At 62.0% G+C, this 115,343-nt stretch carries 98 protein-coding genes and 5 pseudogenes (1 of these 103 running past the window's edge); 50 read left to right on the plus strand and 53 right to left on the minus strand.

The annotated features are described in order from the left end of the window. A partial coding sequence (locus tag FJ867_RS20995; protein WP_140818488.1) for a helix-turn-helix domain-containing protein occupies positions 1 to 624 on the minus strand: 624 nt, incomplete at its 3' end. 186 nt (positions 625 to 810) lie between these two features. On the opposite strand from FJ867_RS20995, the gene hisS reads away from it, so the two are divergent. The 7 genes from hisS to FJ867_RS21030 all read left to right on the plus strand — a co-directional run bounded on the left by hisS (position 811) and on the right by FJ867_RS21030 (position 9,848). Beyond that, complete coding sequence (hisS, locus tag FJ867_RS21000) at positions 811 to 2,316, plus strand: histidine--tRNA ligase (protein ID WP_140581203.1); 1,506 nt, start codon at positions 811 to 813, stop codon at positions 2,314 to 2,316. Between the two features lie 178 nt (positions 2,317 to 2,494). After that, the gene (locus FJ867_RS21005; RefSeq protein ID WP_140524793.1) at positions 2,495 to 3,616 is read left to right on the plus strand and encodes an ATP phosphoribosyltransferase regulatory subunit; all 1,122 of its coding nucleotides are present in this window, start codon (positions 2,495 to 2,497) and stop codon (positions 3,614 to 3,616) included. Continuing rightward, the gene (gene hisG, locus FJ867_RS21010; protein ID WP_140498360.1) at positions 3,613 to 4,311 is read left to right on the plus strand and encodes an ATP phosphoribosyltransferase; all 699 of its coding nucleotides are present in this window, start codon (positions 3,613 to 3,615) and stop codon (positions 4,309 to 4,311) included. Before FJ867_RS21005 ends, hisG begins: the two co-directional genes overlap by 4 nt. Before the next feature lie 246 nt (positions 4,312 to 4,557). Continuing rightward, positions 4,558 to 6,330 carry an AMP-binding protein gene (locus FJ867_RS21015; RefSeq protein ID WP_140818489.1) on the plus strand — a complete coding sequence of 591 codons (1,773 nt, stop codon included), beginning with the start codon at positions 4,558 to 4,560 and terminating at the stop codon, positions 6,328 to 6,330. Positions 6,331 to 6,762: 432 nt separating this feature from the next. After that, complete coding sequence (locus tag FJ867_RS21020; RefSeq protein WP_224681817.1) at positions 6,763 to 7,578, plus strand: DUF427 domain-containing protein; 816 nt, start codon at positions 6,763 to 6,765, stop codon at positions 7,576 to 7,578. Between the two features lie 29 nt (positions 7,579 to 7,607). Beyond that, positions 7,608 to 9,371, plus strand: a complete 1,764-nt coding sequence (locus tag FJ867_RS21025; protein WP_140649858.1) for an MOSC and FAD-binding oxidoreductase domain-containing protein — start codon at positions 7,608 to 7,610, stop codon at positions 9,369 to 9,371. 21 nt (positions 9,372 to 9,392) lie between these two features. After that, positions 9,393 to 9,848 carry a VOC family protein gene (locus tag FJ867_RS21030; RefSeq protein ID WP_140498356.1) on the plus strand — a complete coding sequence of 152 codons (456 nt, stop codon included), beginning with the start codon at positions 9,393 to 9,395 and terminating at the stop codon, positions 9,846 to 9,848. A 55-nt stretch (positions 9,849 to 9,903) separates the two neighbouring features. On the opposite strand, the gene FJ867_RS29095 is transcribed toward FJ867_RS21030, so the two are convergent. The 4 genes from FJ867_RS29095 to FJ867_RS21045 all read right to left on the minus strand — a co-directional run bounded on the left by FJ867_RS29095 (position 9,904) and on the right by FJ867_RS21045 (position 12,370). Beyond that, complete coding sequence (locus tag FJ867_RS29095; protein ID WP_246675094.1) at positions 9,904 to 10,194, minus strand: hypothetical protein; 291 nt, start codon at positions 10,192 to 10,194, stop codon at positions 9,904 to 9,906. Then, complete coding sequence (locus tag FJ867_RS29100; RefSeq protein WP_246675095.1) at positions 10,191 to 10,340, minus strand: TMEM175 family protein; 150 nt, start codon at positions 10,338 to 10,340, stop codon at positions 10,191 to 10,193. Before FJ867_RS29100 ends, FJ867_RS29095 begins: the two co-directional genes overlap by 4 nt. Before the next feature lie 690 nt (positions 10,341 to 11,030). Then, complete coding sequence (locus FJ867_RS21040; protein ID WP_140818493.1) at positions 11,031 to 11,903, minus strand: NmrA family NAD(P)-binding protein; 873 nt, start codon at positions 11,901 to 11,903, stop codon at positions 11,031 to 11,033. Between the two features lie 44 nt (positions 11,904 to 11,947). Next, a complete protein-coding gene (locus FJ867_RS21045) occupies positions 11,948 to 12,370 on the minus strand; it encodes a DoxX family protein (protein WP_140818495.1) in 423 nt (140 codons plus the stop codon). A gap of 117 nt (positions 12,371 to 12,487) precedes the next feature. Here FJ867_RS21045 and FJ867_RS21050 point away from each other — a divergent pair, with 117 nt between their 5' ends. Further along, positions 12,488 to 13,393, plus strand: coding sequence for a LysR family transcriptional regulator (locus FJ867_RS21050; RefSeq protein ID WP_140498353.1), 906 nt, complete (start codon positions 12,488 to 12,490; stop codon positions 13,391 to 13,393). 195 nt (positions 13,394 to 13,588) lie between these two features. Here FJ867_RS21050 and FJ867_RS21055 read toward each other — a convergent pair whose 3' ends face one another. The 3 genes from FJ867_RS21055 to FJ867_RS21065 all read right to left on the minus strand — a co-directional run bounded on the left by FJ867_RS21055 (position 13,589) and on the right by FJ867_RS21065 (position 16,449). Next, on the minus strand, positions 13,589 to 14,506 hold the full coding sequence (locus FJ867_RS21055) for an NADP-dependent oxidoreductase (protein WP_140498352.1): 918 nt from the start codon (positions 14,504 to 14,506) through the stop codon (positions 13,589 to 13,591). A 154-nt stretch (positions 14,507 to 14,660) separates the two neighbouring features. Further along, positions 14,661 to 15,362 carry a nitroreductase family protein gene (locus tag FJ867_RS21060; RefSeq protein WP_246675097.1) on the minus strand — a complete coding sequence of 234 codons (702 nt, stop codon included), beginning with the start codon at positions 15,360 to 15,362 and terminating at the stop codon, positions 14,661 to 14,663. Between the two features lie 130 nt (positions 15,363 to 15,492). Further along, the gene (locus FJ867_RS21065) at positions 15,493 to 16,449 is read right to left on the minus strand and encodes an AraC family transcriptional regulator (protein ID WP_140763351.1); all 957 of its coding nucleotides are present in this window, start codon (positions 16,447 to 16,449) and stop codon (positions 15,493 to 15,495) included. Between the two features lie 260 nt (positions 16,450 to 16,709). On the opposite strand from FJ867_RS21065, the gene FJ867_RS21070 reads away from it, so the two are divergent. Then, entirely contained in the window at positions 16,710 to 17,663 is a 954-nt protein-coding gene (locus FJ867_RS21070; RefSeq protein ID WP_140818497.1) for an EamA family transporter, read from the plus strand. Positions 17,664 to 17,675: 12 nt separating this feature from the next. Here the strand turns inward: FJ867_RS21070 and FJ867_RS21075 are convergent, their stop codons facing one another. Beyond that, positions 17,676 to 19,112, minus strand: coding sequence for a PLP-dependent aminotransferase family protein (locus tag FJ867_RS21075; RefSeq protein WP_140665599.1), 1,437 nt, complete (start codon positions 19,110 to 19,112; stop codon positions 17,676 to 17,678). 599 nt (positions 19,113 to 19,711) lie between these two features. On the opposite strand from FJ867_RS21075, the gene FJ867_RS21085 reads away from it, so the two are divergent. After that, positions 19,712 to 20,836, plus strand: a complete 1,125-nt coding sequence (locus FJ867_RS21085; protein ID WP_224619146.1) for an acetylserotonin O-methyltransferase — start codon at positions 19,712 to 19,714, stop codon at positions 20,834 to 20,836. 122 nt (positions 20,837 to 20,958) lie between these two features. Next, positions 20,959 to 21,486: a cytochrome c gene (locus FJ867_RS21090; RefSeq protein WP_140818569.1), complete on the plus strand. Its 528-nt coding sequence runs from the start codon at positions 20,959 to 20,961 to the stop codon at positions 21,484 to 21,486. A 159-nt stretch (positions 21,487 to 21,645) separates the two neighbouring features. On the opposite strand, the gene FJ867_RS21095 is transcribed toward FJ867_RS21090, so the two are convergent. Then, positions 21,646 to 23,190, minus strand: a complete 1,545-nt coding sequence (locus tag FJ867_RS21095) for an alpha/beta hydrolase (RefSeq protein WP_140818500.1) — start codon at positions 23,188 to 23,190, stop codon at positions 21,646 to 21,648. Between the two features lie 283 nt (positions 23,191 to 23,473). Between FJ867_RS21095 and FJ867_RS21100 the strand changes: the two genes are divergently transcribed. Further along, complete coding sequence (locus FJ867_RS21100) at positions 23,474 to 24,253, plus strand: class I SAM-dependent methyltransferase (protein ID WP_246675098.1); 780 nt, start codon at positions 23,474 to 23,476, stop codon at positions 24,251 to 24,253. Positions 24,254 to 24,261: 8 nt separating this feature from the next. On the opposite strand, the gene FJ867_RS21105 is transcribed toward FJ867_RS21100, so the two are convergent. Both FJ867_RS21105 and FJ867_RS21110 read right to left on the minus strand, forming a co-directional pair. Further along, positions 24,262 to 25,332, minus strand: coding sequence for an ROK family transcriptional regulator (locus FJ867_RS21105; protein ID WP_224646902.1), 1,071 nt, complete (start codon positions 25,330 to 25,332; stop codon positions 24,262 to 24,264). A gap of 81 nt (positions 25,333 to 25,413) precedes the next feature. Beyond that, the gene (locus FJ867_RS21110; RefSeq protein WP_140818502.1) at positions 25,414 to 26,064 is read right to left on the minus strand and encodes an SGNH/GDSL hydrolase family protein; all 651 of its coding nucleotides are present in this window, start codon (positions 26,062 to 26,064) and stop codon (positions 25,414 to 25,416) included. Between the two features lie 322 nt (positions 26,065 to 26,386). On the opposite strand from FJ867_RS21110, the gene FJ867_RS21115 reads away from it, so the two are divergent. The 5 genes from FJ867_RS21115 (at position 26,387) to FJ867_RS21135 (ending at position 31,747) form a co-directional block, all read left to right on the plus strand. Next, on the plus strand, positions 26,387 to 27,466 hold the full coding sequence (locus FJ867_RS21115; protein ID WP_140818504.1) for a substrate-binding domain-containing protein: 1,080 nt from the start codon (positions 26,387 to 26,389) through the stop codon (positions 27,464 to 27,466). Positions 27,467 to 27,534: 68 nt separating this feature from the next. After that, entirely contained in the window at positions 27,535 to 29,046 is a 1,512-nt protein-coding gene (locus tag FJ867_RS21120) for a sugar ABC transporter ATP-binding protein (protein WP_140623948.1), read from the plus strand. A gap of 9 nt (positions 29,047 to 29,055) precedes the next feature. Further along, positions 29,056 to 30,018 (plus strand): ABC transporter permease, encoded by a 963-nt coding sequence (locus tag FJ867_RS21125; RefSeq protein ID WP_140515064.1) that lies wholly within the window; start codon positions 29,056 to 29,058, stop codon positions 30,016 to 30,018. A 3-nt stretch (positions 30,019 to 30,021) separates the two neighbouring features. After that, on the plus strand, positions 30,022 to 30,975 hold the full coding sequence (locus FJ867_RS21130; RefSeq protein ID WP_140498342.1) for an ABC transporter permease: 954 nt from the start codon (positions 30,022 to 30,024) through the stop codon (positions 30,973 to 30,975). An 88-nt stretch (positions 30,976 to 31,063) separates the two neighbouring features. After that, a complete protein-coding gene (locus FJ867_RS21135) occupies positions 31,064 to 31,747 on the plus strand; it encodes an SGNH/GDSL hydrolase family protein (RefSeq protein ID WP_140498341.1) in 684 nt (227 codons plus the stop codon). 228 nt (positions 31,748 to 31,975) lie between these two features. On the opposite strand, the gene FJ867_RS21140 is transcribed toward FJ867_RS21135, so the two are convergent. After that, a complete protein-coding gene (locus tag FJ867_RS21140; protein ID WP_140498340.1) occupies positions 31,976 to 32,884 on the minus strand; it encodes a hydrogen peroxide-inducible genes activator in 909 nt (302 codons plus the stop codon). Between the two features lie 125 nt (positions 32,885 to 33,009). On the opposite strand from FJ867_RS21140, the gene katG reads away from it, so the two are divergent. Continuing rightward, entirely contained in the window at positions 33,010 to 35,208 is a 2,199-nt protein-coding gene (katG, locus tag FJ867_RS21145) for a catalase/peroxidase HPI (RefSeq protein ID WP_140685132.1), read from the plus strand. A gap of 78 nt (positions 35,209 to 35,286) precedes the next feature. Here the strand turns inward: katG and FJ867_RS21150 are convergent, their stop codons facing one another. After that, positions 35,287 to 35,964 (minus strand): MIP family channel protein, encoded by a 678-nt coding sequence (locus FJ867_RS21150; RefSeq protein WP_140685133.1) that lies wholly within the window; start codon positions 35,962 to 35,964, stop codon positions 35,287 to 35,289. A 317-nt stretch (positions 35,965 to 36,281) separates the two neighbouring features. On the opposite strand from FJ867_RS21150, the gene FJ867_RS21155 reads away from it, so the two are divergent. The 4 genes from FJ867_RS21155 (at position 36,282) to guaA (ending at position 40,579) form a co-directional block, all read left to right on the plus strand. Then, positions 36,282 to 37,571 carry an RsmB/NOP family class I SAM-dependent RNA methyltransferase gene (locus FJ867_RS21155; RefSeq protein ID WP_140649854.1) on the plus strand — a complete coding sequence of 430 codons (1,290 nt, stop codon included), beginning with the start codon at positions 36,282 to 36,284 and terminating at the stop codon, positions 37,569 to 37,571. 129 nt (positions 37,572 to 37,700) lie between these two features. Next, positions 37,701 to 38,159, plus strand: a complete 459-nt coding sequence (locus FJ867_RS21160; RefSeq protein WP_027146613.1) for a PaaI family thioesterase — start codon at positions 37,701 to 37,703, stop codon at positions 38,157 to 38,159. Between the two features lie 134 nt (positions 38,160 to 38,293). Beyond that, positions 38,294 to 38,962 (plus strand): 5'-methylthioadenosine/S-adenosylhomocysteine nucleosidase, encoded by a 669-nt coding sequence (locus FJ867_RS21165; protein ID WP_140623936.1) that lies wholly within the window; start codon positions 38,294 to 38,296, stop codon positions 38,960 to 38,962. 54 nt (positions 38,963 to 39,016) lie between these two features. Then, a complete protein-coding gene (gene guaA, locus FJ867_RS21170) occupies positions 39,017 to 40,579 on the plus strand; it encodes a glutamine-hydrolyzing GMP synthase (protein ID WP_140498335.1) in 1,563 nt (520 codons plus the stop codon). A gap of 402 nt (positions 40,580 to 40,981) precedes the next feature. Here the strand turns inward: guaA and FJ867_RS21175 are convergent, their stop codons facing one another. The 9 genes from FJ867_RS21175 to FJ867_RS21215 all read right to left on the minus strand — a co-directional run bounded on the left by FJ867_RS21175 (position 40,982) and on the right by FJ867_RS21215 (position 51,433). Then, the gene (locus FJ867_RS21175; protein ID WP_140623934.1) at positions 40,982 to 41,734 is read right to left on the minus strand and encodes a TIM barrel protein; all 753 of its coding nucleotides are present in this window, start codon (positions 41,732 to 41,734) and stop codon (positions 40,982 to 40,984) included. Beyond that, positions 41,734 to 42,387 carry a 3-oxo-tetronate 4-phosphate decarboxylase gene (gene otnC / locus FJ867_RS21180; protein WP_140623932.1) on the minus strand — a complete coding sequence of 218 codons (654 nt, stop codon included), beginning with the start codon at positions 42,385 to 42,387 and terminating at the stop codon, positions 41,734 to 41,736. The genes FJ867_RS21175 and otnC overlap by 1 nt, the downstream gene beginning before the upstream one ends. Next, positions 42,384 to 43,649, minus strand: coding sequence for a 3-oxo-tetronate kinase (otnK, locus tag FJ867_RS21185; RefSeq protein ID WP_140623930.1), 1,266 nt, complete (start codon positions 43,647 to 43,649; stop codon positions 42,384 to 42,386). Before otnK ends, otnC begins: the two co-directional genes overlap by 4 nt. Before the next feature lie 53 nt (positions 43,650 to 43,702). Further along, the gene (denD, locus tag FJ867_RS21190) at positions 43,703 to 44,689 is read right to left on the minus strand and encodes a D-erythronate dehydrogenase (RefSeq protein WP_140649853.1); all 987 of its coding nucleotides are present in this window, start codon (positions 44,687 to 44,689) and stop codon (positions 43,703 to 43,705) included. 41 nt (positions 44,690 to 44,730) lie between these two features. Continuing rightward, complete coding sequence (locus FJ867_RS21195; protein ID WP_140649851.1) at positions 44,731 to 46,686, minus strand: hypothetical protein; 1,956 nt, start codon at positions 46,684 to 46,686, stop codon at positions 44,731 to 44,733. A gap of 15 nt (positions 46,687 to 46,701) precedes the next feature. Continuing rightward, positions 46,702 to 47,640: an ABC transporter permease gene (locus FJ867_RS21200; RefSeq protein ID WP_224619126.1), complete on the minus strand. Its 939-nt coding sequence runs from the start codon at positions 47,638 to 47,640 to the stop codon at positions 46,702 to 46,704. A 23-nt stretch (positions 47,641 to 47,663) separates the two neighbouring features. Next, entirely contained in the window at positions 47,664 to 49,571 is a 1,908-nt protein-coding gene (locus FJ867_RS21205) for a sugar ABC transporter ATP-binding protein (protein WP_140515078.1), read from the minus strand. 80 nt (positions 49,572 to 49,651) lie between these two features. Continuing rightward, entirely contained in the window at positions 49,652 to 50,635 is a 984-nt protein-coding gene (locus FJ867_RS21210; RefSeq protein WP_140498327.1) for a substrate-binding domain-containing protein, read from the minus strand. A gap of 51 nt (positions 50,636 to 50,686) precedes the next feature. Beyond that, positions 50,687 to 51,433 carry an FCD domain-containing protein gene (locus FJ867_RS21215; RefSeq protein WP_140498326.1) on the minus strand — a complete coding sequence of 249 codons (747 nt, stop codon included), beginning with the start codon at positions 51,431 to 51,433 and terminating at the stop codon, positions 50,687 to 50,689. Between the two features lie 97 nt (positions 51,434 to 51,530). On the opposite strand from FJ867_RS21215, the pseudogene FJ867_RS29110 reads away from it, so the two are divergent. The 3 genes and pseudogenes from FJ867_RS29110 to FJ867_RS21230 form a co-directional block, all read left to right on the plus strand. After that, positions 51,531 to 51,668 (plus strand): annotated as a pseudogene (locus tag FJ867_RS29110) (tyrosine-type recombinase/integrase); the annotation flags it as partial. A 261-nt stretch (positions 51,669 to 51,929) separates the two neighbouring features. Further along, on the plus strand, positions 51,930 to 52,898 hold the full coding sequence (gene speB / locus FJ867_RS21225; RefSeq protein WP_140515080.1) for an agmatinase: 969 nt from the start codon (positions 51,930 to 51,932) through the stop codon (positions 52,896 to 52,898). A 17-nt stretch (positions 52,899 to 52,915) separates the two neighbouring features. Further along, on the plus strand, positions 52,916 to 53,548 hold the full coding sequence (locus FJ867_RS21230) for an urea carboxylase-associated family protein (protein WP_140515081.1): 633 nt from the start codon (positions 52,916 to 52,918) through the stop codon (positions 53,546 to 53,548). Between the two features lie 76 nt (positions 53,549 to 53,624). Here the strand turns inward: FJ867_RS21230 and FJ867_RS21235 are convergent, their stop codons facing one another. Continuing rightward, entirely contained in the window at positions 53,625 to 54,584 is a 960-nt protein-coding gene (locus FJ867_RS21235) for a LysR family transcriptional regulator (RefSeq protein WP_140498323.1), read from the minus strand. A 298-nt stretch (positions 54,585 to 54,882) separates the two neighbouring features. Between FJ867_RS21235 and FJ867_RS21240 the strand changes: the two genes are divergently transcribed. From FJ867_RS21240 to FJ867_RS21275, 8 genes are all read left to right on the plus strand, one after another. Then, positions 54,883 to 55,737 carry a transporter substrate-binding domain-containing protein gene (locus tag FJ867_RS21240; RefSeq protein ID WP_140685139.1) on the plus strand — a complete coding sequence of 285 codons (855 nt, stop codon included), beginning with the start codon at positions 54,883 to 54,885 and terminating at the stop codon, positions 55,735 to 55,737. A gap of 110 nt (positions 55,738 to 55,847) precedes the next feature. After that, complete coding sequence (locus FJ867_RS21245) at positions 55,848 to 56,495, plus strand: amino acid ABC transporter permease (protein WP_140515083.1); 648 nt, start codon at positions 55,848 to 55,850, stop codon at positions 56,493 to 56,495. A 3-nt stretch (positions 56,496 to 56,498) separates the two neighbouring features. Beyond that, on the plus strand, positions 56,499 to 57,149 hold the full coding sequence (locus FJ867_RS21250; protein ID WP_140498320.1) for an amino acid ABC transporter permease: 651 nt from the start codon (positions 56,499 to 56,501) through the stop codon (positions 57,147 to 57,149). 29 nt (positions 57,150 to 57,178) lie between these two features. Next, on the plus strand, positions 57,179 to 57,997 hold the full coding sequence (locus FJ867_RS21255; protein ID WP_140557328.1) for an amino acid ABC transporter ATP-binding protein: 819 nt from the start codon (positions 57,179 to 57,181) through the stop codon (positions 57,995 to 57,997). Positions 57,998 to 58,038: 41 nt separating this feature from the next. Then, positions 58,039 to 59,049: an agmatinase family protein gene (locus tag FJ867_RS21260; protein WP_140649842.1), complete on the plus strand. Its 1,011-nt coding sequence runs from the start codon at positions 58,039 to 58,041 to the stop codon at positions 59,047 to 59,049. A 61-nt stretch (positions 59,050 to 59,110) separates the two neighbouring features. Continuing rightward, complete coding sequence (speB, locus tag FJ867_RS21265) at positions 59,111 to 60,055, plus strand: agmatinase (protein WP_140515084.1); 945 nt, start codon at positions 59,111 to 59,113, stop codon at positions 60,053 to 60,055. 88 nt (positions 60,056 to 60,143) lie between these two features. Continuing rightward, a complete protein-coding gene (locus FJ867_RS21270; RefSeq protein WP_224671518.1) occupies positions 60,144 to 60,587 on the plus strand; it encodes a transposase in 444 nt (147 codons plus the stop codon). A gap of 416 nt (positions 60,588 to 61,003) precedes the next feature. Next, positions 61,004 to 61,405 carry a hypothetical protein gene (locus tag FJ867_RS21275; protein WP_224684946.1) on the plus strand — a complete coding sequence of 134 codons (402 nt, stop codon included), beginning with the start codon at positions 61,004 to 61,006 and terminating at the stop codon, positions 61,403 to 61,405. Positions 61,406 to 61,533: 128 nt separating this feature from the next. Here FJ867_RS21275 and FJ867_RS21280 read toward each other — a convergent pair whose 3' ends face one another. Beyond that, the gene (locus FJ867_RS21280) at positions 61,534 to 61,833 is read right to left on the minus strand and encodes a DUF1236 domain-containing protein (protein WP_140498315.1); all 300 of its coding nucleotides are present in this window, start codon (positions 61,831 to 61,833) and stop codon (positions 61,534 to 61,536) included. Positions 61,834 to 62,247: 414 nt separating this feature from the next. Between FJ867_RS21280 and FJ867_RS28900 the strand changes: the two genes are divergently transcribed. Next, positions 62,248 to 62,475, plus strand: coding sequence for a hypothetical protein (locus FJ867_RS28900; protein ID WP_140498314.1), 228 nt, complete (start codon positions 62,248 to 62,250; stop codon positions 62,473 to 62,475). Positions 62,476 to 62,675: 200 nt separating this feature from the next. Here FJ867_RS28900 and FJ867_RS21290 read toward each other — a convergent pair whose 3' ends face one another. Then, positions 62,676 to 64,130 (minus strand): caspase family protein, encoded by a 1,455-nt coding sequence (locus FJ867_RS21290; protein WP_140581134.1) that lies wholly within the window; start codon positions 64,128 to 64,130, stop codon positions 62,676 to 62,678. Positions 64,131 to 64,320: 190 nt separating this feature from the next. Here FJ867_RS21290 and FJ867_RS21295 point away from each other — a divergent pair, with 190 nt between their 5' ends. From FJ867_RS21295 to FJ867_RS21310, 4 genes are all read left to right on the plus strand, one after another. Beyond that, on the plus strand, positions 64,321 to 65,046 hold the full coding sequence (locus FJ867_RS21295) for a hypothetical protein (RefSeq protein WP_140818506.1): 726 nt from the start codon (positions 64,321 to 64,323) through the stop codon (positions 65,044 to 65,046). Positions 65,047 to 65,281: 235 nt separating this feature from the next. Next, positions 65,282 to 67,957: an autotransporter outer membrane beta-barrel domain-containing protein gene (locus FJ867_RS21300; RefSeq protein WP_140818508.1), complete on the plus strand. Its 2,676-nt coding sequence runs from the start codon at positions 65,282 to 65,284 to the stop codon at positions 67,955 to 67,957. Between the two features lie 247 nt (positions 67,958 to 68,204). Continuing rightward, the gene (locus FJ867_RS21305; protein ID WP_140498310.1) at positions 68,205 to 69,311 is read left to right on the plus strand and encodes an OmpA family protein; all 1,107 of its coding nucleotides are present in this window, start codon (positions 68,205 to 68,207) and stop codon (positions 69,309 to 69,311) included. Between the two features lie 19 nt (positions 69,312 to 69,330). After that, the gene (locus FJ867_RS21310) at positions 69,331 to 70,575 is read left to right on the plus strand and encodes a caspase domain-containing protein (protein ID WP_140560437.1); all 1,245 of its coding nucleotides are present in this window, start codon (positions 69,331 to 69,333) and stop codon (positions 70,573 to 70,575) included. A 56-nt stretch (positions 70,576 to 70,631) separates the two neighbouring features. On the opposite strand, the gene FJ867_RS21315 is transcribed toward FJ867_RS21310, so the two are convergent. Continuing rightward, entirely contained in the window at positions 70,632 to 71,141 is a 510-nt protein-coding gene (locus FJ867_RS21315) for a hypothetical protein (RefSeq protein WP_224619122.1), read from the minus strand. Between the two features lie 259 nt (positions 71,142 to 71,400). Here FJ867_RS21315 and FJ867_RS21320 point away from each other — a divergent pair, with 259 nt between their 5' ends. After that, positions 71,401 to 71,934 (plus strand): OmpA family protein, encoded by a 534-nt coding sequence (locus FJ867_RS21320; protein WP_140498307.1) that lies wholly within the window; start codon positions 71,401 to 71,403, stop codon positions 71,932 to 71,934. Positions 71,935 to 72,002: 68 nt separating this feature from the next. Here the strand turns inward: FJ867_RS21320 and FJ867_RS21325 are convergent, their stop codons facing one another. The 8 genes and pseudogenes from FJ867_RS21325 to FJ867_RS29385 all read right to left on the minus strand — a co-directional run. Then, on the minus strand, positions 72,003 to 74,333 hold the full coding sequence (locus tag FJ867_RS21325) for a M23 family metallopeptidase (protein ID WP_140498539.1): 2,331 nt from the start codon (positions 74,331 to 74,333) through the stop codon (positions 72,003 to 72,005). Next, positions 74,330 to 74,737, minus strand: a complete 408-nt coding sequence (locus tag FJ867_RS21330; RefSeq protein WP_181165311.1) for a DUF1036 domain-containing protein — start codon at positions 74,735 to 74,737, stop codon at positions 74,330 to 74,332. Before FJ867_RS21330 ends, FJ867_RS21325 begins: the two co-directional genes overlap by 4 nt. Before the next feature lie 104 nt (positions 74,738 to 74,841). Next, positions 74,842 to 77,268: a serine/threonine-protein kinase gene (locus FJ867_RS21335; RefSeq protein WP_140498306.1), complete on the minus strand. Its 2,427-nt coding sequence runs from the start codon at positions 77,266 to 77,268 to the stop codon at positions 74,842 to 74,844. After that, a complete protein-coding gene (locus FJ867_RS21340) occupies positions 77,268 to 78,047 on the minus strand; it encodes a protein phosphatase 2C domain-containing protein (RefSeq protein WP_140498305.1) in 780 nt (259 codons plus the stop codon). The genes FJ867_RS21335 and FJ867_RS21340 overlap by 1 nt, the downstream gene beginning before the upstream one ends. 158 nt (positions 78,048 to 78,205) lie before the next feature. Continuing rightward, positions 78,206 to 81,760, minus strand: coding sequence for a type VI secretion system membrane subunit TssM (gene tssM / locus FJ867_RS21345; RefSeq protein WP_140818510.1), 3,555 nt, complete (start codon positions 81,758 to 81,760; stop codon positions 78,206 to 78,208). A gap of 22 nt (positions 81,761 to 81,782) precedes the next feature. Further along, positions 81,783 to 83,099 carry a type VI secretion system protein TssL, long form gene (gene tssL / locus FJ867_RS21350; protein ID WP_318012548.1) on the minus strand — a complete coding sequence of 439 codons (1,317 nt, stop codon included), beginning with the start codon at positions 83,097 to 83,099 and terminating at the stop codon, positions 81,783 to 81,785. A 522-nt stretch (positions 83,100 to 83,621) separates the two neighbouring features. Next, positions 83,622 to 84,401 carry a type VI secretion system-associated FHA domain protein TagH gene (gene tagH, locus FJ867_RS21355; RefSeq protein WP_318012495.1) on the minus strand — a complete coding sequence of 260 codons (780 nt, stop codon included), beginning with the start codon at positions 84,399 to 84,401 and terminating at the stop codon, positions 83,622 to 83,624. Continuing rightward, positions 84,402 to 84,671 (minus strand): annotated as a pseudogene (locus tag FJ867_RS29385) (FHA domain-containing protein); the annotation flags it as partial. A gap of 275 nt (positions 84,672 to 84,946) precedes the next feature. On the opposite strand from FJ867_RS29385, the gene tssI reads away from it, so the two are divergent. Genes tssI through FJ867_RS21370 form a run of 3 tightly spaced genes read left to right on the plus strand, consistent with a single transcriptional unit; the run spans position 84,947 to position 88,881 of the window. After that, complete coding sequence (gene tssI, locus FJ867_RS21360; RefSeq protein ID WP_140818516.1) at positions 84,947 to 87,274, plus strand: type VI secretion system tip protein TssI/VgrG; 2,328 nt, start codon at positions 84,947 to 84,949, stop codon at positions 87,272 to 87,274. A gap of 7 nt (positions 87,275 to 87,281) precedes the next feature. Next, positions 87,282 to 87,707 (plus strand): DUF6484 domain-containing protein, encoded by a 426-nt coding sequence (locus FJ867_RS21365; protein WP_140557457.1) that lies wholly within the window; start codon positions 87,282 to 87,284, stop codon positions 87,705 to 87,707. Positions 87,708 to 87,717: 10 nt separating this feature from the next. Then, the gene (locus FJ867_RS21370) at positions 87,718 to 88,881 is read left to right on the plus strand and encodes a hypothetical protein (protein ID WP_140623904.1); all 1,164 of its coding nucleotides are present in this window, start codon (positions 87,718 to 87,720) and stop codon (positions 88,879 to 88,881) included. 105 nt (positions 88,882 to 88,986) lie between these two features. Here the strand turns inward: FJ867_RS21370 and FJ867_RS29115 are convergent. Continuing rightward, positions 88,987 to 89,102 (minus strand): annotated as a pseudogene (locus FJ867_RS29115) (IS481 family transposase); the annotation flags it as partial. A 247-nt stretch (positions 89,103 to 89,349) separates the two neighbouring features. On the opposite strand from FJ867_RS29115, the pseudogene FJ867_RS21380 reads away from it, so the two are divergent. The 7 genes and pseudogenes from FJ867_RS21380 to FJ867_RS21410 all read left to right on the plus strand — a co-directional run. Then, positions 89,350 to 89,856 (plus strand): annotated as a pseudogene (locus tag FJ867_RS21380) (hypothetical protein); the annotation flags it as partial. Beyond that, positions 89,853 to 90,374: a type VI secretion system-associated protein TagF gene (gene tagF / locus FJ867_RS21385; protein WP_140818518.1), complete on the plus strand. Its 522-nt coding sequence runs from the start codon at positions 89,853 to 89,855 to the stop codon at positions 90,372 to 90,374. The pseudogene FJ867_RS21380 and the gene tagF (FJ867_RS21385), both read left to right, overlap by 4 nt. 15 nt (positions 90,375 to 90,389) lie before the next feature. Continuing rightward, entirely contained in the window at positions 90,390 to 91,229 is an 840-nt protein-coding gene (locus tag FJ867_RS21390) for a DUF4150 domain-containing protein (RefSeq protein ID WP_210241328.1), read from the plus strand. Positions 91,230 to 91,241: 12 nt separating this feature from the next. Next, positions 91,242 to 91,676, plus strand: a complete 435-nt coding sequence (locus tag FJ867_RS21395) for a hypothetical protein (protein WP_140557361.1) — start codon at positions 91,242 to 91,244, stop codon at positions 91,674 to 91,676. Position 91,677: 1 nt separating this feature from the next. After that, positions 91,678 to 92,169 carry a hypothetical protein gene (locus FJ867_RS21400; RefSeq protein ID WP_140557363.1) on the plus strand — a complete coding sequence of 164 codons (492 nt, stop codon included), beginning with the start codon at positions 91,678 to 91,680 and terminating at the stop codon, positions 92,167 to 92,169. A 3-nt stretch (positions 92,170 to 92,172) separates the two neighbouring features. Then, positions 92,173 to 93,258, plus strand: coding sequence for a DUF2169 domain-containing protein (locus FJ867_RS21405; RefSeq protein WP_140557364.1), 1,086 nt, complete (start codon positions 92,173 to 92,175; stop codon positions 93,256 to 93,258). Further along, positions 93,246 to 94,295: a hypothetical protein gene (locus FJ867_RS21410; RefSeq protein WP_140623898.1), complete on the plus strand. Its 1,050-nt coding sequence runs from the start codon at positions 93,246 to 93,248 to the stop codon at positions 94,293 to 94,295. Before FJ867_RS21405 ends, FJ867_RS21410 begins: the two co-directional genes overlap by 13 nt. A gap of 136 nt (positions 94,296 to 94,431) precedes the next feature. Here FJ867_RS21410 and tagF (FJ867_RS21415) read toward each other — a convergent pair whose 3' ends face one another. From tagF (FJ867_RS21415) to tssA, 13 genes are read right to left on the minus strand one after another with little or no spacing between them, the layout of a single operon-like run. Next, the gene (gene tagF / locus FJ867_RS21415; RefSeq protein ID WP_181165312.1) at positions 94,432 to 94,956 is read right to left on the minus strand and encodes a type VI secretion system-associated protein TagF; all 525 of its coding nucleotides are present in this window, start codon (positions 94,954 to 94,956) and stop codon (positions 94,432 to 94,434) included. Further along, positions 94,953 to 98,489 carry a type VI secretion system membrane subunit TssM gene (gene tssM / locus FJ867_RS21420; RefSeq protein ID WP_140818522.1) on the minus strand — a complete coding sequence of 1,179 codons (3,537 nt, stop codon included), beginning with the start codon at positions 98,487 to 98,489 and terminating at the stop codon, positions 94,953 to 94,955. Before tssM (FJ867_RS21420) ends, tagF (FJ867_RS21415) begins: the two co-directional genes overlap by 4 nt. A gap of 1 nt (position 98,490) precedes the next feature. Next, a complete protein-coding gene (icmH, locus tag FJ867_RS21425; RefSeq protein WP_140818524.1) occupies positions 98,491 to 99,813 on the minus strand; it encodes a type IVB secretion system protein IcmH/DotU in 1,323 nt (440 codons plus the stop codon). A gap of 4 nt (positions 99,814 to 99,817) precedes the next feature. Continuing rightward, positions 99,818 to 101,152 (minus strand): type VI secretion system baseplate subunit TssK, encoded by a 1,335-nt coding sequence (gene tssK, locus FJ867_RS21430; protein WP_140818526.1) that lies wholly within the window; start codon positions 101,150 to 101,152, stop codon positions 99,818 to 99,820. A gap of 38 nt (positions 101,153 to 101,190) precedes the next feature. Then, positions 101,191 to 101,643 (minus strand): type VI secretion system lipoprotein TssJ, encoded by a 453-nt coding sequence (gene tssJ, locus FJ867_RS21435; protein WP_140818528.1) that lies wholly within the window; start codon positions 101,641 to 101,643, stop codon positions 101,191 to 101,193. A gap of 3 nt (positions 101,644 to 101,646) precedes the next feature. Further along, positions 101,647 to 103,119: a type VI secretion system-associated FHA domain protein TagH gene (tagH, locus tag FJ867_RS21440; RefSeq protein ID WP_140818530.1), complete on the minus strand. Its 1,473-nt coding sequence runs from the start codon at positions 103,117 to 103,119 to the stop codon at positions 101,647 to 101,649. Further along, positions 103,116 to 104,183 (minus strand): type VI secretion system baseplate subunit TssG, encoded by a 1,068-nt coding sequence (gene tssG / locus FJ867_RS21445; protein WP_140818532.1) that lies wholly within the window; start codon positions 104,181 to 104,183, stop codon positions 103,116 to 103,118. The genes tagH (FJ867_RS21440) and tssG overlap by 4 nt, the downstream gene beginning before the upstream one ends. Further along, positions 104,147 to 106,021 carry a type VI secretion system baseplate subunit TssF gene (gene tssF, locus FJ867_RS21450; protein ID WP_140818533.1) on the minus strand — a complete coding sequence of 625 codons (1,875 nt, stop codon included), beginning with the start codon at positions 106,019 to 106,021 and terminating at the stop codon, positions 104,147 to 104,149. Before tssF ends, tssG begins: the two co-directional genes overlap by 37 nt. A gap of 1 nt (position 106,022) precedes the next feature. Next, the gene (tssE, locus tag FJ867_RS21455) at positions 106,023 to 106,778 is read right to left on the minus strand and encodes a type VI secretion system baseplate subunit TssE (RefSeq protein ID WP_140818572.1); all 756 of its coding nucleotides are present in this window, start codon (positions 106,776 to 106,778) and stop codon (positions 106,023 to 106,025) included. Then, positions 106,765 to 107,220 carry an Hcp family type VI secretion system effector gene (locus FJ867_RS21460; protein ID WP_115143971.1) on the minus strand — a complete coding sequence of 152 codons (456 nt, stop codon included), beginning with the start codon at positions 107,218 to 107,220 and terminating at the stop codon, positions 106,765 to 106,767. Before FJ867_RS21460 ends, tssE begins: the two co-directional genes overlap by 14 nt. Positions 107,221 to 107,265: 45 nt before the next feature. Beyond that, positions 107,266 to 108,771, minus strand: coding sequence for a type VI secretion system contractile sheath large subunit (gene tssC, locus FJ867_RS21465; RefSeq protein ID WP_140498288.1), 1,506 nt, complete (start codon positions 108,769 to 108,771; stop codon positions 107,266 to 107,268). A 3-nt stretch (positions 108,772 to 108,774) separates the two neighbouring features. Then, positions 108,775 to 109,314: a type VI secretion system contractile sheath small subunit gene (gene tssB, locus FJ867_RS21470; protein WP_140498287.1), complete on the minus strand. Its 540-nt coding sequence runs from the start codon at positions 109,312 to 109,314 to the stop codon at positions 108,775 to 108,777. Positions 109,315 to 109,319: 5 nt separating this feature from the next. Then, positions 109,320 to 110,492 carry a type VI secretion system protein TssA gene (gene tssA, locus FJ867_RS21475; protein ID WP_140685155.1) on the minus strand — a complete coding sequence of 391 codons (1,173 nt, stop codon included), beginning with the start codon at positions 110,490 to 110,492 and terminating at the stop codon, positions 109,320 to 109,322. A gap of 321 nt (positions 110,493 to 110,813) precedes the next feature. Here tssA and tssH point away from each other — a divergent pair, with 321 nt between their 5' ends. Then, positions 110,814 to 113,573: a type VI secretion system ATPase TssH gene (tssH, locus tag FJ867_RS21480; RefSeq protein WP_140818535.1), complete on the plus strand. Its 2,760-nt coding sequence runs from the start codon at positions 110,814 to 110,816 to the stop codon at positions 113,571 to 113,573. A gap of 154 nt (positions 113,574 to 113,727) precedes the next feature. Here tssH and FJ867_RS21485 read toward each other — a convergent pair whose 3' ends face one another. The 4 genes and pseudogenes from FJ867_RS21485 to FJ867_RS21500 form a co-directional block, all read right to left on the minus strand. After that, positions 113,728 to 114,126: a hypothetical protein gene (locus tag FJ867_RS21485; protein ID WP_140524737.1), complete on the minus strand. Its 399-nt coding sequence runs from the start codon at positions 114,124 to 114,126 to the stop codon at positions 113,728 to 113,730. A gap of 536 nt (positions 114,127 to 114,662) precedes the next feature. Next, a complete protein-coding gene (locus tag FJ867_RS21490; RefSeq protein WP_181165313.1) occupies positions 114,663 to 114,875 on the minus strand; it encodes a hypothetical protein in 213 nt (70 codons plus the stop codon). 194 nt (positions 114,876 to 115,069) lie between these two features. Further along, positions 115,070 to 115,186, minus strand: a pseudogene (locus tag FJ867_RS21495) (SDR family NAD(P)-dependent oxidoreductase); the annotation flags it as partial. A 155-nt stretch (positions 115,187 to 115,341) separates the two neighbouring features. Continuing rightward, positions 115,342 to 115,343, minus strand: a 2-nt sliver of a protein-coding gene (locus FJ867_RS21500; protein WP_140818537.1) for an alkene reductase. Its footprint extends 1,174 nt past the window's final position; a 2-nt sliver of its 1,176-nt coding sequence is all that appears in the window; its start codon lies beyond the right edge, outside the window — the gene reads right to left on this strand; only part of the stop codon is in view: it crosses the right edge, with 2 bases visible at positions 115,342 to 115,343.

The following is a 115,343-nucleotide window of genomic DNA, read 5'->3' on the forward strand; positions in this document are numbered from 1 at the left end:
CTTGGCGACGAATGTCTCCAGAAGGCCCTGAAAGCTCGACGCCGTGCCTTCCTCCTCGATCAGGAAGGCCGAATAGAGCGTGCTCGTCGCATCGTCCATCGTCACGATCAGGTCCAGCATCGGCTCACCCGCCAGCCATCGATGACGGCTGCCATCCTGATGCAGCATCATCCCCTCGCAAGGCTTCCTCTCCCGCTTGCGCCGGTGAGCACCGCGCCGCTTGGCCCGTTCCACAAGGCCCGCCGCGTGGAGCTGCGTCTTGATGAAGGTGTAGCCCCAGCTGAAATGGTGATCGCGCAGCAGGTGCTCGTGGAAATGCTTCACATTCCAGCCGAGGTAGCGATGACGGTAAAGCTCCAGCATCTCCTCAATCGCTTCCGCCGGCACCCGACGCGTCGAAAGCTTGCCCAAGCGCCGATCCAGCAACCCTGCTTCCCCAGCTTCTTCGTACCGGTCGCGGTAGCGTCGGAATTGCCGCTCCGACATGCCAAGCAACTCCCCTGCCTCCATCATCGCAAGCAACTCCCCTGCCTCCATCATCGAAAGATCGCCGCCATTCCAGCGGCTCAATACGTCCCGAAACTTTTGCATTCTCCGGTCCTGTAGCCATGCCGTCCGCTTCATCCCCAGCCTCCATCCGCTGGCGATAAAACCGGACAACTCACGTGCTACCTAATCCGGACAACTCATCTGCTTACGACAGCGCCTGCCGCCGGCCTTGCCCGGTAGGACCTGTTCGGTTAGGACACGCCCGTTGCGAAAATCGCAACGCTGTTGAGTTTTCAGCAACACGAAACACCGGGCGAATCCATGGCCGACAAATCGGAAAAGACGAAAGCGCGGCTGCCGCGCGGTTTTGCCGACCGCAGCGCCGAAGATATCCGCGCCGTCGAGAAGATGATGGCGACCATCCGCTCGGTCTACGAACTCTACGGTTTCGAACCCGCCGACCAGCCGCTGATCGAATACACCGATGCGCTCGGAAAATTCCTGCCCGACCAGGACCGGCCGAACGAAGGCGTGTTCTCCTTCCAGGACGATGACGACCAGTGGCTGTCGCTGCGCTACGACCTGACCGCGCCGACGGCGCGTTTCGTCGCCGAGAATTTCGAGCGCCTGCCAAAACCCTATCGCAGCTACCGTTCCGGCTGGGTGTTCCGCAACGAGAAGCCCGGTCCCGGCCGCTTCCGCCAGTTCATGCAGTTCGACGCCGACACGATCGGCACGCCGGGCGTCGCCGCCGACGCCGAGATGGCGATGATGATGGCCGATGTGATGGAAGCGCTCGGCATCAAGCGCGGCGACTACGTCATCCGCGTCAACAACCGCAAGGTGCTGGACGGCGTGCTCGAGGCGATCGGCCTCGGAGGTGAAGGGAATACGAGTCGTCGGCTGACCGTGCTGCGGGCGATCGACAAGCTGGACAAGCTCGGGCCGGAAGGCGTGCGGCTTCTCTTGGGACCAGGGCGCTGGGACGGCGGCAAGGAAGGCGAGGGCGACTTCGCCAAAGGCGCCGGGCTGAATGATACGCAAGCCGAGGCGGTTCTTCTGGCGACGGCGCGAAACGCGCAGGCCGGCCAGGATGCCAGCGTCGGTGCGAACGCCGTCTACCAGGAGGGCGTTGGCGAGCTCGCGACCATCGAGGCCCTGGTCAGGGCGGCGGGATACGGCGAAGATCGCGTCGCCATGGACCGCTCCGTGGTGCGCGGCCTCGAATACTACACCGGCCCGGTCTTCGAAGCCGAGCTCCTGGCCGAGATCCCCAACGAGGATGGCCAGATCGTGCGCTTCGGTTCAGTCGGGGGCGGCGGCCGCTATGACGGGCTGGTGTCGCGCTTCCGCGGCGAGCCGGTGCCGGCGACCGGTTTTTCCATCGGCGTTTCCAGGCTGATGACGGCGCTGAAGAACCTCGGCAAGCTCGACAACGCCGACGTGATCGCGCCGGTCGTCGTGCTGGTGATGGACAGGGACACCGACAGCCTCGGCCGCTACCAGAAGATGGTGGGCGAGCTGCGTGCCGCAGGCATTCGCTCCGAAATGTATCTCGGCGGCGCCGGCATGAAGGCGCAGCTCAAATATGCCGACCGTCGCGGCTGCCCGGTCGCGATCATCCAGGGCGGCGACGAGCGCGCCAAGGGCGAATTGCAGATCAAGGACCTGATCGAAGGCGCGCGCCTGTCGGCCGAGATCACGGATAATGCCGAATGGCGCGCCGCCCGCCCGGCACAGGTCACGGTGGCGGAAAGCGAGCTGGTGGCGCAGGTGAGAAAGATCCTGGCGGAGCAGGCAGCCGACCGCGCGAAGGGTGGCGCTTGAGCACCCCCCTCTGGCCTGCCGGCCATCTCTCCCGCAAGGGGGGAGATTGGATGTCGCGTATGCTTTCGCCAATCTCCGTCGTGGCAGAAAAGGCGCTGCGCTCGAAGCTGCCGATCTCCCCCCTTGCGGGGGAGATGTCCGGCAGGACAGAGGGGGGTGCCTCGCGCCCATGCGCTCTATGACCTCCCGCTATCCCGCCATCGCGGCCGACATCGCCGGCCTCTTCGCGACCCGCGACACGCATGCGGTGGAGGTCGCCGTGCTGCAGCCGGCCGATCCGTTTCTCGATATGGCCGGCGAGGATTTGCGCCGCCGCATTTTCCTGACCGAAAGCGAGACCGGGCAGACGCTCTGCCTGCGGCCGGAATTCACCATTCCCGTCTGCCTCGATCATATCGCCAGCCAGGCCGGTACGCCGCGTCGCTACTCCTATCTGGGCGAAGTGTTCCGCCAGCGCCGCGAAGGCGGCAACGAGTTCTTCCAGGCCGGCATCGAGGATCTCGGCGACCGCGACACGGCCGCTGCCGATGCCCGTTCGGTGGCCGACGCGCATGCACTGCTGTCGCTGGCGCTGCCGGGCCAGCAGCTCTCGATCACGCTCGGCGACCAGGCCATCTTCGAGGCGGTGCTGGCGGCTCTCGGCCTGCCGCGCGGCTGGCGCATGCGGCTCGCCCGCGCCTTCGGCTCGGCGACGATGCTGGAGGCAGCCCTTGCCGATCTCGCCAATCCGCCGCGCAACAGCCAGCTCTCCGGCCCGGTCGCGGCACTTGTGCTCGACGGTGACCTGGACGGTCTCTCCGCGCATATAGCCGGCGGCATGGAACAGGCCGGCCTGTCGGCTTCGGCCGGACGCGCGCCGGCCGATATCGCGCGGCGGCTGATCGAAAAGGCCGAGCTGCGCAGCGTGCGGCTGTCCAACGAAGCCTTCGCGGCGCTGAAGACCTTTCTGGCGATCGACGTGCCGCTCGACGGCGCGGCCCAGGCGCTCGAGAGTTTTGCCGGTGCCGCCGGGCTATCGCTCGGGGCCGCGCTGGAAAAATTCGCGGCGCGCGCCAAGGCCGTCGAGGCGAACGGCCTGCCGGCGCAAAAGATCCGCTATGACGCCGCCTTCGGCCGCCCGCTCGATTATTACACCGGCCTCGTCTTCGAGATCGCGGCGCAAGATGGTGAAAGGCCGCTGGCCGGCGGCGGCCGCTACGACCGGCTGCTGACGCTGCTCGGCGCCAAGACGCCGATCCCCGGCGTCGGCTTCTCGGTCTGGCTCGACCGCATCGAGGCATTGCGGGAGCATGCGCCATGATCACGCTGGCGATCCCGTCCAAGGGCCGGTTGAAGGAGCAGGCGCTGGAGGTGCTGGCGAAAGCCGGCCTCGCCATCAGCCTGCCCGGTGACGAGCGCAAATATCACGCCCGCGTCGAAGGCATGGACAATGTCGAGGTCGTTTTCCTGTCCGCCTCCGAAATATCGGGCGAGATCGGGCAAGGTGCCGTCGATCTCGGCATCACCGGCGAGGACCTCGTGCGCGAGAACCTCGCCGACTGGGAGGCGCGCGCCGAAATCGTCGCCCGTCTCGGCTTCGGCCATGCCGATGTCGTGGTGGCCGTGCCCGACATCTGGCTCGACGTCGAGACCATGGCCGACCTCGATGATGTCGCCGCCGATTTCCGCCAGCGTCACGGAAGGCGGCTCAGGATCGCCACCAAATACTGGCGGCTGACCCAGCAATTCTTCTCGCAGAAGCACGGTATCCAAGTCTATCGCATCGTCGAGAGCCTGGGCGCCACCGAGGGCGCGCCGGCGGCCGGCCTTGCCGATGTCATCGTCGACATCACCACCACCGGCTCGACGCTGCGCGCCAACCATCTCAAGGTGCTGGTCGACGGCGTCGTGCTGCGGTCGCAGGCGTGTCTTGTCGCATCGCGAAAGACGCGTTCCACGGCCGACGAGACGATGCTGCGCGACATAGCGGCCAGCATGGCCTCGGTGAAGGGATAGCTGGCGGCGGACAAATTTTGTTCTTGCTTTGTGCCGGCCACTATGCTACAAATACCGCTATGGTGATGATTTGCGCCCCCCGCCCTTCGAGGCGGGGTTTTTCGTTCTGCGCCATTCTCACGACCCTGCCATTCTTATGACCGTGGAAGGCGGCGCGGTCCGCCTTCGAAGCTTGGCCCTACCTTCGGCGGGATTTCCACCGTCCCGGCAGGCTGATAGGCTCGGATGTTCTGGGAGGAGAGAGCGATGCCGGTCAATCTCGACGAGCTGAAGAACGCCACCAGTTTGCGCGGACGCGGGGCGCGCGCCGGCAGCGTCTTTGTCGCGCCCGTCGACGGCAAGGCGCACGTCTCGGGCGAGCGCGGCGTGCCGCTGCTCGACAAGACCATCCCCGCGCTGTTCTCCGACACGGCCGGCAGATACGGCACGCTCGATGCCGCCGTCTTCGTCGGCCAGGACAAGCGCTTCACCTGGAGCGAGCTTTCCGACACGGTGGATGCGCTGGCCGCCGGTTTCCTGGCGCTGGGCCTCGAAAAGGGCGATCGCGTCGGCATCTGGTCGCCCAACCGCTGGGAATGGCTGGTGACGCAGTTCGCCACCGCCCGCATCGGCCTGATCCTGGTCAACATCAACCCGGCCTACCGGCTCACCGAGCTGGACTATGCGCTGAACAAGGTCGGCTGCAAGGCTCTGGTCACCGCGGCCAGCTTCAAGACCTCGGATTATATCGGCATGATCGAGACGCTGGCGCCGGAGATCGCGACGGCCACGCTCGGCAAGCTTAGGGCACAGAAACTGCCGGCGCTCCGGATCGTCATCCGCATGGGCGAGGAGAACTCACCCGGCATGTTCAACTTCGCCGATGTGCTGGCCATGGCGGGGCGCGACGAGCATGACAGCCTCGACCGCATCTCCGAGGGGCTGAAGCCGGACGACGCCATCAACATCCAGTTCACGAGCGGAACCACGGGCGCGCCCAAGGGCGCGACGCTGACCCACCTGAACATCGTCAACAACGGCAATTTCGTCACCTCGGCGATCAAGTTGACGGTGGACGACCGGCTCTGCATTCCCGTGCCGCTCTACCATTGCTTTGGCATGTCGATGGGCACGATGGGCTGCGTCACCAAGGGCGCGACCATGGTCTTTCCCGGCGAGGGCTTCGATGCCGGCGCGACACTGAACGCCGTGGCGCAGGAACGCTGCACCGGCCTCTACGGCGTGCCGACCATGTTCGTCGGCCTGCTCGACCATCCCGATTTCGCCGCCTTCGACCTGTCCAGCCTGCGCACCGGCATCATGGCCGGCTCGCCATGCCCGATCGAGGTGATGAAGAAGGTGGTGTCGCTGATGCATATGTCCGAAGTGACCATCGCCTACGGCATGACCGAGACCAGCCCGGTCTCCTTCCAGAGCAGCGTCGACGACCCCTTGGAAAAACGCGTCTCGACTGTCGGGCGCGTTCATCCCCATGTCGAGGTCAAGGCCGTCGATGCCGATGGCGCAACCGTTGCCGTCGGTGCGCCGGGCGAACTCTGCACACGCGGCTATTCCGTGATGAAGGGCTATTGGGACGACGAGGACAAGACCCGCGAGGCGATCGATGCCGACGGCTGGATGCATACGGGCGACCTCGCCACGATCGATGCCGAGGGCTATTGCAACATCGTCGGCCGGGTCAAGGACATGGTCATCCGCGGCGGCGAGAACGTCTATCCGCGCGAGGTCGAGGAGTTCCTCTACCGGCACCCCAAGATCAGGGAGGTGCAGGTGTTCGGCATTCCCGACGCCAAATACGGCGAGGAGCTCTGCGCCTGGATTGTGCTCAAGCCCGGCCAGATCGCCACCGAGCAGGAGATCAAGGCCTTCTGCGCCGGCCAGATCGCGCATTACAAGGTTCCGCGCCACATCCGCTTCCGCGCCGAATTGCCGATGACGGTGACCGGCAAGCCGCAGAAATTCCTGATGCGCCAGGCGATGGTCGAGGAACTGGGGCTGGTGACGCAGAAGACCGCGTGAGGGGAGCGCGGGGCGGGAAGGTGCGGTTGCCGAGACGAGTGTGAATGTCGCATTTCGGGGCCGAAAGCGGACTGGCAGGTTATAGGCAATACGCCTGCCAAAGTGGACAATCGCTGGGGTGGTTGAATAGCCGATTGCTGCTGCGCCGCGCCGATTTGATCGACCCATATAGCGTGCGAACGGCCGTCCCTCAGCCGGCTTGCAGTCGCCTAGCCGTCTTCCGCGAAGTGGGTGCGAATTTCCGAGCGCGCGAGCCGCTCTGGAAGTTTGCGATCGGTGGTGGAACCAATTTCTCGGACTTACGTTGCAAATAGCTATTTGCGGCTCTGCCGCGATATCGGGAACTGAGCAGTGGGACTGTCTTGGCAACAAGGTCCTCTCTCGACGGGAGCCATCGGTCGGTTTCTCGTCCCCGAAGCGTTGACCAAAAGAATGTTATATGTGGAACGGCTGCGCCGGCGCATGCGCGTATTGTTTGGCGGGGTTTGGGTTGCCGAAAGCGAGGACGTTCTCCTACTGTTTGAACCCGCCCGCTACCCGGTAGCTTATTTTCCGGAGTCCGACATTTCAGCACATGTGTTGGAGCGGACAGAGCAGATCACCCAACATCCTGATCTTGGGTCTACTTCATGGTACACTGTCCGGGTAGGCGAGCAACACGTGGCCGCCAGAGGAGCGTGGCAACACACGAACCTCCCTGCCCATGCAACAGAACTCCAGGGACGATTGGCGTTCGCATGGCGCGCCATGGATGCCTTCTATGAAGAAGACGAACGAATCCTGGGTCATGCTGCCGACCCATACCATCGCATAGATATTCGACAGAGTTCTCGTCACCTCGTGGTCCGCTACAACGACCGCGTCGTTGCGGATACCAGGCATCCATTGGGCCTGTACGAATCCGGGTTCGCTCCACGCTGGTATGTCCCTCGTGATGACATCCACGAGTCCTCCCTCACAGCGGTAAAGCTTCAGACGTTCTGTCCCTACAAAGGGCTCTGCAGCTATTATTCTATTGGCGACGCTCGTCAGGCGGCATGGTCCTACACCGACGCCTATCCCGAAGTCCGCCGCATTGCCAACCTTGTGTCGTTTGAGCCGGACATAGTTTCGGTCTTCCTCGACGACGTTCAGCTTCATCTCGAGCCTGGCCAGACGGTCGTCCCTCACGGTCCTGATCGAAATCTCGATGTGGCCGAGTTGGAGCGGGCACCTGGTGGAGGCCCCGAAATGATTGCCGGCGGCTAGCTACCGGTCGCGATTAAACGGAGCGGAGCATGGCGCGACTATTGTCCGTGAACGTGGGGCTTCCGCGCAACATCTCTTGGAATGACCGCACCGTATACACCGGCATTTTCAAAAACCCGGTAGCCGGACGTTGTCGCGTTGGCCGATTGAATTTGGACGGCGACGGTCAGGGCGACCTCGCCGGGCACGGGGGCGAGCAGCGGGCCGTCTTCGTCTATCAAATCGCATCATATCGCTACTGGCAGAAGCACCTGAACAGGACCGACTTCGTCTATGGTCAGTTCGGCGAAAACTTCACGGTCGAGGGCTTGCCAGACGATGCAGTTTGCATCGGAGATCGATTTCGTATTGGAGGCGCGCTTTTCGAGGTCACTCAACCTCGCGTCACATGCTACCGGGTTGGCATCCGCATGGACGAGCCCCGAATGCCGGCATTGCTGACTTCCAGCGGCCGGCCAGGATTCTACTTCCGAGTTCTGCAAGAAGGCGAGGTAGGAGCGGGCGACGAAATCCTCAAGGTGGGCGAAGCGAATGAACGGGTAACCGTCGCTGAGCTGAATGCACTGCTTTATTCACCGGAACATCCCCGCGTCGAATTGGAGCGCGCGGCGCGGATCAAAGCGCTTTCGCCAGGATGGCGGGGTTCTTTTGAGGCTTTGCTGCGCAGCCAATCGACCGGCGTAGAGAGCGGCAATGCCGGGCTCGCTCCGCCAGCCGCGTTACACCCTGCTGCTCCCGGATTTCAGCCGCTCGCGGTGGCTGATCTAGAGCAGGAGTCCGTGGACGTCGTCTCTCTGTCGATGCGGCATCCCGATGGAAAGCCGCTCCCGCCCGCTCTACCTGGTCAATATATCGTGCTGCGCCTTCGCCCGACCCGTTCCAGTGCTGCGCTATTTCGCAGCTACTCGCTCTCGGGCCCACTCTCGGAAGAGCGCTACAGAATCAGCGTCAAGATCGAACCGCACGGGACGGCCGGCCTTTTTCTGCGGGATCATGTGCGGATAGGCGATCTTGTCGACGTAAGCTCGCCGCGCGGAAGCTTTACATTGCAGCCTGGGCAGAGCCCCGTGGTTCTGCTCAGCGCAGGCATCGGCGCGACACCTCTTCTGGCAATACTATACGCGCTGGCGGCAGCCCGGGACACGCGGCAGGTCCTCTGGCTATACGCGGCTCGCGACAGACGGCACCATCCTTTTGCAGCCGAAGTCCGCCGTCTGATGGCCAGTCTCCCCCATGGTCGCAGTTATGTCTGCTATAGCAGGCCAGACCCGGTCGACAGACTCGGCGTCGATTTTGATGTAACCGGCCACCTATCATCATTGGTCTTCAATAGTGTCAGTATCCCGCAGGACGCGGACGTCTATCTCTGCGGACCTGTCGACTTCATGGCAGACATGAAAGAGGCGCTAGCCGCATCGGGCGTCGCCCCGGATCGCGTTCGTATCGAGATCTTCAACGGGAGCGAGCCGCTGAACCCCGGTGTTGTTGCCAGCGAGCGGCGCGCGCCACATCTGCCGGAAGGCGACACCGATGCCGGTCCGCTGGTCTCGTTCGCTCGAAGTGGTGTAGCCGCCCATTGGAACCCTTCAGTGTACCGGAGCATTCTGGAGCTGGCAGAGGCCTGTGACGTTCCCTCCCGGTGGTCATGCCGAACCGGTGTTTGTCACAACTGCGAAAGTGGGTTGATATCAGGCGCGATCGCCTATGAGCCTGAACCGCTTGAAAGGCCGGCCGACGGCAACCTTCTCATTTGCTGCTCGCAACCGACCCGTGATCTAGTCATCGATTTGTAAGCTAATCGAAGGGGACGGACTATGAAGTCTGGCACAGCCGCGTTCGGAACATTATCGCTTGAGGTTGTCACACTGCCGATAAGCGATATCGATCGTGCGCTCCGGTTTTATGTGGACCGGGTCGGCTTTGCGCTCGATGTCGACTATGCGCCGAACACCACCTTCCGTGTGGTCCAGCTCACGCCGCCTGGCTCCCACTGCTCAATACAATTCGGCAGAGGCGTTACGGACGCGCCCGCAGGGTCGCTTCGCAACATCTATCTTGTCGTTACGGATATTGAGACTGCGCGAAGCCGGTTGCTCGAACGCGGAGTCGAAGTCAGCGAACTCAAGCACAAGGCTCCGATCGACGGCTGGGGTGGGGCGTTCGCCCCAGGTTTCGACCCCAACCACCGCGACTATGCCAGCTTCGCGGGCTTCTCGGATCCAGATGGCAACACTTGGGTGCTGCAGGAACGGGGACACCCTGATGTGTGATGCGCGAGCAGCGCTGTGAAATCGCAAAAACGCTGCGGAGTTAGGCCTACTTTTGTCAGTTTCGCCGCGTTTCAGCCATTGGCGGTTCGGGATTCAAATAGCCGAGCAGACAGCAGATGCAGAGACCCAAGCCCGCAAGGGAGTACTTCAGCGCAATCATTGCAGCCACGCCGAAGAGGGCCAAGGTCGTAAAGGATCGGACGCGCATGAGCCTGCGTACTTTGGGCGAAATCTTGACGCTGCTTCGCCGATCGAGCAGCTCCCAGATCAGCCCGATGTAGGTTGCATTCACCAGAGAGAAGGCGGCTGCGTAAAAGGCTACGGGCTGCGGCTCGAGTTCGCTCACCGCCATCCAAGCAGTGGATAGCGGAGCAGTGAGATCGAAAACAAATGCGCGAAATTGAACCACATGAGGTGCGGTGTCGTCTCGCGAGCGTAGCGCATGAGGTAGTGGTGATTGGCCCAGACGATGGCGATTAAGATGTAGCTCACGGCGTAACTCAGCCACGTCGCCACAGGGATAGCAATGCAACGAAAGTCGGCTGACCGGGTGGTCTCAACTCCAGCACCAGCACGGTGATGAGAACGGCGAATACGCCATCAGAGAACATGCTCAGTCGTTTCTAGAGTCGCAGGGCAAGATATTTACGTCAATTGGCTGTCGACTTACCTATCTCGGCTCGGAGTTCCGGCATTCAGGGTCTTGCGAGATAGCGTCTTCCCGTGCCACTCAAACCAAGCGCCAATCGGGAAGGCAATGAAGATCGATGATCCGCTCGGATCCGGCTCACATCTCTGCCGCCATGAACGCAGACGAAAACGACCACTTTCGGGAACGTTTTGAAGTTTGCTGAATGGCGGGAAAGAGGCGCATAGCAGCCGTCCAACAAACGCGCATTCGCCTTGCGCCGACCTCAAGCCTGGAGGGCACCGACCTCAGCCCTCACTCCTTCACCGCCCCCCCGTAGAGGGGGCTCGAGGAAGAATAATAGAGCACCGGCAGCGGATCGATCAGCGCGCCTGCCATTCATAGACGTTCGGGCGCTCGTAAGCGCGCCAACCGGCATGTCTTGTTTTCGCCTGCCACATCCGCTTCCGAGCTGCTTCGCGTTTCTTTTCACAGTTGAGCACTTCCCGCGCGTTGTCTAACGCAGAAGCGGGAAGTCTCCGTCTCTCCCGGACTTACGCCTTGGCGGCGTTCTGTGCAGCCTCGAACACATCTCGTGCGGACGTCGTACCGGCTACGTGCTCCGTACTCGCGGCGCCGAGGTCCATCCATCCCGCGTTCACGGCCTCGAACATTTCTTCGGCAGGTCCGGAGCGGCCCTTGGGGATGCCGAATTGCTCGAAGGCTTCCGCCCAGCCTGCACGCGGGATTGCAAAGGCTTTCACGTCGCGATTGAGGACTTCACCCAACTGCCCCGCGACGTCATCGGCGGTGACCATCGAACCAACCTCGATGACGCGCTGCCCTGACCACGCCGGCCCGGTCAAGACGGATGCGACCTCCGCGCCGATGTCGTTCGTCGCGACCATGGTCGATTTCCGGTTTGTCGGATTGTAGTAGACCGGTAGCGTTCCGCCCTGCGCGACCTGCAAGCCGTAGAGGAAGTTTTCGAAGAACCCGCCGGCGCGCACAAATGCGATTGGCGATTTCAGGTCGCGAAGACCTTGCTCCAGAAGCGACAGGGCCGTGATCACCCCGTGCCCGCTGGCTCGGTTCGCGCCCATCGACGAAAGCGCGACCACGCGCGGCGGCGCGGCCTTGGTGAGCGCCTCGACATAGTTTGCAATCACGCCCTTTGCTTCCTTGTAATCGGGCGAGGGCGCCCAGACAGGGGGCAACATGACGAACGCGCCTTCGACGCCTCCGAGCGCTTGCTCGATGGCTGCCGGATCATTCCAATCGCCGTCCACCAGCTCCACGCCCTTGTTCGCCCAGTTGGCCGCCTTCTCGCGATTGCGGACGAGCGCGCGTACATCCTTGCGGTGCGCCAACAGATGTTCTGCCGTTGCGCCGCCAACTTTTCCCGTGATTCCCATTACTAGAAACATGTGTTTTCTCCTGATGTCGAGGGACAGGGCACTGCCCCGGTTGGTCAATGGATGAGCGGTAGAATGGCCCGGATTCGGGGATCGCGCAGATAGAGGCCGCCCCACGCCAGCGCGCCCAGAAGCAGGGAAATGATCTCCGGCGGCGATCCCAACTCACCAATGCGGACGTGGGCGCAGATGGCGCCGCCCAAAAAGCCCGTTACCAGGATCGCGCCGAGGACGGCGGTGGCCGGAATGGCGTAGAGGATGGCGCAGGCGAGTATGATCGGGCCCATGACACGGGTCAGGTCCATCGCGAACCCGGTTTCCTGCAACATGCCCGCGATCTGTGCCGGCGCGAAAAGCTGAATGGTGCCGTCTGCCACCAGAGCGATAACGACAAACGCGCTCATGATCCGGCCGGCCCACAGGGCGCGATGCAAGTTCACGGTTTCGGCTGCCTGACGCGGGTTCATGGTTTCGGACATTTGTCGTTCTCCGATGGGGAGATCCCATATCCGAAACTTACTGTGCCTCCTGAGTGTGATAAACACCGAGAAAATGAACCAACTGTTCTCTTTATAAAAAACAATAGAGGTACGAAAATGCAGAATCTCGAGCACGTCCTCATTTTCATAACGGTAGCGGAAATGGGCAGCTTCACCCGCGCGGCCGATAGCCTGGGCATCCAGAAGGGGAGGGCCTCGACGGCGGTCCGCAAGCTGGAAGAAGACGTCGGTGCCAGGCTCCTGCACCGCACCACGCGCAGCGTGCGCCTGACGGAGGACGGGCGCGCGTTTCATGCCCGTGCCCGCGATCTGCTGGCTGAAGTCGATGATCTGCACTCGATGTTCGCCGGCGATCGCGTGGCGCTTCGCGGGCGCTTACGGGTCGATCTTCCGACCGAAGTGGCGCGCACGACGATCGTGCCGGCCTTGCCGGAGTTCATGGCGGCTCACCCCGAGTTGGAGCTGGAGGTGTCGAGTACCGACCGGCAAGTCGATCTGGTTCAAGAGGGGTTTGACTGCGTCTTGCGACTTGGTCCCATCGGAGACGAGACGCTGATTGCCCGCCCGCTGGGCCTGTTGCGCATGGTCAACGCCGCCAGTCCCGCTTATCTGGCGCGCTATGGCGTCCCTCGGTCGCTGGACGACCTCCAGCGCCAGGAACATCGGACAATTCATTTTTCGACGATGCTGGGCGCGAGACCGCATGGATGGGAATATCCGGACGGCGACGGCTACTCGACGCGTCAGTTGCCAGGCGCGCTACACGTCAACAGCGCGCAGACCTACGACGCTGCCGCCGTCGCCGGCCTTGGCCTGATTCAAGCGCCGCTTCTGGGGATTGGCCAATACTTGAAGAGTGGAGCGCTGGTGGAGATCATGCCCGATTTGCGTCGCCGGGCGATCCCCGTGTCCTTCGTCGTAGCACATCGCAGCAATCTGTCGCGCCGCGTCCGCGCATTCATGAAATGGATCGAAGATGTACTGGCGCCGTATCTCGAATAGCGGGACGAACATCTTCGTCCCGCCTCGAAATCAACATTCTGGGTATGTCTGCCGGTCGGCGGCCCGGCGGGCCAACAGAATGCGACACCGAAACCGGCGGGGCCGACATGAGATATCGCTGCTCGCAACCTATCCGGGGCCGCCCGTCTGGACGAAATCGGGGAGAGAGGAACCGTCCCTCTCTCCCCCAAGACCTCACGGGCGAACGCGGATGACCGTTTTCCCCGCGCGTCGCTCGGTCGAGTTGAAGGCGGCGATCGCCTCGTCGAGAGGAGCGACTTTGCCGATGTTCGTCCGCAGCCGTCCGTTCCGCACCCGCTGGACGATCTCGCTCAGCTGGGCACGATCGGCTTCGACGACGAAGTCGACCGCCAGGCCATCCACGGGCCTCGCCTCGGCCGGGCCGACGACAGTCACCATCGTGCCTCCGGCTCGGATCAGCGCCGCGGACCGCTTCTGGATGTCGCCGCCGATGACATCGAACACCAGATCGACGCCGCGCACGTCTTCGAGGGCGTCGTTCTCGAGGTCGACGAATTCGTTTGCGCCGAAGTCGAGCGCCTTCTGGCGGTCGGCAGAGCGTCCGGTGCCAATGACGTAGGCGCCGGCCTCTCGTGCGAGCTGCGTCACCATCGACCCGACGGCGCCGGCCGCGCCATGCGCAAGGACGCTCTGCCCCGCCTGAAGACGGCCGTGCTGAAACAGTCCCTGCCACGCGGTCAGGCCCGAGATCGGCAGGCTAGCGCCCACCGTGAAGTCGACATCGCCCGGCAATGGCGCGAGGTTGCGGGCCTCGATAGCGATATACTCCGCCAGGGTGCCGTCGCGATACCAGTCGGCGAGGCCGAACACCCGCTGGCCCACCGACAGTCCCGTCGTACCGTAGCCCAGGGCGGTGACCACCCCGGCCAGCTCGTGCCCGGGGATCGATGGCGTCCGGTCGCCGTCGACGCGATCGGTCCAGGTCGAGGGCCACGTCAGCTCGGTCGGGACGAACCCCGACGCATGGATCTCGACGACGACATCGTTTATCGCCGCCTGCGGCTCGGGCCGCTGCACCACCTTCATCCCGGCCGTTCCTGCAGCCTGGTCCGTCACTACGATCGCTTTCATGGGAATTGTCTCCTCAGACATTTGTTGGTTCGGGGTAATTTACGGGCGTGGAAGGTCTTCGATCTCTCACGCAATCAGCCATTGGCGCGGCGCCTTCCACGAGAGCGGCAGTTCTTGCCATCCCTGTCTCCGCAAGATCTGGAGTTGCCGGGGATTATGCAAAGTCCAGGACATCGGCCACCGGCATGCGCGGCTTCTGCGGCCAGTTGCCGGCTCGCTCCGGTCCGACGGTCAGCAGCATCACCGGCACTTCGTCTTCGGCCAGGCCGAAGACGCCGTGCACCGCCTCGGCGTCGAAACCGATCATCGGTGTCGAACCCATGCCCAGCGACCGGGCCGTGTAGATGATCGCCGCGGTGCCGAAGGTCGCGGAGCGTACCGCCTCGTCGCGCTGGCGCTGCGGCTGATCGTCATACAAACCGCGAGCGGGGATCTCCCATTCCGGCACCAGGTGCGCCGGCATGATGCCGGCCTCCACCACGGGCGCCAGGCGGGCTGGGACGGTGCTGGCATCGGCCAGCCTGCCGATGATGATGAAGGTCACGGCCGCATCGGTGATCGCCGGCTGATTCCAGGCGATCGGGCGCAGCCGTGCCTTGGCTTCCGGCGAGCGTACGGCGATGAAGCGCCAGTTCTGCAGGTGGAAGGAGGTTGGCGCGGACGTGCCGATACGCACCAGGTCGCGGATTTGGTCGTCGCTCAGGGTGGCAGCGGGATCGTAGTACTTGGCGGCGCTGCGGCTTAGGATCGTTTCGATGACGGCATTCGTCGCGAAAGCGTTTTCGCTCTTCCCGGTTTGCGCGAAGATCTGGGCGGCTACGCGGGTTGCGGGTCCGGTGGTGGCGAGGCAGTTCATTGGATGGCTCCCTTATCAAGTGATTGCGGAGCCTAATCTACGGGGAAGAGTGATTATTTCGAGGCTGAATTAGCTCAATATGATGCGCGAAAGGATCAAATTGCGCTTTCTCGATTCCGGACCGCGCGTCTTACTCGCCCTTGTGCGCCAGTCGCCGCCACTCCCCCGGCGTCATCCCCGTCCTTTCGGCGAAAACACGCCGGAACGCCGAAACGGATTGATACCCGACGGTCTCGGCCACGGCCTCGGTGCTGATCGCCGGCTTCTTCAACTCGTTGGCGGCCAGGCTCATGCGGAGATCGGTCAACAAATCGAGCGCGGAGCGACCCAGCTTGTCCTGGAACTGGCGCATGAACGTAGCGCGCGACATCCCGCACAAATCGGCCAGATCGGGTAGTTTCCAAGGCCGTGCCGCATCGGCGAACATCGCGGAAATGGCTGGAGCAAGCCGTGGATTGCCGGCCAGGGCCAACAAGCCTTCGGGGGCTTTCCCGGATTGGCTCGCCGCGCGCAGTACCAGTGTGAACAGGGCCGAAGAAAGCGCGTTGAGAATGGCGCGTCCTCCGGCTCTGTCTCCGGCGGACTCCATTCGCATCAGCGTCACCAGGCCGGCCAGTTGGCTGGAGGCGGAGCCGATGCCGTTTTCTTCATCGCCGTCCTTGGACCGCGCCACCAGATCCGCAGGCAGGTAGTTGCGGACCAGCCGATCATGGGGTGGTGCGATAAAAAATCGCCCACACAGCAGATCCAGTTGCTCGCCCTGGCCATCATTCTCGCTCAGCATCCATCCGGCAGCCCCCCGCCGTTGCTGGGTAGGGATTGGTATTTGCCCGCTGCCGTCGTGCAGCACATGCGCCGCGCCGTGAGGCAGCAGCACAATATCTCCACTCACCAGCTCCCTTGCTGCTCTCGTGTCCGGATCCTCCAAAATGGCCCGGCCCCTGACGATGACATGGTAGGGAATTTCGTTTGCGGCAGCCTTGCTCCAGGCAATGCGCCACGGCGCACCGTAGGCGCAGCGGACCTCGAGCTGGCCGGTAACGGTGATGATTTGCAAGAGATGGCTGAGCCAGTCCACTTCAGACATTGGACCTCGAAAACCGGAAATGGTGAAACATCTTATCGCAATTGTGCACTGGTTCTATCTGTCGCTCACATTTCCAAACCCGGCTACGCTCGCGCCTGGATCGCGAGCGAGCCACCGAGCGCCGCACGATCGGAACAGGGGCCTGTATCAGGCGCCGCGGCCAAGTGCAGTTTCTTTCGCCTTTCAAAACGGATGCACGACCCAACCGCGCAGGCTATATTGTCGCATCGGGCCGACGTCATCGAAGGGGAGGGCATGACATGCAGGCAATGCCGATAGCGCACCACGTCGCGCAACCCGAGGTCGTGCCCTCCGTGACCGGCTATCCGGCCGCCGTCCTGTGCTGGCTGCTTTCGGCTGGCGTCTATATCGCGGCCAAATGGGTGGCGCCTGAAATGCCGCCCTGGGGCCTCTGCTTCTGGCGGCTGACGCTTGCCTGCGCCATCCTGCTGCCGATCGTGCACCGTCATCACGACGCGATGATCGGACTGTTGCGAACGCGCGTCGTGGAGGTCGTCGCGGTGGGGGCGATCGGCCTCAGCCTGTGCCAAGGTATGATCTACCATGGCCTCAACGACACCGACGCCACCACGGCCGGCATCATCATGGCGCTGTCGCCTGTCATGACGATGGTGCTCGCCCGTTTCGTGCTTGGCGAGCCGCTCGGGCTGTGGAAGTCGCTAGGCGCGCTGGTTGCGCTCGCCGGGATGATTTTCATCGTTGCCCACGGCAACCTGACGGCGCTGCTGCAACTCAAGTTCAACGCCGGCGAGCTGTGGATCGTCGGCAGCGCGTTCTGCTGGGGCCTGTACACCGTGCTTTTGCGTCGTGCCAAATTCGGCATCGAACTCCTGCCGATGGTCGTGCTGCTGCTCGGCGCTGGTGCGCTGGTCGCCTTGCCGTTCCATGTGTGGGAATTGTTCAACGACGAACGCTCCGCCATGGACGTCCACAGCATTCTCGCGCTCGCCTATCTGGCAGGTCCGGGCGGCGCCTTGATGTACTATCTCTACAACAAAAGCGTGGAAACGCTCGGCGCGAGCCGAGCGAGCATGCTGCTCTACCTGCAGACGGTGTTCGTCGCTGTGTTAGCCTATCTGCTGCTCGGCGAGGGCTTGCACGATTACGATCTGGTCGGCGCGGCCTTCATCGTCACCGGCATCGTACTCGCCACCGTGGTCAAACCCAGGCCAGCTCAACCACGCGTGGCGTAGATAAATCGAAGGTCAGGACGGTTCACTGTCGAAACAGGCGCGCAGCAAATGCAACCCTTCTTCGATGCGGGGCGTCGGAATGGCGCCATACCCCAGCATGATGCCGGCTCGCGGTATGGCGTTCACGGCGAACCGTGACAGGATCTGGACGGCGACGCTCCGATCGGCTGCGCGGCGCGCGACCTCGGCGATCTGGTCCGCCGACATTTTCCGGGCAAGAGCGGTGAGATGGAGCCCCGTTGTCGATGGGATGAGTTCGAGATGATCGGCAAAATCATTGGCGATGGCGTTCGCGATGATCTGGTGCCGTTCCCGGTAGATTGCGTTCACCCGACGGATGTGACGCGCAAAGGCGCCCTCATCGATGAAGCGCGCGAGCGCTGCTTGCGCCGGGGTCGATGAATGCCAGTCGCTGACGAATTTCGCTTTGTGCACGGCCGCTCGCAGCGATGGCGGCGTCAATATGAAGCCCAGCCGAAGCGTCGGCAGCATTGTCTTCGAGAAGGAGCCGACGTAGATGACCCGGCCTTTTGCGTCGAGCGTCTGCAACGGCTCGAGGGGACGGCCCCCGAAACGGAACTCGCTGTCGTAGTCGTCTTCGATGATGGCCGCGTTATTTCGCTCGGCCCAGGCCAGCAGCGCCTGCCGGCGCGGCAGCGTCATCGTCACCGAAAGCGGAAATTGATGAGACGGCGTGACATACACGGCTCGGACTCCGCGCGGTAGCGCATCAACGACCAGGCCCTGGCAATCCACCGGTACACCGACCACACGAATACCCAAGGCCTTGAACAAATGCCTCGGAGGACCGTAGCCCGGATCTTCAATGGCAATTGCATCGCCCGGTGCCAGCAGGACGCGGGCCAGGACATCCAGTGCCTGCTGCGTACCGTTTGTGACAATGATGTCGTCCGCAGCCGCCCCGATCCCTCGGGAGATGCCTATGTGCCTGGCGATTGCGACCCTGAGATCGTGATGTCCGGCGGGATGCTCGTAAGTGCCGGCGGTCGCTTCGCCCGAACGCAGCGCCCAAACCACCGACCGCCGCCACGCCCCGTGCGGAAACAGCGAAGCATCGCAAAACCCGGCGTGAAAGTCGAACCGAACCGGCTCGAATGCGGGTGGTGGGGCTATCGCCTCCCAGATCTGGCGTGGCTGGAGCACGCCGGTAGATCGGCGTCCGGTCTTTTCTCGCCCGGCCGGCACGACCAATTCGCTGATGAACGTCCCAGACCCCTGCCGGGATGTCACGAACCCTTCCGCGGCGAGCCGTTCATAAACCACGGTCACGGTGGCACGCGACACGGCAAGCGTCCGCGCCAGTTCGCGGCCAGGCGGCAGAGGGTCGCCGGGCCGCAGCCGTCGATCCAGAACGGCGCGCCGTATCTGACGATAAATCTCGCCGCTGAGATTCTTGCGCCCGACCAGGCTTATGTGAAAGGTGGTCATTGTTCAGCAACTGGAATTGGTCTGACGCAGGCACTGGAATTCAGCCTGCCACCAGTCCTCCTGCGTCCTGCCGGCTTAGCGGCAGCGCCTTGCAAGTGCCGTCATGCCAATTGGAATTGGACTGGCCAAGAATCCATGAATTGGCACTTCTATCGGTCCTCTAGCCTCCTTACCATTGCTTCGGCGGCAAGGGAAGAAGCGGATGGCTGGCTATGGGAGGCTGAAATGCCTCGAGCGGAGACTCGAATCCATCACCCGTCGAGCGTGCGACTACCTTGGTCTGTGCCGAAAACCACAGTCGCGGCCCTCAAGACTTGGCAATTATCCGTCTCAAGAGGTCGGGCAATCGCGGATTTGTCCCCCGAGCTGTTGAGGGACATTCGGGTCCATGCCATCGATCTGCCGGACCACGGGGCCGATCCTACGCCGGTCGCCAGGGCTGACCCTATTGCGCCCCATCGGCGCGGCCTTGCGAGCACAAGGCCGCCGCCGCGTGCTGGTGGACCATTCGATCGGCGGCATTTTCGAAACCCGCGCCGTCGAGATCACCGCGCGGCTCGGAAGCTGCGGACCAATCGTCAACATTTGGGGAGAGTGCCATGCCCAACCATCAGCGCTCTGCTACGCGCACGACAACGCTTGCCCACCAGCCCGGTTCGATCCCGGGCGAGACAGGGCTGCGCGCGGCCGACCGACCAATCGTCACCAAGCAAGAGCTTCCTTCCGCTGTCCCACTGATGGCGCTTTCGACCGGTTTCTGGGCCTTCAAGACTCTGGCCGCCGCGCACGAGTTGGACCTCTTCAGCCGCCTTGCGAGCGGCGCCGCCATCACGGTTGCCGGTTTGGCGGAAGCGCTCGGCCTGCATCAACGACCGGCCGAGATGCTGTTGACCGGCTGCGCTGCACTTGGGCTCCTGGAGAAAACGGACGGCCGCTATCGCAACACGCCCTTAAGCGAAACTTATCTCGTGAAGGGTAAGCCGTATTACTTCGGTGGCTTCGTGCAGATGGCCGACAAGCGACTCTATGCGGGCTGGGGAAGGCTTGCAGAGGCGCTGCGCACGAACCGGCCAACCACATGGGATCCGGCAGTGCAATCCTCGATGTTCGAGGGCGAGGATCCTACGATGCTGGCGCTTTTCTGGGAGGCGATGCATTCGCTTTCCACGATGACCGCGCGCAAGCTCGGCGAAGCCGTGGATCTCAGTCATTTCCGCCGCCTCCTGGACATCGGCGGCGGATCGGGCGCGTACGACATCGAGCTTTGCAAACAATATGGGGCGCTGCGTGCGACCGTGTTCGACTTGCCGCATGTGGCCGCGATCGCCGCGGGAAAGATCGCCGAGGCCGGCTTGACCGACCGCATCGAGACCGCGGACGGCAATTTCTTCGAACAGCTTCCCGGGGATCACGACGTGCATCTCCTGTCGATGATCATGCACGATTGGGACGAGGCGAAGAACCGCGCCCTGCTGCGCCGATCCTTCGAGGCTTTGCCAAGCGGCGGCGCGGTCGTCATCAGCGAGCTTCTCGTCAATGATGAAAAGACCGGCCCGGCGCCGGCCGCGCTGATGAGCCTCAACATGCTGATCGAGACGGAAGGACGAAACTACACCCCGGCCGAGTATTCGGCGTGGCTCGAGGAAGCCGGATTCAGGCACGTCGAGACGGTCTGGTTCGATGCTCCCGCCGCGAACGGCGCCGTGATCGGCCGCAAACCGTAAGGCGCAACGTGGAGCGGATCAGGTGCGCCGCAATCGGCTGGGCGAGCTGCGTAACGGCAGCCCCCGACGGGAGCACGACAAAGGTTGTAGGAGAAGCCAAGAACAAACCAAGGGAGAAAACCATGTTTCCAGCGTCAGTTCGTCTCGCATTGCTCACGGCCTCGATCGTCGCCCTTCCATCATACGTCGCCGTGGCCGACGATGCACAGGTCGCGCGTGGCGAGTACCTGGTCACGATCGCCGGCTGCAACGACTGCCACACGCCCGGCTACTTCTTCGGCAAACCCGATATGTCGCGCTTTCTTGGTGGCTCGGATGTGGGCTTTGAGATACCTGGCGTCGGTGTCTTTCCCGGTCGAAACATCACGCCCGACAGGGAGACCGGCATCGGCAGCTGGACCCCGGAGCAGATCGTCGCTGCGATCCAGACTGGCCAGCGGCCGGACGGCCGCACCCTGGCGCCGATTATGCCCTGGCCTGCTTTTGCGCATCTCACAGCGGACGATGCCATGGCCATCGCGGCGTTCCTGCAAAGCGTGAAGCCGGTAAGCAACAAGGTCCCGGGCCCGTTCAAGCCTGGCGACACGGTGTCGACATCCATGATGCGGATCATCCCGCCGGGCGGAACCGCTGCCGCTGCACCGAAATAGGCCGAAAACCGGCCTTCCACCGGACGTCGTGTTCGACGCCGCCCGGCGTCGTCCCGGAGCATGGCCAAAATGGCATCCGCGCCGGCCTCGCCATTCGCGGTCAGTCCCACAGCCATTTCCACACGCGGAACTGACGGCGGCTGACGCCGCAATCGCGCATCAGCTGCTTCGTGCAAGCGCGCCGATGCTGTCGAGCAGCCGCTGTTGGTCGCCGACCCAAAACCAGTGGTCGTCACCGGCGATCTCGATGAACCGCGCGCCCGGGATCCCGGCGGCCAGGAGCCGCCCTGCCTCGACGCGCACGGCGCGGTCGCCGGACCGGTGCAGGACCACCGTCGGGGCCGAGACTTTTGCGAGCAGGGAACGGACATCGGTATCACGCAGCGCTTCGAGCAGACCCGCGACCGCGCCGGGGCTGGAGGCTGCCCTGAGCAATCCCGCCCACCAGGTCTCCGCCTGGCGGTCTCCGGAGAGGCTGGGGGCGAAGGTCTCGATTTCCGCCGGGCCGCCCCAGCCGGCGATCAGCCGCTGCTTCCACAGATCGTATTGCGCGGCGGTCAAGGCGAAGGGATAGTCCGACGCGCGGCTGCCTTTCGCGAGCGAGCCCCACAGGACAAGGCCGATGAGCCGATCCGGATGATCGATGGCGAAACGGACACAACCCGGCCCGCCTTCCGAGGCGCCGATGAGCAAGGCCCGGCTGCTGCCGGCCGCGTTCATGACTGCCAGAATATCCTGCGCTGTCGTTTCGACTGTGGCACGGACACCGACACGGTCGGAAAGTCCCATGCCGCGCCGGTCGAACAGGATCAGGCGGCCCAAGCGCGAAACCGCTGATATCCAGGCGCGGCAGCGTCTGTCTTCCCAGATACGCTCGACATGCGAAATGAAGCCGGGAACAAGCACGATGTCCGTCGGTCCGCTGCCGACGATCTGATAGGCGAGATGGATGCCGTCTACTTCGACGTAGCGCGTCCTGGGCACGTCCAAAGTGACATCTTGAGTTGGCTCCCGCACCAGGGCAAGCGTGGCCGGGTCCGGCGCTACGCCGAGTTCGTCTCGTAACAGCCGGACACAGCTTTCGGCCTGGCGCTCGGCTGCCGCCCTGTCCCCGGCCGCCAGGTGGGCGCGGATCAGGTGACGGTGCGCACTTTCGCTCAAGGGGTCGAGTGCCGCCAGGCGCGTCGCATGCACCACCCCGCTGCGTGGTTCGCCGCCGGCGATCTTCGCTTCGATGGTACGCTCCAGCGTCTGCACCAGTCGGCTACGCAAGGCCTCGCGCCTGAAAAAGACCCATTCGTCGAATTCCGGACAATCCGGGAGTGAGAAGCCGCCGAGATAGTCGCCCTTATAGATGTCGGCCGCCTCGTCGAGCGGGCCGACATTGCAGGCATGCTCGAAAACCTTGGAGTCGAGCTCGACGAAAAGCGCCGGGTGTAGGCTGAGGGATGCCCCCGTGGCGGCGATGACCTCCGTGCCGAACGCGATGCGAATTTTATGCAGTGTGCGCCGAAGGCGTGCTCGTGCGGCTTCTTCGTCGGTTTCGGGCCACAGAAGCGTGGCGGCGACCTCGCGCGCCACGGGCCCGCCGGCCTCGGCGACATAGATGAGGAGCGCGGCCGCCTTGCGCAAGGCGAGCTCCACCGGCTGCCCGTTCAGACGGAACTCCGGAAACCCCAGAAGTCGGAACTCCAATCTTTCCATCGACCCGTACGCGGCCGAGCGGGGACGTTCAGGGGACGCCGGCCTTCTATCCATCCCACGACGGCGGGCCGATCGGGCCCGATCAGGAGACTCCTTGGAGCGAGAAATGTCACCGGTCAATACTCTCAGCCAGCATTGCACGTCCGAGGCCATTGCCGGGGGTGGCGTTCCCATCGGCGTCAAGAACGCAGGGAAAGGAGGCTGAGACATGTGCCAATCCTGTCTCTCCTGGTACGCACGCTGCATTGCTCCCTACCTCGTCCACGCCGGCTGTTCGGCAAACGTGTTCGCGCGCATGCGAAGGCGCCTGATCCCGCGGGCGCAGGGCATTGTCGTCGAAGTCGGCTTCGGGTCCGGCCTGAACCTTCCCTATTACGACGCCGCCAGGGTGGAGCGGCTGGTCGGCATCGATCCCGACGGCACGATGCTTGGCCTGGCCGAACCGAAGATCCGTTCCCTGCCGTTCGACGTCGACTGCATCCGGGCCAGCGGCGAAAGGCTGCCCTTGATCGACGGCCTCGCCGACACGGTCGTCGTCACCTATGCCTTCTGCACCATTCCCGACCCTGACGCGGCGCTGACCGAGATCCGCCGCATATTGAAACCCATGGGCCGGCTGATCTTCATCGAGCACGGCCAGGCCGAGGGGCCGCGCGGCCGCAGATGGCAGGAGCGGCTGAACAAGCCGTGGGGACAGATCGCCGGCGGCTGTCATCTCAACCGCCAACCGCTGCACTTGATCCGAGAGGCGGGCTTCCGCATCGTTGAAGAGGAGCGCGGGCGGTTCCCGCTGCCCTTCTGGCAATTGGGAAGCCACTACGCCGGCGTCGCGGTGCTCCGACAGGGTGACGGGCCATCACCCCAGGCCAGATCGTGCATTACGAGGTCCCACGCACATCCGCTTCCGCGCGGAATTGCCGATGACGGTCGTCGGCATCCCGTTCCTGATGCGCGAGGTCACAGAAGATGGCGTGAGGGACAGCTTCTCGCACCGGAGTTAGCCGACATTCAAACCGGGTGCATCCACGTCTCAGATGGGGCTTTGCAACCCTTCTGTTCTTAGCGTTCCGATCATTGAATCATAAACCGCGAGCTGAACGGCAGGCTGGCTGCGCCGACGGCTTTCGGGCTGATGGTCACCCGCGCTGGCAACGCTTGGACAGCGGCAAATTCCCGGCCGATATCGGCGCACAAGGCCTTGGCGATTTTCTGCGGCGCATAGCTGGACAGGAGGACCGTCCTGAACTCGACAAACTGGGTTAGCGCCGAGATCGATGCTTTCAGGCGGTTTGAGCATTCCCCCAGCCATTCGGTGTAGGCCTCTCCAAGATCAGGCCACTCAGGGCTGCTGCTCCAGATGATTTCGGACGAGCGTCCGCGCATGGCCAGTTCGCTTTCCAGGCGCATGAGGCCATGATCGAAGCTGGCACTGGAGTTTCCCTTATAGATCTGGTGGTTGAGGATGAGCCTGCTCTGCAGCCTAGCTCCGAGATAGAAGAACAAATAGTCGTTCAGCGGCTTTGCGACACCGAACATGCTCTCGCCGCCGGCCGCCGCGGTGATGTCGTTCTGGACGAAGACCGGCAGCTTGATCTGCTCTTCGATCTCGCTTTGCAAAGCCTTCAGGGACGTGCTCGATCCGTTGCCGGTTGCAGCCATGGCGTCGACCTCATCGGGAACGGCCAGCCCGATACCCGCGACCCGGCTGCGCGCCTCGACCGGCAGGCTCGTCATGGCTTGCCTGATCGTCGCAAGCAAATCGTTGTTTTGCGGAAACGGATTGGCTTCATCCGCGGGCAACTGCGTGTGGAAGCGCACGGTGCCGATGAAGTCGATGAGCGCGATGTCGATCCTGCGCCGGCTGAAGCCGACGCCGACCGCGTAGGCGCCTTCCGGGTTGAGTGAAAGCGGGATGGTGGGGGGCCCGACACGGCCGCGCTGCGCCTCGCCCTGCGAGACCAGCCCTTCCTGTTCGAGGGAGCGGACGATGACCGAGGCCGTCTGCGCCGACAGACCGGTCTTCTCGCCGATTTCCATCCGCGATATGCCCTCGTTCTGAAGCAGCAGCGACAGCACCAGACGCTCGTTGTAGCTGCGCACGCTCAACGCGTTCAGCCCGCTCGCACGATCGGCGATGCGCAAGGGATTGGGTGGTGCAAACCTCATGTCAGGCAAGGGTCGCCCCATCGGTAAGAGCGCATTGCCGGGCGGCGGTATGGTTGCTCATGTCGAGCGGCTCCAGCCGATCGCATCGACCGCGCGGGCGAGTGCGGTGCCAAGCAGTCTGTGCGCTTCGGCATCGATGTGAAATCCGTCCGCTTCGCTGCAGGACACCACCGAGCCGGCATCGAAAAAGTGCAGTTCGAGCGAATCCGCCAGCACCTCGAACTCGAGCGCCAGCAGCCGCGATTTCTCCGGTGCGCCGGCGAAGATGGACTTCCACTCCTTGACGTCGTCCTGCATCGGCGGCGGTGCGACGATCATGATTTCGGGTGTGGTGCCGCCCGGACCGGGCGCCAGTTCCTTGATGTCGTAGACAAGGCAGCCTATGCCCATAGCCACTTCCGACGGCGGTTGGTTGAAGCGGATCTTGAGGTCATTGGTGCCGAGCATGATGATGACGAGGTCGAGCGTCGCATGGCTCTGCAGACAGGGGCGGAGATAGGTTCTACCGTTCTTGTGTGCCCCCTCGATCGGATCGTCGTGGACGGTGGTTCGACCGCTCAATCCTTCCTCGATGACATACCAGTCGGGGCCTAGCTGAGCGCGCAGTATCCCCGGCCAGCGCTCAGCCGGGCCATAGCGCTCGAGCGGCCCCTTGCCGGGGATCTGGCCGTGCGTGTTGGAGTCGCCGTAGCACAAGACTGATCGCATGATTTTCCCGCCGGGACTGACCGCGCGCCGGTGCAGGACGAGCGCTCTTCATGATGAATAGCGGAGTGGCGAAAGGCAAGCAACGGAATAGTCATTCAACATGACTAACTATTGACAGGTCAAACCCACTATGCTTCTAAAGTGCCCGGAGGAGTTCTCGACCGTCATCATTGTCCAGCCGAAATTGGGCCTCGACACACATGTGTTCGGGGGCGGGAGAATTGCGTGCCTAGGTCGGTTCGCGACGACAAGCATGCATCGGGAGAGCGTCTCGCGGCCCGTGCGCGTCCGTACGGCCGGAGCAACCACAAGGAGGAGTTCAATGTTAGGATTGCTGAAAACCGTCGGGCTGGGGATGCTCGTTGTATCAGCGCTTGCCGTAACGTCCCTGGCGCACGCGGAAGATGTCAAGCTGATGGACGGCGTCGCGCCGCGCCCCGACGACACGCGCATGACCGAGGCCGGCGCATTCAAGAAGGATCCCCCTTGGGTCATCGGAATGAGCGACTTCGGCGTCAACGCCAACACCTGGACCGTGCAGGTCGCGCATGAGGCGGAAAATGCCGCGGCAAAGGACAAGCGCATCTCGAAGTTCATCCTCCTCGATGCCGGCTTCGATCAGAAGAAGCAGGTAGCCGATTTCGAGGATCTGATCGCCCAGCATGTCGACGCGATCATCGTTCAGCCGGTGACCAGCACGTCGGCCAACGCCAGCATTGCCAAGGCGGTCGCCGCCGGCATCCCCGTCATCCTTCACACCGGCCGCATCGATTCCGATGCCTACACCACCGAAATCCAAGGGGGAGCCGAGCACTTCGGCAAGGTAATGGGCGACTGGCTGGTGAAGACCGTTGGCGACAACGGCAAGATCTGGGTCCTGCGCGGCCTTGCCGGCCACCCGGAAGACACCAACCGCTACAATGGGCTACTGGAATCGCTCAAGGGCACACATGTGCAGATCATCGCCGAGGAGCATGGCGACTGGCAGTATGACAAGGCCAAGAAGCTGTGCGAGACGCTCTATCTGAACAATCCGCAGGTCGACGGCATCTGGTCGTCCGGCGCCGACATGACGCGCGCCTGCGTCGATGTCTTCAAGCAGTTCGGCACGCCGATCCCGCCGATTTCGGGCGAGGGCAACAATGGCTATTTCGGCCAGTGGATCACGGATGGATTCAAGTCGATCTCTCCGGAATACAGCCCGGCCCAGGGTGCTGCCGGCGTGCGCGCCGCTGTAGCCCTGCTCGAGGGCAAGCAACTCTACAAGCGCTATGTCTACAACCCTGATGGCTGGGACAAGGACAAGGCCGCGAAATACTATCGCGACGACCTGACGGCCAATGTCTGGTGGCCGAGCGAACTCCCCGAAGAAAAGCTCAAGGAATATTACGGCAAGAAGTGACACGCCGTGGCCGGCGGGGAGTGGACAAGCGTCCCCGCGGGCCCTTCCAGTGGTGAAGCGAGGGTTTAGTGGCCAATCTTATCGAGATGTCGCACATTTCGAAGGCATTCGGGGGAAGCAAGGCGCTCCACTCCGTTTCCCTCGATCTGAAGGCCGGCAGCGTTCACGCCCTGATGGGCGAGAACGGCGCCGGAAAATCGACCTTGATGAAGATCCTGGCGGGCGTGTATCAGCCCGATTCCGGCGGGATCTTCATGAATGGGGAAAAGCTCGATCTGAAGTCACCGCGCGCCGCGCTCGATGCCGGCATCTCGACCGTTTTCCAGGAACACTCGCTGCTGCCTAATCTGTCGATCGCCGAGAACATGTTTCTCGGCCGGGAGCCGACGAACCGGTTCGGCTCGATCGACTATTCCGCGATGAACAGCCGAACCGCCAAGGCACTCGGCGAACTCGGTCTCACGCTAGACTCCTCGCAACTCGTTTCCAACCTGACCATTGCCGAGCGGCAATTCGTCGAGATCGCGCATTGCATCCAGGCCGACGCCGGCGTGCTTATTCTCGACGAGCCGACAGCGGCGCTCAACGCGGCCGATGTCGATGTGCTCAACCGCAATATCCGCCGCCTGCGCGATAGGGGAAAGGCAATCGTCTACATTTCGCATCGCATGGAGGAAATCTTCGAGCTGTGCGACACTGTGACGGTGCTGAAGGACGGCGCACTGGTCGGCACCAGAACGGTGTCCGAGATCACCGCAGACGAACTCATCGCCATGATGGTCGGGCGCGAACTCCAGGACCTGTTCCCAGATCGCACGGGCGACAGGGGCGGCGAAATCCTGCGCGTCGAGAATCTCAGGATCACCGAGACATCGCAGCCTCTGTCGCTGACGTTGCACAAGGGCGAGATCGTCGCCCTCGCCGGGCTTGAGGGACAGGGCCAGCAGCGCTTCTTGCGCTCCCTCATCGGCCGCTACCATCCTTTTGCCGGGACGATTTCCATCAACGGCAAAACGCTCGACATGCCGCTCTCGACATCATCAGGCGTTCGCCATTTGCAGCAGCTGAAGGTCGGTTTCGTCCCCGAGGACCGCAAGGAGGAGGGGCTCTTTCTCGCTTTGCCGATCGCCCACAACATCGCCATCGGATTGCATTCGAGGCGACGCGAACTTGCGCCGGCGCGGCCCTATCGAAGCGTCATCGCCCGCATGATGGATGTCATGAACATAAAGGCGACAGGGCCGTCCGCTCCGGTCGGTTCGCTGTCGGGCGGCAATCAGCAAAAAGTACTGCTCGGCCGCTACCTCGCCGCGGATCTCGATCTTCTCCTGGTGGAAGAGCCGACCCGTGGCGTCGACATCGGCGCCAAGTCCGAGATCTACCATCTGCTGCGCGACTTCACCCGCAAGGGTGGCGCGGTGCTGGTGCTGTCGCGCGAGACGATCGAGCTGATCGGGCTGTGCGACCGCATCTATGTCGTCCACCACGACACAGTCGTGGCCGAAATGCCGGCAGCACAGGCGACGGAGCACAAGATCCTCGACGCGGCCCTGACGGGCGGCTCGGCGCGCCGGCACTAGGGGCCTTCCATGTATCGTAGCCTGTCCAACATCGTGAGTGGCCGGAACACACGGCAGGGCCAATGGGGTCTGCCATTGTTGGTTGCCTTGCTCATTTCGCTGTGGCTGTCGGTTCAGACGACGCAGTTCGCAACGGCCGAAAACCTTTTCAACCTGGTTGCGCAGGCGATGCCGCTGGTCATCGCGGCGGCCGGACAACTCGTTGTCGTGCTCGTCGGCGGGCTCGATCTATCGGTCGGCTCGGTCATCAGTTTCACGACGGCGGTGCTGGCGCTCGACCAGCCGGCGATCGTGCTGATCCCGGCGGTCTTCGTGCTGGCCGCATTCATCGGGCTGATCAACGGCCTGGCGATCACCCGTTTCAACGTCCATCCAATCATCGCCACGCTATCGACGCAGTACATTGTCCTTGGCATCACGCGCATCTTGCGTCCCGTCTCCGGCGGCACCGTTCCGGAGATCGTCATTGCTGCCGTCTCAGGCAGTTTCCTCGGTATTCCTTATCCGGTCTTTTGGGGAATCGTCGTGATGCTGTTGGCCTGGAAGCTGCTCTACGGATCGCGATACGGCCTGCATCTGTTTGCGATCGGCGGCGGCATCGCGTCGGGGGCCGAAAGCGCTGCCCGCAATTTCGGCGTCTCCGATCGCCGCAACATCATCCTCGCCTATGTGGTCTGCTCCTGTTTCGCGGCCGTTGCCGGTGTCTTCCTGGCCGGGCGCATCGTGTCGGGTGATCCAAATGTCGGGTTGCTTTTCGAACTCGACACGGTCACCGCCGTGGCACTTGGAGGCACCCAGCTTTCAGGCGGAATCGGCAGCCTGCACGGCACGGTGATCGGCGCGCTTGTGATGGCACTGCTGGCCAATGGCATGAACCTCGCCAACGTCTCGCCCTTTGTCCAGACGGCGATCAAGGGCGGCATTCTCTTGGCCGTGGTCGGGCTGCAATCCCGCAAGAAGATGGGGCTCTGAGCGATGACTGCCGTTCTCGCAAACCCGATTGCCCGGCGTCTGCTTCGCATACCGCCGTCCTACTTTGTCTTCCTCGTGCTTCTGGCCACGCTGTGGGTCGCACGGCCGAACATGCTCAACCTCAACATCATGGGCATCTTCATCAGGCAGATCGTTCCGCTCGGCATTCTCGTGCTGGGGCAGCTCGTCGTCATGCGCGTGAAGTCGATCGACCTCTCCGGCGGCGGCATCATCCTGCTGATCAACTATTTCATCTCGTCGGGCAGTTTCCCGGGCGCGTCGCTGCCCTTCTTCGTCGTACTGGCGCTCGCCACGGGCCTCGTCATTGGCCTGTTCAACGGCTTCATGATCGGCATCCGGCGGGTGTCGGCCGTCATAGTCACGCTGGCCGTCAGCATCATCCTGGTCGGACTGGTGCAGTTCCTGTCGAGCGGCAATCCACCCGGCGATGTGCCGAAACTGTTCAACGACCTCTACAACACGAAGTTCCTGTCGGTTCCGACGCCGGTGCTGTTCTGGATCATGCTGACCGCCGCGGTGTGGCTGCTTCTGTCGCAGACAGTGTTTGGTCGTTACGTGGCCTCTGTCGGCGAGAATGCCGAAGCCGCCCATTTTTCCGGCGTGCCGGTCCAGCGCACGGTCATCCTGGCGCATACGCTCGCCGGCCTGATCGCGGCGATCGCGGCCCTGGTACAGACAGGTTCAATCGCCGTCGGCAGCGTGCGCGTCGGTCTCGACCTGCCGATCCTGGCAGTCGCGGCGACGATCCTTGGCGGCGTCGCCTTCGGTCGCGGCGACGGCGGCGTCTGGGGACCTTTCTTCGGCTCGCTGTGCTTCGCGCTTTTGTTCGTCGTGATGACGGTGCTCGGCATCGACGAACCCGGCAAGCTCATCGCCCAGGGCGTCATCATCCTCGGTGCGGCGATCTTCTACGGAGTGCGCGTGCGAACCTCCTGAATCGAAACAAGGCAAGCCGGCACCGGCGTTAGAGCTGGATCGATAGATCTGCACGTTCAGACAACTGCAAACAGATGGAGAAACATGGATGTCACCGCCAAAAAATATCATGTGCTACGGCGACTCGCTGACCTGGGGCTGGGTTCCGGTCAAGGAAGGGTCGCCGACCTACCGCTACCCCTATGACCAGCGCTGGACGGGTGTTATGGCGGCGGCGCTGGGAGCGGGCTACCACATCATCGAAGAAGGTTTGAGTGCGCGCACGACCTGTCTCGACGATCCCAACGACCCGCGCCTCAACGGCGCCAATTACCTGCCCTCTGCCATCGCCAGCCATCTGCCGCTGGATCTGGTCATCGTCATGCTGGGCACCAATGACACGAAATCCTATTTTCGCCGGACACCCTACGAGATCGCCAACGGAATGGCGAAACTGGTCGGGCAGATCCTGACGAGCGCCGGCGGTATCGGCACGCCTTATCCGGCTCCGAAGGCGCTGGTCATCGCGCCGCCGCCGCTGACCCCGATGCCCGATCCCTGGTTCGAGGGCATGTTCGGCGGCGGCCACGAAAAATCCAGGGAGCTGGCCAGGCAGTACAAGGCGATGGCGGATTTCATGAAGATCGACTTTCTGAATGCCGGCGATTTCGTCACCACGGACGGTATCGACGGCATCCATTTCACCGCTGGCAACAACGCCGATCTCGGCCGCGCGGTCGCCGACAAGGTCAAGTCTATTCTTGAGCCAAGCCGAGCCAGCACCGCCGCCTGAAGTCGCGACGCCCGCCGGCTTGCGCAACAGGCCGGTTTGCAGGCGTGTCGCATTCTTCCTGTATGCCATTATGGACCCAACGATGAGCCCGGTCCGTAATTCTGCCCAACACGTTCCGTGGCACTTGACCCACTTGCTTTTATGAAGACGAGCTATCCACTCAAGCCGTTCAACAAGCGCACATTCGAGGTTTGCCTGGGCTGATAGCCAGCTTGGGCTCCTCGTCCTTCACACCGCCTGCACCGCCGCCGCCAATCCTCGTATGATCTTCGCCAGCTCCCTGCACTCATTGTGCAAGGTGCTGTTGCGCCGCCAGGCAAAGCAGATCGTGCGCTGCGGCATGGGTTCCTGGAACGGCACGATCTTGAGATCGGGGATAGTGCCGGCAGGTCCCGTGGCCATTTCCGGGATCAGCGTCACGCCGAGCCCGTGCGCCACCATCTGCAAGAGCGTGGTCAGGCTGGTGGCGCCGTAGCTTGCCATCGCCACCGGCCGCACATTGCCGCAGACAGCCAGTGCCTGTTCGCGCAGGCAATGGCCCTCCTCCAGCAGCATCAGCCTTTCCAGCGCCGGGCTTTCAGGCGGCACCGGCGGCGAGGCGAAAGCCGGATCGCCTGACGGCACGGCCAGGAAAAACCGGTCGGGGAACAAAGCCTCGGTCACCAGGCCGGGATGGTCGAGCGGAAGCGCGGCGATGAAGGCATCGAGCTTTTGCGACGCGATGTCCTCGACGAGCGAGGCGGTCACCGCCTCGCGCAGTTCGAGCAGCAAGTCCGGGAAATGCATTTTCAGCTCGGGCAGCGCACGCGGCAAAAGATAGGGCGCGACGGTCGGGATGATGCCCAGCCGGAAGCGCCCTCCCATGGCAGGGCGGCCACGCCGGGCGATGGTCTCGACCTCGCGTATGTCGGAAAGGATGCGTTCGATGCGCGGCAAAAGGGCTGCCGCCTCGTCGGTCATGCGCACCGATTTGCCGCCGCGTTCGAACAGCCGGCAGTTCAGCCGCTGCTCCATTTCCGCGATCTGCGAGGACAGCGCCGGCTGGCTCACGCCTGCAAGTTTCGCCGCACGCCCGAAATGCAGCGTCTGCGCAAGTGCGTCGAAATAATGCATCTGGCGGACGGTTAGGCCTATCATAAGAAAATCCTATTGAAAGGAACAGGAAAGGCAATTTGTTTTTATCGGCAGGCTGGCCTAGTCTGGAATCATTCCAGGATGGCGGCGCTGGCTGCCCGGAACCCTCGGCAAAATTGGAGTGCAAGATGGACGCGAAAACCGACGACAACAGCGCGGGCAACTGCCCTGTCGCGCATGGACCCGGTGCCAGGACCAACCGTGACTGGTGGCCCAACCAGCTGGACCTCGGCGTTCTCCACCAGCAGTCGAACCTCTCCGACCCGATGGGCGAGGACTTCGACTATGCCAAGGAGTTCGCGAGCCTCGATCTCGACGCGGTGATCAAGGACCTGCACCATGTCATGACGGATTCGCAGGATTGGTGGCCGGCCGACTTCGGCCATTACGGGCCGCTGTTCATCCGCATGGCCTGGCACAGCGCCGGCACCTACCGCATCGGTGACGGCCGCGGCGGTGCCGGCGCCGGCCAGCAGCGTTTCGCACCGCTCAACAGCTGGCCTGACAACGCCAACCTCGACAAGGCGCGCCGCCTGCTGTGGCCGGTCAAGCAGAAATATGGCCGCAAGATCTCCTGGGCCGACCTGCTGATCCTCACCGGCAATGTCGCCCTGGAATCGATGGGCTTCAAGACCTTCGGCTTCGCCGGCGGCCGCGCCGACGTTTGGGAACCCGAGCAGGACGTCGATTGGGGATCGGAAACCAAATGGCTCGACGACGAGCGCTACTCCGGCGACCGCGAGCTTCGCGGCCATCTCGGGGCCGTGCAGATGGGCCTGATCTACGTCAATCCGGAAGGCCCGAACGGCAAGCCTGATCCGCTTGCCTCGGCACGCGACATCAGGGAAACCTTCGGCCGCATGGCGATGAATGACGAGGAGACGGTGGCGCTGATCGCCGGCGGCCACACCTTCGGCAAGACCCACGGCGCCGGCGATGCCTCGCTGGTTGGCGCCGAGCCGGAAGGCGCCGGCATCGAGGCGCAGGGCCTCGGCTGGTCGAGCAAGCACGCGTCGGGCATTGCCGGCGATGCCATCACTTCGGGGCTCGAGGTCACCTGGACCACGACGCCGACCAAATGGAGCAACAACTTCTTCGACAACCTGTTCAATTACGAATGGGAATTGACGAAAAGCCCGGCCGGCGCCCATCAGTGGACGCCGAAGGGCGGCGCAGGTGCCGGCACGGTGCCGGACGCGCATGATCCCTCCAAGCGCCGCGCGCCGGCCATGCTGACCACCGATCTCGCGCTGCGGGTCGACCCGGCTTACGAGAAGATCTCGCGGCGGTTCCACCAGAATCCGGATCAGTTCGCCGATGCCTTCGCCCGCGCCTGGTTCAAGCTCACCCATCGCGATATGGGCCCGGTCGTTCGCTACCTTGGCCCGCTCGTGCCGAAGGAAGAGCTGATCTGGCAGGATCCGATCCCGGCCGTCGACCATGAACTGGTCAGCGAACAGGATATCGCATCGCTGAAGGCCAAGATCCTGGCCTCGGGCCTGTCGGTTTCCGAACTGGTCTCGACCGCCTGGGCTTCGGCCTCGACGTTCAGGGGTTCCGACAAGCGCGGCGGCGCCAATGGCGCCCGTATCCGGCTGGCGCCGCAGAAGGACTGGGACGTCAACCAGCCTGCTGAATTGGCCAAGGTGCTTGCCACGCTCGAATCCATCCAGAAGGCGTTCAACGCGGCACAGACCGGCGGGAAAAAGATCTCGCTGGCCGATCTGATCGTGCTCGGCGGCGTCGCCGCGGTCGAGAAGGCGGCAAAGGATGGCGGCAACGAGGTGAAGGTGCCGTTCACGCCGGGCCGCATGGATGCCTCGCAGGAACAGACCGACGTCGCCTCCTTTGCCGCGCTTGAGCCGAAAGTCGACGGCTTCCGCAACTATGTCCGGGGGCCGCAGCCGATGTCGATCGAGGCGATGCTGGTCGACCGGGCACAGTTGCTGACGCTGACCGCGCCGGAGATGACGGTGCTGGTCGGCGGCCTGCGGGTGCTCGGCGCCAATACCGGCAAGTCCAGGCACGGCGTGTTCACCGACAGGCCGGGCACGCTGACGAACGACTTCTTCGTCAACCTGCTCAGCATGAACACGGTCTGGGATCCGGCCGCCGGTTCGGATGAGATCTACGAAGCGCACGACCGCAAGACCAAGGCGGTCAGGTGGACCGGCACCCGCGCCGACCTTATCTTCGGCTCGCATGCGCAGCTGCGTGCGCTGTCTGAGGTGTACGGGTCCGCGGATGCCGGGCAGAAATTCGCCAGGGATTTCGTCGCGGCGTGGACCAAGGTGATGAACGCCGACCGGTTCGACATCGCTGCCTGATCCGAGCAAGGACTTCTCGACCCAAGAAAAAGGCGCGGGGCTTGGCCCCGCGCCTTTTTCTTGTCCAGGCTTCCGAAGTCAGTCCTTTTCGAAGACGCGCGCCTTGGCGACGACGCCGGCAATGGCGCCGCCGATCAGCGGCGCGACGATGAACAGCCAGAGCTGGCTGATCGCGGCGCCGCCCGAGAACAGCGCCGGGCCAATGGAACGGGCCGGATTGACCGATGTGCCGGTCACCGGGATCATGGCGAAGTGGATACCCGCCAGCGTCAGGCCGATGACCAGTCCAGCGAAGGCCGTCGCATGCCTTTCCGCGGTAACGCCGAGGATCACGGTGACGAAGGTGAAGGTGCCGATCAACTCCCACAGGAACGCGGAAGAGACGCCCCATTTCGTCTCGTCCCAGCCATTGGCGCCGAAGCCGCCAGTGTGTCCCCCGGCCTGGCCGGAGACGATGATCCACAGCGCCAGCGATGCCAGGATGGCGCCAATGATCTGTGCGATCCAGTAGGGGATGACGTCCTTGGCCGGCAACCGGCCGGCAAGGAACACGCCGAGTGTTACAGCCGGGTTGAGATGCGCGCCCGAAATGGGGCCGATCGCGTAAGCGGCCGCGATAAGGCCGATGCCGAAGGCCAGCCCGATGCCTTCTTGTCCCAGCGGCAGCGCGCCGCCGAAGCCGCCCGTCACCACCGACCCGGTGCCGATGAACACCAACAGGAATGTGCCTAGAACTTCCGCCAGATAAGTCTTCATTGCCCTCTCCTCGTGACGATCCGCCGGTCCACGCTTTCCGCGCCGCGAATCATGGCGGCAAGAGTATTCCCAACCGAAAAACTTGGAAAGCTGAGTTGTCGCATCCCTACCGTGCTTGCAGCCGCCAGTTAATAACATTAGAGAGCTTGCATTTATTGACGATCTGCTGTTGACCGCACCGGAAGATTTATTGATCGAGCGGTTTTCGCCGATCTCAACAGGCGGCCTGCCGTCGCGAGAGGGGGCGGGGTTCAATCTCACCGTGAAAGGCTCTAAGAGCAGACCGAGATGATGCGCTCGATTTGGTGGACTGAAGAATGCGACTAGGCGGACGGCTGGCTGCGGCCATCGAAGTGCTGGAAGACATTGGCCGGCGTCACCGGCCGGTGGCCGATGCGCTGAAGGACTGGGGCCTGTCGCACCGCTTCGCCGGCGGCGGCGATCGCGCGGCGATCGGCAACATCGTCTACGATGCGCTGCGCCGCAAGCGCTCGGCAGGCTGGCTGCTGGGCGAGGACACGCCGCGCGCCATCGGCTTCGGCGCCCTGCTGCTCGAATGGGGCCAGACTGCGCGCTCGCTCAACGAAGCGCTCGACGGCGACAAGTTCGCGCCGCCGCTGCTGACGGCTACCGAACTCCAGGCAACCGACGAGCGGCGGCTTGCCGACGCCTCGCCCGCGGTGCGCGCCGACATACCGGATTGGTGCGAGCCGCTTTTGCAACGCGCGTTCGGTGAGGCCTGGGTCGAGGAGGGCGCGGCGCTCGCCACCCGCCCGCCGCTCGACATCCGCGTCAACACTTTGCAGGCCGATCGGGCCAAAGTGCTGGCGGAACTTGCCGAAACCGGCGCCAAGCCAGCCCAAATCGCGCCCCAAGGCATTCGCATACCGCCGATCGACGGCGACGGCCGGCATCCCAACGTGCAGGCCGAGCCGGCTTTCCAGAAGGGCTGGTTCGAAGTCCAGGACGAGGGATCGCAAATCGCCGCCGCTCTTGCCGGCGCCGAGCCTGGAATGCAGGTGCTCGATTTCTGCGCCGGCGCCGGCGGCAAGACGCTGGCGCTGTCGGCGGCGATGGGCAATACGGGTCATGTCTTCGCCCATGATGCCGAGAAGGCGCGGCTGGCGCCGATCTTCGACCGCATCCGCCGCTCGGAAAACCGCAACGTGCAGATCGTCACCAAGCCGGCGGAATTGTCGCCGCTCACTGGCCATATGGACCTCGTCCTGGTCGACGCGCCTTGCACCGGCAGCGGCACCTGGCGGCGGCGCCCGGATGCCAAATGGCGGCTGACGCAAAGGCAGCTCGACGCCCGCAAGGGCGAGCAGATGGCGATCCTCGATGCCGCAAGCAGCTTCGTCAAGCCGGGTGGCCTGCTAGTCTACGTCACCTGTTCGGTGTTCGACGAGGAGAATGGCGACCAGGTCGCAGCGTTTTGCCAGCGCAATGGCGGTTTTGCCCCGGTCGACCATCGCCGGCTCTGGGACAGCCGTTTTCCCGGCCATGAAACGGCGATGCGGCTCGGCGCGCTGGGCGGTATCTGCCTGTCGCCGGCGCTGAGCGGCACCGACGGTTTCTACATCTGCGCGCTGCGTAGGGCTTCCTGAATGGAGCGGAAAGCGAAGCCGTCCTGCGCGCCCTCGAGACCAAATTGCTGCAGTGCAGCATTGGATGATTGCTTGCCGCTCACGCCTCTGCAATAAGCTTTTCCGGCAAAAGTGAAAGCAGCGACGGCCATGGCAGCAAAGATCGTACCCGCTCCGGACTATGAGGACCGCGTCAGGGCGTCCTTCGCGCGCCAGCAGGCGATGGCGACCATCGGCGCCGAATTGACGCTGGTGACGCCCGGCATCATCGAAATCGAGATGCCCTATTCGGCCGCACTCACCCAGCAGCACGGTTTCCTGCATGCCGGCGTCATCTCGACCGCGCTGGACTCGGCCTGCGGCTATGCGGCCTTCTCGCTGATGCCGGAGAATTCCGGGGTGCTGACCATCGAATTCAAGGTCAATCTGCTGGCGCCGGGCAGGGGTGAGCGCTTCCTGTTCCGCGGCTCGGTCACCAAGCCCGGCCGCACCATCATCGTCGCCGACGGCCAGGCCTATGCCTTCGCCGCCGACGGCGAAGCCAAGTTGATCGCCACCATGACCGGCACCATGATGACGATGGTGGGCCGCGACGGGATTGCTGGGTGAGTCGCAGGTTCGCCGCAGGCGAATTCATCGTGCCAGTGGCACGATGAAAGGCCACGAACGCCGGGAGCTGCCGCAGGCAGCGGGTCCCGGCGAGCAGGCGGTGAAGACTGCAGGACAGGGAGGAGTAAATCATCATGACCGACAAAGTGTCGCGCCTGTCCGGCAAGGATGTCCTTTTCGTCATGGCTGCACAGGCCGAATACGGGCCGCATCTACAGCGGCTGTTCACCCCGCTGATGACCGGTGTCGGCCCGGTCGAGGCAGCCGTCCGGCTTGGCGCCGAATTGTCCTGGCTGAAGTCGCAAAAGGCGCTGCCGGACCTCGTCGTGTCGCTCGGCTCGGCCGGCAGCCGGACCTTGGAGCAGACGGAAATCTATCAGGCGGTCTCGGTCAGCTATCGCGACATCGACGCCTCGCCGCTCGGCTTCGAGAAGGGCGCGACGCCATTTCTCGATTTGCCGGTTACGGTGCCGCTGCCGTTGCGCATCCCGGGCATAAAGGAGGCGACGCTGTCGACCGGCGGCGCAATCATCACCGGCGCGGCCTTTGATGCAATTGCGGCAGACATGGTCGACATGGAGACCTTCGCCTGCCTGCGCGCCTGCCAGTTGTTCGACGTGCCCCTGATTGGGCTGCGCGGCATTTCCGACGGCGCGGCTGATCTCAGGCATGTCGGCGACTGGACCGAATATCTGCACGTCATCGACGAAAAGCTGGCGGATGCCGTCATGCGCCTCGAACAGGCGATCGGCTCGGGCTTGCTTCGGACGGCATCTCCCGGTGACGTGACGGGACCGGTCTGAAAGTCAGGTTCGCAACCCATTGCGTCGACTCGTTTCTTTCTCTAAACGCTCGCCATGAAAACAGCCAATCAACCCGACACCGTCCTGATTGTCGATTTCGGCAGCCAGTTCACCCAGCTCATTGCCCGCCGCATCCGCGAGGCCGGCGTGTTTTCCGAGATCGTGCCGTTCCAGTCGGCCGAGGCGGCATTCAAGCGCATCAATCCAAAAGCCGTGATCCTGTCCGGCGGTCCGGCCTCGACCACGGATATCGGCAGTCCGCGGGCGCCGCAGATCGTCTTCGAGGCCGGCGTGCCGGTGCTCGGCATCTGCTATGGCCAGATGGCCATGTGCGTGCAGATGGGCGGCGTTGCCGAAAGCTCCAATCATCGCGAATTCGGCCGCGCCTTCGTCGAGATCGAGAAGGAAAGTCCGCTGTTCGAGGGCCTCTGGGCAATCGGCCAGCGTCACCAGGTGTGGATGAGCCATGGCGACCGCGTCATCTCCTTGCCCAAGGGGTTCGAGGTGTTCGGCAAGTCGGAAGGCTCGCCCTTCGCCATCTTCGGCAATGTCGAGCGCAAGATGTATGGCATCATGTTCCATCCGGAAGTGGTGCATACGCCCGACGGCGCCCGGCTGCTCAGGAATTTCGTCCACAACATCGCCGGCATCGAGGGCGACTGGACGATGCGCGCCTACCGCGAGCACGCGGTCGAGGCGATCCGCAAGCAGGTCGGCAAGGGCAAGGTCATCTGCGCGCTCTCGGGCGGGGTCGACTCCTCGGTCGCCGCGCTGCTCATCCACGAGGCCGTCGGTGACCAACTCACTTGCATCCTCGTCGACCATGGCCTGATGCGTAAAGACGAGGCCGCCGGCGTCGTTTCGATGTTCCGTGAACATTACAATTTGCCGCTCATTCTGGTGAACGCGTCGGATCGCTTCATCGGTGCGCTCGAAGGCGAGGCGGATCCCGAGAAGAAACGCAAGACCATTGGCCGGCTCTTCATCGAGGTGTTCGAGGAAGAGGCCAAGAAACTCGGTGGCGCCGATTTCCTGGCGCAAGGCACGCTCTATCCCGACGTCATCGAAAGCGTCTCCTTCACCGGTGGCCCGTCGGTGACGATCAAGTCGCACCACAATGTCGGCGGCCTGCCCGAGCGCATGAACATGAAGCTGGTCGAGCCGCTGCGCGAACTGTTCAAGGACGAGGTCCGCGCACTTGGCAAGGAACTCGGCCTGCCCGAGAGTTTCATCGGCCGCCACCCGTTCCCGGGCCCGGGTCTCGCCATACGCTGCCCCGGCGGCATCACGCGCGAGAAGCTGGAGATCCTGCGCGAAGCCGACGCCATCTATCTCGACGAGATCCGCAAGGCCGGCCTCTATGACGCCATCTGGCAGGCCTTCGCCGTGCTCTTGCCGGTGCAGACGGTCGGCGTCATGGGCGACGGCCGCACCTACGAATTCGTCTGCGCGCTGCGCGCCGTCACCTCGGTCGACGGCATGACGGCAGATTTCTATCACTACGACATGGCCTTCCTGGGCGCCGCCGCCACCCGCATCATCAACGAGGTCCGCGGCATCAACCGCGTGGTCTATGATGTGACGTCGAAGCCGCCGGGAACAATTGAGTGGGAGTGATTCAGGCCCACTCAAACGCCGCCGAAAATACGCCAATCCGCGGCGTAACTGTCTGATAACAAATATAAATCCTATCTGGGACAATCAGCCACAATCGGTGCGCAGAGAAGATCGCCAACCCCGGCTGATGACGCGAACGACGTCTTTGCGCCGTATATCAGTCGAACAGACTTGCTCTGCAAACTTCTGAAAGGGGACATTTGTCCCTGATCGCAGCATAGCAGCATATGACCCTGGCAGTTGCATTGGCCCCTCGAACGCAAGGTCGGCTTTCTAGCCTAAGGCCATCCCGAACGCGGCAGATCCGCTATCGACCGGGTGTTCTCACGCCTCCTGTCTGGCGTGGATATCGGCTCCACCGGGGCCGAAAGCGTGCCGCGCCAAGCACGCGCACTCAGGCCTCTAGTGGTCGAAACGCTTCATCCAAGCAAAGGAATCGGTAGTGGGGCGATATTCGGCGCCGAATGCGCCATCATAGCCGGCGTCCGCGATTGCGCGCAGGAGCCAGCCATAGTCCACCTCGCCGTGATCGGGCTCGCTACGATCCGGTACGGCGGCGAATTGGATATGGCCGATCTTGTCGGAAAATTGCCTTACCGAGTTAAGCAAATCGCCTTGAATGATCTGCATGTGATAGCAGTCGAACATTACCTTTACCGCACCGTCTGTCGCATCGATCACACGCAATGCGGTGGAAAGGTCGGAGAGGAAATAGCCCGGCGCATCGCGCGGGTTCAGGGGCTCGATCAATATGCCGATGTTGTGCCGTGCCGCCGCCTTCGAAGCGTACCGCAAATTGCCGGTGAACGTCGCGAAGGCTTCGTCGCCGATTGCCTTTCCTGCCATCACATGGATGTTGCGACAGCCTGTTACGGCTGCCCATTGAACCGCCTGGTCGATCGCCGCGCGCGCTTCCGTTTCACGGCCCGGCAGCGCGGAGAGGCCGAAATCGCCCGCCCCAACATCCCCCCGGGCCGTGTTGATGCCAAGCAGCGGAAGACCGGTTTCGGCGAGCAGCGCCGCGACCACCGATGCGTCGGTATCGTACGGCCAATGCATCTCGACCGCCGCGAAACCGCGCCGCTTGGCCGCGCGGATCGCATCCGGAAGCGCTAGGTCACGAAAGAGAAATCCCAGATTGGCCGAAAGTTGCATCAGTCGTCCCACTCCACGTCAAAGTGTTCCACCAACTCGCGAATTTGCGGAGCCGCGAGGATCTTGGGCCGCAAGCCCTGGGTGAGAAGCGTGAGCTTGGCCGTTTCCTCAAGTTCCTCCATCGCATAGGCGGCGGCTTCGAGATCCTTGCCGGCGACGACGGGTCCGTGGTGGGCCAGCAATACGGCCGACCGTTTCCCGGCGAGTCCGCGCACGGCGTCTCCCATCGCCGGATCGCCGGGCCGGATGTAGGGCAGCAGTTTCACCTTTCCCAGCCGCATGATCGAATAGGCCGTCAGCGGCTTGAAGACGCTGTCGGGATCGACGTCGGGCAGAAGCGAAACCGCGACAGAATGGGTCGAATGAAGATGGACGACCGCTCCGGTGCGCGCGCCGCGTGTCTCGTAGAACGCCTGATGCAGCGGCATCTCCTTTGTCGGCTTGTCGCCGTCCAGGAACCGTCCCTCAGCGTCGAAGAGCGACAGGCGGGCGGGGTCGAGCGCGCCAAAGGACGATCCTGTCGGCGTGACGAGCAGCCGACCATCGCCGAGGCGGGCGGAGATGTTCCCCGAGCTTCCCGCAGTGAGGCCGCGCGCGAACATGGACGCAGCGATGCTGCAGATCTGATCCCTGAGTCTTGTTTCATCGCTCATTGTAGAACGCCTCCCGTAAGGACGTCGGCTGCCTTTTCGAAGAACCCGGCCGAACCGAAATTGCCCGATTTAAGGGCGAGCACCATATCCGGGTCACCCGCCTTCAACGCCGGAACACCGGGGTCGATCTCCGGTCCGATCTCGAACGACGAAATGTCGAGCGCCGATACGACAGCCCCCGATGTCTCGCCGCCCGCCGTAACCAGCCGGCGCACGCCACGCGCCGAAAGCTGACGCGCCAGTTCGCCGAAAAAACCTTCAACTGCCGTCGCGACGCGCTCCTTCCCGTAGCGGTTCTGTGCGGCGGCGACGGCTTCGGGCTCGGCCGACGAGAACACCAATGGCAAGCCGTGGTGCTGGTGGCCGATCGCCCACTCGGCATATTCAACAGGATTGGCCGTGCCGTCCACGACCGCATCCACCTCCACAACGCGCGTCGGATGGCTTTTCCGGTGCTCGGCAATCTGGCGCCGGCTCATGGTCGAGCACGAACCGCAAAGCGCGGCCCCTGGCCCCTGTATTCCCTTCCAATGCGTGGCCGCCGTGCCGATCAACCCGGCCCGACGAAAGTTGGCCGGAAGTCCAAGCGCTATTCCCGAACCGCCGCTGAGCAGGACATCGGCTTCGGCAGCCTCGCCAATGGCGATAAGATCCTTGTCCAGAATGGCATCGACCACGACGTAGCGAGAGCCGCTGGCAGATGCCGCCTCCAGAGCATCCCTGATCGGGAGGGGGCCTCCCGCTACGACATCGTAGGGGACATGGCCGATCCCGCGCGCGGTCTGTCGCGAAAGCCAACGCCGCAGATCGGGATCCGTCATCGGCGTAAGCGGATGCTTCTCCATGCCGGATTCGCTCAACAGCCGATCGTTGACGAAAAGATGCCCCTGGTAGATCGACCGGCCGGTTGCGGGAAACGCCGGACAGACGATCGCGCGTGCCGCTCCCAACGCGTCGCCAAGAGCGTCCAGCACGGGACCGATATTGCCTTCGGGCGTCGAGTCGAATGTCGAGCAGTACTTGAACAGATATTGGCGGCAGCCTTGGCGTCGAAGCCACTCCAACGCCGCGAGCGACTGCTTCACCGCCTCCGAGGCGGATATCGTTCTGGTCTTCAGGGCAACGACGCCCGCGTCAACCGAGCGGTCGGAGGCGGTGTTGGGAACGCCGTTGTACTGGACCGTGCGCATGCCCCCCTTGGCAAGCGTGTTGGCCAGGTCGGAAGACCCGGTGAAATCATCGCCTATGCAGCCCAGAAGCATCGGAATTTCCCAGTTTCAACTTTCACGGAACTTTGGCGACCATGCCCTAACGGTTAAGGGATGGTCTTCGGGGCGTCGTCCGCCAGGTAAACCGCGATCAGTTCATCGACCGTGCTTTCGGCCACAAAGCCCAGACTGGTGGCCAGCCTGGGCGTGAAGGATTTCGGCCACCCGGCAATAATGGCCTCGATCGCCTCGTCCGGCTTGCGGTCTATCAACGCCTCGGCTTCGGCCCCTGCCACGCGGCGGAGCGCGGCAATCTGGTCGGAGACCGTGGCCGCGACACCCGGCATGTTCAGCGTGCGCCGGGCGCCCAGCGCGGATGTATCGAGCATCGCGGCATGGATGAGGAAGGCTACCGCCGAGCGCGGGCTCGCCAGCCAATGCTTGACGGTCTCCTTCACCGGCAGCACGGAGCGCTGCCCGGCGAGTGGCTCGCGCAGGATGCCGGAGAAGAAGCCCGAGGCTGCCGCGTTGGGAGTGCCGGGCCGAATGACGATCGTCGGCAGGCGTATCCCGACGCCGTCGAGGAAGCCGCGGCGCGAGTAGTCGGCCAGCAACAGCTCGGATATCGCCTTCTGGGTGCCGTAGCTGGTCAGCGGGGCAAGGATGTAGTCGTCGGGAATAGGGTCGGGCAGAGGCGCGCCATAGACAGCAACCGAGGAGGTGAACACCAGCCTGGGGATATATTTCCGCCGGGTTCCTTCCAGCCGGATCGCCTCGAAAAGAGCGCGCGTGCCGTCCATATTGATGCGATAGCCCTTCTCGAAATCGCGTTCCGCTTCGCCGGACACGATGGCCGCGAGATGGAAGATCACATCCGCGCGGCGCGCGGCCAGATCCTGCGCTGCGCCGGGAGCGGAAATATCGGCGGCAATGGCTTCGACAAAACCTATGTCACCGGTTGGCACCGGCGGCTTCGTCACGTCCGCCAGCGTCATCCGGTCAATCTTTCGATCTCCAAGCGATGCTGTCCGCGAAAGCTCGGCCGCGAGTTTGCGGCCGATCATTCCACCAGCGCCAATGATGAGTATATGCATGGATGCTCCGTTCTCTTCCGGGACTGGTTTGTGATGCCGCTTCAGACCTGCCTGAGCGCGCGCACGACTGCGTAGGCTTCGAGCGACAGGGTTTGCGTTCCGTCATGCGTCAGCCGATCGAGCAGATCCGGTTGGCGCGATGCCGCGACGAAAGATGAGGCGTCAAGAATTGCAGCGCGCGCGAAGCCTTTGGGGAGGCGCACCTCCAGCGCGTTGGGCGAGGGGTTGCATAACCACAGCTCGGTGCCTTTTTCGGTAACCGCCGCGATTCCTCGCACTGCGCCAGGGACCGACGATCGCAGCGGACGGAGCGGGCAGCCTTTGAGCTTCGCCAGGCCTCGCACGATGTGCCAGACAGGATAGAGCTCGCCCTTGCCTTCGAACCAGGGCTGCGGAAACGACGTCGGCACGGAGAGGACGCCGAACGGGCCGACCGCGGCGCCGAGCGCGATGGCCGCCGCGCCGCCTTCCGCGAAGGCGGCGAAGTAGCCGAGGTTCCAGGCCGCTCCCATGACGCCCCGCTGGCGCGGATCATTGAAATTGACCGCCTGCCGGATGTTGGCGGGATTGGCGACCGGCGCTTCGCCATAGGGATTGTCGCGCAACCCGATTGCGGACGGCCCAACGGAATATGGGCGGCCCTTGGCGATCGCCGGCACGGTCCTGACAATATGCGGCAGGCATTCGAGCGTCTCCATCAAGGAGCGGTCGTCACCAGCATGAAAAATCGCCGCCGTCGTGAATGTCACGAGGTCTATCGCCTCGGCCGGGGGACGTTTGCGGTTGAGCTCGGTGAAGAAGCTGAACATGCCTCCGCCGATGCGAGATGCGGGGAAGGCCGCGCGCGCGGCCGCATAGAGCTTCGCCGCATCCGGCGCTGGCGGCCAGATGCTGCCGGGCAGCGTGCATTTGAGATCGGGTGCGGGCGACACCAGAACCGTCGTGAAGCGATGATCGAGCCTCGCGGCCACCTTGCCCAGGGAGTCTATTTCCGCCGCGGCGCCAGCATCGTCGGCATGCTCGACCACTGCTTCGAGCCAGGGTTGGGCGCCCATTGCGACGGCGATCTCGACCTGCCTCGCCAGCGTTTCGGCATCATGGCCGAACCGCGGATCGTAATGGCAGATGACATGGGCGACGCCGAGCTGGGCAAGCGTCTCGACATGCCGCAATGCGGCCGAAGCGTCATCGGGATGCAATCCGACGCCGAGAGGTGGAATCGCGTCCGCCGCCTCGCCGAGCGTCAGGGCGGCGATGCCTCCCGCCTGACGCGACGGACCCTTGGGAGAGCCCTTGACGGTCAGGGTGATCTTCTGTTCGACGACCTCGCCGGGCTCGATCCTGTACGGCCAGGGCAGAGCGAGGGGACGAACATAGGTCTTGTAGGAGGCGTCGGTCCAGTTCCGCTGGTCCTCCATCTCGAACGCGTCGCCCTCCATAAGGCAGCTGACCTCCAGCCCGCCGGGAGTACGATGCGAGATTTCACGCAGATCCATCATCGGCTGCACCGGATCGATCTCCACAGGAAACCGTGTCTCGGCCTTCTCGCCGCTTGTGTGCGTGATCGTGGCGGCCGCGCCGCTTATCCCCTCTATGGGATGCAGGACGACAAAGCCGGTCCGGTTCGTGAGAAGCCCGGTCGGCGTGGTTCCGCGAGCCGAATAGGTCAGAACGCCTGCCGCGGTACCAGCGATGGCCACGTCATAGCCGAAGGTCTCGCCTTTGCTGGCAACGCTTGCGCGATAGGCCACACGAAAGCGATCGTCGTCCTTTTCGACGACCAGGTCGGTGATTTTCGGAATGAGCGTCGCCCAGTCCTTGTCGCGGACCACGAACGAGATTGCGCGGATCACCTTTTCGCCATGCATGCGGAAGTCGCGCAGGTTCGCGCCGTCGAAAAGCACGCTGAGGGGCCCGGCGCTCAGTAGCCACTCCTCTGCCGGTAGTTCTTCCGTGCCGTAGAGGCGGACGGCTCGGGAAGGATCGGACTGTGTCATAGGATTCTCCCGGTCTCAAACGCGGCGCGATTTCCAGGTGATGAGGCGCTCGGCCAGCAAGGCGAGGATGATGATGGCGCCGATGGCGGTCCCCTGCCAGAACGGCGAGACGCCGAGCAGGTTGAGGCCATTGCGGATCATCACCATGATCAGAACCCCCATCAGCGTGCCGAATATCGTGCCTCGTCCGCCGTAGAGGCTCGCGCCACCGATGACCACGGCCGCGATGGCGTCGAGTTCAAGCTGGTTCCCCCCGATCGGGTCAGCCGACATGATCTGCGCCAGCGAAAAGGTCATCGCCGTCGCCGAAAGGGCACCGGACGCCACGTAGGGAAAGATCGAGTAGAAGAGGGTGTTGAGGCCGGCCGCCCGGGCGGCTTCAATGTTCGAGCCGACCGCGTAGATGGTTCGCCCGCCCTTGGAATATGTCAGCCACGCCCAGGTGGCGAGGTAGAGCGCGATGAGGAAGATGACGTTGGCGGGGATGCCCAGCAGGTTCGTGTAGACGATATTCTGCAGCCCCATGGGCAGTCCCGAAATCGAGCGCTGTCCCGACACGATGTAGGCGAGACTGCGCCCCATCGCCATGACCCCGAGCGTCACCACGAAGGGGGCCAGGCCGAACACTGCGATGAGAACGCCGGAGAAAAGCCCGATCAGGGCGCCGCAACCTATGGCGAGCGCGATCGCCACCGGAATGGGGAATTCCTTCAGGAGTAGGGCGAGGATGATGCCGGTCACGCCCGCGACCGACCCGACGGAAAGGTCGATGCCGCCAGTCAGGATCACCAGGGTCATGCCGACGGCAACTATGCCAAGCACCACCGATTGGTCGAGTATGTTGAACATGTTCCGCTCGGTGAAGAAGTGCGGCGAGATGAACGACAGGATCACCGCAAGCACCATGGCGAGGCAGAGCATCCGGAACTCAAGCGTGCTGGCGAATCTGGGCATCGCAAAGGATCGTGTGGGCGCGTTCATGCGTCGATCTTTTCGTCTTGAGGTGTATCGAACAGGCCGGCGATCCGGGCCGACAGAGCCCCGGCGTCCGGCAGCCTGGAGCCGGCCGGCAGGCTGAGCCCAATCCATCCCAGATCGTGCCCTCGGCGATTGGACAGTGGTGCAAGCAATGTAGAGCGGCCGTCATTCTCGGTCACGATGCCGGGTTGACGCCTTCCAAGCGCGAGGGGGATTGCCGTCTCCTGCGCAAGATAGACATGCCCGGCCGCGAGTCCCATCGTTGCACCCGGCGTACCCTCGGCGAGGGCGAGGCAGACGAACCGGTCGTCGTCGATCAATCCCCAAAATGCCGTGCCGCCATGGCCGGCGACAAGATCGCGCAGGAATGCCGTGTTGCGCTCGGCTGAGCTTCGGGGCGCGGCGAGCAGCGTCAGGCTCTCTTCGCTCAGTCGCGAGGCGGGCAGGTCGGCGATGGTATAGCCGTCACTCACCACGACGACCCGCTCGCAGATCCCCAGTAATTCCTGGAAATCCGAGGAGATCACGACTACGGCTATCCCCCTTTCGGCCACCTCGCGCAGCAGTTCGTAGATTGCCTGGCGTGTCCCTATGTCGACGCCTTTCGTAGGCTCGTCGAGGATGAGCACTTCGGGCTCGATCAGCAGCCAGCGCGCGATAATGATCTTCTGCTGCATGCCGCCGGAGAAGTGCAGAAGGTTTGCATCCATGCGGTCGGTCGGAAGGTCGAGACGCGAAATCAGCTCGCTGGCCTGCTTGCGGCGCGCCGAATGGCCTCGCCCGAAACCCCTGTGCTTGCCCATCTGGGCGAGGAAGAGATTTTCGCCGACCGTCATGTCGGGCACGATGTTCTGGGCCCGCCGGTCCTCGGCGACCATTCCGAGACCGGCGCGGATTGCCGCGATAGGGCTGTTGGGGGCAATCTCCTTGCCGCCGACAAGGACGCGCCCGCGGCTGCGGTGGCGCAGTCCGAATATCGCTTCGGCGCTCTCCGAGCGTCCAGCTCCGACAAGCCCGCCGAGGCCGAGAATTTCACCCCTGCGCACCGTGAACGAGACGTCACGCACGAAAGGCGGGGCTTTGAGCCCAATTACCTCCAGAGCCACCGGCTGCTCGTTAGTGGTCACTCGCGAGACGGCCTTTCGATACACATTTCCGATGTCGCGTCCCACCATGTGGCGGATGACGTCGGCCTGCGTGAGCCCCGCCGTAGGCACGCTTTCGGCCACGGTCTTGCCCTCGCGCAGGATTGTGACGCGATCGGTGACTGCGAAGACCTCCTCAAGCCGATGCGACACGAAGGCGAGTGCCTTCCCGCTGTTTTTCAGCCGCCCCATGATCTCGAACAGCCGGTCAACCTCGATCGGCGAGAGGGAGGCCGTCGGCTCGTCGAAGATGACAAGATCGGCGTTGAGGGCCAGCGCCTTGGCTATTTCGACGAGTTGGCGTTGCGCTGCCGAGAGCCGGCGCACCTCGATGTCGAGTGGCAGTACGTGGTCGTGGCCAAGTTCCGACAGGATGGTCTGCGCCCTGTGTCGCAACTGGCTGAAAGACAGACGGCCCGGCATCGCGTAGCTGGGTAGGAAGATATTCTCCAGCACGCTCATGTCGGGCGCCAGGCTGGTTTCCTGTGCCACGAGGGCAATGCCGGAACGCAGCGCGTCGCGCGCGGATCCGACGGTCAAGGGAGCACCCTTGAAGAGTATCTCGCCCGATGAAGGCGGCAGGTGTCCGCAAACGATCCGTGACAGCGTCGATTTTCCCGCGCCGTTCGCGCCCAGCAATCCGCAGATCTCGTACCGGCAGAGCGCTATCGACGCGTTGCTGAGCGCGTAGGCGTTCCCAAACAGGCGGGTGACGCCACGAGCCACGAGAAGCGGCTCGGGAATCTTGCTGCTGTCTACCATCCGAGGACACACTCCAAGTGGTACGAATAAAGCGTCCGGGGGAGGGTGCCCCCGGACGGCCTATGTCGGCCAGGCCCCGATTACATCTCGTTGGCGAAGACCGTTTCCTTGATGGTTGGAAGCTCCTGCTCGATGTTCTTGCTGGTCACGATCTTGATCGGCACGAGGATTTTCTTTTCGGGAGTCTTGCCGCCGAGATGGTCGACCATCGCGCGTCCCGATTCCTGCCCCATCAGATATGGCTGCTGCATGCCCGAAACGACCAGTTCGCCCGACTGCAGCAACGGCACGAATTCCGGCACGCCGTCGAATCCGGCAACCAGCACGTCGCCGGTGAGGCGGGCCGCCTTGATTGCCTGCAACGCGCCCAGCGTCGGGCCGTCGGTCTGGACGAAGAGGCCCTTCATGTCCGGATTCGCGGTCGTCATATCCTGCGTGAACTTGAAGGTTTCGTCCGCGGTGTAGGTCTGCATCTGCTGCAGCCCGGCTTCCTTGGTGATGCCAGCCTCTGTCATCGCGTCCTTGAAGCCCTTGGTGCGGGCCTGGCCGTTGAGGCGGGCCTGGCTGATGCCGACAATGCCCACGCTGCCGTCCTGCTTGCCGGCGGCCTTCATTGCCTCGGCCAGCGCTTTGCCGACGCCGTTCGCGCCCTGATAATTGTCAGAGATGATGAAGGACACATAGTCGCCGCTGTCCGTGCCGATGTCGGCGATGACCACGGGAATGTTTGCCTGCTTGGCGAGATCGAGCACGGCCGGCGCGGTTGAACTGTCTGTCGGAGAGATGATGATCCCGGCGACGCCGCGGGCGATCGCGTCCTTGGCATTTTTAAGCTGGGTCTGGGCATTGTTGCCCGAATCCAGCGCCTGATAGGTGTAGCCTCCCTTGGTTGCGACATTCTCGATGCCCTTGGAGAGGTATCGCCAGAAGGCAAGATCAAGGCCTGGAGTCAGATAGACCAACTCCTTGGATTCGGCGAGAGCGGCGGTCGCCGTCCCGGCAATGCCGGTCAGCGCGACAACGCCCGCGAGGGCTGCGGTGGCAAAAAGGCGTCTTGTCAGCATGGGAACTCCTCCTGTTGTGCTGCATGGTTGCCCGGCAATCCGCCCCTATTCTTATCCCTTTCGAGCGGATTGCGTTAAAAGCTGCTTGGTCGTGGTGTAGATGCGTGTTTCGTGGACCGCGAAGGCCCTTGCGGCCGCCTCGGAATCGCGCGCCTCAAGTCCCGCAAGAATGGCACGGTGATCGGCGATGCTCGTTGCGATGCTTGAAGGCTGGGCGACTGCTCGCCGCCGATGGTCGAGAAGGTAGGAATAGAGATCGGCGGCGATATCCGCCAGCGCGGCATTGCCGCCCGCCCGATAGATGGCCGTGTGAAATTCGCGATCGCAAATGAGGAAGCGAACGGGATCGTCGATCGCCGCTTCCTGCGCCTCGATCGATTTTTGCAGGGTCTCGAGCGTCGCGGCTTCAACCCGGACGGCCGCGGCCCGCGCCACCTGATCTTCGATCAGCAACCGCGCCTCATGCACGTCGTCAAGACTGTACCTGGAAATATCGCGATAGCGGGCCGATTGGACCGCGAGTTCCCCGACTTCCGTCGAGGCCACCACTGTCCGCGTGCCTTGGGCGACGGAAAGGATGCCCTTTGTGGAAAGGATTAGGATCGCACCGCGCACCGTCTCGCGGCTTACCGATAAAGCGCCCGCAAGTTCACGCTCGCTTGGCAACGGGTCCCCCACGTCAAGAATGCCGGTCGCAATGAATGTCGCGATCTTCTGGACGACGAAGTCCTTCATCGAATGCTTCGGCACGCCGCCAAGCGCACTCCCGTCGTCGGTCAGAATCGCTCGTAGGTCCATCCGTCCTTACATCCGAAGAGGTCTAGTGGTCCGGTATATGTACCAGTAGGCCTGCTTCAGCTGTGCGTCAATAGCGAGACGCGGCCGTCAAATCTCGGCTGACAAGAGATATTGCTTTGGGAGCGGTGAGAACGTTCTCAGCCCGCATACTCTCCGGCACAGCTTCGCCACTCACCTGCTTGAGCAGGATGTCGACATCAGCGTCATCCAGGTGCTGCTCGGGCACAGCAAGCTCGAACGACAGCGCTCACCGGCGGAGCGGGAGTCTTCCTTCCATCGATTTCGGGCTGCTCTTGTTCTAACCCTAATACGGCCAATTTCCGGATAAATCGATATGAACGCCCGATACTCGTGATGGATAGGAGTGGCGGGACCATGCTAGCCACGAGGCAGACAGACCGCAGGCCTGTCGTGCTTCACTCCAGCTTAAGCGCTTCGGCTCATATCGAAGGTCGCTGCCGGATGGCGTGAGGGTTATCCGAAAGGGAGAGTCTCGATGTCTGGACACGGGTATGAGGGTGGGCGGCTCGATCTCCCCTTCGTTGGGCTTAGCACCTTCGGTAAACGGCCGATCTGCCTTGATTGGGACAAGATCGACGCGGATGTCGCCGTGCTGGGTGTGCCCTTCGACATGGGGACCCAGTACCGCTCCGGTGCACGTTTCGGCCCCCGCGCCATCCGCGAGGCCTCGACGCTGTTTTCCTTCGGTCATGCCGGCGCTTACGACCATGAGGACGACCAGATCTATCTGCCGCTCGACAAGGTGCGGATCGTCGATATAGGCGACGCAGATATCGTGCATACCGATACCGTGGCCAGCCACGCGAATACGGAAATGGCGGTCCGCAAGATTCTTGAACGCGGAGCGCTGCCCGTCGTTCTGGGCGGCGACCATGCCATCAACATTCCCTGCGTCAGGGCGTTCAGCGAACATGGCCCCATTCACATCGTGCAGATCGATGCGCATCTCGACTTTGTCGACGTGCGTCATGGCGTGCGCGAAGGACACGGCAATCCGATGCGCCGCGCGGCCGAACAGTCGCATGTTAGCGGCCTCAGCCAGATCGGCATCCGCAACGTCTCCTCGACCGCCCGCGACGGTTACGAGGATGCGCGCCAACGCGGCTCGACGATCCTTTCCGTCCGCCAGGCGCGCAAGCTCGGGGTCGAAGGTGTTCTGGCGACCATTCCGGAAGGCGTACGCTACTATGTGACGATCGACATCGACGGTTTCGATCCGTCGATTGCGCCGGGCACTGGCACGCCTAGCCATGGCGGCTTCCTGTATTATGAAGTAATGGAAATGCTCCGGGGCCTTGTGAAGCGCGGCGACGTCGTCGGCATCGACCTCGTCGAGGTGGCCCCGGCCTACGACCCTTCGGGCATCACCGGCTTTCTCGCAGCACAGGTACTCCTGAACTTTCTCGGCTATATCTTCGTCGAACACGAAGCGCGCGGACGCTGAACGAAAGGAATTCAACGATGCCAACAAACGCAAGTAACGGTCAGGTTCACGTCATTCCTGCCCGCCAGGGCGTGGCGACGCGCGTTGCCCAAGGCCAGGTGATCACCGTCATCAACACCCACGGCACCCAGGTGGTGGACACCTGGGCCTTCTGCGCCGACGATATCGCGGAATTCATGTCGATGGAGCACAGTCGTGGAGCCATGCTCAAGGTGAACCCGAAGAACGGCGACACGCTGTGCAGCAACAGGCGGCGTCCGATGCTGACCCTGATACAGGACACGTCGGGTGGCGTGCACGATACGCTGATCGCCGCCTGCGACCGCTATCGCTACCAGCAGTTGGGCCATGTCGGGCACCATGACAACTGCACCGACAATCTGGCGACGGCCCTCGGCGCGGTCGGGCTGACGCCACCCGAAACCCCTTCGCCGCTCAACCTGTTCATGAACATTCCCGTCGGCGAAGACGGTTCGGTCACCTTCGAGGCACCGGTGGCGGGACCGGGCTCCTATGTGTCGATGTGCGCGGAAATGGATTTGATCGTCGCGTTCTCAGCCTGCCCGCAGGACCTCATTCCGGTAAACGGTCAAGGCTGCGTTCCAACCGAAGCGCATTATCGGATCGACGCCAAGGCGCCGCGCCTTTAAAGCGCAGTCCTGCATCCAGACCATTGATCCCGAAAAAGCGGCTCCCGCTTTTCGGGATCAATGCATAAAGGAGTTTTTACATGCCGCGTACCTTGGGCATCTTGTTTTTTGCGTCGGCGGCTTGCCCTTTTCCGGCCGATTTTTCGGCACTCCCCACCCTTTTGCGCAGTTCCTGAAAAAAAATCCGCTGCGACAGCGACGCTTTCTTGTGCTTTGGCGCGATGATGACGAAGGGCGAGCGGATCTGCGCCTCGGGAATAAGCAGCGCCTTAAGCCGGTTGTTCTGTCTAAACGTGACGGTCATGTGATCCGGCAGATAGCCGACGAAGTGGCCGCTCAGGATATACATCGCCTGCGCCTCGATATTCGAAGCATAGGCGCCGACATGCGCGTTGGGGAAATGCTGCAATTCCGACTTGTTGGCATAAGGGCGCACCACCATCTGCGATGCTTCCACATCAGCCTTTGTCACCAGCTTGCGGGAAAACAGCGGGTGGCGCTCGCTGCAGTAGAGCGAGTTGATTTCATAATGGAACTCGGTCTGCGAATAGCCGGGCAGCAATTTGATGCGGGGGGAGATCGCGAAGTCGATCCCGCCCTTGGCGGTTTCCGCGATAAGCTGTTCAGGCGAGCCGATGGTGATGCGCAGATCGACTTCGCTGGCTTTCTTGATGAACTGATGAATGACGTCATCGAGGCCCAGGGCTGAATCGGTAACGGTGGCATCGACGATTCCGACGCGCAGCACACCCGTCGCCTTGGAGCGCAGTTCGCCCAGCTGCATCTCGAACGCCGACAGCGCTGAAGTCAGCGAATGGGAATATTCATAGACCGCGGTGCCCCTATCGGTCAGTTCGAAGCCGCGCCTGCCGCGTTGGCATAGCGAAAACCCCAGCCGTTCCTCCAACGCGTTGATTTGGAAACTGATCGTCGATTGGCTCATCGCCAAAGCAAGCTGTGCTCCGGTAAATCCGCCATGCTCGACCACCGAGCGGAAAACCCTGAGCGCACGAATGTCGGCAACCGACAGACGCATTCTGACACTCCTCCTTGAGCCTCTCAGACGGTGTTGGGTATCAGCCTTACATCGTCAACTTCGATGTATAGTCTATTCCTTCCATGTTTATCAAAGATTCAATCCTGCCATGCTGCCCTACCAGATGGTGCCGTGCCGTCATGCCACTGGGGAAGCAAACAATCGGGCCGGCATTGCAGCCGGCTGACGACCTGGAGGTTTAAGGCTCGTCACGCATGCGAGATTCCTGAGCGCGTAAAGAAGCCTCGGACTCCAAATAATCCATAACAAACGGGAACATACGAAACTGGAGGAAGTTATGCGATCCGCTTTGAAACTGTGCACTTCGACGCTGTTGGCCGCGTCGCTCTCGCTCGCCGTGGCGAGCATTGCCACCGCCTCCGATCTTCTGGATCGGATCAAGGCAAAGGGGGAAATCACCATCGCGTCCGAGGCCCGCTACCCGCCGTTCGAATATGTCGAAAACGGCAAGATCGTAGGCTACGGAGTTGACCTCTTCGAAGAAGTCATGAAGGCGCTGCCGGACGTGAAGGTGAACCGGCTCGACCTGCCGTTCCAGGGCTTGCTGCCCGGTTTGCAGACGGAGAAGTTCGATGCCATCATAACCTCCGTCACCGTTAACAAACAGCGCTACGATACCTACAGGCTGTCTCTGCCAATCGCCGACGCGTCGTTCTCCTACGTCAAGCGCAAAGGCGACGCCGCCTTGAACACGCCCGAAGACCTGAGCGGCAAAAATGTCGGCACGCAGGCCGGCTCGGCACAGCTCAAGGGCACCGAGGCCTTTTCCGAGAATTTAAAGGCAAAAGGCCTGGCGCCGATCGCCAACATCCAGACCTATGTCGACTTCAATGAAGCCTATGCCGATCTCGCTGCCGGGCGCACGGATGCCGTCGTGAATTCCCTGCCCAATCTGCTCTACCTGCAGACGCAGCGCGGCGACGTCTTCGAAACCATCCGCACAACGTTCGGGGACCCGACCTATTTCAGCTGGGCCTTCCGCAAGGACGACGACAGCAAGGCGCTTGCCGACTTCATCGATGACCAGTTCCGCAAGCTCGCCACCGATGGAACCATGGCCAAACTTCAGGAAAAGTGGTTCGGCTTCACCATGAAACTGCCGACGGACGCTCTGCCCGAACCCAAGAGCTGACGAGTCGGCGTCCAACGCCCGGATAAGGGCGAGGCTTTCCAGCCTCGCCTGCCTAAAAACGCACAGGCTGCAAGCCTGACCTCAAGTCCATAAGGTCTGACGACTTGGCAATGTTCGCCCTCATCCAGAACAACCTGCCCATCATGCTCTGGGGCGCGGGCATGACCATCCTGGTGTCGGGCGTCGCCATCATCCTCGGCATGCCGCTCGGCCTCGTCCTGTGCTTCGGCGTCACCTCGAAGAAGGCATGGCTGCGCTGCTTTTCGCGCATCTATCAAAGCGTGTGGCGCGGCACGCCCATCCTCGTGCAGTTGCTGATTATCTATTATCTGCTGCCGCTCATCGGCATCAATGTAGCGCCCATTCTCGCGGCCATCCTCGCGCTGACCCTGAACACGATCGCCTTCCAGGCCGAGATATTTCGCGGCGGACTTTTGGCCATTCCACCAGGGCAACTGGAGGCGGCGCGCATGGTAGGCATACGCAAATGGGCGGGGCGCCAGCATATACTCGTGCCCCAGATATTGCGCCTCGTCATCCCGTCGCTGGTCAATGAGACTATCAGCATCCTGAAAAACTCATCGCTGGTCTCCGTCATCGCGGTGACGGAACTGATGCGGGTAAGCCAGCAGATCGTCGCGACCACCTATCGCCCGTTCGAAATCTACATCACCGCCGCCGTCATCTATATCGTCATCAATTTCCTTCTGTCGCTGATCGGCCGCATGGCCGAGCAACGGCTGGCGCGGAGGGCCTGAGCCATGGCGCAATTCTTCGACCTGTGGGTGCAATATGGACCGCTGATGCTGGCCGGCCTGGCGACGACGGCCTGGATCTGCGCACTTGCCACAGCCCTCGGGCTGGCGATCGGCCTGTTGCTCGCCTGCCTCGAGAGCACGCCGTTCACGCCGCTGCGCTGGGCCGTTCGTGCCTATATCGAGATCATGCGCGGCCTGCCGATCCTGATCCTGCTGTTCGTGCTCTATTATGGCGGCCCGAGCATAGGCCTCCGGCTGAGTGCCGAAGCGGTGGGTGTTTTCGGCCTCGGCTTCTATGGTGCCGCCTATTTCGCCGAAATCTTCCGCTCCGGTTTCCAGTCGATCTCCAAAGGCCAGATCGAGGCGGCGCGCATGGCCGGGCTCTCAGGCACGCAGATCATCCGCCATATCAAGCTGCCGCAGATGCTGGTCATGATCACGCCACCGATGGTCAACCAGATCATCATCCTCATCAAGGAATCCGCGGTGCTGTCCATCATCACCGTTGCCGAGCTGACCAAGAACACGACGCAATTCGTCAACGAGACCTACGCGGTCATCGAACCTTATCTCGCCGCCGCCCTACTGTACTGGCTGCTGGTCGAGGCAGTCGCGCAGCTCGGCAAATATGTTGAGCGCCGGGTGCGGTTCTAGGCCGCTCAACCACCAATTGGGAATAAACGATGGCCACTGAAACCACCGAGCCCGTCATTAAGATCCGCAATTTGACCAAGGATTTCGGCACATTCGCGGCTCTGTCCGGGATCTCGCTCGACATCAACCTCTCCGAAGTCGTCTGCATCATCGGACCCTCGGGGTCGGGCAAGAGCACGTTGCTGCGCTGCGCGAGCTTCCTCGAGGAATATACGAGCGGCGAGATCGAGATCGAGGGCCGGTTGCTCGGCTACAAGCGCGGTGCCGAAGGACTGGTACGAGAAAGCGACCAGAACATCGATTCCGTGCGCCGCAACGTCGGCATGGTGTTCCAGCACTTCAACCTATGGCCGCATATGACAGTGCTGGATAACGTGACGCTGGGATTGCGTCTTTCCAAGCGCGCTCCCGCCGCCAAGGCGAAGGAAAGCGGGCGCCGTGCGCTGGCCAAGGTCGGCCTCGCGGATTTCGCCGAGCGCTACCCCTCGCAGCTTTCCGGCGGCCAGCAGCAGCGCGTCGGCATCGCCCGGGCGGTCGCGATGGAGCCGCATGTGATCCTGTTCGACGAACCGACCTCCGCACTCGATCCCCAGCTCGTCGGCGAGGTTCTCGACACCATGAAGCAACTGGCCGTCGAGGGCATCACCATGGTGGTGGTGACGCACGAGATGGGCTTTGCCGCCCAGGTCGCCGACCGTGTCGTCTTCATGGACCGCGGCAAGGTGATCGAGCAGGGCCCGCCCGCCAAACTCTTCAACGATCCGCAAAGCCCGCGCTTGCGTGAATTCCTCGACACTTGGAGACAGCGCAACATGCTGTTCCAGAGCGAGCCCGCCGCCGGCCAGTAGGGCAGCGGCACAATCGACACGACAAGACGGAGGACCGTACCATGAGCGAAGCTTTGAGCCCGGCAGGTGTTCCCCGCATGTATGGCGACGTGCCACCCTTCATGGCATTTCCCTATGTGCGCGATCTGGCGGGTCTTTCCGCCGACGCTGTGGTGGTGGGCATGCCCTATGACGGCATCGCCACCTTTCGCGGCGGCGCGACCCGCCGCGCCCCGCAGGAAATCCGCAAATACTCGCTTCTTTACGGCAGCTACAGCTTCGACTGGGACCTCGACATGCTGGCCCATATCACCGTCGCCGATGCCGGCGACATCGATGTAGTGCCGGGGGACAATGCCGCCAGCTACGCCCGCCTCGAAGCGCGGCTTGCCGCGGTGCTGGTCAACGGGGCGGTGCCGCTGACCATCGGCGGCGATCACGGCATCAGCTATCCGGCGGTACGCGCGGTCTCCGATGCCGGCGACACCCCGGTCGGGCTCATCGTCTTCGACACCCATCTCGATCTCAGCGAATCCTTCGGCGGCGACCGCCTCACCCGCGCCTCGCCCCTGCTGCGCATTGCCGAACTCGACAAGGTGGCCCCCCGCCGCATCGTTGTCATCGGCGCGCGCGGCCCCCGCAACCTGCTCGAATGGACCCCGCTCTACCGCAAGCTCGGCATCACCGTGTTTTCCATGGAGGAAGTCGAGCGCCTCGGCATCGAAACGGTTGCCGAACGCGCACGCGCCATCGCCAGTGCCGACGGCGCGCGCCTCTATATCAGCCTCGACATCGACGGCGTCGATCCAGCCTTTGCCCCTGCAACCAACAGCCCCGAACCAGGCGGCCTTACCTCGCGCGAGATCATTCGCGGCGTAAGAATAGTGGCCCGCGACGGCTTTGCTGGGTTCGACCTCGTGGAGGTATCGCCGGATTTCGATGCTTCCAGCGGCACCACCAGCATCCTGGCCGGCCGGCTGCTGGCCGAGGCCCTGTTCTGCCTCGCGGCCAAGCGCGCCGGCAAGCAGAACGCCTGGCGCGACGCCCACAGGTCCGACTTCCAACAGAAATAGCACCGCCTTCGGAGTGCGCCTCGCGGTCAAGCGACCCGATGCGCCAACAGGACACAAGACCATGAGCATTACAAATTTCCAGCCACTCGATTCCGGCAGCGTTCCGCGTTTTGCCGGCCCTTCAACCTTCATGCGCCTGCCCATGGCTACCCCCGAGCAGGTCGACATCGCGCTGATCGGCGTCCCCTTCGACGGCGGCACCACCAACCGGCCGGGCGCGCGCCATGGACCGCGCGAAATCCGCAACCAATCCAGCCTGGTGCGGCGCGTCCACCATGTCACGGGCGTCTCGCCTTTCGAACAGGTTCGTGCCGGCGACTGCGGCGACGTGATTGTAAACCCGCTCGACCTGCCCGGCTCGCTGGACACGATCAGCGCCTTCTTCGAAAACGTCCACCACTCCGGCGCCCGGTCTCTGGTCGTCGGCGGCGATCATCTGATCACGCTGCCCATCCTGCGCGGCATCGCCAAGGAACCGGCCGGCCTCATTCACTTCGATGCCCATTCCGACACCTATGACGAGTTCTTCGGCAACCGCTATAATCACGGCACCCCGTTCCGCCGCGCCGTCGAGGAAGGCCTGCTCGATCCCAAGCGCATGGTCCAGATCGGCATCCGAGGAGCGATCTCCGATGTGGAAAACTACGATTTCGCCCGCGAGGCCGGCATCCGGATCATCTTCATCGAGGAATTCATGGAGCGCGGCGTGGACACGGTGATGGCCGAGGCGCGCTCGATCGTCGGCGACGCGCCGACCTACGTCTCGTTCGACATCGACGCGCTCGATCCGTCTTTTGCCCCCGGCACCGGCACCCCTGAGATCGGCGGCATAACGACGCGCGAGGCCCAGAAGATGATCCGAGCGCTGGCCGGCGTCGACATCATCGGCGCCGATCTGGTCGAAGTCTCGCCGCCGCTCGATCCTTCGGGCGTCACCGCGCTAACCGGTGCCACCCTCCTGTTCGAGCTTCTCTGCGTCATGACGATGCAAATACCGGCTAAATGAGACCCATGTGTGGAGTGCGCCCCTCGGACCGGACAGGATGAACAAGCAGAATTGACTTGGAAGCCGGGCTTTCGAAGGATGGAAGCCCATGGTGACTTATCGCACGCACAGCATCGAGTTCAAACGTCAGGTAGTGCAGGAGTTCCTGTCCGGCGAGACGCTGCATGGTCTCGCCAAGCGGCACGAACTGCCGCGTAACCTGATCCGCATCTGGGTTCAGAAATACGAGGCCGGCTCCTTCGACGAAGACGTGGCGGCGGCCGACACGATGCAGACCTATGAGGCGCGGACTGCAGCGCTGGAGCGGCTGGTAGGCCGGCAAGCCTTGGAAATTGAGTTTCTAAAGGGGGCTCTGAAAAGCGCACCACGTCCGAGAAGCGGGACTACATCCGGATCAAAATTTCTCCCGCCTCCAACGCCCCTGCTACCGATTGAGCCCCGGAGGCGGGGCAAGGAAGCCATAGTTGCGTCGGGAACAAGCGGCGAGACCGATCCGCCGATCTCGAATTCCCATCCGAAGAGTTCCGCGTAAAGCGGCGCAGGTTCGCAGGATCACGCCCTATTATTTCAAAGTGGATGATTGGCTTGGCCATGATGTCCAACCTTTTAGACGGTTCGGAAAACAGTCGCAGCCCGAGCGGCAGCGGCTGCTGGCTCGGCAGGTGAAACACCTCCCAGGTCGCCCGCATCTGGCCACAATCGTTCTGTGCGACAACACCGCGGGACCGTCAGATCGGGGCGACGATGCGGAGAAGGCAACGGTTCACCGACAAAAAAGGCACGAGAGAAAAGAGCGCATCTCGGATGTTGCGCGCGAGTCGATCGAGGTCGAGCGGGCGGCACGGGATGCGAAGACAGCTCGGCTCCGAGAGCAAGGGCTGATGACTGAGATTCGCAGCTCAGCACCTAAGAAGGTGCAGCCCCGATAGCTGCTTAAGGGAGGCAGCGATGCTCGATACCCATACAGACATTGCGCGGGCGGCTATTGAAGCCACCTTCCTGCCACGTCGCGCCGCATTTCCGCGCGATATTGATCACTCCCGACGCGTGCTCGCGGCATCACGCGAGCTTCTGAAACGGCTGCGCCAAAGCCATGGCGATGACACCTCCCGAGCTTGGGAGGATGCAGACCCGGTTCCCTTCGCTATCTCAGCGTTCGAGCCGATGTTCTCCGGGCAGTGTTCAAAGATTTGGTGTTGGGAACATACGCGCCCAAATGTCAATGGCGCGATCTGGCTAAGACCCTGGTACTCGAATACGCCGGGTGCGATCAGGTCGAAGTTGGCTTGCTGGATTGGATCACCAGGAAGTAAGTACCTTGTGCCAAGTCGAGTTGAGCGCGTGTTCTAGATCCACCAGGCGCGCCACGAGGGGGTTGCGACGTCTCGACTTCAGGAGTTTATCTCAACTGTCCGAAGGGCGATTTGACATACCCAACCCGCCGCCAGCTATGGCGGAGGTCGGGTTCGTTCTAGGTCTCAGTCGTAGACTTTGACGATCTTGCGGGTGCCCGGGTCCACCAAAACCGTGCGGTTGTCGATCACCACATACCGGTATTTGACATTGGGGACCTCATGGAGCTCGACCGTGTCCGGCAGAGCCGTGCCGACATTCAGCTCAAGTCCGAGAAGGTTCACGGAAGCCAGCGGTTGCTTCTTCACGTATTTGCGCACGACGGTGTCCTGTTCCGGTGTGATGACAACATCCTGTGCCGCAACTGCGCCGACGCCGGCCAAAAGCAATAGCGCGGCAGCGGTGCTGGTAAGGTGGATCCTCATGGTTTTTCTCCTGTTGTTCCGGCGACAGCACAAGTCTTCTGCGCGCCAGGCAACTGAACACGTCGGCAGGCCGAACGTTCCTCGATCAGGCTTCAGTCGGAATCCTGACCAGACCAAAGGCCGATCACAAAACGCAATGGTCTTATCTCTTGAGACTAGGCGGAACGGCTTAGGGCTAGGCTAGTTGCTTCTCCAGACTCGGAGAAAGCAGATGGATAAAAGCATTGGCCAAGCGCGTTGGTTGCTCGCGCCAACTTTCGCCGCAGCCGTCACATTTTTGGTGATCGGCATATTCCTTGGCTGACATGTCGTGGATCGGCACAGCTACGTCCCTTCCTGTGCTGATAGGGCCCGCAAGCCGCTTCGGTGGCTGGCGGGCCCTCTATTTCCAGTATGTTTGGTGAGCAAAAGACAATGACATCGATCCAGAGAACCAATGAGAGTGGCAACGCAAACCAACCGGCAAATGACAACGATGATCATGCGCCTGCGCTACTGGACGCTGTTTCTTTGACGAACGAGGAAAACATTGCCGACCTTGTCAGGCGAACCGAGCGCGTGGCGATTTTGGTGGTGTTGGGAATGGGGGGCTGGTTGATGTTAGTCCCCGCTATCTACCTTGTACTGAGCCACCGAATATGAATGAACAATTACGCCAGCATATCCTAGGATCGCGCATCTTATTGGGCTGCAGCACCTGATCTGGAACTCGAGCGCGGCCCATTGTTGACCGGCTCGCTATCGTCCATACGCGCAGCAGACGTAGCGCCGGAAACTTCAGCGCACCTCTGCCGCCGTCAACGCAAGCTGCGCCGCGATGGACTGACGCGACGTGGTCCAACCTAAAACACACCACCAATGCCTATGCCGCCACTGATGTCCGGTGGGGGAGGCGCGGGACGTCTCGGGGCGGCCTGCGAGCGTTTCGCAGTCGTCCGTACGGAGCCGTTTCGTGAAGGGGCGGCGTCCGACGCTATCTTAGCCGGCTTGGCCTTCACGATGACCGGCTGCTTGCAGATTCTGCCTGAGCGCAAAAAGAGATCGCCCAGCAGTCCGACGCTCGGCTCCGTCGTCGCCGCGACTTGCTTGGTATTCTTGTAGTAGTCGGTGAGAGCACGGATTGAACCCGTGCCCCAATCTCCATCAATCTGCATCCGGTAGCAACCCAAGCGACGAAGTTCGGTCTGAACGTTGCGCGCAAGATCGGCTGTCTTGTCTTTGTCCGCCTCGCCCATAGATGCGCCGACAATGAGCGTTTCGAGACCGGAGACGACGCTTTGGCGAGCGTCCTCAACCCTTTCGGTCGGAGACAGATTGGCGACCTGTGTGCCAACCGGCTCCGGTGAACTGGCGGACGGTGCCGGAATCTCGACCGACCGCAACGTCTGTCCGACGATTAGCACGGCGGTCTGCAGGTCATTGGAGGCAAGTTCGACTTGCAATCTCTTCTTTGCCGCAGGGTCCGCAAGGATGCGTGAAAGGCTTGCGCTCAACTGTCCCGGATCGAGTACCTGTTGCTCCGTGAAATAGAACTGCTCACGCAGGTTCGATTGATCCCACGGCACTTGACGGCCAACCGTCAACGCTTCGGTTTCGTTGCGGACGCGGATCATCATATCCGAAATGCTGAGCCCGGGGATCTCGAGATTCTTCAGCAGCGCAATGGTGAACGGGCTGTTTTCGCCGCCGCCATCGGCCGTGACATTGCCTGGCTGGGTGGCAAAGGCAACGAACGTGTTTTCACCGACTTCAACTTGCGCCAGACCATTGCCGGCACCGGCACCGAGCGGATTGTTGCGGCACGCGTCCAGGAATATGAACGTCTGGCGGTCGCGGCGCGCGAACCGCGCGATCACATCATTCAGCTTGATGGCCGTGGCGGTGAGTTTTTCCAGGCTTTCAGGATCGGGCGTATCGACCGGGAGCAGGTAGTTTTCGCCGTTCAACTGCACGCCATGACCGGCGTAGATAATCAAAACTGCGCTGACGGTAGGCAGCCTTGCATCAGCTTCTCGAAAGATTCTGGAAAAATCTTGGGTCGAAAGATCGGTGCCCGTCAGGACCTCAAAATTTAGCCGCTTCAAGCTCTCTGAGAGCTTTGCGGCATCATTTGCGGCATTGGGGAGATGCTCAAGTCGGCTGCTTTGATAGTTCGAATTCCCGATGACGATCGCTAGCCGGTTGCGTGGCTGCGGCGCCGCGCTCGGCTCGACCGCGGCGCGAGCACCAGCTGAGCCAAGAAGCAGAAAAATGAGAAACAGTGGGACACGAAACAGAAGTCTGTTGCAGTGGGTCATATCAGCATGCTCGCTCCGGCCTGCCTCAATCTTGGTCCAGCAACTTCCCAACGCACCACGACGCAACCACAATCAGCCTGAGCGCCTGCCCTCATACCGGCGAAGGTCACCAAAATTTATACCAAGAATCCTGTCAAAGATAGGGAAAAGGGATTTGTATGCGATCAGTCATTGGACTGTGGAGGACAAGATGCCGACCAAGATCAATCTTGCGCTGCCGGTTTATGGAGCAGCCTACAAAAGCGTGTTCGTTCGCAGCTTGTTCGCGGTCTTAACTCATAAGAGCCTGTCCAACTACGCCTTCACGTTGTCGGAAATCGAGTACACGGATATTCCATTTTCGCGGAACTATCTGCTCACGAATTTCTACTACAATAAACCGGATTGCAGCCACATTCTGATGATCGAAAGTGATATGGGCTTTTCACCTGATCTTATCGCGGCGATGCTGGCGCTGGACAAGCAAGTCGTCGGCACCCTGTATCCGCGGCGCCGGATCGATCTGCGCAAACTCCATTCCCTCTCGACACTGCCCTTCGACAAAGCCTTTGCGCAAAGCCTGGAGTTCATCGGAACCGTCGTCGAACCTCGGCAAGAGCAAGAAGGCTTTGTCCGGGTAACGTCATGCGGCACGGGCATCTTTCTGGTCTCCCGCGACTGCGTGACGGCCATAATCGAGAAGTTACCCGAGACGGTGGACCGGTCTCGTTACAGAAAGAGCAAGTACACCGCTCAGTTCGAGAATTTCCTGACGCCATTTGCGAAGATTGTGACGCCGGAACTGGACCTCCCTACCGATTTCTCGTTCTGTCACCGCTGGGTTGAGCAGTGTGGTGGCGAAATATGGGCAAGCTACCATCGCAAGATTGCACATGCGGGAGATCTGACTGTTTCGGCGGCCTATTCTGATCTTTAAAGATGCCTTTGAAGTTTGGCCACTGCTTTTGACAGGCTCATTTAAGTTTACGGTAGTGTCCTTGTCGCCACAGATAGCCTTATAGTCTCCTGAGAACGAACGCCAAACCATTGCCGCCCAGCAACGCGACGCGTACAGTGCCGGTTAAGCAGTCAACGATCCCCTGAGATGGATCGTTGATCTATTTAATTGCCTTGATTTGTGACGGTATCGATTTCTCGTAAGGTGGGGTCGAATGAGAGTGTCGCGCGAGGCCTATCAATTGACGGGAGTCTCGTTGCTCGCCTTAGCGGCGGCGTCCACGTTCCAAGTGTCTGGCGCGGCGGCCTGCTCCGCTACTGCAAACGGCGGCGGCACTCCCTTCCAGGCAACATCGGTTACCGTGAACTGCACGACGACCGGGGATTTTCAGGACGTCGATGGCGTATTCACCACCCGATTTAGCGGGTTCGAGAACTCGTCGGAAGTCATCGTCAACGACTACGACGGCAATGGCGACGACGTCGTGAGAATTTTTGGCGGCCTCCTGACCGATAAAGCGGCGACAACACCCGGTGTAGGCGGCCTGCCTGCGGGAGGGTCGACCTCCTTGCAGCCGGCGGACGGTACAATCGAACTCCTCGGCGGCAACGACCGGTTTGAGATGTTCTATGGGGATTTCTTGGGGGTTCCGTACGCCCCAACCGTCGCGGCCAATCTCAATACCGGGGCGGGGGATGACCTGGTCGTCATCCAGAGCGGCAGTATTCAGGACATTGACCTTGGAGATGGTGCCGACAGCGTCGTGATATTCGGCGACGGTACACAGGTTGGCAATGTGACCGGCGGCAGTGGTGACGACCTGTTATCGATCGGCATCCTCACTACCGAGGAGGGAATTTTTTTCAGTGCGCCGACCGTCGGCGTTCTCTCCGGGGGCGATGGCAATGATACCATCATCATTGCGGGGGGCACAGTTGATGCCCTGGATGCCGGGGCTGGCAATGACCGGGTCAGCGTCAGCGGCAGTGCCGCGGTCGACCTCGACCTCGACGGAGCGGGCGGAAACGACACGATAATGGTCGCTGGCAACGCCACCATTGGCGGCAGCATATTCGGCAATGACGGCGACGACACCGTCAACATAAACGGCGGAACCATAGGCGCCACGACAGGCGGCAACATCACCGGCGGCCAAGGCTTCGACAGCGTCTCGGTCGTCGGCGGCGACATAAAGGGCGGCATCGACGCCGAACATGTCCATTTGTCGGGTGGCACGATCGAGGGTGACATTACCGGCCTTGGACCCAACACGCTAACCATCGATCATATCGGCGCCGTCGAGCCGCTCATCCTTAGCGACGGGGTGCTATTCAGCGGTACAGGCGCCAACGGCACAGTCGTCGACACCGACCTTGCCGCCGGCGGCAAGAGCCAGAACTTTGCCGGCTTCGACAATTTTTCGGCCGACCATTCGACCCTTCGCTTCAGCGGTGGCACGCAGGGCATAAACCAACTCAACCTCGGTAACGGTTCAACGCTGTTCATCAACGGCAACGTCACTATGCCGGGTTCGATCATCGCGACAAATTCCCTGATCAACATGATGGACGGTGTCGCCGACGACGTGTTGATGCTCGGCGGCCTCGCCCTCAACAGCGCCACCATCGGCCTCGACATCAACCAACAGACGCTACGGTCGGATCAACTCGTTGCCAATGCGTTTTCGGCTGCCGGCACCAGCACCATTGTTGTCAATCTGCTGGGCACCCCCCAATTCGCCCAAGTGACCAATATCCCGATCATCGTCTCGGCCAGCGGACCGGTTGCCGGCACCTTCCGTCTCGGAAGTATTTCCGGCACGCCGGGTTCGCTTTTCAGCTATGAGATCGTAAACGGCCCGAATGGCGGCTTGTTCCTGCGTGCCACGCCGGCCAGTTTCGGCATTGCGGCGGCGCCGACCAGCGCGACCAACGCGGGCGCGGTCGAGGTGGCACTCGACGCTCTCTACGGCATAAACCGCGACGCGATCGATGCTGACCTCCACCTTTCGCCTGCATCCGGATCTGGAATGGTACCGGTTTCTTCGAGCTTCGGGGTCTTTGCTTCCGGCCAGTTCGCTCATACCGAGCATGACGGCTATAACATCAGTGGCGGCGGCTTGAATGGCCCGGGCCCGAGCTTCGATGCCAATGATTTTTCGGCCGCCATCAGCCTGGACTTCAATGCCGCCAAGCATTTCCAGTTCGACAATGAGTATGGCCTGAACATCGGTGTATTCGCCGGCTACGCCTCGACTGACGTCAATCTCGGGGCCTTCCAGGGATTTGATGCCATAGGGGAAGGTAACAACAAGGCCGGACTGTTCGGCGGCTACGCACTGTTGCGCAAGGACTACAATTACGCGCTGGTCTCGGCCTCCGGTTTCTTCGGCCGAAGCGACGTGATGAACGGGGTGCTTGACACCACCGGCAGCTATGACACCGAGGGCTACGCGGTCACGGGATCTGTCGGCCACATCTTCGCGCTGGGCGAACGCACCCGTTTCGATCTGCGTGGCGGCCTGCTTGGTGTTTCATTCCGCGGCGATCCCTACACTGACAGCGGTGGCAATCAGTTCGGCAAGAGCCTGCTTTCATTTGGCGCCATCAAGTTCGAGCCTGGCATTTATGGCGATTACACGCTGAGCAACGGTATGGTGTTCAGCCCCTATGCGCGTGGCGAATTGCAGCAGCGTTTCGGTTACAAGAACACGACCGAGATCGGTACCAGGACGATCGCCTTCGACGATGCGGATTTTTCCGTGGCGCTATCGGCGGGGTTCAACCTGAAAGTCTCGGAGTTGACGACCGTCAACGGCGAAGTCCGTGGTAAGGCGTCGTCGGATAGCTCAACTATTGGCGCCAAGCTCGGACTTAAGATAGCTTTCTAGCGGTTCCTCGATCCGCGGATCATCCGCGCCCGCGCTGAGTTCCTGACGTGTCTGGGATGGGAATAGCAGGACCTTCAAATCCCCCCGCACTCAGGCAAGGTGCGGTATCGCGATGCCGGGATCGCGGGCTGGCCAAGCACACCAACCGGGATGCTCGCCAATTGGCAGCAAGTGCTCTATGCTCTGTGGAGACACCGCATGGTCGTGATGTCGATACGGGGTTCTGTTGTCGTAGGCAGGGGGAGCCATGTTCGAAGTTCTCGGAGTCTGGCGCAAAGCACGGTCAAGAAGCAGAGTCGCCGCGAAGACGCTTGGCTTGATCGTTTCGTTGTTCGTGTTGTTTTTGCCCGGACTGGGAACGGCGAACGCGCAGACGAACTGGGCGCTCGATCCGACCGCTTCGGTCCTCACCTATCAGTCGGTCAAGAAGAACACGATCGTCGAAACCAACAAGATCAGGAATATTTCCGGCAGCCTCACTTCGACCGGCGACGCCAAGGTCTCCTTTGACCTCAACTCAGTCGATACCGGGGTCGACCTGCGCAATGTCCGGATGCGGTTCCTCTTCTTTGAGACCTACAAGTTTCCAACCGCCGAACTGACAGCGAAAGTGGATCCGGCGGCATTTGCCGACCTCGCCACCAAGCGACGTATGAAGGCGGTTCTTCCATTCCGTCTCAACCTGCATGGGGTCGACAAGGATCTTGAGGCCAATGTCGTGGTGACCATGGTCAGCGACACCATGGTGTCGGTCGCCTCGGAGGCCCCTGTCGCGGTGCATGTGGAAGACTTCGGTCTATTGCCCAATGTCGACAAACTCCAACAGGCGGCCAGTGTGACCAACATTGTTCCTACCGCATCGGTGTCGTTCGATTTCGTGTTCACGGCCGACGGAAGCAAGCCGCCCCCCGCCCAGACCGTTGCGACAAGCACCGAGGTCGGGCCCGTCGCCACCGATGCGACGAAGACCAACTTCAACGATGAGGAATGCCTCAACAGGTTTGCGGTGCTGTCCCGTACCGGGGCGATCTATTTTCGCCCCGCGAGCGCGCGGCTCGATGCCCAAAGCCGCCCGCTCCTCGCTGAGGTCGTCGGTGTCGTCAGCAAATGCCCAGGCCTAAAGGTCGAAGTTTCCGGACACACCGATGCCGATGGACCGGTTGCAGAGAACAAGCGCTTATCGGAGCGCAGGGCCCAGGCAGTGGCCGACGCCATTGTTGGAGCGGGCATTCCGCGCACGCAGATCACGGCGACCGGCTACGGCGAGGAACGCCCAGTCGCCGGCAACGACACGCCGAAGAACAAGGCGCTCAATCGGCGCATTGAGTTTTCCGCCACCAAGCTCGTCAACTGAGGAAGGATCTGTTGTCCCGGTGGGTTTCGATCTGATCGCCCGTCGCAGTAGCCTTCTGCGCGCAATCGGGCTCGCGGCAGTTGCGCTGCTTTTCACTTTGACGGCAGCCGATGCCGAGCGCCGTACAGCGCTGGTGCTTGGCAACTCCCAGTATCAGCACGCCCCGGCACTCGCCAATCCGGTGCGCGACGCCAAAGCCATGGCCGAAAGCCTGAAGGGTCTTGGTTTTGACGTCGTTTCCGGCTTCGACCTGACCAAGTTGCAGACCCAGACGACAATAGCGCAGTTCGCAAAGCAGGTGCGCGGGGCGGACATCGCGCTTTTCTTCTATGCGGGCCATGGCTTGCAGGTTTCAGGCAGCAACTACCTTCTTCCGATCGATGCCGCCCTGGAGGACGAGACTTCGCTCGACTTCGAGGCGGTGCCTGTCGATTTCGTTCTGCGACAGATGTCTCGCGAGACCAGCATAAGGCTTATTTTCCTCGACGCCTGTCGCGACAATCCTCTAGCCGAGGTGCTGGCAAAGACCGCCGGCGTCAGGGGAGCAAAAAGCGGCCTTGCGGAAATCTCGATCGAGAATGGCGGTGCCGGTACGCTTGTCGCGTTCGCCACCAGTCCAAATCAGGTCGCCTATGACGGATCCGGCAAACATTCGCCGTTCACCTCGGCGTTGCTTGCGCACATTGGCGAGACAAATGTGTCCATCACTGAGGCGATGAACCGTGTTACCGCCGATGTGTTCAAGGCAACCGCTAGCAAGCAGCGCCCCTGGAGCAACGTCTCGCTGACCACCGAGGTCGTCCTGCACAAGGTTGATCTCAACGCACCGCTGATCGTCGGTGAGGCGGGCGTTCCCGGACCGCAAGGCGGCTCGGATACGCGCAATGCCACTGCTAATCCGTCGAGCTCCGCCAATGACGCCCAACTCGCACTCAATGTGCTCCGTCAGAAAATCCCAAAACTCGCCTCTGACGACCCGATCTTTTTCGACGTTCCGATCGATTTCGGCGACCCCGAAATCGATGGGAAGAGTATTGCGGAGCTCATAAAAGGCGAGCCACGCTTCAGTCCGGTGGAGGGCCTCGATAATTCGGTATGGCAGGGCAAGCACTGCGACGGCTGCCATGAGTGGAACGAGACCCGACTGTGTGATCAGGCGAAGAATTTCGCCGCCAACGATGTCTCCGTTCTGCGCTTGCAGCATCCGCTTGGGACACGCTTCAAGGTGGCGCTCGCCAAATGGGCTCAAGGGGGTTGCAAGTAGGCGGGACGGAGGGCGTCCTCCAGTTCTGTGGGTGCCGGTCGTGTGGGCGAGTGCCCCTAAGATGCATCCGTTGACTGGTGGAGGGCCTCGATCTCGGCCATCTGGATACCGATTTCGACGAACGCCGACAGCACCGAGAAACGGTCCACGAGCGCCACGCGTGCCAGACCGGCCAGAATTCCGGCATTGATTGCATAGGCAGCAGGAGAAGGTTGCAAATCCAGTGCCGGCATCGCGGCCACGGCTGACCGATCTTCACGCGATCCCGCAGCCAGGATAATCCAGCCGACCGGGGTTGTTGGCGATTTCGCCGCGGCGGCTCTGATCTCTGTTCGATGGCGGGGGCTGTCGGGTTCGCTCACCCAGTCGCGGACAAGACCGAGCAACCGGTGATCGGTCTCATCGAAGAGGTCGCTCAGATGGCTTAGGCATTCGTGGGCCCACCAGACTGCGGCCCGCTCGGGAAGCAGGTAGGCGCAAAATGTAATCGCTTCCTCAGGAATGCGCCCGGCGAGGAGGTCGCGGCAAAACGCGATCGAGTGCTGTTCGGTCGGAGGAGTGCGCATGTCCCTGGTGATAGCGGGACAAGCTGCGAAAAGATCCCGTGCCGTTTTGAATCGGAGCCCATGGGCCATGAACGCCGCGCTTTCATCGAGGAACTTTGGCCACTCAAGCCTCAGGCACGGCGCGGGTCAAGTCTCAAGCCGTGCCACGGCCAAAACAGTCGCGATTATCGCACCTCCAACGTTTGGCCACAGACAATTGCGCTGGAATTTGATATGTTCGCGGTCGATCAAAATCGGATACTCAAACAGGAGGAGCGCTATGCAGTGGAGTCGTTCAGCCTTTGTGTTGGCGGTCGTGTTTTTCTCGAACCATGCTTCCGCCGATCCGGCTCGGAAATCAGAAGACATCGTGAAGTTTTTTGCCGGCGCAGCCGATCTTGGCAAATCTCGAGGAATTTGTGTCGGTTCCGAAGAGGAGTGCAACAAGAGCAACACCAATGGGCAGCAGGAAGGCAGATCCAACCTCGACATGCTGATCAATTTCGGGCTGGATTCGGCCCAACTCGACGCAACCGCGCGCGCTGAGCTCGAAGAGTTCGCCAAGGCTTTGAAAGACAACCGGCTGAGCACGTTCAACTTCGTCGTCGAAGGCTACACCGATGCGACGGGCACGCTGCGCTACAACGAAGGTCTGTCACAACGAAGAGCGAAATCGGTGGCAGCTTTCCTGACGGCCAGCGGTGTCGAGGCCGCGCGCATCAACGCCGTCGGCATGGGCGAGAAGAACCCTCGCAACGCCAACCCGTACGATCCTGCCAACCGCCGCGTGGAAATGCGGATAAAAACGCAATAACCGTCGAAACTGCGCGGCAAACCGAGGGGGAACCCTTCTGCGCAAGAAACTCATGCCAGACCTGACGCTCAGAGCGTATTTGAGATCGAGCCCATGAGAGCAGTGATGGCCTGTTTGTATTTTTCGAACTCCGGCGACGTCTGACGGATTTCGGTGGTCGTTGTCTGTGACCCGGCGTCGGTTGCCAGATGAGTCAGCTTCTGGCCCATTTTTCTTTCGGCCCAGTCCACCACGTAGCTGGCTGTCTTGCCGGTGAGGAACGGGTTGGCCTGGATGACGGCCGACCCCAGGACAGCGCTCAGCTGCGCCGAACCTGATGCCGACAGAACCTGATGCGCGCCTTCCATTCCAAGGAAATGACAGAGATAGAGCCGGCCGGCCGTGATTTGGTGGCCGCGCTGGCGCAGGTAGGCCTCGCCTTCGCGCGCCAGGTTGCGCACCATCTCTCGCGAGATCGTGGCGTCGTAGCGCAGGGCGAGTAGGTCGTCGGTCGACAGCGTGCGTGCAAGCTCCGGGCGGTAGGTATTCATCATCCTGATCCAGGTCTTGGTTATGAACTGGCCGGCGCCCGTCGCGGAAGAATTAGGATTCTTGGCGCGAGCACTACCGCCACTTTCGACGTGAACGATGCGCTCGGTGAGCGTTTCGACCGCGGAATCGTTCGATGCGACCGCGGTAACCGTGCCCAAGGGGTCGATCGCCTCGCCGTTTTGGTAAAGCTCGAAATGCAGGTGAGGGCCGGTCGATAATCCGGTGGTGCCGATATAGCCGATGACGTCGCCTGCCTTGACCTTGGTGCCGACGCCGGCTTCGATTGCAAATTTCTGCATGTGCGCATAACGCGTCTCGCGGCCGTTTTTGTGCAAGATCTTGACCAGATTGCCGTAGCTTCCCCCATCGCCCTGGAAGGTGATCTCGCCATCGAAGGCGGCTGCGATCGGCGTGCCGACGGGTGCCGCCCAATCGACGCCCTTATGGATGCGCACGGTCCCCAGAATGGGGTGCTTTCGTGGTCCGAAGGTGGAGGTCATGACGCCATTCACCGGCGTGACCATGCCGTTGGTGACTGTCAGCGAGCGTACCTGATCGTCACCTGTAACACACGCAAACTGGCCGTCGCTTTGCTGGAAGACAAAACAGTCGAGGCTTTTCTCGCTCCCCTGCACGCCCACATACAGAACCCGTCCCGCGCCCTCGTCCTTGCCCCTGGGCGTCTGTGAATAGATCATCACCAGACGCTGGTCCTCGCTTGCAAAGGCGTCCAGATCCTGTCCTCTCGAAAGATACATGATCGCCTCGCCGATCACGCCGGTTGGAACATTGTTGCGGGCTGCCGTCGAATAGATGGCGTCGAGCAGACGATACTGTCGTTTATGCGTACCTTCTTCCTGTGCGCCCGAATAGTTGAACAGATCTTCGCGAACCCAGGGATCAACACCCGACACGAAGGCGCCCGCGCCGTTGCGCGTCAGCGTGCCGACGAACAGGTTCTTGGCGTAGATCGAAACCTGCATCAGGGACATTGCGCTCGTGTCGCGCGTCGGCCTGAACCCTCGCATCGCAACGACGTAACCCGCTGCCAGGCCGTCCCGGTGGAAAAGCGCGCTCAGGGCCTCGCCTGCCAGCTTGGCATCCTGCGCGGAGAAGTGCGCATCCAACGCTACGCTGTCCAGACTGCGATCATTGAGAACCTTTACGAACGTGTCTTCGGTCGCCGCGAATCGCTGGTACTCATTGGTGACGGCTACGACGCTCGTGTTGTTCTCGATCTCGGTCTTCTGGAATGCCGGCAGGGCTGCATCGCCTGCATCGATCGTCTCACCCCATCCGGCTTCGGGATCGTCGCTGTCGGCTTTCTGACCGGAAGCCGCTTCAAGTTCCCTGGCGGGAGGCGAGGGTTGAAGATCGTTCTCCAGATCGCCCGATGGCGCGGCAGCGGTTTTTCGTTGCGCTTGGAAGAATGCGAAATCCTCCTGCGTCGACGGTATCGTCGTCATGAATTTTTCGCTGGCGCTCAGCATGACGTCTGACAGGACTTCGAGCTGGGGAGAAACGTCGGCCTGATCGAGTTCTGCCGGACGCGGGACCACTCGGCCTTTGGTTGCGGCGCCGGCATCTGGCGCAAGGGTGATCCACATCGGGTCCCCCGCCAGATCGATCAGCGCTGGCACGTAGACGGATGCGTCGGCCGGCACATCGTCCGCCCCCTCGACCGCATGCAACTCCTCGTCTTCGTCGCCGAATGACCAATAGTCCGCGGTCAGGTAAAAACCGGCGGCCACGCAAAGCAGCACAGCCGAGGTCAAACCCACCATCAATCTACGCCATAGCGTGCGCCTGCGAAGGGCGGCGCGCGCCTGCTTCTTCTGTCTGAAGCTCGTGTCGATATGGTGTGTCACGGATTGCTTGCGGTCAGGAAGAAGGTCCACCGCACCTGTTCGAGGGTGTCGACTTCCAGAAACCGGGCGGTGATGTGGCCGCGCTGCCAGCATTCGTCACTGCCGCGGATCGAGAAACGTCGCCGTTCGATGCACATTTCGGTCAATCCGGCGAGGATGGCATGACCAAACACGTCAGTTGCATAGATGTAGACGTAGCGGTTGGTCAGTTCCTCCCGGATAACGTTCACGCATTGGTTTGCGCCGATGGTCCACCATCCATCGGTCTGGTCCGCATTGTCGACCTTCTGGCCGACGGCGAGATTGACGACATCGAGTGTCTGATTGCAGACCGTGAACTCGGCTCGCGCTTGGCTGGACAACAGCAGGGCGAGGGGAGCGCCCAAAATAATCGCGAGTTTCATGCGCGCCCTCGGGGCAGATAGGGCTGGAACCGGACCTGCTGCTTTTCGGGCAGGGCAGACCAAGCGGTCAAACACCAGCGGCGGCGTTCCATGCTAGGCCCACGCTATCCGCCGAGCCGGAAATACTTGGCAGTGGCTGAGAACCGAGATCCGTCGGTCTCGACTTCCTCGATGATTTTGGGCAACAGCGCCGAAGCCGGCGTGGGATCGGAGAAGGCAGCCGACTGAATGTCGCGAGGGCCCGTGATCACCAGTATTATCTGCGGCACGGACTTTCCAGCAGCCTTATCGGCCGCGCCGAGACCAATCGGGATCCTGAAGGTCGCCTTGTCCGACCCGGTGACGATGCGGTCGTCGAGATTGAACACCATTCCTTTGTGGTCGATCAGCAGAACGCTGGAGATGAGTCCTCTGCGCGTTACCAATGTACCGCTAATCGGCGTACCGTTCGGCACGGATGTTCGGTCGAGAACAAGCTGCGGCTGGTCGGCCGCGGTCTGTCCCAGAAAGCGCAGAAAATTGGTTACCTCGCATTGGCTTGGCTCAATGAGGCGGACGCTGATGTCTGGCTCGACATGGAATTTTGCCTGGAAATCGCCGAGCATGCGTTCGAATGGCTGGACGGCCGTGCCAAATCCTTCGATTGCGGCGGCCTTGTCGGTAGCAGATGTGACGGCGGCATAGAAACAGTCGCCGCCGCCGAAGGCGCGAACCCAGGCGACGCGTTGAGCGATATCGTCGACCGCCGGGGGGATCGCTGGTTTGGGCACGTTCAACGCTACAACGCGTTGGTTCGGCTGCTTGCCTGTCGGCAATGCAGAAATCTGGCTGTTGCCGTTGGCATCCACCGCTGGACCTGCATTCGATTTCAGTTCCGGGATTGGGGCGGCCGGCGGGCTGGCCCGTGGTTCGGGCTTTTTGGTCTCGACAACCTCCGTCTCAGCCGGCGGCGGAGTTTGGACCGTTTCGGCTTCTGGCGGGGTTGGAGCGGTCGTAGCGGGCGAAGTCGGCTTTTGCCTATCGCTGGCCGTCGTGTCGGGCTGGATTGCCGGCGATGCCCTTTCGGGCGGCGGCGCGTTCGTCGCGATTGGCTTCGGCGGCGCCTCGGTTCGTAGAGGTATGTCGACGGGCTTGGCCGACGGCAGTCTTTGAGCTGCCACAGCATGTGGCTTATCCTCGGCGGGCGGTGTGCCGGCCTGCGTTTCCGGCTGCGCCGGCGGAACAACCTTTGGCGGCTCGGGCGCGTTCGCTACATCCTGCGTAGCGGCGGGCTGTGACGTTTGGGGCGTGGGCTTTGCTGGCTCTGCCGCGGAAAGCGACGTCTTGCCGACAGTCGGCGTCGCGGGCGTCATGACGCCGCCCAGATAAAGGCCGCCTCCAGAGGCCACGGCTAGCGCCGCCAAGGCACAGAGCGCGATCGTTCGGGTCCTTGTGGATTTGCCAGGCACCTCGGCCATGGCCGTACGTGCAGCGCCGAGGGGGGGCGGGCGCGGCGGTCCAGACAAATGCGCGGGCCGCACATGCTGGACGAAGCGCGGCCTACCTGAACCCGTCGCGTCTGCGTCGTCGTGCCGCTCGACCTCATTCTTGCTGGCTGGAGCAGCGGCTTGCCCTATCGGCGGCAAACCCGGCCTAACGCGGGGTGTGAGGGAAGTCGGCGGGATTGTCTCCTCGTTGTCGTCACGTGTCATCCTGGCGATTTCGGCCATGCTGACGGGCCGGTCTCGCGGATCCGGTTGAAGCATGGCTTCGACAATGCCGCGAAAATCGTCATCGATATCGGAGAGATTAGGCACGGTCCGGCGCTTTTCGATGACTTCGAACTGCGAGCCGCTCATATCGACCGGCTTGCCGCGCAAGGCGGCAACCAATACCAGCCCAAGGCTGTAGATGTCGGACTGCTCTCTGACGTCGCCGCTGTAGAGCCCGAGTTGTTCGGGCGAAACATAGTTGTACTTTCCCGCGAACCTTCCGCCTATCAGGGTCTCTCCGCCCACCGTCGCCGAGCGTGCGATGCCGAAATCGATGATCTTCGCACGGTCAACCCGGTCCCCCGGCAGAATAATGTTATCCGGCGAGAGGTCGCGGTGTATTGCTCCGGCCTGGTGCACGGCGCTTAGACCGGAAGCGAGGCGATGGCACAGCTTTCGTACCTCTCCCGTCGGCATCGCCCCACGTCGCATGATGTCGAACAACGACGCTCCATCGACGAATTCCATGGCGAGGTACGGACGACCGATCCCCGGATCGATCGTGAAGACGTGATAACGCACCACCGCGTCATGCGACAGGTGGTTCAGGATAGTTGCCTCTTTGCGAAACAGGGACAAGATCGTTTGGTCGCGCGCGAATTCCGGCAAAACGATCTTGATCGCAACGTGGTCGCCGGTCTGGATGTTGTGGCCCCGGTAGACTTCGCCCATGCCCCCGAATGCGATCCGCTCGTCAAGTTCGTAGATACCGCTCAGTTGCGTGCCCACGGCAGTGTTGGCCGCGCCTGGCGATATCCGCGTCTTGTCGTCGGCGCTCATCAGCCCCGCCCCCGCGCTTTGTACGCAGCTGGACGGGGCGACTGGCTATCGTATCCGCCCGCGACCCTGACAAGCACGATGGTCACATTGTCTGTTCCGCCACGCGCCAGAACCGTTTCCAGCAGGTTTTCACACGCCGACTGAGGTGTCGCGGACACTGTCGCAGCCTTGATCTCAGCATCAGTGACATGCGCCGTCAGGCCATCGGTGCTCAGCACAAAGATGTCCCCCGGCAGGATTTCACCTTGCTGGAAATCGATGACAATCTCGTCGCTGACGCCGACTGCCTGCGTAATGACATTGCGGCGCGGCCAGGTGAGCGCTTCGGCTTCGGTGAGCATGCCTTTATCGATGAGTTCCTGAACCTCAGTATGGTCCTTCGATATTTGCGAGATCGAGGCCTCGCGGATCAGATACACGCGGCTGTCACCAGCCCAGAGGCAGGCGAACCGCCCGTCTATGGCAAGCAGGGCGGCAAAAGTTGAGCCGATTGTTATCCCGCGAGACTGGGATATGCGGCGGATCTCGGCATTAGCCCTGCTCAGCCTGTCTTCGAAGCGCGCCCGAAGATCCGGTGCGGAGCTGGCAATCCCGATCGTTGCCAGATGATTGACGATACTGGCTGAAGCGACTTCTCCGGCGTCGTGACCACCCATCCCGTCGGCGACCAACCACAGGCCAGCCTGGGGCTCGACCAGGTAGTTGTCTTCATTGAGCTCCCGCACACAGCCTCTGTGGCTCACGCCGAAGCTTTCAATGGGAAGGGCGACATTGTTCAATTTGCCACCAAACGCTTCACCCAGCGTCCTCCGCGACGCGCCTTCGGGCGCGTTCGTGCCACTTTGCCACAGGCTCAAACATTAAAGTATCGAAAACTAAAATATGTGTGTGCCTGGTTTTGCGCTTCTGCGGCTTACTGCCCAGGATCATCTCAATCTCAGAACGCCTTGGGACAGGTGAACTCGGAAAGGGCAGGGAGCAGGAAGGGGTTGGTGCCGGACCCTGTCTGGATCGTGTAGGTGACGTCGCGCCCGCCGATCACGAAGTGGGCCTGCATGCTGCCCTCGTTGCCCGTGATAGCCGCCTTGTTCAGAAGCCGCGTCAAGGCCCACGGCCCTTCGAACGTGATGGCGGACTGGCGCCCTGGCATTTCTGGTGTCAGGCTGAGGCTCGCGGATGGGGTAGCCGTACCGGTCGGCCAAGTCACCGTGCTCGGCCCATTTCCGGTCTGGTTGCTCTGAACGGTCTGGCCATCGACATCAAGTACGGCCATGTCGGCATCGCCATGCAGCGAGAAGGGTATGAAGGTGACGCTGACGGAGGGTACTGAAGCGCCCGATGGAAAAAAGGCAATGCGGATTTCCGCAGCCAACTGGAAGTCCTTCAAGGTCGATTTCGACAAGTTGCGTCCAAAGCGCGTATCCTGTTTCCAACGCCAGTCCTGGCCGGTCATGTCGGTCAGCGAGGCCAGATTTTGTGCAAAGAACCGGTCCATCAGTCCGCCTGGGGCGAACAGCTTCGCGAAATCGGCCATGGCGACGTCCTCGGTGCTGCTCCCGTCGAAGGGGTAACGGCCGTTGATCGCTGCCTCGCAGGGGGCTGTGACCGTCTGGTCGAGTATCTGGTTCAAGTTTGTCACCGAGGTTTCGGCGACGTTACCTTCGAACTCATCTGCCGTCGTGTTGACCATCCGGCCGAGTTGCTTGGGCAGACGCGAGACATTGGCGCGAAGGGTGGCAATCTGTAGCTGCAGATTACCGTTGAGCCGCTCCACCTGCGAAGGAACTTCGGTGGCCAGTCGCAGGCTTTGATAGATGTCGCTGAAGTTCTGGGTTAGTGCGTCGATCGGGCGATGTCCGGCGGGCCCGTTCACCAGGACCTGGAATGATTTGAATCGCGCTTCAATGTTCGCGCCCGGATTCAAGTTCTGTACGTCAGCGGGCTGTGCGCCGGCGCGGATTTGCGATTTGCCGTTGGCTATGTGTATGCCGATACGGGCTAAGCCCTTGGCTAATTCTGCGGCGCTGCGTTGCTGGTTTTGAGCCGCGGATTCTGTCTCGGCGCCAGGACCGTCACCTAGGTCCCGTGTCAGCGCCGTCTCGTTGGCGATCGCCGAAAACAGCCGCTTTATCGGCGAACTGGGGGAGGCAGCGGCTGAAAGCGCGGTATAGTGCGGCTTGTCTGTCAGCATCGCCTTGAATTTCAACTGGTCGAGAACGCTGTTCCACGCCGCGGCGAACGCCTTGCCGTAGCGATCGAGAAGTTCGGGGCCGAGCCTGAGCAATTGCTGATCGATGTCGCCTTGCTCTCCGCCACCACCGAGAACCCACTGCTCGTCGACGAGCATCTGCGCAATGCGCGAGAGTTGGGCAAGGTAGAACCTGTTGAAGCCGGCATTAGTGTAGAGACCGGGAACACGAAGGTCCGCCAGATCGCTGCCATCGATACGTTCGAACAGCAGTTGCGCTTCGGGACCACCTTGCTGGGAAATGGAAAAGTCCTCCAGCGCCGCCGCGTAGATCGCCGACTTGATCAAAGCGGTCGCTCGATCGGCAAGGCTCATGCGTTCGAGAGAGCGTTGTGCGGCTTCAACAAGGGGCTGGTTCAGTTCGAAAACGGGGTCATAGGCGTCGTCCAAGGCGAGCATGGCGCGCAGGTGCTTTTCGAGGTGCGCTCGTCCCTCGCGGTTGTTTTCGCCCGGGTATCGGTTCTGTTCCCAATCCTGCTTCATCCAGGAAACGATCAGCGCGTCATCGACCTTCGGCGCCTTGCCACCAAGCATGAGGTAGATTTTCAACGGCTCGTAGAGTGCGGCGGGATCGCCCATCTTGGCTTGGATCGTTCGCTCGGCCTGGATCAGCAGGCGCGAGCGCAACATGCGTTCCAGGCCTTTCCGATAAGCGGTCCGGGACGCGGAAAGAAGCCTTTCCCGCTGACTGAGGCCGAACGTCTCCCCGATCGGTGTCGCTAGCTCAGCGGCTTCGAACCCGGCCGGCAGGTCGCGCAACTGGTCGAGCGGGCCGATGACGTTTTCAAGGTCCACATCGGTAACCGTGGCCGCCTTGAGCAGCGTTTCCGCCGTCGCGCGATACTGGCCCATGGCAACCGTTGCGGACGCGATCAGCGAGCGGTTGGCCGCGAAGCTCAGAGCGAGCGTACCGAGTGCGGCAGCAGCGATCAGCGCTATCGTACCGAGGCCGCCAAATCTGGCCACCGCCGCCCGCCTCGCAGCTGATTTGTCATACGAAACCCATCCCGATTCGGCAAAAATGACGTCCGTCAGCAGATCATGCAAAAAGAAGCTTTTGCCGGTTCCGGAAAGATGCGGGCGGGAATTGCCCCCGAAATTGCGGCCGATTGCGCCCAGCACCTGATCGATGGGCGTTCCCTCTTGCGTGCCTGACGAAAAATAGAGTCCACGCAGGCTGGCGTTCACCTGGCTGCGGGACGGGTCGAATAGACCGGCGACAAAACTGGTTATGCGCCCCCTCAGCGCGCCGAACTGAGCCGGAAAGCCGAAGATGGAGATGCGCGTGACCGGATCAGCCTCTTCCTGGAGGCGGTCGGCCATCTCGTCCGCGAGTCGTTCCGCCAGCCCATCGAGTTCGGCAGGAGCCGCGGCGGCCATGTTCCTATCGCGCTCCGCCGTCTGGAATGTCGTGCCCCATACCTTGCGTCTGCGCGCCTCGTCGAAACCGCCGAAATAATCCGTGAACCCTGAAACCAGATCGGCCTTGGTGAAAAGCAGATAGACGGGAAACTGGATCTTCAGCGTCTCGTGAATTTCTCTCAGGCGGCTGCGTATCTCGACGATGTGGGCATCAAGCTGCTGATCATCGAAGCTCATCACATCGGCAAGGCTGATGGCCAGGATGACGCCGTTTATCGGTTGTCTGGTGCGGTACCTCTTGAGCAGTGACAGGAATGCGAGCCAGCTCTTCTTGTCAATCTCGGGATTGGAGTCCTGCGTCGTATAACGACCTGCGGTGTCGATCAGCACGGCCTGATCGGTAAACCACCAGTCGCAGGCACGTGTTCCGCCAACACCGGCCACCGGTTGGGCGTCCCCCGAACCGGCAAGCGGAAAATTCAGGCCTGAATTGACCAGAGCCGTTGTCTTGCCGGCACCCGGCGGGCCGATGACAACGTACCAGGGGATCTCATAGAGAAAGTTGCGCTTGCCGCTCGACCGTTTGAGCGCCGCCACGGCCTCATTCATCCGCGCTTCGAGCACCCGAGAATCGTCATCGCAGTCGTCATTGTGCGCAACGACGGCTTCGAGCGCTTTTTGCGCCTTCCTCGCTTTCCAGAAACGCAGCGCGTAAAAAAGCGCCAGCAGCGCGAGGATCACACCAATGATCGTCGCGCGCAGCCACCCAGGTCCGAGCGGCCGGATGTCGGCGAAGCGGATCAATGGCCCGCCAAACCACACTGCCGCGGCGAAGCCGGCCAGCGCGATCACGCTGAATATCCGCAACAGCCAACGCGTCATGGGTGGTTCCAGCGGGCCGTGCTCACAGTGTTTCCTCCCTGGGGATCATCACATCGACACGGCGGTTCTTGGCGCGGCCATCCGGTGTCGCATTGTCGGCGATTGGCTCGTCCTCGCCCTTGCCCTCGACCGTCAGTCGCGAGGGATCGCTGAATTTCACTGCCATCAACACTTCGACTGCCTTCGCCCGGGCGACGGAAAGGTCGAAGTTGGATTTGAACGCGCTCGACTTTCGTGGTTTCACATTGTCCGTGTGGCCGACGATCCGGATTGGTCCAGGCTCGTGTTCCAGAGCCGCGGCGATGTCGGTGGCAATGGGCTGGAATTCCGGCCTCGCCTCGGCCCTGCCGGACTGGAACAGCAGGAGATTGTTGATCTCCACGACGATGAAGTCGCCCTTGGTGCCGATGGTCAGCCCGCCGCCTTCGAGATCCTTGGCCAATGCCGCACGAATACGATCAATCTGCGCGGTGGCCGCTGGTGGGGTGACTTTCGCCGGCTCAGCCAACGGCGCCACGCCGGCGCGTTCTATGACGACTGGTGTTAATGGGTCGAGCGCCAGCAATTCACCCGCGACCGCCTCACCTTCATTGGTGATGAAGACCCGCAACGCGAAGAACGTCGCTGTCAGCAACGCGGTCGCCGCTGCCGCGACGACCCAAAGCGGCAGGGGGGCGGAGGACTGCGCCATCGCCGCCGCTAGGCCCTGCCAATGCGGCGAGATGTCTCCACCGGAACGCGGCCTGAAATAGCGAAGCGTCTCGTAAACGTCGCGACGAACGCGTTCGAGATTGTTGTCTTGTCGCGTCACGCCTCGATACTGGCCTTCGAAACCCAGCGACAGGCAGGCATGCATCAGTTCGAGCAGATCGTAGTGTTTTTCGGGACTGGCCAGGATCTTGTTCAGCGCTTCGTAGAAGCCGGTGCCGGTGGGCTCGAGGTGAAAGAATTGCCGCAGCATCCCGTGTGGCGCCCAGGCGTCATTCCTGGGCCAGGGCAGGTTACCGATGAGATCGTCGGCGGTTTCGCAGAGGGCGAATTTCGCAATCCGGGCATCCTCTTCGGCAACGCCTGACTTCTCAACTATCCGGTCGAATTTCTCAATCGCCTCGGTGATATGTTGCGCCAATGGCGCCGCCTGTCTTTCAACGGGCAAGAGCCTGAGCTGTCCGAGCAGCATCAGCAAAGGTGCCGCCGCGGCGAGAATGGGGTTTGCCGCGGCGTATTTGATGCCGCTCCCGGCGTTGAATAGGCTTTCCTGCTCGATGCCTGTCCTCGGCGCAGTCCCAGCAGAGCCTGTCGGCGCACCAACATCGCCGGGGCCACCTTGATAAATCATGGTTCCGGATGCCCAGCCTGGCGACCGCCCGCCGCCTGGATCGAACACCGTCGAATCCTTGATTGGAGAGGACTGGCCTCTGTCCGCGACGGGCAGCTCGGGAATTAGCGTCGATTTTTGCTTGCTCCGCGGATTTGCGCGAATGACCGTCTTGCCCGCCGGGCCGAAGGGGTCGTCCTTCGAACTCATCGCAGATCGTCCGTGCAGGCGGGGCGCCGGCGATGGGGTGAGATGGGCGCAGAACGGTTTCCGGCCAGGTAAAGGAAAGGCAGCCGCTGCCGGCCGTGGCAATGGCTAGAAGATGCTATCACGCAGTGACATGACATTTGCCGCAGACCCTCAGCTCAATGAGTCTTACCCGCTTGGCGAACTGTCTTATGCGATCGTAATCTCAGAAATCGTCGATTGGAACCGGACGCCGGGCGTCAGCGAGACTTTTCTTCGCCGACTGCCGTGCCATGCATTTTTGGCCATATGCTTTTTGGCCATACGTTTCCCGGGGCCGTGCCTTCCTGGGACCTCCTATTTCTGCTTGCCGGCCTTGGCGTAGGCCTCGCTGAAATAGGCCAGGAATATATCAAGCATGCCGTTTTCATGTGCCTCCTCCATGGTCCGCCATGTCGCGACATAGACGTCCCAGGCTTGGCTCTTCTTCTTCGTAAACGAGGTAGGCGGGAGTTTCCTGCCGATCGCCTCGGGCGACAGGTCGTCAAGCAGCCGGGAGAGCGCGGTTTGCATCGCGGTATAAGTGGCAAACTCGTGAGTCTTGAGATCGCGGAATGCATCTTCGATGCTGCGCCTGGCATCAAGATAGCCGGTCCTGCGCCGGGCGAACATGATTTCCAGGATGTCGTCGGTTCCTGGAACGAACTTCATCGGATTGTTGTCGGCGGCGCTGATCATCGTTCGCTGTGTGCTTTTGGCCAACATTTTCGCGGCCGCGCGTGCTTTCAGCAGCAGGGTCAGCTCCTCGACCACGTCCCGCAAGACCGCGCCGATTTCGGCGGCAACCTCATGGGGGTCGCGCGATTGAAGCAATTCCGGCGAAATGCCGGCTGCGATCGCGATCTCCCGCAGCACCTCATCCCTGGTTGAGGGCAGGGCAGGCGACGAGAATGTCGGCGCGGAAATGCGCTGTGCGGACCGTTGCTGCGCGGGCTCGAAGAAAGGCCCATCTCCGAATTCCAGCGGCCGGCCTGTCGCGACCGGCGTTTCCCGCTGTGTCGAATCGCGGCTGGGGTGGTCTGCCGTGGCGCGCTCTTCTTCGACCGATACCAAGACGACATAGCGGCCGATCAGCATCCGGTCGCCATCGACCAACCGATGCGGGCCGCTCATGCGCTGGCTCGATCCATTGATGAAGGTCCCGTTGCGCGAGATGTCGTGCAGCCAGAACGCGCCCGCCTCGTATCGAACCTCGCAGTGCCGACCCGAGATGAACTTGTCGGGGTCGGGCAAGGTCCAGTCACAAGCATCGCGCCCGATTTCGAAGCCGCTATCACGCGCCACGTAGATGGTCGAGGTGCCAGCGAGCAGGGCGTCGACATTGTTGATCCGCAGACTGATGTACATCCAAGATCGCCGTCGATCGTTGATCGATACTCCAACATTCTAGCAGCTTGCAGGCAAAACAGGACAGCGGCGTTTCAAGCCGACGAGTCGACGGATAAGATTCTGTCGCCCGCCTGTCCTCTTTGGTCAGCGGGAAAACATGTGGTAGGCTAAACATGGCCTGGCGTGGCGGATTTGGAAAGTTCCTGAACGTAACACCGCTAATGACACCGTTGATATAGCGGGAACTTCAAATCCATCACATTGGCGGCCGCGTCCAGGAGGGGGCTCGACCCATGCCGAATGAACGTGCCACCGTTGTCCGCACACCGGTTGGCTCCGACTTGCTGACCTTCACGCATCTTGTCGGACGCGATGAGATCAGCCGTTGCTTTGCCTACACGGTCGGGTTCGTGAGCACAGACTCCGATATCGACCCGTTGAAGATGCTGGGCGGGCCTGTCTCGATCGAAGGTGAATCCGATCCAAAGCGCTGGCTCAGTGGAATCGTGTCGGAGTTTCGGCTCACCCGCATGGAGGACCGGCTAGCCTACTACGAGGCCGTCATGAGGCCGTGGCTCTGGTTTCTCGGCAACACCACAGATTGCTATATTTTCCAGAACAAGAGCGTCGTCGACATCGTCAAGGATGTCTTCAAGAAATACGGCATCTCCGAATTCGATCTACGCCTGCAAGGGTCCTATCCGGCGCGTGAATATTGCGTGCAATACGACGAGACCGATCTGGACTTTGTGCAGCGGCTGCTGGAGCACGAAGGTATCTTCTATTTCTTCGAGCACGATGACGGCAAGCATACGCTTGTCCTGGCTGACGCGATGAGCAAGCTGAAGCCTGCGCCGGGCTACGAGAAAGTGCTCTATAACTTTGAAGGTCAGGGCTCCCGGCGCGACGTCGAATACATCACCGAATGGATACCGGGCAGCTCGGTGCGCCCAGGCGCCTATGCCCACACCGATTATGATTTCAAGAAGCCGGGCGCCGACCTTATGGCCAAGTCGGCCCAGCCGTTCAGTCACAAATTGTCCGCGGGTGAGAACTACCGCCAGCCGGGCGCGCATCTCGAAGTAAGCCGGGGCGACAGCCTGGCTTCGATCCGGCGCGAGGAGATCCAGGCCTTGCACCAGCGCATCGCCGCGGCCGGCACCGTGCGCGGCTTGTATTCCGGCTGCACGTTCAAGCTGGACGGTTTTCCGCGCGAAGACCAGAACCAGGAATATCTGGTGGTCAGCGCCGAATACAGGCTGTTTGACCCCGGCTATAGAGCCCAGGCCGACGTCGAAAGCGAGAGTTTCAAAGTGGTCCTCGGTGTGGCGCCGACAGCCTTGCCCTATCGCCCGCCGCGGACCACGCCACGACCGATCATGCGCGGCCCGCAGACGGCGACGGTGGTCGGTCCATCCGGCGAGGAGATATTCACCGACAAATATGCGCGGGTGAAGGTCCAGTTTCATTGGGACCGCGTCGGCAAGAAGGACCAGAACAGTTCCTGTTTCGTACGGGTGTCGCAGAGTTGGGCCGGCAGTGGCTGGGGGTTCATCCAGATACCGCGCATCGGCCAGGAGGTCATCGTCGACTTCATCGAAGGCGACCCGGACCTGCCGATCATCACCGGCCGGGTCTACAATGCCTCGCAGATGCCGCCCTACGGCCTGCCTGGCAACGCCACACAATCGGGCTGGAAGTCGGATTCTTCCAAAGGCGGTGGCGGCTACAACGAACTGATGTTCGAGGATAAGGCCGGCTCCGAACTGGTCAATTTCCAGGCGCAGAAGGATCACAACCTTCTGATCAAGCATGACCGCACAAAGCTGGTCCAGCACGATCAGTCCGACCGCATTGACCACGACGCCAAACACTCCGTCGGCCACAACCTCGACGAGGACGTCGGCAACAACAAGACGGTCAAGATCGGCGTCGACCAGACCACCAACATCGGCTCGAACGATACCGAAACGGTGGGCGCCAACCGTTCGCTGACGGTCATGGCCAACGAGGCCATCCATATCGTGTCGAACTCGACGGAGAACATCGACGCCAATCATTCTCAGACCGTGGGGATTGTCCAGACCGTTACCGTGAAGGCGGCGCGTTTCGACACCGTCGGCGCCGCGGAGACCCGCTCTGTCGGCGGGGCACAGATGAACACCATCGGTGTTACACGGTCGGTCACTGTCGGCGCGGCGCAGAGCCACGATATCGGCGCGTCGGATAGCTGGGACATCGCGGCGGCGCAGAGCGTCAATGTTGGCGCCGACCAGAGTTTCGCTGTTGGCGGCGCACAGTCTTCCCAGATAGGCAAGGCACGAGCAGCCAAGATCGGCGCAGATGATGCCACTGACATCGGTGGAGCGCATGCCCTCAAGGTCGGCAAGGGCAGCGGTATCGAGATTGCCGAAGACAGTTTGATCAAGGTGGGCAAGAATTTGGTGATCGAAGCCGGCGACTCCATCACGCTCAAATGCGGCGACGCGTCGATCACGATGAAAAAGGACGGTACTATTGTTGCCGACGGCAAGGACATTACGATCAAGGGCAGTGGCAAGATCAACATTAAGGCCGGTGGCGACGTGGTCGTCAAAGGAAGCAACATCCACAACAATTGAGGGCATCATCATGCAAGTGCTGGATCGTATCGACGGCGTCGTGATCGGCCTGCTGATTGGTTTCGCAGACGGGGCGCCGCTAGTTGTCTTCGTTGGCAATCCACGCGAGACAGCAATTGCGGCGCGCAGTCTGACCGAGCTGGACACTTCGTCGATCGGGTCGGAACTGGCGTTGCTTTTTGAAGGTGGCGACCCGATGCGGCCGCTGGTCGTCGGACGTATCGTCGATCCAGCTCACAAGGAGAGGAAACTGTCAGTTGTCCGCGAAGGCGACCGTGTCGTCATCAGCGGAGAAGAACGGATAGAACTGCGCTGCGGCCTGGCATCGATTATCCTAGAGAAGGATGGGCGCATCACAATTCGCGGCAACCAACTGACGAGCCACGCAAGCGGCACCAACCGCATCCGTGGCGGAGCCATCCATCTCAACTGAGGCGTTCACGATGCAGCGGATCGCGTCTATCGCTGCCATGGTGGACCAGCACGCCAGCGACGCGGCTTTCCTCTGGTCCCGTCGACGACGTGAAATCGATGGTCCGATCCTGGGCGAAACCGATATCGGCCGTATCGACCAGCGCCTGAATGCAAATCTCGAAGGGCTAATGGCTTCCGGAAAGGCCGGCTGGGAGGCGGCTCAGGCGCATTTCGCCGACTACGCCGAGCCCGGCGAGCTTTTCGTGCTCTGCGTGCTGGCGTTGCATTGGGGCGAGGCCGAAACAGTTACCTCGGTGGTCGACGCCGCGGGAACGCTGGGCGAGGATGGCGCGTCGGGCCTGTCCGGCGCGATAGCGCGTACGCCGCGCGAAAATCTGAGTTCGTTCGTGGCGGAATGGCTGGACGCGCGCGATGCGCGGCTGCGCGGCCTCGGCCTCGCGGCACTCTGGCATCATCGCGTCGATCCCGGTACCCGCCTTGGCGATTTGCTGGGCGATCCGGACTCGAATATTCGCAGGCGTGCATTTCGGCTTGCCGGCGGGCTCAAGCGGCGCGACGTCCTTCTGACGGTGCTGGACGGACTCGACGGCCACACGTCGAAGGAACGCCTGATCGCCGCACTTGCGGCTTGCCTTCTTGGTCAAGCGCGCTTGGCTCACCCGGTGCTTGACCAGATCGTACTGGCAGAGCCGGCCCTCGCGCCTGCAGCGATCGAGATGCGCCTTTTGACGACGCCCCTGAAGGCCGGCAAGGGCTGGCTGCAGGACCGTCTGAAGCAGCCTGCCTTGCGCGCCACTGCGACAGCGGCAATCGGCCTCTTTGGCGACCGGTCGGTCATGCCGTGGCTGATCGCCAAGATGCGTGAGCCAGAGCTTGTCTTCGCCGCCGGGCTGGCGTTGCGCGATCTGTTCGAGGTAGATCTCAATGATACCGACCTGTTCACGACAGACGCGGCCGCGCTCGGCAAGGAATTTGAATCCCTGACCGCCAGCCCGCTTCCGGTCGCCGATCGCGTGTCCGCGTGGTGGGACGGGGGACGCGGCGGGAGCAATCACGAGACCTTCCATTCGATGCGCAGGCTTCGGCTGGACGCAATACGCGCCGCACTCGCCAATCCGGATACACCCCTAATCGATTGGCGCCGGACGCGCCGGTTCCCGGCCTGGATGTGAACGAACAACGCGCGAGTTCAGCGGTCGGCCCCAGGGCATAGTCGTTCACAAAACGTCAGCCGCCACCATCAGCGCCATCGCCCCTTCGGTAGCGCCGTTGCCGGTGGTCTTCTGCTTGATCCCGTGGCGCTTGGCAGCGCCCTCAGCCTCTCTTGACCGTGCTGTATCGCTCGACAGGCCGCCTCTGTCGTCGAGGCGCTCCCAGGCAGAATGTGGCCCATAGCGCTTCCTTTGACTAAGGATGCACCATCAAAGCCTGGGATCAAAAATATAGCTGTTCGTTCAGGCGCATAGAGGATGGTCCTCCTCGGGTATGCAGGGGAGCAAGTGATGGCACCTCCTGGAACAATAATTCACCTTTCGCGCCAAAAATTTGTTATTATTGTTATGATATAGGCCCTCTGGGCGGTGTTGGGGGACATGACCGACTCTTTTCCATTGGTGCGCGCTGCGGAAGCCGAGGATTTGGCGGCGCTGGATCACGCGGTCTTTGCCGGCGGCTGTTTCGACAACGCCAAGACCTCGGCCGCCGCGTTGTCGAAAGATATACTGAAGCTCTATTACGCGCAGTGGGACAGTTTCCTGCCCGACGTCAAGCTGGCCCGGTTGACCGCCCTTTCGGCTCATAGGGAAAACCTCAAGGATCTGTTGAGCGCAGACTCCGCCCTCACGTGGTTGGTGACGGCAATCGTGTGCAAAACCGAACTGATGCGCTGCAATGACGAACCAGCGCCCGCTTGCGACAACAAGGCCGTCGACGGCTCGCCGGTTATGATGGTGAGCGACACGGGCAGTTGGGCGTGGCTGCGAATGCTGCGGACGGCGCGGTTCACCGCGACATCACTCGCGGATGTCTACAGCCTGCGGGTAGGGGCAGTAGGCTATTACGGGGACTTGACGCTCAAGGCGTCAAGTATCGACTACCCCTACAATTTGCAAATGTTCAAGAAGTTCTCCTGTCCGGCGCAGATATGACGACAGGTTTTTTCGGCAAGATCCCCTCGACAGGTGACTTTATCACCTGGAATTTGCCGCGCGTCCTCACCGACCGCTGGGACCGCTGGATGTCGATTGAACTGCGTGACAGGCCCGATACGGGCGAGCTCAATCCGCGCATATGGCGCTTCTCGGTCCGTGCGGGCATCTTTGGCGACCAGCCAAATGCGGGCGTCTGGCGCATGAGCGAAGACAGGGCCGGCCGGCGCTATCCGTTTGCGATCGTTCGACTCGGCCCACCGCCGGAGGCTACCGACCGATGGTTTGATGAAATGGCGCGGCTGATCTCGGGATGCGTCGACGATTTCTGGCCGCCGTCGCGGCTACAGCAGCGCATCGTGGAACTGCCGCCGCCGGGCTATGGCGCGTCGCCGGAACGCATAGCCTTCTGGACGGACGACTGGGAAGTGAGGGAACTGGCTTTTGCCGACATCTACGACCTCGCCGACAATGGTCTGATTGCCATGCGTCAGGCGTCCACGCCAGCCGAGGCCTAAGGCATGCCCTGCACGGTGTTCGCGGAAAACATGGGGTGGTTCCACAAGGGCAGCAACGGCCAGGCGATCGCGCCGGGTGACGTCTGCTTGACGCCGCCCCCGCCACCCGCGGGGCCGGTTCCGGTGCCTTATGTCAACATGGCGTTCGCCAAGGACCTGATCAAGGGAAGCAAGAGCGTCAAAGCGGATGGCGGCAATCCGACGGCACTGGAAAACGTTTCCGAGTGCTCGATGTCCACCGGCAATGAACCGGCGACGCCAGGTCTCGGCGCGGGCGTGGTGACGCACAAGATCAAGGGCAAGGCCAGTTTCACATTGTGGTCGTTCACGGTGAAGGTAGAAGGCAAGGGCGTTTGCCGGCACGGCGATCCTGTGCTGCAGAACACCATGTGCACTCCGCCGAATTGCACGACCCTTGGCGCATTAACGACGCTCAGGGCCGAGTTGGGTGACCTGTACAACACGCCTTGCCCGAAGAACAAACCCTATAGTCAGGCCTGCCGGCCGGGCCGCTCGGCCGAGCAGCGCGACGCGGTCAATGGCAAGCCTTGCTGGGAATGCAAGGGCAAGAGGGCAACCGGCACCGCCCCATTCCATCGGGAAAAGAGGGGGAGGAGGAAGAGCAAGAAGCAATGGACCAAGAATGAGGACGGCTCATGGGAAAAGAAGGAGTATCGCACCCACGACCACCAGCCCCCGCTGAACGAGGCATGGGACAAGGGCGGCTGCCATCTCGGAGTGGAAAAATTCAAGGAGATGATGCGCAAGGCGAAGTTCGCCCGACCGCATTGTGAAGAGCACTACATGAGCCAGGGCTCGAAGGTTAAGGCGAAGGTAGCCAGGAGCAGGAGATGAGAGGCACAATCGATGAACGCGCGATACGACGATCTCCAGGCTGAATATGTCGCCGATCTCCGCAAGATTGTGCCGCCCGTGATGACCTGGTGGAGGGAACGCGCTGGGCGCGGTCCTGAAAAAATGCAGGACGCAAAATCCCTCAACGCGTTCGAACAACGATGGCCGATGGGTCCCGTTGCTCATCCCAGAGTGCTTGAGGTCGTCCGGATCTATTACCTGCGCATCCTCGAACTGAACCGCGAGAACGAAACAAACAAGCAGCCGGACGCTGCGCCGGAGGAGGGCGATTGGGGGTCCGATGACGACTCAGATGACGTCGACTTTGCGCTCCCGGTCGATTTGCTGGTCAACGACCTCAAGACCGCGGCTCCTGATCTCTTTGAGATCATGAGCTTTCTCGTCTTCGTTCCGGTCGGCCTGTCTCCAGGCGGGGAGTATTGCTGACATGGCGTTCAAGGTCGTCCACAACATCGAAAAAGGCGTAAGGCAGCTTTTGAACGCGCCCAACGATCTCGCGGGCCAGGTGCCGGACCAGGGCAAAGCCAAGCCGATTGCCGAAGCGACCGAGCAGCACAGGGAAATGTACGCAGAGTACATCGCCAACTTCGAGGTTGCGTACAAGGTTGCGGACAACTGGTGGCAGGGCAACGTACAGGCTTTGGTTGAGGAGGGTTATGACCACGACGAGGCGGTTGACCTGGCATTCGACAAGCGTCTGGCCGGTCCAGCATCGGCGCCCGAAGTCGTCTGGTTCTTTCGCAACTACTGGCTCGAATTCGACGAGGTCAACCGCTCGTTGCCCGCGGCCGATCGCGTACCCCCGCAGGTCGCGATGCTGCAATGGCTGGTCGAGGAAAAGCACGAGGATTATGTGCAATTGATAACGTGTATGCCGTACTGGCCGATCGGTCTTGACGAGAACGGCAACTGGACGTGACCCATGTCGTTCGATGTCGAGGTCGAGAACCGAACACCATTCAGCGCCATGACCCATGTCCAGCATGACGCGGACGGCCAGGAGGTGCTCGTCGCAATGTTTTCGGCGAGCTTCGAGGCGCCAGAACGGGACGCCAGGCTGGACATTGCGGCGGCTCAGTTGCCCGTGATCCTCGGAGATGTGCCGCGTGGCGTGCCGGGCCTATCGTCAAACCGTTATGACGCCGACATCGCCCCGCGAAAGCCGGCTTCCGAGATCGTCGTCAACGGCACCGCCTATTCGCCGAAGGGCAAGCCGGCGCATGAGATGCAGGTCGGCTTTCGCGTCAACGGCCTGCAGAAGGTGCTACATGTGATCGGGGACCGCATCTACGACGCGGGCGCTTACAGTGAGCCGCACCCTTTCCGAACCATGCCGGTCATTTATGAACGCGCCTTTGGCGGCATGACTACCGCCGCAGCCGATGCCGAAAACCCAGTCGGCATCGGCTTTCGCCATGCTGTCTCGGCCGACCCGTCCGTCAGGACACATGCGCCCAACATCACCTATCCGGACCAGATGTTCCGCGGCCCGCAGGATCGGCCGAGGGCCGCAGGCTTCGGGCCGATTGGCAGGAATTGGCGGCAGCGCCTCCAATATGCGGGCACCTACGACCAGGCCTGGATCGACAACCAGTGGCCCTTACCGCCCAAGGATTTCGATCTGCGGCACCACATGAGCACGCCCCCCGACCAGCACCTGCCGCGCATCGTCGGCGGCGAAGACGTGCGGCTCATCGGTCTGACGCCGTCCGGCTGCTGGGATTTCCGGATGCCGCGTGTCATCGCGCCGATCCGCCTGCTCTTCGCCGACCGGGTCGAGGAGCGCGAGTTTGTGGCCGACACGGCCATCATCGAGCCGGACCTCTGGCGCATCACCCTGAAATCGCGCATCGCGCTCCTCACCCGCCGCAACGCGCCAGCGCTGCGTGCAATCGTTTTCGGCCAAGTCACGCCCGCGCTGCTCGCGGCGAAGCGCAAGCGCAAGCAGTATTTCAGCCACTATGGCGGCAACGGGACATTGCGTGACCGGCCGTTATGGCAACCGTGAAGGCGCCGGTCTACCTCGCGGGCGCGGGCGCGGTCACGGCCGCCGGGTTGAACGCGCGCCAGACACTGGCGGCCATTCGCGCTGGCCTGTCGGCATTCAATGAAATCGTGGTCGAGCCATTCCCCGCTACCCAGATCGCCGCACGCGTACCGACGACCTGGAAACTGCGCAAAACCGATGGTGAGTGGCTGGTGAACATGGCCGTTCGGGCCATCATGGAAGCACTCCGTTCGGGGCCGTTCGCGGCGGCGGCGACGGCGCTCGTCATTTCGCCGCCTGAGAGCTTTCGCAGCCATCCGGCTTTTGCGACCGTACCGTTTGTCGATTTTCTGCCTGCCGTGATGCTAGGTTGCGGCGGCAGCTTCCATCCGGCGTCGATCGCGGTGGATGGCGGCGCGGCGGCCAGTGTCAGCCTGCTTGAACGCGCGTCAGACTTGTTCAGCAGGCCGGGTGTCGAACAGATCATCCTGGGCGGGGTCGACAGTTTCCTCAACGACGTCGACCTGGACCGACTGCGGCAAAGCGGGCGCCTGAAGTCGTCGGACGGCGCTCAGGGTCTGGTCCCCGGCGAAGCGGCGGCCTTCGTCAGGCTGACTAGCGCGCCGGAGGGTAATGGCGCAGTTGCTCCCGCTGTCGTCAATATCGGCGTCGCGCGCGAGGAAGACAGTGTCCTCTCCGACCGTTTCAGTCAGGGCCGTGCCATGCTGAGCGCGTTGCGCGCGGCGGTTGCGAGCAACGGGCCGAAGGAATCCGACATTTCCTTTGTCGTCAGCAATTCCAACGGCGAGCGTCATCGCGCACTCGAGCAACTGGTTGTGCACCCGCGCTTCTATCGCACGCTGCGAGAATTGACCCCGACGGCGTATCCGGCGATGACCGTCGGCGAGGTTGGTGCTGCGGCAGGTGCGCTGGCGTTGATGCTGGCGGCGGACGGCATGCGACAAAACTATGCGCCGGGGTCTGCAGCGATGCTCGAGATAGCGTCCGAAACAGGCCTGAGGACGGCAGCCGTGGTCGCGGGAATGCGCCGGCGTTGAGGCCGGAAGGGGCGTGAGCGCCGCCGTTGGCGGAAGAGGGCTGAGACAGATGTCACGTCGCCTGGCGCAATGCCCTTGCCACCACTTCCCCTATGAAAGAAGCCCATGCTCTCAGCGAAGGCAGTAAAGCCCATCGTCAGACATCCTCGATTGCGGGCTTGGTGGCGCGCAGCTTCGGCAAGGCGTTGTCGGCGAGGTCGTGGATATCAGCGAAGCTAAACTCGATGACGTCGAAGTCATCGCACCAGAACGTTATGGCGGAAGCGTCGCCCGTGCTCGTCTCTCTCAGCAAGGCCAGCGTCTCTGCTAGCTTGGTGGTTGACCAGTTTCCTTCCACAGCGCCGTTAAGGCAGGCGGCGATTTCGTCAAACCATCTGGCGGTAGGCTCCGGTGGCGGTCCAAGCCGCACAATGGCAAAGGGGTATCGGCGCCCGACACGGTCCTCGCTCATGCGCCATGCGCCGGCGCAGGGCAGGTCACCAAAAATACCGGGCTGCATGGTAAAGCGCCAGACACGCGAGTCCAACTCACCTTCATCCGGCCGCGCCAGCAATTCCATCGACATCCAGCGGTCCCAGCGGTCGATAAAAGTCCGCGGCAGGTTCCAAGCGACGAAATCCCCCGTCGCCGGGATCTTGCCGTAGAAGCCGGGCGCGTTCATATCTGCGCGGGACATGTGAACTTCTTGAACATTTCGAGGTTGTAGGGGTTTTCGACGCTGGCGGCCTTGAGCTCGAAATCGGCGTACATGCCTTTCGTGCCCAGGCGCAGACTGTAGACATCCGAAAGCGAGGTTCCGGTGAATCGGCCGCTGCGCAACATCCTCAGCCATGCCCAGCTGCCGGTCTCGTTGAGCATGATTTCGGGCGATCCGTCGATCGGCTGGAAGGCGAGCGAAATGACCCCGGTGCCGTCCTTGCCGGGCCAGGTCATCGGTTGCGGCCGCGTTGCGTTGTTGTAGTAGACGAGGCTCTGGCCATCGAGATTGAGCGTGACGCGCGTGAGGTTGGGAGACAGATCCTTCGGTTCGAGCGTGAAGCTCATCACCGGTCCGGCACCCCCGGGGAAAAGATCGTCGCGGATGTGCCTGGCCTGCTCGAACGCCGCCAGCGCCGAAGGGTCGAGGCCGAAATCGGCGCGCCACTTCCAAGGCTCGCCGGTCGTGTCGACATAATTGATCAGGTGGTCGTTGATGAAACCGTCGATCAGCCCGGCGGGCCCGAACAGGCGGGCGAAATCGCGCACGTTGACGTCGACCGCACTGGCTTCGCTGAAGGGATAGCGATTGTTCAGCGCCGCCTGGCAGAAAGGCAGTATGTCGGCCCGCCAGATGGCGTTGAGTTCCGAAGTGACCGCCTTCTGAGTCAAATTGCTGGTGTCGCCGGCTATCCCGCCCAACCAGCTGTTGATGGGATCTGGCAGGATCTGGGCCTGCCTTGCCACCGCGCCCGTCAGTTCGGCAAGGCCCCCCTGTTTCTTGATGGCGTCCTGTGGATTGGGGTTCGCGGTGACCGTTTGCAGGACGTTCGAAAGCGCGGTCAGTGCGACAACGGCAGCATCCAGCGCCGGTGGCTGGCCGTCGACCTCTGCGATGGTGCTCTTCAGCGGTTTGAAATGTTCGGCCACCAGATTGCCGGTCAGGTCCACCTCACTGGCGGATCCGGCGCGGGGAAGTAGTTTCGCACCCGATGTCGCCAGTTTGCCCAGCTTGCCCAGCTTGCCGAGCAGTTTCGAAGCGCCCTTGGCTGCCGCCTTGTCGTCGGCAGGCGCTTCGTCGGAACGGGTCAGTTCTGTCTCCTGAACGACCGCCGTAAGCAGCCGCTTCAGCGCTGAATCCGCACTTGAGAGGTCTTTCAGGTTTTCGCCGGCGACATTGAGATCGGTCAATGGCGCAAGCCTCATGTCGCGCAGGAAGCTATCCCATTGCGCGATGTAGTCGTCGTAGTAGAGCTTCAGAATATCCTCGGACAGCGCCGAGACGGATGTCTCGGCATTTTCCGAGCAACCGCCGGCGAAAACCGCACGATCGAGCGCCGCCTGGGCGGCGACATCGTCGATGCGGTCGAGAATGACGTCGTGAAAGCCGGAATAGGTGAAAGCGCCCGAAATGCCGACGCGTAATGTCTTGCCCGAACGCCGTGCAAACACTTTGCCGCCGTTTGGGCCGGCGAAATTGGCCGGTATCCACTCCTTCAGCCCGGCCACTGCCGGATCGGCCAACAACTGCTTGTAGCCACGCGCCGGCAACGAAATCGTGCAGACCGTTTTCAGAGCTTCGGCAACCAGGGCCTGGTCCGGCGCGACATAGCTTTCGTCGACCGTCATCCGGTGGATCGCGGCAAGCTGATGCTCTTCGGCGTCGGCTGTCGGAAATGGCGCCGCGGCCGCGAATTCGGGCAGACTGTTCACCCACCAGTTCTGGGCGTAGTCTGGATCCATCTGCGACAGGCCCGTCATCATGCGATAGGTCTTGAGCGCACCGAGCATGAAGTCGGGATCGCGGATCTGGCGCCACATCGTCGCCTCGAGCAGGGCCACCATCCGGGGCTCGAGCACGTTGCGGAGGGCGTGGTCATAAGTGTCGGCCTGTGCCCTGACCAGTTCCGCCGAGGCCGATGGGCCAAGCAGATCGTGGGCAGCGCCCGGCGGTGCAGTCCGGGCATTTGCGACCGCGTCCATCGCCTCGAGCGCGCCGTCCATGGCAGGCCGCTCCACCGATGCCGGGGTTGCGGCAGCGGAGGTCAGCGGCGTTTGCAGCGCTTCGAACTGGCCTGCCTGCGCCGAGATCGCATGGCGGTTGTCAAAATAGGACCAGGTGAACAGCCCGCCGGCCAGCAACGTCGCCGCCGTGCATGCTGCGGCCGCACCCCGCCACATCCAGGCGCGGCGGCGTTGCGCCAGCGGGTCGAATGTACCGAGGCCTGCTTCCTTGAAGATGACTTCAGTGAGAAGGTTCTTCAGGAAGAAGCTGCGTTTCTCGACCCGAGATGCGGGCAGGGCGCGCCGCGGCGGAAGACCGAAGGAGGAAGACAGCGCGGCGGTCAGCCGGTCGATAGGCGCCCCTTCCTGCGTCGCCGATGTCAGGTAGAGGCCGCGCAGCCAGGCAGCCTCCTCATACCGGCTTTCGCCGAACATGGCTTCGACCAGCACCTGAATCGGTTCGGACAAGCTTGTCAGTTGGGCGGGAAACCTGAAGATTTCGGCACGGGCGGCGAGTTTGTCCTCGTCCTCCAGGCGCGTCACCAGGCGCCGCTCGAGTTCGGTCGCCAGCGTCGCGATTTCTCGTTCGATGGTCTTGCCATCCACGCGCGCATCCAGCGCGAACGTCGTCCCCCACACCTGTTCGCGCGAGGCGGTCGACAGGCCGCCGAAGAAGGGCTCGAAGCCCTTGATCAGGTCGGCCTTGGTCAGCATCAGATAGACCGGCAGGCGGATTTCAAGCCGGTCGTTGAGCTCGGCCAACCGGCGGCGGATCTTGCGCCCGTGCGCCTTGATGGCCTCGTCGCCCTCGGAAAGGACGTCGATCGAAAGCGCGACGATCACGCCGTTCAGCGCACGGCGGCCGCGATGTTTCTTCAAGAGGTCGAGGAAACCGAGCCATTCGGCCGCGTCGACATCCGGCTGGCTCTCATGCTGGACATAGCGGCCGGCGGTGTCGATTAGAACCGCGTTTTCGGAAAAGAACCAGTCGCAGTTGCGCGTGCCACCGACCCCCTGCAAGTCGTCTGTGAGGTCGATCGGAAAATTCAGTCCGGACTGCCGCAAGGCGGTGGTCTTGCCGGTGGCCGGCGGCCCGACGATCACATACCAAGGCATCTCGCGCAGGAACTTGCGCCCGCCCAGCTTGCGGCGCCTCAGTTCGGTCATCACCTCGGCGAACTTGGCGCCCACGGCGGCGACGTTCTCTTCGCCTGGGCTGAGCGGCTTTTCCACCGCTGGCGCGGCAATCTCGGCGACGAACATGCGGTTGGCGCGGATCGCCCGGCGCTGGGCAACGATCAGCCAGACCAGCCAGAAGATGACCAGCAGCGCGATGATGACGATGCGCACATTTTCGGAGGCGAAGGGGTCGTAGGGACCAACCCTGACGATCGGACCGAAGATCCAGATAACCAGGGATAGCAGCGTCAGGCCGATCAGCGTCCACAGCCAGCGCGATGTCAGGACCGCCCAGAGGAAGCGCAGGATGAACATCTCACAGCCTCTTTTCGACGAGCACCTCGACGCGGCGATTCAAGGCTCGCCCCTCGCGCGTGCTGTCGCTGGCCACAGGATCGGTGGCAGCCCGGCCCTCCGAATGGACGCGATCCTGCGGCACTCCGTTTTGAACCAGCATGTCGGCAATCGTCCGGGCGCGAGCCTCGGATAGTCGCTGGTTGGTCGACAGCGGGTTGGTCTTTTGCAAAGGAACGCTGTCAGTATGGCCGACCACCGTGATGTTTCCGATCAGCTCCTGATTGGCGAGGATCACCTTGGCGATCGAACCGATCAAGGGTTCGAAACCATCGGTCAATTGTGGCCGCGATGACTGGAATAGTTCGGGGTTGGAGGCCTGGATGATCAGCTTGGCCAGTGAAACGCTCTCCGTGCCGCTGAGAGCAGATTTGAGCTCGGCCGGCGCCCCCGCCTGGAATTCCGGCAACAGCGCAAAATCCACTTTTTCCGGTGGCGGGGCGTCGACTTTGGGCGACGCGCGGGTGATGTCGCCGCGGGCAGGCGGTGGCAGGGCACGAACAAGTGCGGAAAGCTCGACCGCCTGGCTGCTCAGTCCCATCGACAGCCCGATATGGATCGCCGCGGCTGCAACCGCAGCACCGAGCGCCATGACCCAGATCGGCACGATGAAGCGCTGCGGCTGGTCGGAGGCGATGACACCTTTCCAGTTTGGCGCTAAAGGCGCGCCTTCGGCGTCGGCATTGCGCAGGAAGCGGGCCGCCGCCACGCGAACCGCATTGAGCGAGCGGTCGCCTGAGCGGCCGGGCACGCGATATTTGCCACGGAAGCCGAGCGCCAGGCAATGGTACTGCAGTTCGAGCAATTCTCGGTCCCGGTTAGGATGTCGTTCCAGTTCGTCGAGTCGCGTGAAGAATTGCGTGCCGGCATCGACATCGCCGCGCAGCATGACGACGAGCGGCTGCCGCGGCCAGGCACTGGCCCCGCCCCAAGGCGTGTTCAGGGCCAGATCGTCGAGCAACGCAGCCACCACCCAAGCTGCCTGGTCGGCTCGCTCCATCGAGGACCCCGTCGACATAGCCGTGTCGCGTGCCCGAACCAGTTCTTCGAGCAAACGGGTGCGCAAGACTTCCGGATTGTCTGGCGGCATTGCGCTTTCGAGCTCGGGAGCGAACTCGAGCAAGGGCGCAAAGGCGTTGACAAGCGCGTTCGGGTGGGTGCGAGAGCGTTTTGCCAGTGCGCCCGGCGAAAGTGGCGCCATGGGCCTTGGCATCGGCGCGCCGCTCAATCGTATGCGAGTGCGTTCGCGATCCTCCGACAGTCCGAAAGGATCATCGCGGCTCATGATCTCACCTGTTCACCGAATAGCAGTCCACCTGCGGCTCGCTTGGCAACACGCCCGAAACACCGATGACGAAGCCTGGTGCGTCGAGCAGCGAGGCCCAGTGTTCGCTTTTCTGATCCAATTCGAGGCACAGTCGATCGCCGTCGTAGGGGATTTCGCGTGGCTGGGAATGAAGCGGTTTTAGCGGAATGCCGGGCAAGCGCGATTTCCACAGGCCCTCGAACTCGTCGGCCGAGCCGACGGTCGCCTGATTGACGAAGATCTTGCGCAAGGCATCCTCCGACAGCTCCGAGCCGACCCGGATGACGATGCGGCTGGCCACCAAAAGCTTTGGGTTGTCGATGCGAATTTTCCAGACATTGGTCGAGTGCCGCATGACAGGCAGCGCACGCGATTTCGGCTCGATGTAACGAAGGCTGAGAATGAGCGAGCGCAGCGCATCCGCCAGCGCCGAATAGGCAGGGCCGGGCGCCATGTGATCGTAAGCGGGCAACTCGCCCAGCCGCCGCGCGCTCGATCCGTAAGTTGCCATCGAACCAGCGAGCCCGGCGAGTTCCAGGTAAAGCTCGGCCGGATGGAAGACATCCTGCGCCAGCATGTGAGCCAGTCGCGGACGCGCCGCATTGGCGAGGTTGAGCATCAACAGGTCTTCGACGCTGCGCCCAGGCCCGCCCATGACCATCTTGCCATGCGCCTCGGCGATCTGGTCGAGGCCGGTGACAACTTCCAGAAGCAGTTGCCGATACCAGGCCACCGCGCCGGTAACCAGTGCCGGTGGCAGGAAGCTCTCGTCCAGAGAGACGCCGCCATCGGCTCGAACTCCGTTGAGGTCGGCTATCGGCAAGGCGGTGTAGCCACCAACCGACTTGCCAGGTGCAAGCAGCAGCGCCTGCGGACGGGCGATTTCGATTTCTTCAGGATCCGAACCGCCCTGGACAGCGTCGCGCACCGAAACAATCCGCCCATGATATCGCGCTCCAGAGGCGGCGGCGTGTGCCGGATCGAAGCCGACACCACCGGGAGGCTCCAGCGGCAAGGCGACCAGCACCGGCCCTGCGCTCGTCTCGGGGGTGACCGGCAGCGGTCGCGGTGCGTCCATCAAATCCGGAATGGAAAAAGGTGTCCCATCCGGGAAGATGCCCCGGGCCGACAGGATCGCGATCTGGCCGGCTTCCAGCAATGCCTGGTCCAGCGTCAGCTGTCGAAAGCCGAACGTATGCAGTTGTCCGGCCTGCAACGCGCCGCGCACCGTCGCCTCGAAGAAACGATCCTGCTGCTGGAAATGCTGGGTTCGCAGGAAAAGTCCTTCGGACCATAGCACCCTGTTTGCATCGCTCATGCCGCTACTCTCTGCATTGAGCTCCCTTACCTTGGCCGCTAGGCGGAGATGCCGCCGCTGCCCAACGTGACATTGATGGCGAACTTTGATCCCGGCGACACCGACTTGGTTGTCCGCCAGTTCCTGCCGCCAGGTTCGCGGATCAGTGCAACGAAGCCCAGAGCCGTCGCGTCCGGCTCGACCGTGATGGTCTTGGATGCGGATTTTCCGGGCCCGACGGCGATCTGGTCGGAACCGATAAGATCTCCTGCGAGTGCGCTGCCGGCATCCCCCTGCAGCGCAAAATAGTCGGCGGAATTGAATTTACCGGTGCTTTTTAACCGCATCACGAGGACCGTCACCGGCCGGTCGCCGCCACCTGGCCCCGGATTCATGCCGGCCGCGCCGGTCACGTTGACGGTGATCACCGACGGCTTTGGCGGACCGCTCTGGCACGCTGCAACCAGCCCGGTCGCGCCCAGGGCAATCATCAATTCACGTCGGTCGATCATGGCTTACTCCTCCTCATATGCATCTCGAAAATCGGTGCCGATCTCGCCAAGGAAGCTCTTTTCCGCGCTTTCGGCGATTTCGCGATGGCGTTTTTGATAGAGCTCCCACAGCTTGGCGCCGCGCCCGCCCGAAAGCAGGGTGCCGATCGCCGAATTCGATTTCAGCTCGTCCTCGATCGCTGCGGGATCGAAACGATCGATCATCCGTCGCAAAGCGGCCTGTATGCCTCGCCAAGCGCGCACGTGATGTTGCGCGAGATCGCGAACTGCATCGGCGATGGCCGCCTCCCCGGCGAGAAATCCGGGGCTGCGCTCGGCGATCAGCGTCACGATGGCGTCGTCGACCGACGGCAGAAATTTGAGCGGATTGACTTCGGAGGCACCGACCATTGTCTGGGCGACGCGAGCATTTCCTTTCTCCTCGGCCCGCTTGCGCAGAAGCTGCATCAGCCCTTCCATCATCAGCCGGTATTCGCGGCCGAACTTCTCCATTTCCACGATGCTGTCGCGCCCGGGGAAATCGGCTTCCTCGACGCCCATGCCGCGCAAGAAGGCGGCGCGGAGCGCCATCTCTGCGGGCTGCGCGCTTGCCGGCGGGCGGGCAGGTTTGGAAGCAGCACCCATGCGCGCTGGAGGCAGGACATCGGCCGGTTGCGCGGGAATATCCCAGGGATTGGCGGATGGTGGCCGTTGGGCAATGCGCTCGCGCTGGCCGGTCGAGGCCGAGTTATTTGTCGAACTGGGCGAGGAGACCGGTCCGAAACCAAAATCATCGTTGAAGTCGGACAGCTTTCCCGCTGCGGATTCGCCTCCGTGGCTGGAAGAGGGGGGCCGGTCGAAGCTGAATGGATCCGCCCGGCTGCCCACCCCGCCCTGCTCAACATAAGCGGCGGCGCTTTTTGACACCGGCGTTGAAACCGGATCGAGGCTGAACGGGTCGTCGAAAGCAGGCGAGTTGCGCTGGCCGGAAGACGCGCGCTCGAACGCCCCTGGGATCGGCTGCTCGAATGGGTTCGGCAGATCAGCAGGTCGAGGCCGTTGCGGCGCTTCTTCGACCTTGGCGGAAAAGAAGTCATCGCGGCCGATGCTTACCGGCGCCCGCGATGCCGCTGGCAGACGTTCTGGTACCGGCTGGATGACTGCGGGCGCTTGAGCGGCCGCGATCTGCAGGTCGACACAGACGACGTAATCGCCCAGCCTGAGCCGCATGCCGCTTTGAAGGCGTGCGGACTTGCCTGGACCAAGCGGGCTATCGGAATCGTTTATGAACAAACCGCTGCTCGATGTGTCGGTGACGAAATATCCATCTCGCCCGCCAGAGATTTTGCAGTGAGCGCGTGAAACGAACATGTCGGGATCATCGATCTGCCAGCCTGCATCGGCGCTGCGGCCGATCACCAGCTCACCTTCGTCCAGGCGAGTTTGCCGCACCGCCTGGGTGCGTGGCCCTTGCTCTAGCGTTAGCAGCAGACTCATGCCGCGCCCCCCGCCATTTCCGGCCGCCATCCGACGATTGTGCGCAGCCGCATATCATCAGCATCTCCCCTTTCAGCGGGTCGCGCAAGCCAGGCGGTTCGGCCGAGCTGCACCGCTCCAATACGGGGCGGCGGCACTGCTTCACGCGCAAGCACGATACGCAGATCGACATCGAGAGATTCTCCGACCATGTCGCGAACCGCGTACTGGAACAGTTTGAGCCGCTGGCTGCCCGGCAGGAATGTCTTGAAATCATCATACTTCAAAGGGCCGACCCGCAGTTCGATCCTGCTTTGGCGGGTGAAAACGCGTGGGCCGATCGTCGCCCCCCGACCGAGCACAGCAAAGGATCTTGCGAGGCGGGTCTGGAGGCCTGCTGGTATCATTGTCCAGGCGGCGACGAATTCCTTGATCTTTACCGGCACCTTGAAGGCTTCCGCCAGGAACAGTGTCAGTCGTTCCGGGCCCTCGACCTGGCTGGCGAGCGAAGCCGCCTGGCGAAGCTTCACCATGTCGAGATCGATGTTTCGGGTGCCGGGAAGTCCGATACCGGCCATGGCCGCAAGCATGGCGCGAACCCGGCCACCGACCGCGCGTTCAACCTGAACGGCCGGATTCGCATCCGCCCACGCCCGATAGTAAAGGGCGATCATGCGGTGCTGCAGAATGTTGACGAAGTCGACGAAAGTAGTGTCGCTGGTCAGCTGTGCGTTGGCCCCGGCGAACCACCGCTGCGACAGCCGGTCGAGCACCCAGCGCGTCAGATGCAGCGGCATTGGACCCTCGGGGCCCAAGAGACCCAGATTTGCAATCGTGACCCGGGCCGGCTTGCCGTTGTCGGCTTCGCGGAAATGGACCAGGTCCCTGGCCGAGAAGGCGAGGCGCACATGCTGGCCAAGCCTTGCCGGCTCACGGTCGGGACGGCCGGAATGGCCGAACACGGCATTTTGCTGTTCGAGACGGCGCAGCAATTCGAAAAAGTCGAACCCTTCGGACAGACCTTCAGCGGGGTTTGGGCTGGGCTTGTCTAGATCAGGGAGCGATTGCCGGGCGTCATCGGCCATGGCACATCCTCCTGCTTCTGCAGCAGCCGCGTGCGGGTCCGCACGAAACCGTTTATTCCGGCATATCGGGCGAACAGCCGCGCCAGCAAAGCCGAAAGCAGCAAAGTGCTTTGGCCAGCCAGGATGGATTCATCGACATGCAACGTAACCTCGGTGCCGCGTCCGAAGCACATCGGCCCCTCGATCTGAAGCCGCTCCACGACGGGCCGCGAGTCGATGCGGGCGATCGAATGTACATTGCGAGCTAGGCTGGGATCGCCTCGGTCGGCATAGATATCGAGAAGCGCATGCAACGGGTCGACGCCGCGGCCCTCCTTGGCAAGGCTGAGGAAGTTGAGCATGAGCTGTGCCACCAGCCGCCAGGCGAGATCGTCGGCGCGCGATTCACCCTCGGCCCCTGTGGGCAGTGCTGCGGGGATCGCCGGCTGCGGTGGACGCAGGGCTCCAAGGAGCCTGACGATTTCGACCGGGTCGCCGGCCTCAAGCGTCAATGTGGGATTGTCATCGAGGATCGGCAGGTCACGATTGGTGCACAGTGCTACGACGTCGAGACGCTTCAGAGGTCGGTACGCCGGGCTTGCGGGCGGTCGCGATACGGCCAGGAAAACGTCGTCGCCGGTGTATGACGTGCGCGTTAGACCGTCGCGCCGTTCGTCTTCGGTCGCGCGCCGAGGGCGCCGCTCGGTTGAGTAGACCCACCCACTGCCGCTGTTCTGCCCCAGGCTGAACAGTTCCGGAATTTCGGCGTCGTTGCCTTCGGTGTCGGCGTCCTCGACACGAATGATCCGATAGATTTCAAAGTCGCGCGCCCGCGTGCGGTCTGCATGCAAAACCTGGCGTGTCTTACGCGCATCGATCTCGACGACGTTGCACTCACGTTCGAAAAGATTGATGATCGGCGTTGCGAAAAGTTCGAAGTCGGCCGATGTCAGATCGGCCAACTCTGGCACCGGACGCCTGAATTGGAAGACGATCTCAAGCCCACCGTCGCATCGACGCACCACAGGCTGTAGCCCCGAAACCCGCACATAGTGGAAGCGCTCGGGCATTATGAAGTATTCTCGCAGCAGGCGATATCCTTCGAATGTCGGGCGGGTACGCGGCATCAAGGCTTCGTCGTCGCTGATGCCAACCATTTCGGGCGCTGGCAAGGGCGACAACGGGTTGGTCTTGCCCTCAGCGCGTGCGCCAACGGTTGAGCAAGTGCCGAAGATCGCGTCGAATAGCAGCGGCGCCTTGGTTCGCCCGGCAAAATAAATATCGAGCCGGTCGAGCGTCAATTCGTGGAGCTTGCCTTTTCCGGTCGGGGCCAGCGTGATGCGGAGCGCCGCCTCGCCGCGCACACCGCCGACCGTGGCCATCCCGGCCGCCGCCAACGCGCTGCGGTCCTGAAAATAGCTGACCGAAGTGATTGCTATCGGCCACAGGGTCGTCTCTTGCGCGGTCGAGAAAGTGCAGCGCGTCGAAAGGCCGGGCCGCAGGCTGGAAACCAGCCGGGTGTTGCGCCTGACGACGTGGCCGTCGAGCATGGTCTGGACCTGCTGGCCTGGTTTGAGCACCACCATCGCCGTTGCCGGCGCCGGGGTGACCAGATCGGGATAAAGAACGTCGAGCACACTGCGCGAAAATCGCGAACGCTCGGCGTCGACCTTTAGCCGGGTGCGCGCCGCGAGGAAAGCCACGCCATCCAGCAGCCGCTCAACATAGGGGTCCGGACAGGGGACCGTGTCGAGGGAAAGGTTGCGCGCGACCGCTGGATGCATATCGGCAAATTCGGCCGCAAGGCCGCGGATGTGGGTCAACTCCTCCTCGTAATATTCGACGAAGACCCGATCCATCTCAGGCGTCCCTGATTTCGGTCCGCGCCGCGCCGTTATCGAGATTGATCGTAGTGCGCAGGCGCATGCGTTCCGGTGTCGGGGTTAAGATCAGCACACCGTCAATCTCGATCTTGAGGCCCGCGGTCTTGTCGCCAAGCGTCACTGTGACCTTTGTTGCGCTTTCCTTGAGGCGGGGCTCGAAGGTGGCGAGCACCGCACGGATCTCACGCGCCAGCACATCGCGATCAAAGTCGCGCGAAGACCTGCCCGAGAAGGAGGGGACGCCGTAATTGACCACGCTCCGGCGCACCTCCGGGAAATCTGCGAGCGATGGTGGGTTGTCCGATACCTGTTCATTTTCCAGATCGGACAGGAGCGGCGTGGCCTCGAAGCGCTCGGTGTTGAAGAGCGCCTCGACGTCACGCCGCACTGCTTCTCTGAGGACGCGGGCTGACACCACAACGCCGCGACTTTCGATCTCGACCCGATGCTGGGTCTGAAAGGCCAGTCGATGCAGACGCCGTTTTTGCTCGGCTGTGAGTTCGGCATCAGCGTCGATGGCCCGCGCGCTGGCGCCAACGAGGGCGTCGACACGGTCGGCGCCAAGCTCGTCGAGCAAGACGTGGCGCAGCCCGTCTATCTCCGAGGTCAGACCAGGCAGGTCATTGACTAGGCGATCCCAAAGCGACGGCTGGACGGCCTCGCTTTTTGCCCGCAAGCTGCCGGTACTGTGCTGCTTGCCAGCGTCGGGTCGCCGACCCTCACTTGCCGACATAGACATCCATTTCGGCTTCATCATTGCCGTCATAGACGAACTTGATCTTCTTGTAGGCGAAGCTGACCTCTTCCTGGATCAGGTCTTCCTCATCCTCGGCCTGCGACATGTCGTATTCCATGATCGAGGCGTCGGTGAGGGTGACGACCAGATAATCCTTAGTCTCGCCATCGATCGTCCGACGTGCCGAGAACACCACTTCATCGAGGGCCTTGTTCTCGAACAAGGCTTTCTTGAGATAGGGCGAAGATTTGTCGTAGTGTTTGATGAACTTGATCATGCCCATGGACACGCGGCCCCGACGTGAGAGCGAATTCGGGTCATAGGGTGCGACCATCTTGTAGTCGACGCCATGGATTTCGATCTCATCATCGTGGCCGTCGCGGGTGCTGGGGCCCTTGATATCAGGAACCTTCAGAAAACCATCAATCTTTACTGGCATTGTCTCTCTCCACCATTGTCAAAAAAAAGATTGTTGTTGCTGCAATCAAGTCTTAACGGACGGCAGTTCCGACACCAGTCGAAGCGAGGCATTGATGCCCTCCAGCTGGTAATGCGGGCGCAGATAGAAGCGGGCGTTGTAGTAGCCCGGCCGCCCCTCCACGCTGTCCACTTGGACCTCGGCGGCGGCGAGCGGGCGCTTGGCGCGCGCCTTGTCGTCGGCAAAGGCCGGGTTGGCCAGCACGTAGCGGTTGATCCACTCGGTCAACCAGATCTGCATGTCGGAGCGTTCCTTAAACGACCCGACCTTGTCTCGCGCTATGGCTTTGAGATAGTGCGCAAAGCGCGAAACCGGGAACAAGTAGGGCAGGTTGGCGCTCAGCCGCTCATTAGACTGCGCATCGGGGTCCACCAGCCGGCCGGCGCGCGTTTCGTCGTCCTGTAACGAATGGGCACCGATGAAAGCCGCAAGATCCGTGTTCTTCCGGTGCAGGATCGGCATCAGGCCAAGCTTGGCGAGTTCCGCCTCACGCCGGTCATCAATGGCGACTTCCGTGGGGCATTTCATCGCTATCGACCCATCATCGGTCGGGAAGCTGTGCACCGGCAAATTAAGCACCGTTCCGCCGTTCTCGACGCCGCGGATCTGGGTACCCCAGCCAAACAGCTTGTGGCTGCGGTTGATGTTGACGCCCATCGGGAAGGCGGCGTTCATCCAGACATACTTGTTGTGATCTCCCTGCACCTCTTCCTCGAAGGTGAAGCCCTTCACCGGAACGGTGTCCGTGCCATATGGCAGCCGGGCCAGGACGCGGGGCATGGTCAGCCCGATGTAGCGAGCATCCTCGCTTTCGCGCAGCGACTGCCAGGAGGCATAGGCCGGGTTGGAAACGATCTGCTGCAAATCCTGAGGGTTCGGCAATTCCTGCCAGCTATCCATACGAAACAGTCGAGGCGAGGCGGCCGCGATAAAAGGCGTGTGCGCAGAAGCGCAGATGCCGGAGATGTTGCGTAGCAGACCGACGTCGCGCGGGTGGTTGGAAAATTCGTAGGCGCCGATCACGCAGCCGATCGGCTCGCCGCCAAGCATCGAATATTCGTCTGTGTAGACTTTCTTGAAGATCGGACTCTGATCCCACATCTGGCCTTCGTAGTCTTCGAGCGTGTCGGCCAGCTGCTCCTTGGAAATGTTCATCACCCGGATTTTAAGCTTCTGGTCGGTCTCGGTGTTGTTGACGAGGTACCACAGGCCGCGCCATGTGCCTTCCATTTCGCGCACTTCCGGCGCGTGCAGGATCTCGTTGACCTGAGCCGTCAGCATCTTGTCGATACCGGCGATCAGCGACTTGATCGACTTGATGGCATTGGACGAGATGGTTGTGGTGTCGGAACGGGACTGCGCTGCGAGCGCGAGATTGCGCACGAGTTGCTGCAGCTTCTCGCTGTCGTCTTTCTTGACCTTGAAATCCTTCTCGAGGAGTCCACTGAATTCTCCAAGGTCTATGGCTTCAGCCTCGGCGGCGAGGGTGGCGGTCTTTTGCTGTTCGGCCATGGTTTATTCTCCCGCCTTGTCGTCGTCAGTCAGCGCCTGGCTGGCGATCTTGCCAAGAAGTGGCTCGTTGTTCAGCAACTGCGCGATACGCTTTTCGGCGTCTACGCGGCCATCCATGAAGCCCAGCAATTCCTCGAGCTGACGACGCATCTTGAGGATCTCGGCCAGTTGCGGAACCTGCTCGGCGATCTTGTCGGGGGCGAAATCGCCCATTTTGGTGAAGGTGAGATCGAGCGCCAGTTCCTCGTCGCGCTCTTGGCCTTCGGCCTGCGGCAGCGTGTTCTTCACCCGCGCTTTGACGCGGGGTCCGAGCGCCTCCATGAACTTGGGGAAGCGGTTCGCGTCGGTCTCGACGAAGGAGCGGTCCAGAACCGACTTTGACGCTTCCTTGGTTTGCGAAGCACCGGAAAGGTCGGCCATCACGCCCATGACAAACGGCAGTTCGATCGTCGTCGGGCTGCCGTAGGTTTCCACGTCATAGGCGATCTGCACCCGTGGCGCGCGATTTCGTTCGATGACCTTGGCTTTGCTTTCGGCTGGCATGTGTCTTACCTTTCATCTTTCTGTGCCGTCTTCTTGACATCGGGAACGCCGGCAAGAAGCCGAAATTCCTTCAGTCCCGACGGGGCGAGATCTTCCATCAGTTCAACGAAATCCATATGCACCATTCGGCGCACGCGCCGCGCCAGGTGCGGGATCGGGCTGGACGGTTCGGTGCTGTCATAGAAGGCGACGACGAGATCGAGGCATTTGACGACATCGTCGCGCGAGGAGATCCGGTCGGGCAGGCCGCTGTCGCCGGATTCTGCGTAGCTTGCCACGCTTGCCATCGTATCGGCTCCATCGCCGTTGCGAACACGTGCTGCCGGTTCTGCTGGCGTCGCGACCGGCTTTGCGAGGCCGTTCGCGGCAGTGGCACCGGTCGCGTTTCGTTCGAGGGTCGTCAGCAGACGCTGCAGAAACCGCTTTAACTCGGGAAGCGTGGCGCCAGCGCCTTCGAGGCGGGAGTTAAAGGCGGCTTCGACGCTCTCGAGAGCGGCGATCGCGGCGCGGGCGTCGGCTATGAGCAACGTCATTTCTGGCCCGGCCTGATCAATCAGCGCCGCGCATGCGCTGCGCACCCGGTTCACCAGTTGGCTGTGCTCGCTTGCCAGCTTCGCCTTCTCGGCCGCATTCAGTCCCGAAGCAGCCTCCTGCAGCATGACCCGCTCGTCAAGCGAACCCTTCTCCAGATCCGCGCCCAGGATCGGCCCAATGGCGCGCGGCGCAAAGAATGTCATTTTCCGCAAATCTTTGAGTAGACCGTCCTGGCTGTTCTGAAGGTCGGTAAGCGCATTGATGCGGCGCAAGGCTGCTTCGCGCGGCGTGGCGCCGGGCCGCAGGGCCGGATGCATGGTCGTCCAATGCTGATCGACAGTTTGCGCGATGAGGGTCAGGCCGGCAGCCAGGCCGGCCAACCGATGCTCGTTGGCCAGTCCACGCGTAACAATGACGAGAAGGCGCAGGTCCCGGCCGTGAGACCGCAGCTCTTCAGCCCTGGTAAGCACGGTAGGCCAGTCTATCGGAACGTCGACTTCAGTGTTTTTGCTGCCTTGGAACTCGACTTTCTTCTGCTGTTCCGTCAGTCGCTCCAGCTCATGAAAGGCCGGGTCGTTGCGCAAATCCTCCCCTGACGGATTTTCACCGTCGAGCGGAGTAAGCCAAAGTGCGACATCAATCACACAGACCCCCAGCGACCGGCCCTCAACGGCACCTGACCCAAGGTTACCACACTGATGTGCCGTACGCCAATTAAAGCCGCTGCTTAAAAGCTAACGAAAGCTGACCACCGCGTGTTCGCTATGGGATGGCTTGGCGAGACTGCCGAACCCAGTCGGCAAAATACACCACACGGATGCGCGAATTCTTCTGCCGCCAGTGGTTCGGGCTTCTAAAGGCTGACGGCCCCGCGAACGGCCTTGGCGACGCCGTCCATCAGGCGCTTTGTCAAGCGACGGCTTATGTGGCAGGTTGTCGACTGGCAGATTGCAGGAGCAGGTTCGATGGAACAGCGCCGGTCGTCACAGAGCTTCAAGCGTAAGGAACTGGTCGGCAAGCTCAATCCTGTCGGCGTGCGCGCCTTCAAGGCAGCCGCGGACACCGCCAAGCTGCGCGGCAACCCTTACGTCGAACTCGTCCACTTCATCGAGCAACTGGTGCTTTCCGATCGCTCGGACGTGCAAATGATCATCGCCGATGCGGGAGTGGATGCCAGCCGGCTCACGGCCGATATGACCCGCGCCGTGGACAAGCTGCCATACGGCGCCACATCGATCGAGGAATTTTCCGACCACATCTTTCATGCCATCCAGGAGGCCTGGAACTTGGCGACGCTTGAGTTCAGCGTCGAGGAAGTCCGCAGCGCGCATATTCTGCTCGCTTGCCTGAAGACCCCGGTCCTAGAAGGCCTGCTGTCGAAGATCAGCGGCGCATTCGACGAGATCGACGCCGACGCGGTGATCGCGCGGTTCGCCGATGTCATGGAGGGCTCACTCGAAGCTGGCACCTCGACCACGGTCTCCGCAACGGAGATGCCACGGCGGGCTCCGGGTGGGGATTCGGCGCTGGCGAAATACGCCACCGACCTGACCCAGCGCGCCCGCGACGGCAAGATCGATCCCGTCGTCGGCCGCGACCCCGAGATCAGGCAGATCGTTGATGTCCTGATGCGGCGGCGGCAGAACAACCCGATCCTGACGGGCGAAGCCGGGGTAGGCAAGACCGCGGTCGTCGAGGGCTTCGCCTTGCGTATTGCCCAGGGCGATGTACCACCGATGCTACAGGGCGTCAGCGTGCGCATGCTCGATGTCGGTTTGATGCAGGCCGGGGCAAGCGTAAAGGGCGAGTTCGAAAAACGGCTTAAGGCTGTAATCGACGAGGTGCAGTCGTCCGAAACACCGGTTATCCTTTTTATCGATGAAGCTCACACCTTGATCGGCGCAGGCGGCCCTGCTGGAACCGGCGACGCGGCCAATCTCCTGAAGCCGGCGCTGGCACGCGGTGAACTGCGTACCGTCGCGGCAACGACCTGGGCTGAATACAAGCAGCACATAGAAAAAGACCCGGCGCTGACCCGTCGGTTTCAGGTGGTAAAGATCGACGAGCCTTCCGAAGCTGTGGCCGTTCTCATGTTGCGCGGGGTGGCCGGAGTTCTCGAGCAGCACCACCGGGTGCAGATACTGGATGAGGCGATCGAGGCGGCAGTGGGCCTGTCACACCGCTATATCCCGGCGCGGCAACTACCCGACAAGGCGGTAAGCCTTCTCGACACCGCTTGCGCCCGGGTCGCAATCTCGCAGCATGCCACGCCGGCCGAGCTCGAGGATATCATACGGCGGCGCCAGGCGCTGGAGGTCGAGCACGGCATCATCGATCGTGAGGCGGCGATCGGGATCGAGGTGACCGAACGGCAGGCACGGGTCGACACCGGACTTGCCGAAACAGGGATCGCGCTGGCTGCCGCGCAACAACGTTGGGACCGCGAAAGAGTTTTAGTTGCCGAGATACTCGAATTGCGTGCCCGGCTGCGCGGCGACGGTATGCCGCTCGATGCGATGGAAACGCCAGCGGATGCCAACGCCTCTGAGTCTGAGTTGCCTGAGATCCAAACGCCCAAGGACAAGGCATCCGATCCCAAAGTGAAAACGGCTGTTGCCGATGGATTTCCACCTGATCCGGTCGCCGATCTTACCCGGTTGCGCGAACGCATGGCTGAACTGGCCGAAGCGCAAGGCGAGGCGCCGCTGATCCTGCCCTCGGTTGATCGAAATGCCGTGGCCGCGGTGGTCCAGGACTGGACCGGCATCCCCACGGGGCGCATGCTGTCGAGCCAGACCGAAAAAGCCCTCCGGCTCGCGGCCACTCTGTGCGAGCGCGTGGTTGGCCAAGAGCATGCCATGGAGATGATCGCCAAGCGTGTGCAGACCAGCCGCGCCGGGCTCGGCGCGCCGGAAAAGCCGGTGGGGGTGTTCCTGCTTTGTGGCCCCTCCGGCGTCGGCAAGACCGAAACCGCGCTGGCCTTGGCGGAGACGCTTTATGGTGGCGAACAGAACCTGATCTCGATCAACATGTCGGAGTTTCAGGAGGCGCATACTGTCTCGACTTTAAAGGGAGCGCCCCCCGGCTATGTCGGCTACGGCAAGGGTGGCATCCTGACAGAGGCGGTTCGGCGCAAACCCTATTCGGTGATCCTGCTCGACGAGGTCGAGAAGGCGCATCCGGACGTCCACGAAATCTTCTTCCAGGTTTTCGACAAGGGCATGATGGACGACAGCGAAGGGCGGCGCATCGATTTCAAGAACACATTGATCCTGCTCACCTCGAACGTCGGCTCCGAAGTCATCATGGACCGGACGAGGAACGGCACGGTTCGGACCGGCCTCGAAGATCTGGATACGGCCTTGCGCCGGCCGTTGCTGAAGGTTTTTCCGGCGGCGTTTCTTGGACGGGTGGTAACCATTCCTTACTACCCGCTGTCGGATTCGATGATCGAGGCGATCACCCGTCATCAGTTCGCCAGGATCGCTCGCCGGCTGCGTGCAACCAGTGGCGCGGAACTGGTGATCGGCGACGGCGTCATCGATCTGGTCAGGGCACGCTGCACGGAAATCGAATCCGGCGGGCGGATGATCGATGCCATCTTAACCAACACGCTTCTGCCGGAATTAAGCCGCGGCGTGCTCAACCGGTCGCTTGACGGTGAAAAGATGACGAAGGTGACCGTCGGAGCCTCCGACGGGGGCTTTACTTATTTCTTCGAGTAATTTGGGCGGATGGTACCGGCGCATCAAACGGCTTTTGCATCCCGCGGTGGATTGAAGGATGCCTTCCACGGCATGGCGCAAGAGCGCGGCGAGGCTTTTGTCCGCGCTAGCGTGCAAAAGGCAACCAAGCACGCAAATGAGTTCCTTTGGGCGGCTAGACCTCTCGCCGTCGCTTGCCGTCATAGTCCCCAGGTGTGCTCATTCTGGCCCCTGGATTATACTGAACGTGAATATGCGGAAACATAGGCCCTTGATCGTTCACCAGGACTAAATACTTGGCCTTGCCAAGTTCAGAGTTAAGTTCCTGCTGCAAAAAGTATCCTAAAAGGATTGACAACATACCGGTCCCGCGATCCGCCAGCTTTTTCGTCCTAATATCAACCGCATTGCCGGAATGATGCAGGGACCAGCGGGAATGATTATACCACTCTTTTCCAGCAGTAAGCTCAAGCTCAAGCCGCCTCGGCGCATGTTGTCTGAAAACGCGTCGAATTATCGGAATGGCCTCCTGCATTTGCGGGCTGAGGCCGCTTTCAATCGTTCTCTCCCTCATCGCAATCTCCATGAAAAGAAAGCGTCATTCCCTTACCACAACTATCACACCTACGCCTCATCCATGAATATCGCAGGGCCGAGATGGAGCTTTTTGTGAGTGCAAACGTGACGCCTCAGATCGTATGCAGCCGGTGCACCATGCCATGTTGCCGTCGTCGCCCATTTTGGCGAGCGGTTCTCTGTCATGCATCGTGGCAGGATCGTCGAGTTCGGCCCACCACCCGATCATTACTGCCCCCCACTCAAACGCCGCCGAAAATACGCCAATCTGCGACGTAACATACTGAAAACAAAAGTAAAAAAATTCCATAGACAATCAGCGACAATCGGCGCGCAGATAGCTACTTCGTCGGCAGGTAGTCGTGCCGAAACCACGTCCCAATTCGCCAAGCGCCCGATGGGCTCACGGCAATTGGGGATTGCTGGTGGATTGCGGTAATTCGTTTGGTTGTACTGGAATTTGATACGAGTGTCATTCCAAGTACCTGGCGACCATCGGCCACGCCGCAAGTTGGGGGCTATCTGCAGCCAGCTTTAAAAGCCAATGACCATCCACGGATCGGTGTCGTATCCGAGGCGCGGCTTTTCCGGGGTTGCTCCATCCGGCATTTTGGCCGTGCCAGTCAAACCGCAGTCCAGATCTCTCACCGGCTTCTTGGTCGAATGCTTCGTAGAGCACAGGGCCGCAGCATCACCGACCACCACTTTCTTTTCCTTGGCAATGGTGCCACCAGTCGCAGCGATCATGATAGCCGCGCAAAATATAGCAACTCTCATCGTACTCCCCCACGGTTGCGCATCCTCAAGATGCCGGACATTACGTTACGTCATTTTTATATTAGCACAAGCGAATATTTAATCCTCACGCCCGCCTCCTGCCAATGGCCTCGAGGCGGGCTGCTCTTCCATTTCGCGATGGCCTTCACGCCAAGCTCGTCCGCTGGATCATCGCCACGAGCGATGCCGACAACGTGATGACCGTCGGCGGCGAGCCGCGCCGAGAGCGCGCGGCCGATGCCCTTGCTGGCGCCGGTGACGAGAAATGTTCGCTTTGTCATGATGTCTCTACCTGTCGTGAAAGAAGGGCGGTCAGGCGCACCCAGATCCAGGATCTGCGCGGGCACAGGGCGACTCCGCCGGAACCTATGGAGGTCGTCTCGACCGGCAGGAGTGCGTGGCGCTGCGCCGGACTCCTGCTCGGCCTTTCGTCGTGTC

This window comes from Mesorhizobium sp. B2-5-3 (assembly GCF_006441005.1).
Classification (GTDB): Bacteria; Pseudomonadota; Alphaproteobacteria; order Rhizobiales; family Rhizobiaceae; genus Mesorhizobium.

Coding starts and splice junctions, on each gene's coding strand:
- hisS (WP_140581203.1), top strand. CDS start 811: ATGGCCGACAAATCGGAAAAGACGAAAGCGCGGCTGCCGCGCGGTTTT.
- FJ867_RS21005 (WP_140524793.1), top strand. CDS start 2,495: ATGACCTCCCGCTATCCCGCCATCGCGGCCGACATCGCCGGCCTCTTC.
- hisG (WP_140498360.1), top strand. CDS start 3,613: ATGATCACGCTGGCGATCCCGTCCAAGGGCCGGTTGAAGGAGCAGGCG.
- FJ867_RS21015 (WP_140818489.1), top strand. CDS start 4,558: ATGCCGGTCAATCTCGACGAGCTGAAGAACGCCACCAGTTTGCGCGGA.
- FJ867_RS21020 (WP_224681817.1), top strand. CDS start 6,763: ATGTTATATGTGGAACGGCTGCGCCGGCGCATGCGCGTATTGTTTGGC.
- FJ867_RS21025 (WP_140649858.1), top strand. CDS start 7,608: ATGGCGCGACTATTGTCCGTGAACGTGGGGCTTCCGCGCAACATCTCT.
- FJ867_RS21030 (WP_140498356.1), top strand. CDS start 9,393: ATGAAGTCTGGCACAGCCGCGTTCGGAACATTATCGCTTGAGGTTGTC.
- FJ867_RS21040 (WP_140818493.1), bottom strand. CDS start 11,903: ATGTTTCTAGTAATGGGAATCACGGGAAAAGTTGGCGGCGCAACGGCA.
- FJ867_RS21045 (WP_140818495.1), bottom strand. CDS start 12,370: ATGTCCGAAACCATGAACCCGCGTCAGGCAGCCGAAACCGTGAACTTG.
- FJ867_RS21050 (WP_140498353.1), top strand. CDS start 12,488: ATGCAGAATCTCGAGCACGTCCTCATTTTCATAACGGTAGCGGAAATG.
- FJ867_RS21055 (WP_140498352.1), bottom strand. CDS start 14,506: ATGAAAGCGATCGTAGTGACGGACCAGGCTGCAGGAACGGCCGGGATG.
- FJ867_RS21060 (WP_246675097.1), bottom strand. CDS start 15,362: ATGAACTGCCTCGCCACCACCGGACCCGCAACCCGCGTAGCCGCCCAG.
- FJ867_RS21065 (WP_140763351.1), bottom strand. CDS start 16,449: ATGTCTGAAGTGGACTGGCTCAGCCATCTCTTGCAAATCATCACCGTT.
- FJ867_RS21070 (WP_140818497.1), top strand. CDS start 16,710: ATGCAGGCAATGCCGATAGCGCACCACGTCGCGCAACCCGAGGTCGTG.
- FJ867_RS21075 (WP_140665599.1), bottom strand. CDS start 19,112: ATGACCACCTTTCACATAAGCCTGGTCGGGCGCAAGAATCTCAGCGGC.
- FJ867_RS21085 (WP_224619146.1), top strand. CDS start 19,712: ATGCCCAACCATCAGCGCTCTGCTACGCGCACGACAACGCTTGCCCAC.
- FJ867_RS21090 (WP_140818569.1), top strand. CDS start 20,959: ATGTTTCCAGCGTCAGTTCGTCTCGCATTGCTCACGGCCTCGATCGTC.
- FJ867_RS21095 (WP_140818500.1), bottom strand. CDS start 23,190: ATGGAAAGATTGGAGTTCCGACTTCTGGGGTTTCCGGAGTTCCGTCTG.
- FJ867_RS21110 (WP_140818502.1), bottom strand. CDS start 26,064: ATGCGATCAGTCTTGTGCTACGGCGACTCCAACACGCACGGCCAGATC.
- FJ867_RS21115 (WP_140818504.1), top strand. CDS start 26,387: ATGTTAGGATTGCTGAAAACCGTCGGGCTGGGGATGCTCGTTGTATCA.
- FJ867_RS21125 (WP_140515064.1), top strand. CDS start 29,056: ATGTATCGTAGCCTGTCCAACATCGTGAGTGGCCGGAACACACGGCAG.
- FJ867_RS21130 (WP_140498342.1), top strand. CDS start 30,022: ATGACTGCCGTTCTCGCAAACCCGATTGCCCGGCGTCTGCTTCGCATA.
- FJ867_RS21135 (WP_140498341.1), top strand. CDS start 31,064: ATGTCACCGCCAAAAAATATCATGTGCTACGGCGACTCGCTGACCTGG.
- FJ867_RS21140 (WP_140498340.1), bottom strand. CDS start 32,884: ATGATAGGCCTAACCGTCCGCCAGATGCATTATTTCGACGCACTTGCG.
- katG (WP_140685132.1), top strand. CDS start 33,010: ATGGACGCGAAAACCGACGACAACAGCGCGGGCAACTGCCCTGTCGCG.
- FJ867_RS21150 (WP_140685133.1), bottom strand. CDS start 35,964: ATGAAGACTTATCTGGCGGAAGTTCTAGGCACATTCCTGTTGGTGTTC.
- FJ867_RS21155 (WP_140649854.1), top strand. CDS start 36,282: ATGCGACTAGGCGGACGGCTGGCTGCGGCCATCGAAGTGCTGGAAGAC.
- FJ867_RS21160 (WP_027146613.1), top strand. CDS start 37,701: ATGGCAGCAAAGATCGTACCCGCTCCGGACTATGAGGACCGCGTCAGG.
- FJ867_RS21165 (WP_140623936.1), top strand. CDS start 38,294: ATGACCGACAAAGTGTCGCGCCTGTCCGGCAAGGATGTCCTTTTCGTC.
- guaA (WP_140498335.1), top strand. CDS start 39,017: ATGAAAACAGCCAATCAACCCGACACCGTCCTGATTGTCGATTTCGGC.
- FJ867_RS21175 (WP_140623934.1), bottom strand. CDS start 41,734: ATGCAACTTTCGGCCAATCTGGGATTTCTCTTTCGTGACCTAGCGCTT.
- otnC (WP_140623932.1), bottom strand. CDS start 42,387: ATGAGCGATGAAACAAGACTCAGGGATCAGATCTGCAGCATCGCTGCG.
- otnK (WP_140623930.1), bottom strand. CDS start 43,649: ATGCTTCTGGGCTGCATAGGCGATGATTTCACCGGGTCTTCCGACCTG.
- denD (WP_140649853.1), bottom strand. CDS start 44,689: ATGCATATACTCATCATTGGCGCTGGTGGAATGATCGGCCGCAAACTC.
- FJ867_RS21195 (WP_140649851.1), bottom strand. CDS start 46,686: ATGACACAGTCCGATCCTTCCCGAGCCGTCCGCCTCTACGGCACGGAA.
- FJ867_RS21200 (WP_224619126.1), bottom strand. CDS start 47,640: ATGCCCAGATTCGCCAGCACGCTTGAGTTCCGGATGCTCTGCCTCGCC.
- FJ867_RS21205 (WP_140515078.1), bottom strand. CDS start 49,571: ATGGTAGACAGCAGCAAGATTCCCGAGCCGCTTCTCGTGGCTCGTGGC.
- FJ867_RS21210 (WP_140498327.1), bottom strand. CDS start 50,635: ATGCTGACAAGACGCCTTTTTGCCACCGCAGCCCTCGCGGGCGTTGTC.
- FJ867_RS21215 (WP_140498326.1), bottom strand. CDS start 51,433: ATGGACCTACGAGCGATTCTGACCGACGACGGGAGTGCGCTTGGCGGC.
- speB (WP_140515080.1), top strand. CDS start 51,930: ATGTCTGGACACGGGTATGAGGGTGGGCGGCTCGATCTCCCCTTCGTT.
- FJ867_RS21230 (WP_140515081.1), top strand. CDS start 52,916: ATGCCAACAAACGCAAGTAACGGTCAGGTTCACGTCATTCCTGCCCGC.
- FJ867_RS21235 (WP_140498323.1), bottom strand. CDS start 54,584: ATGCGTCTGTCGGTTGCCGACATTCGTGCGCTCAGGGTTTTCCGCTCG.
- FJ867_RS21240 (WP_140685139.1), top strand. CDS start 54,883: ATGCGATCCGCTTTGAAACTGTGCACTTCGACGCTGTTGGCCGCGTCG.
- FJ867_RS21245 (WP_140515083.1), top strand. CDS start 55,848: ATGTTCGCCCTCATCCAGAACAACCTGCCCATCATGCTCTGGGGCGCG.
- FJ867_RS21250 (WP_140498320.1), top strand. CDS start 56,499: ATGGCGCAATTCTTCGACCTGTGGGTGCAATATGGACCGCTGATGCTG.
- FJ867_RS21255 (WP_140557328.1), top strand. CDS start 57,179: ATGGCCACTGAAACCACCGAGCCCGTCATTAAGATCCGCAATTTGACC.
- FJ867_RS21260 (WP_140649842.1), top strand. CDS start 58,039: ATGAGCGAAGCTTTGAGCCCGGCAGGTGTTCCCCGCATGTATGGCGAC.
- speB (WP_140515084.1), top strand. CDS start 59,111: ATGAGCATTACAAATTTCCAGCCACTCGATTCCGGCAGCGTTCCGCGT.
- FJ867_RS21270 (WP_224671518.1), top strand. CDS start 60,144: ATGGTGACTTATCGCACGCACAGCATCGAGTTCAAACGTCAGGTAGTG.
- FJ867_RS21275 (WP_224684946.1), top strand. CDS start 61,004: ATGCTCGATACCCATACAGACATTGCGCGGGCGGCTATTGAAGCCACC.
- FJ867_RS21280 (WP_140498315.1), bottom strand. CDS start 61,833: ATGAGGATCCACCTTACCAGCACCGCTGCCGCGCTATTGCTTTTGGCC.
- FJ867_RS28900 (WP_140498314.1), top strand. CDS start 62,248: ATGACATCGATCCAGAGAACCAATGAGAGTGGCAACGCAAACCAACCG.
- FJ867_RS21290 (WP_140581134.1), bottom strand. CDS start 64,130: ATGACCCACTGCAACAGACTTCTGTTTCGTGTCCCACTGTTTCTCATT.
- FJ867_RS21295 (WP_140818506.1), top strand. CDS start 64,321: ATGCCGACCAAGATCAATCTTGCGCTGCCGGTTTATGGAGCAGCCTAC.
- FJ867_RS21300 (WP_140818508.1), top strand. CDS start 65,282: ATGAGAGTGTCGCGCGAGGCCTATCAATTGACGGGAGTCTCGTTGCTC.
- FJ867_RS21305 (WP_140498310.1), top strand. CDS start 68,205: ATGTTCGAAGTTCTCGGAGTCTGGCGCAAAGCACGGTCAAGAAGCAGA.
- FJ867_RS21315 (WP_224619122.1), bottom strand. CDS start 71,141: ATGCGCACTCCTCCGACCGAACAGCACTCGATCGCGTTTTGCCGCGAC.
- FJ867_RS21320 (WP_140498307.1), top strand. CDS start 71,401: ATGCAGTGGAGTCGTTCAGCCTTTGTGTTGGCGGTCGTGTTTTTCTCG.
- FJ867_RS21330 (WP_181165311.1), bottom strand. CDS start 74,737: ATGAAACTCGCGATTATTTTGGGCGCTCCCCTCGCCCTGCTGTTGTCC.
- FJ867_RS21335 (WP_140498306.1), bottom strand. CDS start 77,268: ATGAGCGCCGACGACAAGACGCGGATATCGCCAGGCGCGGCCAACACT.
- tssM (WP_140818510.1), bottom strand. CDS start 81,760: ATGACGCGTTGGCTGTTGCGGATATTCAGCGTGATCGCGCTGGCCGGC.
- tssL (WP_318012548.1), bottom strand. CDS start 83,099: ATGATTTATCAAGGTGGCCCCGGCGATGTTGGTGCGCCGACAGGCTCT.
- tagH (WP_318012495.1), bottom strand. CDS start 84,401: ATGCTGATCGGCCGCTATGTCGTCTTGGTATCGGTCGAAGAAGAGCGC.
- tssI (WP_140818516.1), top strand. CDS start 84,947: ATGCCGAATGAACGTGCCACCGTTGTCCGCACACCGGTTGGCTCCGAC.
- FJ867_RS21370 (WP_140623904.1), top strand. CDS start 87,718: ATGCAGCGGATCGCGTCTATCGCTGCCATGGTGGACCAGCACGCCAGC.
- tagF (WP_140818518.1), top strand. CDS start 89,853: ATGACGACAGGTTTTTTCGGCAAGATCCCCTCGACAGGTGACTTTATC.
- FJ867_RS21395 (WP_140557361.1), top strand. CDS start 91,242: ATGAACGCGCGATACGACGATCTCCAGGCTGAATATGTCGCCGATCTC.
- FJ867_RS21400 (WP_140557363.1), top strand. CDS start 91,678: ATGGCGTTCAAGGTCGTCCACAACATCGAAAAAGGCGTAAGGCAGCTT.
- FJ867_RS21405 (WP_140557364.1), top strand. CDS start 92,173: ATGTCGTTCGATGTCGAGGTCGAGAACCGAACACCATTCAGCGCCATG.
- FJ867_RS21410 (WP_140623898.1), top strand. CDS start 93,246: ATGGCAACCGTGAAGGCGCCGGTCTACCTCGCGGGCGCGGGCGCGGTC.
- tagF (WP_181165312.1), bottom strand. CDS start 94,956: ATGAACGCGCCCGGCTTCTACGGCAAGATCCCGGCGACGGGGGATTTC.
- tssM (WP_140818522.1), bottom strand. CDS start 98,489: ATGTTCATCCTGCGCTTCCTCTGGGCGGTCCTGACATCGCGCTGGCTG.
- icmH (WP_140818524.1), bottom strand. CDS start 99,813: ATGAGCCGCGATGATCCTTTCGGACTGTCGGAGGATCGCGAACGCACT.
- tssK (WP_140818526.1), bottom strand. CDS start 101,152: ATGAGCGATGCAAACAGGGTGCTATGGTCCGAAGGACTTTTCCTGCGA.
- tssJ (WP_140818528.1), bottom strand. CDS start 101,643: ATGATCGACCGACGTGAATTGATGATTGCCCTGGGCGCGACCGGGCTG.
- tagH (WP_140818530.1), bottom strand. CDS start 103,119: ATGAGTCTGCTGCTAACGCTAGAGCAAGGGCCACGCACCCAGGCGGTG.
- tssG (WP_140818532.1), bottom strand. CDS start 104,183: ATGGCCGATGACGCCCGGCAATCGCTCCCTGATCTAGACAAGCCCAGC.
- tssF (WP_140818533.1), bottom strand. CDS start 106,021: ATGGATCGGGTCTTCGTCGAATATTACGAGGAGGAGTTGACCCACATC.
- tssE (WP_140818572.1), bottom strand. CDS start 106,778: ATGTCGGCAAGTGAGGGTCGGCGACCCGACGCTGGCAAGCAGCACAGT.
- FJ867_RS21460 (WP_115143971.1), bottom strand. CDS start 107,220: ATGCCAGTAAAGATTGATGGTTTTCTGAAGGTTCCTGATATCAAGGGC.
- tssC (WP_140498288.1), bottom strand. CDS start 108,771: ATGGCCGAACAGCAAAAGACCGCCACCCTCGCCGCCGAGGCTGAAGCC.
- tssB (WP_140498287.1), bottom strand. CDS start 109,314: ATGCCAGCCGAAAGCAAAGCCAAGGTCATCGAACGAAATCGCGCGCCA.
- tssH (WP_140818535.1), top strand. CDS start 110,814: ATGGAACAGCGCCGGTCGTCACAGAGCTTCAAGCGTAAGGAACTGGTC.
- FJ867_RS21485 (WP_140524737.1), bottom strand. CDS start 114,126: ATGAGGGAGAGAACGATTGAAAGCGGCCTCAGCCCGCAAATGCAGGAG.
- FJ867_RS21490 (WP_181165313.1), bottom strand. CDS start 114,875: ATGATCGCTGCGACTGGTGGCACCATTGCCAAGGAAAAGAAAGTGGTG.